Origin of the sequence: Priestia sp. RMT2NF4, from assembly GCF_047872835.1 — a bacterium.
Taxonomy (GTDB): domain Bacteria; phylum Bacillota; class Bacilli; order Bacillales; family Bacillaceae_H; genus Priestia; species Priestia zanthoxyli.
On record NZ_JBLQZO010000001.1, the window covers coordinates 287,273 to 401,368 of the forward strand.

The following is a 114,096-nucleotide window of genomic DNA, read 5'->3' on the forward strand; positions in this document are numbered from 1 at the left end:
AATAGTTTGCCAAATAGCTCCTTTTCTTCACTTGACCATTTTTTTAACATACTATGATAGCGTTCAAGGCGCATTTGCTTATCAGTTTGCAGCATTTGTTTCCCGCGTGTTGTGATGTCAAATAGGCTGACTCGTCCATCCGAAGGATCAGAGGAGCGAGAAATAAGCTTTTTATTTTCTAAAGCAGCAGCCTGTCTAGAAAGAGTTGAAATGTCGAGTTTAAATGCTTCTGCCAGTTCTTTTACACGAGCTGGTCCAAATTCATCTAATTGCCGCAGCAATAAATAAGCTGATCTTTCTAGGTTTCCTATTTTATTTTCGGAATTATCAAGATAGACCGCTCGTCTAATAAAGGTAGTAAGTTCATATTCAATCAATTCAATTGAATTCTTTTCTTGCATTATAATCGCCCCTTACAAAATCATTCATTGACAAAGAAATATATACTTGTATAATACAAATGTATATATAGTTGTATAGTACAAGTAAAAGTAGGTAAAGTAAAGGTGTTTATATAGTTAAATGTTAGACAACATGACAAAATAAAGAGAGGAGGGCAGCTGTTCTTTATTTATAGGACAGTGACCTATAATGAAAGTGATACGAATCATTTTACAAATTGCGATTCTTTATGCTTTTTCTATGATTGGCGAAGCTGTTCACCATATGCTTCATCTACCTATTCCAGGCAGTATTATAGGCTTAATTTTAATGCTCATTTGCTTAACGTGCAAAGTTGTTCCCATCAAAATAATTGAAGACGGAGCAAGTTTCTTGTTATCTTTTTTACCGCTATTATTCATACCAGCTATGGCAGGTGTGATGAATTATCCTTCGCTTCTTTCAAGCAGCGGAGCGGTTTTATTTTTAATTATTGTGCTTAGTACGATTGTTACGATGGCCGCCGCAGGGACTGCTAGCCAACTTTTGGAAAAGAAAGCGAACAAACGAAAGGAGAAACAACAGTGCAAGAATTCTTTATCGCAGTCTTTATAATCGTAGCTACAGTTGCTTTGTATCTAGTCATGGCAAAAGTATACGTGCGGTTCTCCTATCCGATTCTTATTCCTGTTTTAACTACAACCATATTCGTTATTCTTCTTTTGCTTGCTTTTCATGTTTCCTATGATGAGTATATGATTGGAGGCAAATGGATTAATTCACTTCTAGGACCAGCGGTTGTTGCATTAGCGTATCCACTCTATAAACAGCGTGAGATGCTAGTAAAATACAGCGTTCCTATTATTGGAGGGGTATTTGTAGGGTTATTCGCAGGCATGATCAGCGGACTTGTGTTTGCTGAAGTATTTGGCGTTGATCGAAGCCTGATTTTATCCATTATTCCTAAGTCTATTACTACTCCGGTAGCGATTCAGATCGCCACAGGACTAGGGGGCGTTCCATCGATGACCGTGGTATTTGTTATGATTGCAGGTTTTTCTGGAGTAATCCTTGGACCGCTACTTTTAAAATGGATTCGGATCAAGAGTTCTTTAGGAAAAGGAATTGCATTAGGCAGTGCTTCTCATGCGCTAGGAACTTCTAAAGCATTTGAATACGGTGAGCTAACGGTATCGATGAGTTCAGTATCAATGACGTTAAGCGCTGTATTAGGATCCGTTTTTGGGCCAATTGTTGTCTGGCTATTCCAAGTGTAAGGCGAGATAAAAGAAAGTGAATATAAAAAACGAGGCTGAGACAAAAGTATGTTAGTTAAAGTTGAACACGAACGATCTATTGAAAGGTGATGGATAGTTCGTGTTTTTTTATGCTCATCGTAAACGTAGATTTAATGTATGTACTGGCTTCTAACTGTTGATTTCGTTATGCCCCCATCTCGCTTTTTATATAAAAGCATAAATTTTTTCCAAAGCAAATTTTAAGTTGTGCGGCTCTTACTCTGGTACTATAATAAAAAGAAAGAAAATTCATAAAATAACCGCTTTTTTGTTATTTTTAGGAAGGCTAGTCAATTTTCGGATGGATAAGTAGGCTTAGTCAAGGTTATATACGCAGTAAAAATAGCAGAAAAGAGGAGCTGAACGTATTTTATGAAAGAGGAGCTCGTGTATATAGGAAAAAAGATTCTTGAACATAAATATAGCTTGTCAGAAAAATTAGCCGAACGTTTAGATGCTACACATACGCTAAGTCTAGAGGAATTGAAAGAAAAGAAAATTCTGAAGTGGCGAGTGTCAATTATGGAATACTTTGGGAGAGCTCTATTTGAAGAACAGGAGGCTGTACTTAAACTTGTTAAAGAATGGGCACTTGATACGGGTAAATATGCAGTGGAAAAAAATATTCCTTTAGAAAAAGCACTAGGTATCCTTCCAATCTATCGCAGCGTTATTTGGGATGTATTTACAAGAGAACTAGAGGAGCATCAGTTTGCTGCAATTACCATGCTGCATGTCAGTGAACGAATTGATCCACTTTTAGATACGGTAACATGTGTTTTTGGTCAAATTTATGACGAGCATAATCGATATATGATGAATTTAGCTTATACGTCACTAGAAGAACTTTCAGTTCCGCTCGTACCTGTCACAAAAGGGATTGCTATTATGCCGATTATTGGAGAAATTGATACCCACCGCTCGCAAGTTATTATGGAAACATGCTTGAAAAAAGGGACAAGCCTTCAATTATCTTATCTTATTTTAGATATTTCAGGTGTCGTGATTATTGATACAATGGTAGCAGACAATCTTTTTAAAATTCATCGATCGCTTAAATTGGTGGGAGTGGAAGCTATTATAACGGGGATACGACCGGAAATTGCCCAAACGGTAGTGAAACTAGGAATTGATTTTAATCAAATTAAAACAGAAGCAAATTTAGAAGCGGCGCTTTTAAAAATTGGGTTTACACGTCCTGAAGAGCATAGCCGCACGCATGTGTCATCGCGGCGCATAAAATGACCGGCCATAAATATGGATTTCAGCATGTAGAAAGTAAGTGCATAGTAAAAAAGCGGATGTTAATCAACATCCGCTTTTTTACTTAATAAATGCGATATGCCATGGCAGCACAAAAGCATAAACGAGGAAGTATACTGCTATTGAATAGATAAAAAACCAGCCGTTTAAATAAAACAAGGGCAAGAATAAATAAGCATAAACTAACGGTAATCGGAAACCACAAACCGTGTGCAGATAAGTCTAAATGCTGAATTGCTTGCTCCAACATTGTTCACCTCAAAAGGAAGAGTTAGTGTTGAAGTTACCCTGTGTTATGGAAAGTATTTTATACATTTTCTACGCGTTGCGCGTGTATTCTTCTCGCAAGATTGAATATAACTTTAAGTCTTGATGAGCTCCTTTAATAAACATGGCTTTTCGAATTGTTCCTTCATAAGACATACCGATTTTTTTCATCACTTTCTCAGAAGCGGCATTTTCAACAAAGCACCTGGCCTGAATGCGCACTAAATCCATTTCTTCAAATCCAAACGCAATTACTTTTTCAGCTGCTTCCGTAACAAATCCCTTATTCCAATATGCTTCAGAAATCGCATAGCCAATTTCCGCAATGCGATGAGTAGGGTTCCAAGTGACAAAGTCAATGGTGCCAATACATTTTTTCAGGGCTTTGATTTCCATAGCCCAAGGAGAAATGGATTGGTTGCTGTACTGCTTTAAAACGAAGGAAACAAACTCTTTTGTATCTTGAAGCTTTCGGTGCTTTTCCCAATTTACATATCTGCTTACCTTTTCATTTGAGGCATATTCAAACATGTCACGCACATCTTTTTTGGTAACTTTCCGCAAGCGGAGTCTTTCTGTTTCTAGTGTGGGTAAATTTCCGTATATATCTTTTACTTGAATCATAAAGTTGTCTCCTTTCTCAGCAAGAAGTGGATGAAGTGTTGATAAGAATGTTTCATAGAAGCTGCAGCATCCAAGAAAGATCCTTTTCATTTCATGTACTTGATTCTTTAATTGTAAAATATTTCATTGCTGAGCGTAAGAGGTCAAATAGCTTTTTAAAAAATAAAAACATTATTTTCAATGTTCATAATCAGTTCACATAAGCTTGTTAGACTAAAGTCAGAAATTACGAAGGAGTGAAATGAAACACATGAACAGTGAAGTGAAAGAAGAACGGACTTCAAACAAAAAAAGAATAGACTTATTTTTAGTTCCAATTGTTTTAATTGCAGCGTTTTTGAACTTATTTAAAATTTGGACAGATGAATACGCCAACGCTTATTACACGGCAGCTGTCAAAAGTATGCTTCAAAGTTTTCATAATTTCTTTTACGCATCTTTTGATCCAGGAGGCTATGTAACCATTGATAAGCCGCCGGTTGTGTTTTGGATTCAGACAATTAGCGCCAAAATATTTGGATTTCACGGGTGGAGCGTCATTTTACCGCAAGCATTAGCAGGCATCGGTTCAGTTCTTTTACTATACGTACTCGTGAAACGTACGTTTGGCGTATGGGCTGGGAGGTTTGCTGCTCTTGCGATGGCTCTGACGCCAATTGTGCCCGCGGTAAGCCGAACAAATAATATTGATAGTATGCTTGTGTTTACATTATTAGTAGCAACGTGGATGTTGTTTCGTGCTGTGCGTACAGCTAAATTTGGCTGGGTGTTAGCGTCTTTTGCGATGATTGGTGTTGCATTTAACATGAAAATGCTTCAAGCATACATGGTTTTACCAGCATTCTATGTTTTCTATGTAGTGGCAACCAAAATTACGTGGAAAAGGAAAATTGCTTTTTTAACAACAGCAACTGCACTGATGCTTGCTGTTTCTGTCTCATGGGCAGTTGTAGTAGATTCAACTTCGGCTGATAAGCGTCCTTATATGGGAAGCAGTCAAACAAATTCAGTTCTAGAGCTTGCTTTTGGATATAACGGTATCAATCGTTTAACTGGAAATACAAGCGTGACGGGAAGCAGTCATAAACAGCCTGCTCAAGCTCAGCAGCAAACAGCAAGCAGTGAAACAAAACAAACGAGTAATTCAAATGCTGAGTCTTCACAAAGCTCAAATCAAAGCAAGAGCAGCTCTTCTCAAAAGATGCAGGCTCCAGATGGAGGAAATCAAAACGGAATGTTCAACACGGGGAACCCTGGTCCATTCCGACTGTTCCAAAAAGGGTTATCAGATCAAATCAGCTGGTTATTACCATTTGTAATCTTTTCAATCGTGGGTCTATTTGCTGGAGTGAAATTTAAAGGGCCTTACACGGCAAAACAAAAAGAAAGTTTATTTTGGTTAGCTTGGCTGCTGCCGGTAGCTGTTTTCTTTAGTATCGCAGGATTTTTCCATCAGTATTATTTAATTATGCTGGCACCTCCAATCGCAGCATTTGCAGGAGCGGGAGCAGTAGCTTTATGGAGTATGTACAAACAGCATAATGGCTGGAAATCATGGCTGCTGCCGAGTGGTATTTTAACAACAGCAGCGCTTCAAGTATATATCATGTCTCCTTATGTCAGCTCAATCGGCGTAGCGCCAATTGCAGGTGTAGGGGCACTGGGCGTCATTTTAGCTCTTGTTTTAGCTATTCGTAAAGAGCGTAAAAATTCTGTAACGAATTATTTAGGAGTAGCAGCAATGGTTGTCTTGCTTGCAATGCCGGCGTACTGGGCGATGACACCAATTATTTATGGTGGAAATAGCATGCTTCCAGCAGCAGGTCCTGATTCTTCAAGCGGTATGGGAGGACCTCCAAGCACAGCTACAAATAGCAAACAGTCTGGCTTTAACGGCATGCAGCCTCCAGGAAGCTCTGACAGCAATTCATCTTCAAACAATCAAATGCAGCCGCCAAGCGGTTCATCGAACGGCGGTCAAATGCAAATGCCGGGCGGTTCGTCCAATAATGGTCAAATGCAGCCGCCAAGCGGATCGTCAAACAGCGGTCAAATGCCAGGAGGCTCGTCCAAAAATAATGGTCAAATGCAAATGCCAAGTAGCTCTTCAAGCAAATTATCATCTTCAAAACGAAAAAGTGGAGGGATGAACGCAGAAGTAAACACAAAGCTACTAAACTATTTAACAAAAAATAATACAGGCGAAAAATATTTATTTGCCACAACGGATTCAACTTCAGCTGCGCCTTACATTATCAAAACGGGCAAGCCAGTCATGGCAATGGGAGGATTTAGCGGTTCAGATCCAATTCTAACGGTGAGTAAATTAAAATCTATGATTAAAAAAGGTGAAGTGAAATATTTCTACCTGTCTGGAATGGGTAAGGGAGGCCAATCTGACGTTATCACGTGGATTAAAGAAAATAGTAAGGAAATCCCTTCTTCCAAATGGCAGTCTACTTCATCAAGTTCTCAGCAAGGACCATCTGGAAACGGAACATTATACGAAATAACGCTTAAATAAGGAGGACATGAACATGAGTTCAATTATTAAATATTCTATTGTTGTTCCTGTCTACAACGAAGAAGAAGTGATTCATGAAACCTATCGCCGTCTAACAGAAGTGATGCGTTCAACGAAAGAAGCTTACGAGCTTCTTTTCGTGAACGACGGCAGTAGAGACCGAACGGCAGAAATTATTAAAGAGTACAGTGAGCAAGACCCAGCGGTTGTTTTATTAGATTTTGCCCGTAACTTTGGTCATCAAATTGCTATTACAGCTGGTATGGATTATGCACGAGGAGAGGCGGTCGTTGTGATTGATGCTGATTTGCAAGACCCGCCCGAATTAATTTTAGAGATGATTGAAAAATGGAAGCAAGGATTTGACGTTGTATACGCTAAGCGTACAAAGCGAAAAGGAGAAACATATTTTAAAAAGCAAACAGCGGCTATGTTTTATCGTTTCTTACGTGCGATGACCGATATTGATATTCCGCTCGATACAGGGGATTTCCGTTTGCTAGATCGTAAAGTGTGCAATCAAATGAATAGCATTCAAGAAAAAAATCGCTTTGTTCGCGGATTAGTAAGCTGGGTTGGCTTTAAGCAAATAGCAGTAGAATATGAGCGAGACGAGCGTTTGGCCGGGGAGTCAAAATATCCTTTGAAAAAGATGCTGAAGCTTTCAATGGATGGCATTACGTCTTTCTCCTATAAACCGCTGAAGCTAGCTAGCTATGCTGGTGTAACGCTATCAGGTGTTGGTTTTATTTATCTTTTAGTGGTGCTGTATTTGAAGTTATTTACAGACAGCACCATCACAGGGTGGTCGTCATTAATTGTCATTCAGCTATTCTTTAGCGGCATCATTTTAATCATTCTTGGTATGATCGGAGAATATATTGGCCGCATCTACGATGAAACAAAAAATCGTCCACTCTATATCGTCCGTGAAAAGTATCAGCTTGAAACACGCAAGGAAGTATCACTTCGTGACTAACAAATGGATACCCTTGATTAAATTTGCGTTAGTAGGAGTTGTAAATACACTGATTGATTTTGCAGTATACGCACTTTTAACAACAATCGGTGTGAACTACATACTAGCGCAGTGGATTTCATACAGTGCGGGCATTTTAAACAGTTATGTCATGAATCGTAAATGGACGTTTGAGAAAAAAGAAAAAAGCAGTAAGCGTGAAGTGATTTCATTCGTGATCGTGAATTTAATCACTTTATCCCTAACATCTTTTCTGTTGACTGTTCTATATAATAAATGGGGTATACCACTGCTAATCAGTAAACTTTTAATTACAACCGTAAGTGTCGGTATCAATTTTATTGGCACCAAATTATTTGTATTTACTACTAAAAAAGAAAGAGGGATTCATATATGACGATAAAAAAAGCAGTTATTCCAGTAGGCGGTTTAGGAACTCGATTTTTGCCAGCGACAAAAGCGCAGCCCAAAGAAATGCTGCCAATTGTCGATAAGCCTGCTGTACAATACATTGTAGAAGTCAGGTATTGAAAGTATTATTTTTATTACAGGTCGAAATAAAAAATCAATTGAAGACCATTTTGACAAATCAATTGAACTAGAGCAAATGCTTGAAGAAAAGCACAAGTTCGAAATGTTAAAAGAAGTACAAACGATTTCATCAATGGCCAGTATTCACTATATTCGTCAAAAAGAGCCGTTAGGACTTGGTCATGCTATTCTTTGTGCTGAGCAATTTATTGGAGATGAGCCGTTTGCCGTTCTTCTTGGAGACGATATTATGACTTCTGAAGAACCTGCGCTTAAACAGATGATTCAAGCGTATGAAACGACTAATCAATCAGTTATTGGAGTTCAAAAAGTGGATGTGGAAGAAGTATCAAAATACGGCATTATTCAGCCGAGAAATAAATCTGGCAGCCTTCATGAAGTGAATGACTTGATTGAAAAACCATCAATAGAACAAGCTCCGTCAACTATTGCCGTTATGGGCCGCTATATTTTAAACCCTTCTATTTTTTCTTATCTAAAAACGATTGAAAGAGGGGTAGGAAATGAATTACAATTAACAGATGCACTGCGCGTGGTATGTGAAAAAGAGCGATTGTTTGCTGTTGAACTTGAAGGGCAGCGCTTTGACATTGGAGATAAGGTAGGCTATATGAAAGCAATGGTAGAAGTGGGGTTAAAGCGTAAAGATTTACGTCAAACGTTTTTATCGTATTTGGAAGGAATTGTAGAAAAAGAACGAGCAAACAACTTCAGCTAATAAGAGTTAATCAGTTTGTTCATATTCAGTTCATATTTGAAGTATAAAATCATTGTATGATCTTATGTGGCTCTCTGTTTGGTATAAACAGAGAGCTTACTGTGCGTAAAAGCTGGACAAACTTAGGAATAGGGAGAGACATGTATGATTCAAATATTAGTTGCAGATGATGATCAACACATTCGAGAGCTGATATCATTATATTTAGAAAATCAAGGATTTAAAATTATAAAAGCAGCAGATGGTGAAGAAGCGTGGGCGAAAATGGAAGAGTTTCGAATTGATCTAGCGGTCGTTGATATCATGATGCCATTTAAAGACGGATGGGAACTAACAAAGGAAATTAAGGAGTATTTTGATATACCGGTTTTGATGGTAACAGCTAGAGGCGAATCGCATGATAAACTAAAAGGATTTGATATCGGAACAGACGACTATGTCGTGAAGCCTTTTGATCCTCAGGAAATGGTTGCTCGTGTAAAGGCCCTTTTACGCAGGTACCGAGTAGAAGCTAACAATGTAATTTATATGGGGAATATAAAATTGGACCGTACCAAATTAGAGATGAGTGCAGGAGAAACAAGCGAACAGCTACCGTTAAAAGAGTTTGAATTACTGTTCACATTAGTTAGTTCTCCAGGAAAGATTTTTACTCGTGATCAGCTTATTCAATTAATTTGGGGATATGATTATGAAGGTGATGAGCGCACGGTAGACGTTCACATAAAACGTCTGCGAGAGAGGCTTAATCATATGAAAAACGTCGGTATGGAAATCAAAACAATTCGCGGACTAGGCTATAGAGCAGAAGGGTGTTAACGTGAAATCAATTTATGTAAAGCTGGTTCTGTCGTTCATCATTACAATTTTATTGAGCGTTGTGATTACCGTTGTTGTCACGACATTTCTTAGCAAGCAGAAGCTCGAAATGCGATTAGGTCAGGATATGGTGAAGATGGGAGAAGATTTTATCGATTTGTACGGAGCAGAAGACTCCGATAAAGCTGCAAGATTTTTATCTAATTCATCATTCATTCATTTTTCGTTTATTATTATTGATGATCAGCATAAAGAGAAAGTATTAGGACAGCCGGGACCGCCTATTCCAATTACACCGAAAGAAGTAGATCAAGTATTAGACGGGAAGCGTTATTCTAATTTAAACGAGGAAAAAGGGGATCGTCCACAGCCAAACGTAGTGGGTCTTCCTTTTAAAGAAAATGGGCGGTCGTATGCTCTATTTATTCAGTCTCATCCACAGCGGCAATTTTCAGTTATTCAAGATGTTCAAAATATCCAGCTTATTACGATTTTATTAGTAGGTATTGTATTGTTTGCATATGTTTCAACGATTATTATTAAACCGATTAAGCGTCTCAGTACAGCGATGAAACTTGTCGGACAAGGCGAATACAATGTGCAAGTCGAGCACGCAGCGAATGATGAAATTGGTCTGTTAACTAAAAACTTTAATCAAATGACTAAAGAATTAAACAAAATAGAAACGATGAGGCAAGAGTTTATTGCTAGCGTTTCGCATGAAATTCAATCACCGCTGACCTCTATTCGCGGTTTTTCAGCGGCACTTAAAGATGATATCGTCAGTGAAGATAAAAAGATACAATATTTAACGATTATCGAAAAAGAAAGTACAAGACTATCTCAGCTTAGTTCCAATTTGCTAAAGCTTGCTTCTCTTGACTCTGAACATCAAACGCTAATGCTGCAGCAATACCGGTTAGATGAACAAATCAGGCATGTGGTCATGGCTTTAGAACCTCAGTGGATAAAAAAGAACATAGAAATTGACCTTGATTTATCCAATGTTCAAATAGAAGCAGATAAAGATTTGTTAGAGCAAGTTTGGCTAAATTTAGTAACAAATGCTGTTAAATATACGCCTGAAAATGGATTTGTGAAAATATCCATTCATCAAAAAAACGAAGAAATATACGTGAAAATAAAGGATAATGGAATTGGTATTATCGAAGAAGATCAAAAATATATTTTTGAAAGCTTTTATAAAGTAGATAAGTCCAGAACGTTAAAAGGAAGCGGCCTCGGTCTAGCTATTACAAAAAAAATTGTGCGACTGCATGAGGGCGCAATACGTGTTGAAAGCAAAAAAGAACAAGGAAGCATCTTTACGGTAACTTTGCCTATCCAAAAAAATAGGAATAAAAAAGACTCGTCTGTGTAAGCTCATGCAGATGAGTCTTTTTTATTAGGTCAAAGATATAAAAAAAATTAATAATATCTATTTATTTTTTTAATCCCTACTTGACATATAGGTAAAGTGTAAATAATATAGATAGTATAAATCTTTTGAAAAAATTGGGATGCTAAAGAAGCTGATCGGTCAACCGAAGGCTCATACTTGTTCGCTACTGGTGTGGGCCTTTTCTGTACATTGGTTGTGGTCATTAAAATCTCAATCTTCAACTGAACATATGGGGAGGATTACGATGTATTTATCTTCTGCACATTATACAAGTACTTATAGATGTTGTTCGCTTTGTTTATTCAACTGCAACTAAAATATAAATTTATCTATGAATAGGAGAATGATAAAATGGCTTCAATTACACAAGAAAAATTAGATTATATTGTTAAATTACTAACTGAAATCAACTATGGTTCTGTACTAATTACTCTTCACGACGGACAAATTACTCAAGTGGACAGCACGGAAAAAAACCGCTTTTTAGCTAAAAGCAAAGTAGCAAGCCACAAATAAGCTTATTTCAATACGTATTTAGAGAAACTGAAGGGCCTGTCTAGATAGCGAACGCTTGACGGCGGGGTAAGCAAGTACTGTATTAAATATAGAAAACGTGCGCATTCGAAGAAGAATTGACTTTCTTTTCGGTCGAAGATTTAGAATTTTTCGAATTAAAATTGAGTTAGAGGTTGTATGAGTATGAAGATGAAAAGTGTAAAGCTACTAAAGCAGCAGCTTTATACGTTTTAAAATTATGAAGATCTGACAGTTTCATTCCTGTGCTGATCGGATTACCGAAGGCTTCTGACCTGTGTTAGGAGTCTTTTTTTATTCTTAAATTAATATAATAGGAGGAGAAAAGATGGAAAATTTATTACGAGCAGCGGTGCGCCAAAGAAAACAATACCTCATTGAAGAGTTACTGAAAAAAGGGATTTATAAAAAAGAAAATCATCATCTTTTTGAACTCACACTCTCTGACTTAGAAAAAGAGTATCAGGCACGCAGTAAGTAAGGAAAATACGTAAAAAGAACTAAAATAAGTGTAAAAAAGATTCAAAACCTAGTTGACTAATGGGTAAAGTGTGTTTATTATAAAAACAAGAATAAATTGTCTTTTCAGAAAGTATCTTCTTTTTATTCTTACGAATAAATTTAATAAGAATAATTTAAGAGCATATACGCTGATCAGACTAACTGAAGGCTGCTTCTCTTTTTTAAGAGATAGCGGCCTTTTTGTATTTTTTTATAAAAAGGGGAGTAAAACATGAAGAAAAAAGCAGTTCAGTTTTTAATGGTGCTGACAGCACTGCTCGTGGTGCTAGCAGGTTGCGGCAATGGAAAATCTACTGAAACAGCAGGGAAAGATAGTTCTGCGAGTAAAAACGATTCAAAAAAACCAGTAGAACTTTTAAACGTTTCATATGATCCTACACGTGAGCTTTATCAGGAGTTCAATAAGAGCTTTGCGTCTTATTGGAAAGATAAAACAGGGCAAGACGTCACTATTCAGCAATCACACGGTGGCTCTGGTAAGCAAGGCCGAGCAGTTATTGACGGTTTAGAAGCGGATGTAGTAACGCTGGCGCTTGCTTACGATATTGATGAAATCGCTCAAACTCGTCAATTATTAAACAAAGACTGGGAAAAAGAATTGGCTCATAATTCTACACCATACACATCAACAATTGTTTTTTTAGTTCGTAAAGGAAATCCAAAAGGAATTAAAGATTGGGATGATTTAACGAAAAAAGGTACATCTGTTATTACGCCAAATCCAAAAACTTCTGGAGGCGCGCGCTGGAATTATTTAGCTGCATGGGCATATGCGAAGGATAAATATAACGGCGATAACAAAAAGATTGAAGACTTCATGAGTAAGCTTTATGGAAATGTCGAAGTGTTAGACTCAGGCGCACGCGGAGCTACCACTACCTTTGTAGAGCGAGGCATTGGAGACGTGTTAATTGCATGGGAAAACGAAGCTTACTTATCGTTAAATGAGCTAGGAAAAGATAAATTTGAAATTGTAACACCGTCATTAAGTATTTTAGCAGAGCCACCTGTTGCTGTAGTAGATAAAGTAGCTGAAAAGAAAGGCACGACAAAGGTAGCAAAAGCATACTTAAAATACCTATATACAGAAAAAGGTCAGGAAATCGCAGCGGAAAACTACTATCGTCCTCGAAATAAAAAAGTATTAGAGAAACACAAAGATCAATTCCCTTCGCTTAACCTAGTCACTATTAAAGATTTTGGCGGCTGGAAAAAAGCTCAAGAAACGCATTTTAATGATGGGGGAACATTCGATCAGATTTATCAGCCAAAGTAATATGATTCATTAAAAAAGTAGAACGAGGAAGATACGAATGGTGATTCGTATCTTCTGTGTACATGTATCTTGAAAGCAGAGAGAGGTGTAAGACGTGAGTGTGTTACAACGACAGAAAAAAAAGAAAAGCATCTTACCTGGATTTGGGCTTTCTTTAGGTTTTACGATGTTTTATGCAAGTATCCTTGTGCTTTTTCCGTTAGCTATGATTTTTTTAAATACGGCATCTATGGGATGGAGCGACTTTATTAAAACTGTTACAGAACCTAGAGTAGTAGCGTCGTATAAATTAAGTTTTGGAGCAGCATTTGCAGCCGGCATCATTAATGTTATTTTTGGAACCATTATTGCGTGGGTATTAGTGAGGTATCATTTTCCTGGAAAGAGGTTTATTGACGGACTTGTGGATTTGCCGTTTGCCTTGCCAACGGCTGTTGCCGGCATTGCCTTGACCACTCTTTACGTTCCGAAAGGATGGATTGGTCAATTATTTACGTTTAAAATCGCATTTACGCCTATCGGAATTATTATCGCTCTTACGTTTATCGGTCTGCCGTTTGTCGTCCGAATGGTGCAGCCGGTATTGCAAAACTTTAATGCAGAGATCGAAGAAGCATCTGCTAGTTTAGGAGCCAGCCGAATGCAAACGTTCAGAAAAGTTATTTTTCCGGAGCTGGTGCCGGCTGTTTTAACAGGTTTTTCTCTTTCATTCGCAAGAGCGCTTGGAGAATATGGGTCCGTTGTTTTTATTGCTGGAAATATGCCGATGAAAACTGAAATTACGCCGCTGATTATTATGACAAAACTCGAGCAGTACGATTATGCGGGAGCTACTGCTATTGCATCAGTCATGCTCGTTGTATCATTTTTTCTGTTATTACTTATTAATATTATTCAATGGTGGACAAATCGTAAATTTATACATAGTTAAGGAGGGATGACATTGGCAGGACATGTTCCAATGCAGCACGCAAAAACGACTGTTGAAATCACTCATTCTAGTTTAAAAGAGCCCAAAGTCGTCCGATGGCTGCTTACATTTATTGCACTGGCTTTTTTAGCTCTATTCTTAGTGCTTCCGCTTATCACGATTTTTATAACAGCCTTTCAAAAAGGGTGGGAAACATATCTCGCTGCGATTACAAATCCAGATGCCCTGGCTGCTATTAAACTAACGTTAATCGTTGTGCTGATTACCGTTCCGTTAAATGCCGTTTTTGGCGTGGTAGCTGCATGGTTAATTACGAAGTTTGATTTTAAAGGAAAGAATATTTTAATTACGCTTATTGATTTACCATTTGCCGTTTCGCCTGTTATTGCTGGATTGATTTTTATTTTATTATTTGGTGCACAAGGGTTGTTCGGAGAATGGCTGTTTAATCACGACATCAAAATTGTCTTTGCTATTCCCGGTATTATATTAGCTACCCTTTTTGTAACGCTTCCGTTTGTTGCCAAAGAATTGATTCCACTCATGCAAGCTCAAGGGTCAGCCGAAGAAGAGGCATCGTTAACGTTAGGAGCCAGCGGTTTCAAAACTTTTTTTCTAGTGACATTACCTAATATTAAATGGGGCTTATTATATGGAATCATTTTATGTAATGCGAGGGCGATTGGAGAGTTTGGAGCTGTTTCCGTTGTGTCGGGGCACATTCGAGGAATGACAAATACGATGCCTCTTCATATTGAAATTCTCTACAATGAATATCAATTTGCAGCAGCGTTTGCGGTAGCATCTTTAATGTCAGTTTTAGCTATATTTACATTAATTGTAAAAAATATTATTGAGTGGAAAGCCAAACATATTTAAAAAGGAAGGAGCTTATGAGATGAGTATCCATATTAAGCACGTATCAAAGAACTTTGGTGATTTTAAAGCGCTGGATTCTATTAACATTGATATTCAAACGGGTGAATTAGTAGCTTTACTCGGTCCGTCCGGTTCTGGAAAAACATCTTTGCTTCGCATCATTGCCGGTCTTGAACATCTTGACCAAGGAGCTATTTTATTTGATGGAAAGGAAATTACGCACGTAAATCCAAAAGAGCGGAATGTAGGGTTTGTTTTTCAACACTATGCTTTGTTCAGGCATATGACTGTGTTTGATAACATTGCGTATGGTTTAAAAGTACGACCTAAAAAAACAAGACCTTCTAAAATGGACATTAACAAGAAAGTAACCGAGCTGCTGCAGCTTGTGAAACTAGAGCCGCTTGCAAATCGCTATCCTTCTCAATTATCGGGAGGACAGCGCCAGCGAGTAGCGCTTGCTCGAGCGTTAGCAGTGGAACCGAAAGTACTGCTATTAGATGAACCTTTTGGCGCTTTGGATGCGAAAGTTCGTAAAGATTTACGCAGATGGCTGCGTAAATTGCATAATGACTTTCATATTACGAGTATATTCGTTACGCATGATCAAGAAGAAGCTTTAGATGTAGCTGATCGTATTGTTGTAATGAACAACGGGAAAATTGAGCAGATTGGAAGTCCTGAGGAAGTATATGATCATCCTAACAGTCCATTTGTGTACGATTTTTTAGGAAACGTCAATTTATTTAAGGGTCGCATTCATAAAGGCAGGCTAAAACAAGGAAGCTTTGAAATGGATGTTCCAGAATTTAGCGGAAGAAATGAAGAAGCAGCTGTTGGATATGTGCGACCTCATGATATTCACCTTGAAAAAGTAAAAACAAGCGCAGATGCCGTTTCTGCAACCGTTAGCCATATTCATGTGATAGGACCTATCGTGCAAATTGAATTAAAAAGAGAAGATGCAGAAGAATTTTTAGAAGCTGAATTAAGCAAAGAGCATTATAAAACACTCAGCCTTCAAGTAGGAGAGCAGGTGTATGTAAAGCCTAAGCAGCTAAAAGTATTTATTCCAGAAGATTATTCTATTTGATAAAAAGCGTGAAGGGTATACCTTTGCGCTTTTTATCTATTAATAAATTAGTACCAGATATTAAAAGTAGGTGTTATAATTAAGTATAAACTGATTTGAGGTGGAGAAATGATGCAATCAAAAGCTAGAATCACAGGAATGGGGATATATACACCAAAGCAAAAATTAACGAACGACCATTTAAAAGAAATGGTTGATACAAGTGACGAATGGATTGTACAGCGCACGGGAATGAAAGAACGGCGAATTGCTGGTGAAGGCGAATACACGTCTACGCTTGCCATTCGAGCAGTTGAAAATTTGCTCAACCGATATGCTGTAGAAATAGAAGATGTAGATGCAATTATTGTTTCGACAACAACACCGGATCACTTTTTTCCTAGCGTAGCATGTCAGGTTCAAGATTACTTTCATATTGATCAAGCTGCTGCATTTGATTTAAGTGCCGCATGCGCCGGTTTTACATATGGACTTCACGTGGCGAACGGCTTAGTGACGTCCGGATTGCATAAAAAGATTTTAGTTATTGGTGCTGAAGTCATGTCGAAAATTACAGATTATACGGACCGGGCCACCTGCGTGCTGTTCGGTGACGGAGCGGGAGCTATGCTTGTAGAATACGATGAGCATAATCCAAGTTTCTTAGGATGTCACTACGGAACGGACGGAAGCGGAGGGGTGAATTTATATCGTTCTAATTTATCTGATACTCTTTCAGGAAAAGAAATTAACGCGAGCGGAAATTTAGTTCAAAATGGGCGTGAAGTATACCGCTTTGCTGTCCGAACGATTCCAAAAGGAGTAGGAGCATTGTTAAAGGGTACTTCCATTTCTCTTTCTGATGTAAATTGGTTTATTCCGCACAGTGCAAACCTTCGGATGATTGAAGCTATTTGTGCTAAAACAGGTGTTTCAATGGATAAAACGTTAACGAGTGTACAATACTGCGGAAATACATCTTCAGCTTCTATTCCACTTGCCTTGAACGAAGGAATAATGACAGGAAAAGTACGGGATAATGACCTTCTTATTCTCTATGGGTTTGGAGGAGGATTAACGCATTGCGGTTTGTTAATTAAATGGACGTGTAAAGAAAAAAGCTAAAAGGCATCGCCTTTTAGTTTTTTAGGCTTTCATTGAAGCGCTTTTTTATTATCGTTACAAGAAAGTTTTTTCTTTTTATTACAGCAGGTTTACTGTATTTTCAGCGCAAACATATATAATAGAAAAAACCCGCTTTTTTACAGCGGGTTTTTAGCTGGCTTTTGGAATAGTAAAACCTACTCCAAAGACGTCTCGCACATCGTGGACAACCACAAAAGCCTGTTCATCGACTTTATGAATAATGCGCTTTAACTCTAATAGTTCTTGTTTGTTCACAACTACGTACAATACGTCTTTTGCTTCTTTTGTATAGCTTCCATGAGCAGAAAAGACAGTGACGCCTCGCTGCATCTTTTTGTTAACTTGTTCGGCTACTTCAGCTGAACGGTGTGAAATAATAGTGATTGCTTTGCGGGGGTTAAGTCCTTCAATAATATAATCAAGCACCTTTGTTCCGATATAAAGAGAAATAACCGTGTACATCGTCTTTTCTCCACCGATGACAAAATAGGCGCTTGCTACAACTAATAAATCAATTGCTAGCATCGTTTTGCTAATATTCCAGTCTAGATATTGATTAGCTAAGCGGGCGATAACTGCCGAGCCTCCGGAAGTTCCGCCACCTCTAAACACAAGCCCGAGTCCTACACCGGCTAAAATACCAGCAAAAATAGCCCCCAGTAGCGTATCGTCAAGAGGATTTCCCAGTCCTTCAGTTATATGTAGGAATAGAGATGTGAAAATAATACATATAATTGTGTAAGCAATCACACGTTTGTGAAGCAATTTGTATCCGATCAGTACCAGCAAACCGTTTAATATAAAGTTTGTGATACCAGGAGACCAGCCTAGTACATAATAGGTAATCATTGTTACACCGGTTACGCCGCCTTCTGCTAATTCATTTGGAATAGCAAAATAATTAATGGCCAGTGCGAAAATGAGGCTTCCTAGAATAATGAGGATAATTTCTTTTATTTTATTGATCATGAACGTTACCTCCAATCATCAAAAACTCCGAAAACACAGTCATGACAATGTATTATACCAACTCTAGAGGCTGAATTAAAGATGGGATATTATTATTTTTTAAAAAATCAATTTCTGCTATCAACATAAAATCTTTTGACAGTTTTTATGGAGTATGAAAAAATGAATTGTTTGCTTTTATTTTGATTAAAAAGTTTTGCAATGAGAATGTTCGTTCGGTAAAATAGAAGCAAGAGTCAAGGGGGAGAATGAACGTGTATCAAGATGAATTAAAACAGTATGCGAAGTTAGTAATGCCTGAGCATTTAGAGAAAATGAAGAAAATGTACAGTCCCGAGGCGCATAAGCAGTCTTTAGGGTTGAAAAAAGAAAAGATTGAGCATATTGAAAATGTCATTATGAACAGTTACTCGGAGCATCATCCAGTAACCCTTCACGTCTATGAAGCAGGACATATTCAAAGATATGAACGAGTGACAATCGATAAAGTTTCTCTGCAGTCGAATACGCTGATGGTGACAGGGCCTTGTTATACATATTCGATTCGAGCGGATGCAGTAATTGAAGCAGATGTATGGAAAGATGAAAGCTACTCTAGCTAAGAGTAGCTTTTTTGTTGAATTTGTATCTTTTTTTTAACGCTTGCATACAATACATAAAAGCATATTCTGCGAGTAGTCACTTTTAGCTACTAGGAAATTTTGATTAAAGAAGGGATATTGTATGCAAAATGAAAAAACTCAAGTAAGAGAAATTGAATTAACGCAGTTCATTAAGAAAAGACTCGTTCGTTTTATCTCAAGTTTGGCTATTTCTTCTGCCCTTGCTTCTATATTATATATGCTTCTGTTTTTATTTAAATGATGGGTCACTTTGAGTTGTCCAAAAAGGTGGACAACTTTTTTGATGTATAGGCTCTCATTAAAACAGGACAAGCTAAACATAATTCAGTCAAGAGAAATTAAATCGGTCAAGAAATAGTCAAAAACAGTCATAGCTAATTAGTTGCAAGAAAACCTTTACATATAATGAGAAAAGTAGACAAATTCTTGAATTACCAGCTTATTTCCTTTTGTATAAACTATTATCAAAACAAATGCAAATCTAATTGTTCGTTCAAAAAACTTTATTTTGTAATTAAAAAAATGAATGTTTTTGATTTTTTATGATTGATTTTGAATGTAAACCGTGATAAAGTAAGTACATGAAATAAATGAAAACGCTTTTTTGAAAAAGGAGCTAGAACATGTTAACGCCGGAGAGACATCAACTAATCTTAAAACTTTTAAAAGAGAAAGAACTTGTAAAAGTGCAAGAGTTTATCGAAGTTACAGGCGCTTCGGAATCCACAATTAGAAGAGACTTAAGTCAACTAGAAGAAGAGCAAATGCTCAAACGTGTTCACGGTGGCGCTTCGCTTATTCGCAGTAAACGAATCGAACTGAGCGTTATCGAAAAATCTGCTAAAAATATTCAAGATAAACGAAACATTGCAGAGTATGCGGCTTCCATTATAAATGAAGGTGACTGTATTTTTTTAGATGCAGGAACTACAACGTATGAAATGATTCCTTTTTTGAAGCAAAAAGATGTAGTTGTCGTGACAAATGGTTTAATGCATTTAAACCCGATGTTAGAACAAGGTATCACCCTCTATTTAATTGGAGGATCTGTTAAACATAAAACGGGCGCTTTAATTGGCAATGGAGCTCTTTTAAGTCTTGAGCAGTATCGTTTTGATAAGTGCTTTATGGGAGCGAATGGGATTCATCATCAATATGGATATACAACTCCTGATCCAGAAGAAGCATTGATCAAGCAAACGGCAATGAAGCTTTCTAGAGAATCTTATATTTTATCAGATTCTACTAAGTTTTTTGAAACAAGTTTTGCGAAAATAGCCGATTTACATGAAGCAAAAATTATAACAAATGACGTACCTAGTGATGTACTTATACAGTATGCAAACAAAACAGACATAAAGGTTGTGAAATCATGATTTATACATGTACGTTGAACCCATCCGTTGATTACGTAGTACATGTTTCAGCATTCGAAGAAGGCGGACTTAACCGCACAACGAATGAAGCCAAGTTTCCAGGAGGGAAAGGCATTAACGTCTCTCGCGTTTTAAAGCGATTAGATGTTGATAATAAAGCTCTCGGTTTTGTAGCCGGCTTTACAGGAACCTATATCGAAGACTACTTAAAAGCGGAGAATATTGAAACAGCTTTTACAAGAGTTGATGGAGATACCCGCATTAACGTAAAGTTAAAAACGGAAAAAGAAACAGAAATTAACGGTCAAGGGCCTGCTATTACAGACGAAGCGCTTCAGTCTTTATTGACTCAAGTAAAGCAAATGACTGAAGGCGATATCTTCGTATTAGCAGGAAGTATACCGAAAACGCTTCCAAGTTCTGTGTATGAAACGTTAACGGAACTAGCAGCAGCGAACGGAGTAAAAGTAGTAGTAGATGCAAGTGGAAAAACCTTGCTAGACGTCGTGTCTCACAAGCCGTTTTTTATCAAACCAAATCATCATGAACTTGCAGAATTGTTTGATGTAGAAGTAAACAGTGCAGAAGATGCGCTAGTATACGGTAAAAAGCTTGTGGAACAAGGAGCGCAAAACGTCGTTGTATCCATGGCAGGCGATGGAGCACTTCTTATTAACGAAAGCGGTGTCTACAGTGCCACAGTCCCTAAAGGAACAGTGAAAAATTCTGTTGGAGCTGGCGATTCACTTGTAGCTGGATTTATTGCTTCTTATGTAAAGCAAGGGGATTTATTAGAAGCCTTTCAAACAGGAGTTGCTTCAGGAAGTGCCACAGCATTCTCACTTGAATTATGTACAGCAGAAGATGTAAAGACGCTTCGTGAACAAGTGTCAATCACAAAGGTAGAGTAGGGGGAACCGAGAATGAGAATTACAGAACTATTAAAAAAAGATACAATCATTCTTGATTTAAAAAGCACGTCAAAAGCTGATGTTATTGATGAGTTAGTTGGAAAATTAGACGAAGCTGGTCGCTTAAGCGACCGAGCTGGCTATAAAGAAGCAATTTTAAATCGTGAATCTCAAAGTACAACGGGAATTGGGGAAGGCATTGCCATTCCGCATGCAAAAACAAGCTCGGTAAAAACACCGGCCATTGCATTTGGACGCTCAACAGAAGGTATTGATTATGAATCATTAGACGGACAGCCTGCACATTTATTCTTCATGATTGCAGCGAGTGAAGGCGCGAATAATGCTCACTTAGAAACATTATCTCGTTTGTCTACGTTATTAATGGACGAATCGTTCCGAAAAACGTTGCTAACAGCATCATCAATTGATGAAGTCATTAAAGCAATTGATGATAAAGAAACTGAAAATGAAGCGCCGGAAGAAGAAGTGGATACAGCTTCAGATCAATTAGTGCTTGCTGTAACGGCTTGTCCAACGGGAATTGCCCACACGTATATGGCAGCGGATAGCCTAAAAGCAAAAGCGAAAGACATGAACGTGACGCTCAAAGTTGAAACAAATGGTTCCAGCGGTGTTAAAAACGCGTTGACGAAGGAAGAAATTGAAAACGCTACCGCTATTATTGTTGCAGCGGACAAGCAAGTAGAAATGGAACGTTTTGCAGGTAAAAAAGTTATTCAAGTTCCAGTAGCTGAAGGAATTCGTAAGCCCGAAGAATTAATTAACCGCGCGTTAAAAGGAGACGCTCCTGTATACAGCGGCGGGGGTGGCAGCAAAGAAGGCGGAGAAAGTAAAGGATCAGAGCGTACAGGGTTTTACAAACACCTAATGAGCGGTGTATCAGCAATGCTTCCGTTTGTTGTAGGGGGCGGGATCTTAATCGCCATTTCATTTATGTTTGGTATTCACTCAGCAGAACCGAAAGATCCAACGTACAATGCGTTTGCAGCGGCGCTAAAAACAATTGGCGGAGATAATGCATTCTTTTTACTAGTACCGGTACTAGCAGGGTTCATTGCAATGAGTATTGCTGATCGTCCTGGTTTAGCTCCTGGTATGGTTGCAGGTCTTTTAGCAGCTTCTGGCGGAGGCGGTTTCTTAGGTGGTTTAATCGCTGGTTTCTTAGCGGGTTATGTAGTAGTGGGATTAAAGAAATTGTTCAGCGTCCTGCCGCAAGCTCTTGATGGAATTAAGCCAGTTCTTCTTTATCCGCTATTTGGGATTTTTATCTCAGGATTGATTATGCTTTATGTTGTAAATGAGCCAGTTAGTGCAATTAACAAAGGGTTAACGCACTGGTTAAGTGGATTTGGCACGGGTAACTTAGTATTATTAGGTATTATCTTAGGCGGTATGATGGCTATTGATATGGGTGGTCCTATTAATAAGGCAGCCTTTACATTTGGTATCGCAATGATTGATGCTGGAAACTATGCTCCACACGCAGCGATTATGGCAGGCGGTATGGTTCCGCCACTAGGTATGGCTATTGCGACAACTTTGTTCAAAAACAAATTTACTCGCCAAGAGCGTGAAACAGGTAAAACGTGTTATGTAATGGGTCTTTCATTTATCACAGAAGGTGCGATTCCATTCGCAGCAGCTGACCCAGGCCGTGTTATTCCCGCATCGGTTATCGGTGCTGCAGTAGCAGGTGCTTTAACAATGATGTTCCACATCGGTTTACCAGCACCACACGGCGGTGTATTCGTTATCGGAATTGTACAAGGAAATCCTCTTTTATATGCACTAGCAATTTTAATTGGTGCCATTGTGACAGCGGTCCTTGTAGGTGTATTAAAAAAACCAAAAGCAGAATAACAAATAAAGACTGATTTTACATCATGTAAAATCAGTCTTTTTGTGTTTTTGTGGTAGACATTTGTTCTTTATGAGAGTACAATTACGGTAGTATTCCTTTAATTTTTAGAAAAGTTAGATAGATAAGCTTTTCTACTTGATAAAATATGGTACAATAATCGAATATTAAAAACAAAGTAAGGAAGTGTCTCAAACATGAAGGTTGCGAAGTTTGGCGGGAGTTCAGTTGCAAGCGCAGAGAAATTTAAACAGGTTGCGCATATTGTAACGTCTGATAAAGAGAGAAAGCTGGTAGTTGTATCAGCTCCGGGCAAGCGATACGGAGAAGATACAAAAATGACAGATTTGTTAATCGCACTTTCTGCCAAAATACAGCTTGGAGAAGATTACGTCGATGAGTTTGGGCAAGTAATCGATCGCTATCGTGAAATCGTGGTTGACTTGTCTATGCCAGAAACGATTATTACTGATATTATTGCGAATTTACAATCACTTATTGATTTACATAAAAACGATCCGTTTCGCTTATTAGATTGTCTCAAAGCAAGTGGAGAAGATAATAACGCAAAGGTAATGGCTGCTTATTTAAACCATTTAGGGTTTGAAGCTCATTATGTAAATCCAAAAGAAGCAGGTATTTTTGTTTCTGATGAACCAGGAAGAGCAAGAGTGCTTCCACTGTCTTATGAAAAACTGCCGCAGCTAAGAGAGCGTTCGGGCATTTTGGTGATTCCAGGATTTTTTGGCTACTCTGAAGAAGGGAACATGGTTACGTTCTCGCGCGGTGGGTCAGATATTACAGGTTCAATTGTAGCAGCAGGAGTAAAAGCTGACTTGTATGAAAACTTTACTGACGTAGATGCTATTTACAGCGTAGATCCAAGACTTGTGGAAAAGCCTCATGAAATGAAAGAAGTCACATACAGAGAAATGCGTGAACTATCCTATGCAGGTTTTTCTGTCTTCCATGATGAAGCGCTAGAGCCGGTTTATAAACTAGGCATTCCTGTATGTGTTAAGAATACAAATAATCCTGAAGCAAAAGGTACATTCATTGTAGCTGAGCGCCCTCACGGCGATACGCCAGTAGTTGGAATCGCTGGTGACAAAGGTTTTTGCAATATTCATGTGAGCAAATACTTATTAAACCGTGAAATTGGTTTTGGCAGAAGATTGCTTGAAATTTTAGAAGATGAAGGTATTTCATACGAACATACTCCTTCAGGAATTGATAATATCTCTGTCATCATGCGCGAGCATCAGCTTACGCCAGATGTGGAAAAACGCGTATTTGCTCGAATTGAAAAAGAACTTGAAGTAGATGAAATCTTTATTGAACGTGATCTTGCTATGGTTATGGTAGTAGGAGAGGGAATGAATAGTACAGTAGGAATTGCTGCGAAAGCTACAGAAGCTTTTGCTCGTGCTGAAGTGAATCTTGAAATGATTAACCAAGGTTCTTCTGAGGTAAGCATGATGTTTGGTGTGAAAGCAGACGCTTTAGACCGTGCTGTTCAAGCTCTTTATAATACGTATTTTAACAGCATGTACAGTATTTCTTATTCTAATGTAAAATAAACAAGACGAAAAACCCCGCTTTCTTTTTAGAGAGCGGGGTTTTCTAGTGAAGGCGTATATAAATTGAATTTGTGGACATAAAGGGAAGGAAGAGTGAAGTCAAAGGAGGAAATACAATGAAGAAAAGACCCTTTTTCATATTCTTTTCCCTTATAGGTATGAGCGTACTTTCAGCATGCCACAATGATGATGCGGCACCCGCAAGAGAAGCTCAAAATAAACAAGGCGTGACAAATGGCGGAACGCCGATGAGCTATGATAATCAAAGTGAAAACACATCTTTTAACTTTTCAAAATTTGATTTAGAAGTAGACTACAAGGGGCTTAATAATGATTATGAAGCCGACTATGAAAATGAAAACGATGAGATAGAAGCCAAAGTGGATGATAATATTAACGATGAGCACTTGAACGGAGACAAAGCGTTTAATAAATTATCTTCAACATTTAAAAAGTTAAATTTTGATCAGCGCACCCCCGATGAAGATGTAAAAAAGGAAGTAATCGATGCGTTTGGCCTAAAAAAAGATTTTCAGTCGTTTGAATTAGAAGTTCGTTTTTCAAACGGAACGGAAAAAGAATACAACTTTAAACAAAAGTAAGACGTTAAAACAAAGTATTTTAGTTGAAGGAAAATCCGAACGATGAATTGAGGTTCTTCATTAAGAATCCAACTCGTTCGGATTTTTTCTTTGGTAAGGTGAACGTATGTCTCAATCTTATTTTTGATGTCTAAAAAAAGGAAAATAGTGAAAGGATGGTGATAAATAAGCAAAAGGAGGAATCACGGATGCAAAAGTTGATAATGAACGGATGCGTAGTCTTTGTTCTGTTATTGTTAGGAGCATGCAGCATGGTAAAAGAGCAAAATAACGCTCATGAAAACCACCTGAAAACCGAGGAAGCGAAAGAAACGAGCGAGGTATCGGTAGGACCTGTTAAAGTAGATTTAACGAATACGTCAGGCAAAAAAGTAGGAGAGGCTACGCTGACAGAAGCAAAGAACGGTGTGCAAATTAAATTAACTGCTCAAGGTCTTTCACCCGGGAGACATGGATTTCATATTCATGAAATAGGAAAATGTGAGGTGCCGGATTTCAAAACAGCAGGGGCCCATTTTAATCCTTTTAAACGTGAACACGGCTTTAAAAATACAAAAGGCCCGCATGCGGGTGACGTGCCCAACTTAGAAGTTGCGCCAAATGGAAAAGTAGATACCGAAATTTTTGCTTCTCTTGTGACGTTGCAAGAAGGAAAGCCGAATTCTCTTATAGATATGGATGGGTCGGCATTAGTGATACATGATAAAGTAGACGATTACACAACAGATCCTTCAGGAAACTCAGGAGATCGAATTGTTTGTGGAGTGATTACGAAATAAGCCAAAAAGCTGTGAGATCATTCACAGCTTTTTTATTGCCGTAACGAGCCGCTTCTAAATTGCGGTGAGCTTCTTTTTTTTGCACAATAGAAGAAAGAGTTAAAGAAGGTGAAAACATGCATAAGCAAGTTGTTGTAATAGGTGGAGGAATAGGTGGGTTAACAGCGGGAGCGCTTTTAGCTAAACATGGCTATGAAGTGACGGTTTTAGAAGCTTCTCGAGAGTGGGGAGGCTGTGCCGGGAAATTTCAGCGCCATCTCTATACATTTCCTGTCGGAGCGACGCTTGGAATGGGGTTTGAGCGCGGAGGGATCCATGAGCGAATCAGCACGTACCTGGGCCTAGAAATTGAAAAGATTTCTCTTGAGAAAATCATGAAAGTTCATCTTCCACATCGTACACTAATTTATTATCAAGACCGGTATCAGCATATTTCGTATCTTCAAAAACAATTTCCTCATAAAGCGAAGAATATTAGGAGCTTCTATGAAAGTATTTTTAGAGTTGCAAAAGAAATTCGCAAGCTCATGCGGCCGCTGCCGGTTCTTCCTCCTCTCACAATCGGTGAGTGGAGTAGGCTGGTAAGTTCGTTAAATCTTGGGTCTGTGAAGTTATTACCTTATTTTCATCAATCGTTTAGTCATTTACTAAAAAAACACAGGTTGCTAGACGAAACGGACTTTATTCATTTTATTGATGGTCAATTAATAGACAGCATGCAGACAACGAGTGAGAACTGTTCAATGCTTATCGGATGTCTAGCGTTGGATATTTATCACGAAGGAGCTTTCTATGTGAACGGTGGCTTATACAAAGTCGCAGAAGCCCTGCAAAAATCTATTAAAGCCAACGGAGGAAAAACGACTCTAGGAAGGAAAGTAGTAAAGATAGAGCGTGATAACGACGAGTGGATTGTGCATGATCATAGAGGTAACCGCTACCGCGCTTCAGACGTTGTATGCAACGCGCCAATTCAAAGCTTAAAGTCTTTACTGCATGATGAAGATTACCAACATATCCATAAGAGGGCCAAAGAAAAAAGCGAGCTTCCGCAGTGGGGAACGTTTTCGATGTATGTTGCGATTGATGAAAGAGATCTTCCGCAGAAGGTAGAGTTGTTTCAGCAAGTGCTTCAATCCGAACAAGGCGAGATGACGGAAGGAAATCATTTATTTATCTCCGTGTCCCATCCTGACGATCGTTTTCGTGCGCCGGAAGGCAAGCGTACAATTACAGCATCTACTCACATTGAGCTTAGCAAGTGGAGTAACAAGGAAACCTATGAGGTTCAAAAACAAGTTCTTGAGAAAAAAATGATAGCAGGAATTAAAACTATCATTCCTAACATTGAAGAAGCAGAGCATCAAATTTCAGGAGCTCCTAAAGCATGGGAAAGGTTCACTTCTCGCCCAAACGGCGGAGTGGGAGGCTTTCCGCAAACGTTAGATCATGCCTTGTTCAACAGCATTTCGCATCGATCTGGCTTACAAGGGCTGTGGCTGTGCGGAGATACAGTGTTTCCGGGAGCGGGGACTATAGGCGTATCGGTAAGCGGCTATCATGCTTTTCAAAGTATAACGTCTCATCAGCATAGGTTACCTTAACGTTTCGTATAGACAAACTACTAGTGCTTATACCATCAAAAAACACCGGCCCTATTATCATAGGGCCGGTGTTTTCAGGAGAGAAACAGCTTCCACCACTTCCGTTTTCGCTTCATATCAGCAGCGGCGGTTTGTCTGAAGGTTTGGACAAAATCACTAAACATTTCTTCGCGTTCAGCTACGCTTTGACGATGAAGCTTACGCTCTTTCTCCATTTCTTTCAAATAATAGACTCGTTCTTCATTCATCGAATCAATTAAATCACGAAGCTCTTCTGTCGTATTAGTTGAAGAATTATTTAATTTTTCAACCATAAATTTTACTTGATTCATTGCAACGGTAGAATTGCTTGAGAATCGGTCTAATAAATACTGCATTTCTTTAGAGGATTCATCCGCATTCTCCATGACATCTTTCATGAACAGGCGCATATCCTCTGTTTTTTCTTCCGCAATTGTTGAATAATCTTCAATCAAAGAAGTGACTTCATCAAACGATTTTTCGTTAGAACGGATAATTTTTTTAGACATATTTTCTACATCTCTTGCGCTGCGTTCTGAAGACTCAGAGATATATGCCCCGACCGACTCCACCATTTCTACAGTTTGAGTAGCACTTTTTTCAAGCTCTTTTTTTACTTCTCCGACAATTTCTTCCCGAACTTCATTTCGCATTCCTTCTCGCATTTCTTTTAACAAATCAGCTTTAAACGTATCAAGTACTTCAAACACATCTTCATAGCGGCGAACAGCTTCTACTAGTTCCCCTTGAAGCAGCTCTTTTTCATTCACGACAAGGTCGTTTGGTTTTGGTTCTTCAATAGAAGCAGAAATAGCCTGCTTTTCTTCTTCAGTAGCTAATCGTGCTTCAGGTATAGGAGGGGTCTTCTCTTGCTTATTCTCTGAAATGCTTTCCTGCTTTTCAGCAGCTTTTTTCTTTTCTTGCTTCATTTGTTTATTGGAGTGTTCTTGAAAATCAATGACGTTTTCTTTTTTAGCAGTTTTCAACTTTGCTGGTTCTTCTTCTTTTGAAACCGCTGCCTCTGATTCCATCACTAAATGCTCCTGCTCTTCTTGTTCCTTTATTAGCAGCTGAACATATTCTTTGACTTCATCTAACGTACATTGTTCATCAAACAGCTGTTTAATATCATTAAATAATTCAATTTGTTCCTCTGTATAGACACGGGCCCCATCTACTCGTTCAATTGTTAAATAGCTGCCCAATAATTTTTCCCATTGTTTTAACGTTTTCTTTTCTACCTCTAATTGATCACTTACTTTTTTAATTGTATACGTCTCCATCATTTTTCATTTCCTCCCTTATCTATTTTCATCCAACTATGTAATGGATTATTTGTTGTATGTTGTATTCACCATATCTTCACTTGTTTTCCTGCTAGGTGACAAAGGTTGTCAAAACTAGACGACATTAGCCTTCTATGTAAAGAAAACGCATATTTTGTAAAAAAATGTACAGAAATGCGCAAATGGCAAAAATGGAAAACATAAAAGAAAAGGAGAGTATAGAAAACAGTTGACGGGAAAAAATGAATCCTATAAGATAAGTTTAAATGTTTAAGTTCTTGAACATATAAACATAAGGAGTGAACACTATGTCACAGCATTATGCGCTCATCACCGGTGCGTCCGGAGGAATAGGTAAAGAGTTAGCTTATCAATTCGCAAAGGATGGCCATTCTTTAATTTTAGTTGCCAGAAGTGCTGATAAACTAACAGCGATTAGAGAGAATTTAAAATCTACTTATAATATTGACGTAATAACGGTTGTAAAGGATTTATCAAGAGAAGAAGAGATACAGTCACTGTATGAAGAACTTAAAAATAAAGAAATGCACGTTGATTATTTAGTGAACAATGCAGGTTTTGGACTATACGGTAAATTTATTGAAACAGCTTTAGATGAAGAGTTAAACATGATTGACTTAAATATCCGAGCATTAACTCATTTAACAAAATTATTTTTACCCGATATGGTCAAAAGAAATCACGGGAAAATTTTAAACATTGCGTCCGTTGCTGCATTTATGCCGGGTCCGCTTATGACAGTGTATTACGCAACGAAAGCGTACGTATTATCTTTCACAGAGGCCCTTGAAAATGAATTAAGAGGTACCAATGTAACGGTAAGTGCTCTATGCCCGGGTCCAACTAAAACGGGTTTTAGCGACCGGGCTCAGCTGAGCAATTCCAAGCTTTTTCAAAGCGGTGCAATGGATGTAGAAGCAGTTGCTAAAGCGGGCTATAAAAAATTTATGAAAGGGCAGACGGTTATCGTACCAGGAGTACAGTTTCGTCTCGCCACCTTCATCCCGCGCTTTGTACCAAGAAAGTGGCTTTCATCCGTTGTCCGCAGAACACAAGAAATTAAATAAAGGAGAATATTTATGAGTGAAAAAGCAGTGGAGTTATTTCGTGCCAGCATTCCTATTTTTCAGGCTCTAAGTGATTCAGCAAGACAAGATATTATTTTGCTGCTCGCGGAAAAAGAGCCTTTAACCGTTAATGAAATTGCAAACGAGTCTACTTTATCACGACCGGCAATTTCTCATCATTTAAAAATTTTACGTGATCAAAAGCTTGTGCAAATTGAGCAAAAAGGAACGCAGAGATATTATTCATTGGCTTTAAACGAGGCAGTTGAGCTATTAAAAAGCTTGCTTGCTACAGTTGAAGCTGAATGTTTATAGGGAGATGAAAGAGATGAACCACGAGCAATTCTATATCACAGATGAAACGGTCATTGAACATATTGTCTCTACACAAAAGCAGTATTTCTATGCACAAAAGACAAAGAGCATCAGCAGCCGCATTCAAGCGCTGAATAAGCTCAGAGACGCAGTCAAACAAAACGAGCAGAGAATTATGGATGCTTTAAAACAAGACTTGAATAAATCTGAAGTAGAGGCGTACACGTCGGAAATTGGGATTTTACTAGAGGAAATTCGGTTTACGCTTAAGCATTTAGCAAAATGGATGAAGCCTAAAAAAGTAAAAACCGCTTTAACACACGTGGGCTCTAAAGGGAAAATTGTTCCTGAACCGTATGGAGTCGCGTTAATTATTGCTCCGTGGAACTATCCGTTTCAATTAGCGCTGTCTCCTTTAGTAGGAGCGATTGCCGCTGGAAACACGGCGATTATAAAGCCTTCTGAATTAACGCCTAGCGTATCTCGGGTTATACAAGAATTACTAGCTGAGGCTTTTGATCCCGCATTTGTGACCGTGATTGAAGGCGCTGTAGACACGACGAGCCTGCTTTTAAAACAGCCCCTCGATTATATTTTCTTTACGGGAAGTGTAAATGTAGGGAAAATTATTATGCAAGAAGCAGGGAAGCAGCTTATTCCCGTCACGCTGGAGCTAGGAGGAAAAAGTCCGTGCATTGTACATGAAGATGCAAACCTAGATCTTGCAGCGAAGCGAATTATGTTTGGCAAAGGAATGAATGCAGGCCAAACGTGCGTTGCTCCCGATTATTTGCTCGTGCATAAAAAGGTAAAAGCGAAGCTAGTGGAGAAACTTCGCGAAGCGATTTATCAATTTTACGGTAGTAATCCGCTTGAAAGTGAGCGCTACGGCCGTATTGTCAGTGAGCGCCATTTTATTCGGCTAGTTGAGTTTTTAAAAGACGGAAACGCTATAGTTGGAGGCGGGTATAATAAAAGTACGCTCACAATAGAACCTACGGTGTTAAGTGAAGTAAGCTGGACATCAGACGTTATGCAAGAAGAAATTTTTGGGCCTATTCTTCCTATGATTGAATACGAAACGCTAGACGAAGTTATTCATAAAGTTCAAGAAAAAGCTAAGCCGTTAGCTCTTTACTTGTTTACGGAAAGTGCAAATGTACAAAATGTCATAACGGAGCGTCTTTCATTTGGAGGAGGCTGTATAAATGATACGCTTATGCATATCGCTACGCCATATTTACCCTTTGGCGGAGTTGGAGAAAGCGGTACGGGCCAATATCATGGAAAAGACAGCTTTCAGACATTTTCTCATTTTAAAAGCATGCTGTCTCAAACAACCAAGTTTGATTTGTCATTCCGCTATCCTTCAGAGAAACAAAACTTGAAAATGATTAAAAAATTATTGAAATAAAAAGCCTCCTGATAGGAGGCTTTTTCGTTATTTTGAAAGTGAAAGCTGAGAAAGCGGCCATTTTTCTTGTGTATACGCCATTTCCCAAAATAAATACTCCAGCTCACAGCTTTTGATAAAGTGATCTTTCATACGATTACGTTCTTCTTCAGTCGCTTGTTCGGCGAGTTCATCAAGCTTGTTACAAAACCATTGTGTTGTGCCATTCATTTCTTCATTATTATAAAACTGAATCCATTCATAAAAAGGATGAGAAGGAGATGGATTTACTTGTTCCGTAATGCGCTGGCCAATTTCAACGTACGTCCACGGACATGGAAGAAGCACGGCAATGATTTCCGCTAAGCTGCCTGTATGCGCAACGCTTGTCATATGGTTAATGTAGTGGCTGGCCGTTGGTGAAAGAGCCTCAGTGTGGAGGTCTTCATAGCGTACGCCTGCTACGTCACAAAAATTATTATGAGGGTGTACTTCACTATGTAATACCGTAGAAATGCCGGCATTAAAGGCTTCCATTTCGGTACGCGTGCGGCATTTTGTTAAAGCAGCGCCGTAAATGCGGACAAATGCTGTTAAGTATTCGTAGTCTTGAGAAACGTAGTGAATAAGCGCCTCTTTTGGCACGTCTCCTTCAGCAATTCCTTTAATAAAAGGGTGGTTAAAAATGGCTTCGTAAATATAGTTTGCTTCTTGTCTTAATTGAGATGAAAATGACATCAAAATCCTCCTTTAATATGAGGAAGTCACAAACAAGCACATAAAGGAAATAAAAAACACTCCGTTTATAAACGGAGTGGCAAAGGACAGTACAAAACTGAACATTGCCACTTTCCTACGCTGGTATGAGCCAGATCAGGTTCAAAGGGATCAAGAAAACTTGTCTCAGCCGGTCGGCACCCCTAGTGGACTTCCTATTAGTCTATGTTTAACTTACCATATATTCTGAAAAATAGAAAGCGTTATGGAAAATTGTTCCCTAACGGTTTTTATCTCTTAAAGAGGTAGCTTCTTGAAGCTATTTTTAATCATTTTTGTTTAAAAATGCATATTTTTAGGGAAGAAGAGGTATTAATGAAGGGAAGAGCCGTTTTCGTCTCCGAAACATTCCCATATAAATAGAAGAAAGGAGAGAACAAAATGGCAAAATTTCGTTTGTATGCTGTATTAAATACAGTAGGCTTGGCTATTACACTTCTTGTGAATTATTTAGCAAATGCGATTCCAATAGGAGGCAAAACAACGGCAGAGGCTTCTGCGCAAGTTCCTACGTTGTTTACACCAGCCGGTTATGCCTTTGCTATCTGGGGCGTTATTTATTTGTTATTAACCATTTGGGTTATACGCCAATTTTTTGCAAGAGAAGATCAAAAGGAAATATATGCACGTATCGGCATTTGGTTTTTTCTAAACTGTTTGTTAAATAGTGCGTGGATCTTTATTTTCCAAAACGATTACTATAAGTTATCCCTTTTAGTTATGCTCTTTATTTTAGGCACATTAATGATTGTATATTCCATTATTCAGCATTCTCGGATGACGACATGGTTTATGCGTCTGCCGATTTCGCTTTATCTTGGATGGATTTCTGTTGCGACTATTGTTAATGTATTTGTCGTATTTCAAGCAAATGGAATACAGCACTTGCTTGGCCTAAATGAATTAGCATGGACGATTATTATGCTGCTGGTAGGGGCTGCGCTGGGCATTATGTTTACATTAAAAAACCGAGACGCTGTTTATCCGCTTGTTTTTATTTGGGCTTATATTGCCATTGCGGTGAAACAAAGTGGAAATCAGCCAATTGTCATTACTGTTATCATCTCGATTGTTTTATTAGCAATTGCTATTATTGTGGGACTGATTAAACGCTATAGACGTTTTTAAAAAGAAGCTCTAGCTTTTGTAAGCTAGAGCTTTTTATGATGCTCTTTTGATTGTAAAAAAGCAGCTGTAAAAGCAATTAAGCTAATTAAAATACCAAAAGGAACAACAATTGGTACGAATGATAAAATAAATGTCATAAGCGTAACCTCCATGTTGCATCGGTGCATAATGAAAAATTCAACTTTTTAAATTGAAGTTCCGCTATTATAGTATGCTAGGCTTTATGTTTGGAGCCTATATGTTTAGAAATAAACGAAAAAGGCAACATACGTTACATATAGTTTATATAGGAGGAGTTAAAATGGAAACATATTTAGTGGCTTACACAGATAAAGACGATATGGAATATAAACAAGTGACGTGCGAGAGTTATGAAGATGCAGAGCGTACGGTTCTTCGTTTAGAGAGAGAAGGGCATATGCATATTGAAGAAATATCAAATCAAGAAGCCTACCGTGGAGACGAATCATCGTACAGAGAATAATTTTTGAATAGAAACATCAAACTCAAAATGAAGAGGCAGCTGCTTCTTCATTTTTTCTATTCTATATAGATATCGTTTTATAGAAAAAAGTAAAACGGGAATGATTTTCTTCTGCATTTATGGTACAGTACTAATCAGGTGAGTTTTGAGTTTAGAAGAGGAGAGAGTAACATTATATGAGTAAAGGAAATCAGTGGTCTTCACGCCTCGGTTTTATTTTAGCATCTGCTGGGGCAGCAATTGGTCTAGGAGCGATATGGAAATTTCCATACGTAACCGGAACCAGTGGCGGTGGAGCATTTTTTGCGTTGTTTATTTTATTTACAATTTTTATTGGATTGCCGCTTCTGTTGGCAGAATTTATCATTGGAAGACATACGGGAAAAGAAGCGATTAGTGCTTATAAAGCAATTGCTCCAAAGTCCGCTTGGGTATGGATTGGCAGGCTGGGAGTACTCAGCTGTGTCGTTTTGCTTTCCTTTTACAGCGTCGTTGGCGGCTGGGTGATTTTATATACGATTATGAGCGTAACCGGTATGCTAAGCGGAAAAGAGTACGGTCCGTTGTTCAATGCCGTCATTAGCCAACCTTATGTGGTATTAGGTGCACAGGCGCTGTTTTTATTAATTACAGTGTTTGTTATTTCAAAAGGCGTACAAAAAGGCATAGAGCGTGCTAATAAATACATGATGCCGCTGTTATTTATCTGTTTTATTATCATTGTGGTTCGCTCTTTAACATTAGACGGAGCTATGGACGGAGTAAAGTTCTTTTTAAAACCGGATTTTTCAGCCATTACAGGGTCATCTGTTCTCTATGCGCTCGGTCAGTCGTTTTTCTCGCTTTGCGTAGGATTATCCTGCATGGTGACATATAGCTCTTATTTAGGGAAAAAAGTAAGCTTGACGCGTTCAGCTGGCACCATTGCTATTTTGAACTTGTTTGTTTCGCTGCTTGCAGGCTTGGCTATTTTTCCAGCTGTTTTTTCATTCGGATTAAAGCCAACCGAAGGACCTGGACTTTTGTTTGTGGTCTTGCCAACAGTATTTGAGAAAATGCCGTTTGGCACCGTCTTTTTAGCACTGTTTTTAATTTTATTTCTATTTGCTACGCTTACGTCTGCTTTTTCACTGCTGGAAATTATCGTAGCTGCTTTAACTAAAGACGATCAGACAAAACGAACTCGCTACGCTTCTTTATCAGGGCTTCTTGTGTTTGTAGTAGGTATCCCATCAGCGCTTTCGTTTGGTGTACTAAAACATGTCTCACTTTTTGGCAGAAGTATATTTGACGTAGCTGACTTTTTTGTGAGCAATTTAATGCTGCCTCTTGGAAGTTTAGCCATTGCGATTTTTGTGACATTTAAAATGAAAAAAGAAGCCGTGTATGAAGAGTTTATTTCAGGAAGTACAAAAGGCGCTAAATTATTCAACGCATGGTTCTTTCTAGTTAAATACGTATTACCTATTATTATTATAGCTGTTCTGTTAAGCTTACTTGTTGCATATTAAAAAAAGCACTCATCTGAGTGCTTTTTTGTTTATTTTGCAAAAACGTGATTTCCGATTGTAATCGTAACCTGTTTTTGACGAAGCCATTGGTCGCTTGTTTTATCTGGGTTAAAGAAGAATAACGAACCTTTTCCTTGACCTCTAAACGCTAGTGCTTCATTTACAGCTTTTTTTGCTTCAGCATCCGCTGCTTTATTAATTTCACCGTTTTGTACAGGTGTAAACTGTGTACCTTGATAGATGACATCATGAATAGAGTTTGGGAAAGAATCGCTATCCACGCGGTTTAAAACGACTGTTGCTACAGCCACTTTGCCAGCGTAAGGTTCACCTTTTGCTTCAGCTTGTACAAGGCGAGCTAACAATTCTTTATCGCTTTCGCTAATAGAGTTAGGGATTGTTAATGTTTCATTTGCATTAATAGAGTCGGTAGATTTGTGATTCGCTTCTTTTAACTGTTTAACCGTAACGCCGTATTCAGCGCCAATCTTGTAAAGAGTCTCTCCGGCTTTTACGCGATGGGTTGTTTCAGCGGCATTTGCCCCGTGACTCATGCCGAACATAGGAACTGCTAGTGCTCCAATAATTGCTAGTTTCTTAAACATAAAGTAAGTACCTCCTGAAATCCTTTTGAACGCCCCTTTTATCACGGATCGGTGCGTGCTGTGCACCGAACTTTATATGTACGTTTCAAAGATTAACAGGTGTCAATACATCTTGTCACTGCTTAAAACATACCAATCTAGGAAGATATTATAATAGTTAACAGATAATTTGAAAAATACGTTGACTGACAATAAAGGAGTGAATTATAATGAACGAGTAAATAGTTAACCGTTTAACTGGAGAGATTTTATGGGAGAAAAGATAACGATTCGTGATGTAGCAAAGCATGCAGGGGTGTCTGCAGCTTCAGTATCTTACGTCTTAAACGGAATTAACAAAGTATCCGATGAAACAAAAGAGCGAATTTTAACAGCGGTAAAAGAATTAAACTACGAACCAAATTTAACCGCCGTTAGTCTTTCGAAACAAAAGTCAAATATGATTGGCGTGATGTTCCCGCTTACAGATGATTCACTTTCTACTATATTTAAAGATAACCATTATTACAGTGAAATGATTAGTGGAATTGAATATGTAATCCGTAAGCATGGTTATGATCTAGTCATATCTGGAGTGAGTAGCCCAGCTGATTGCCTAAAATGGATTCGAACGAGAAATATTGATGGTCTTCTGTTTTTAGGAGCCTTCCCGCATCGATTGTATGAGAAAATGAAAGCGTTATCGAATCCGATTGTGCTAGTTGATACATACGAAAGGTACGAACGTGATTATCATCATATTTCTGTAGACGATGAGTATGGAGGATATCTCGCTACAACACATTTAGTGAGTTTGGGGCATAAAGAAATCGCCTTTGTTGCTCATCACCTCGTCAATAGTCCAGTGGATAAAAAGAGGTATATAGGCTACGAGAAAGCATTAAAAGAAGCGGGCATTACACCATCAAAGACGTTTGTTTTTGAAGTGAACGAAAGTTCCTTTGATAACGGTTACAATTTAGGGAGCAAGCTGCTGCAAGAGCATAAGGATATTCGGGCGGTTTTTGCATCCTCTGATACGCTGGCGCTTGGGATTATGAAAGCACTGCAAGAAAAGGGGAAAAGAATTCCGCAAGACTATTCAATCGTAGGGTTTGACGACATTACGTTTAGCAGCTATGCATCTCCAAGTCTAACAACCATTCGTCAAGATGTATTTAACAAAGGAGTCGTCGCCGCGACGTCTGTTATTCAAGCAATCGAACACCGTTTCAGCACGCTGCAGCATGTAAAATTATCGGTTGAACTTGTTATTCGAGATTCGACTGCTAAGCGCGAGTGAACCACAGTAAGTTAACCGGTTAACCAAAGTTTAGCATTGATAAAAAAAGGGGATATAAGTTAGCATTCACAAAAAAAAGGGGATATGAAAATGATTAATGTTACAGTATGGAACGAAAATCGTCATGAACAGAAAAATCCGGTTGTAAGAGAAATTTACTCTGAAGGCATTCACGGTGCCATCGCTTCTTTCTTAGAAGAAGGAGGATTTCGTACGCACACAGCAACATTAGACGAAGTAGAACACGGGTTGACTGAAGAAGTATTAAATCAAACGGATGTTTTAGTATGGTGGGGTCATTTAGCACATGACGAAGTAAAAGATGACATCGTTGAGAAAGTAAAGCAGCGCGTGCTAGACGGTATGGGGCTTATTGTCTTACACTCAGGTCACTTTTCCAAGATCTTTAAAACGTTAATGGGCACAAGCTGCGACTTAAAATGGCGTGAAGCAGATGAAAAAGAGCGCTTGTGGGTAGTAGAGCCGAGCCATCCGATTGTGGAAGGTATTGGTGAATTTATCGAGCTTGAGCGCGAAGAAATGTACGGAGAGCACTTTGATATTCCAGCACCTGATGAACTGATTTTCACGAGCTGGTTTGAAGGCGGAGAAATTTTCAGAAGCGGCTGCACGTACAAACGCGGAAACGGAAAAGTATTTTATTTCAGACCTGGACATGAAACATATCCAACATACCATAACAAAGACATTCAGCGTGTCATTATGAATGCTATTAAATGGGCGAAGCCGGCAGAGAGAAAACGTCCTGTTTACGGCAATGCGCAACCGCTTGAATCAATCGCTGTTAAAAACTAATGAATAATGCTTAAGCAAAGGGGATAGGAAAGATGGCAAAAGTAAAAATTGGCGTTATTGGGTGCGGAAGCATTGCGCAACACCGTCACTTACCAGAATATAAGATGAATGAACAAGTAGAATTAGTAGCCGTTTGCGATATAAACACAGAACGTGCAAACAGCGTAGCACAGCAGTACGGTGTAAAAGCGTACACAAACTATGAAGAACTTTTAGCAAGCGGTACAGTGGAAGCAGTGAGCGTATGTACGCCCAATTATCTTCATGCACCTATTTCGGTTGCAGCGTTAAACAGCGGAGTTCATGTTCTGTGTGAAAAGCCGATGGCAACATCAGAAGAAGAAGCGAAAGCGATGATTGAAGCAGCAAAAACAAACGGTAAAAAACTAATGATCGGACATAATCAGCGCTTTGTAGCTTCTCATCAAAAAGCTCGTGAACTTATTGAAAAAGGGGAAATCGGTAAAATTTATAGTTTCCGTACGGCTTTTGGCCACGGTGGTCCTGAAGGCTGGAGCGTGGACGGAAAAGAAAGCTGGTTCTTCAAAAAAGACGAAGCGTTTATTGGTGCTATGGGGGATTTAGGCGTTCATAAAACCGATATGCTCCGCTACATATTAAATGAAGAAATTGTAGAAGTCGGTGCATTCGTGGAAAGCAATGCAAAAGACTTTGCAAATGTAGACGACAATGCTGTGTGCGTATTAAAAACGGAAAGCGGGATTATCGGGACGCTTGCGGCAAGCTGGGCTTACAATGGAAAAGAAGATAACTCCACGATTGTTTACGGCGAGAAAGGGATTCTTCGTTTAGAGGACGATCCGACGTATTCATTAGTTGCACAATATGCAACGGGTGAAGTGGTGAACTATGAATTAGGAAAAATCCAGTCGAACGATGAAGGCGGACAAAGTAATTCTCACGTCATTGAACAATTTGTAGATGCAGTTGCAGAAGATAAAGAATCTCCGGTTCCTGGTGAAGAAGGATTAAAATCACTTGCTGTTATTTTAGCAGCTTTAAAATCAAGTCAAACGAAACAAATTACGCGCGTGTAAGAGGTGAAAAACGTGAGAATTGGCATAATCGGAGCAGGAGGGATTGCTGTAAGCAGGCATATCCCGGCATTCAAACAACTGGGTGATGAATGTGTGATTTGGGGGCTTAGCGATATTAATAGTGAAAGAGCCACAGAGGTAGCCAATGAACATAATATCCCTCACGTATTTGTTGATTACAAAGATATGTTTAAAGAAGTGGATGCTGTATGTATTTGTACACCTAATAAATTTCACGCCGAGTTTGCAGTAGAAGCGCTAAAAGCAGGCGTTCACGTTCTATGTGAAAAGCCGATGGCGATGTCTAAAGAGCAAGGTGAAGAAATGCTTGCTGCTGCTAGAGAATCAGGTAAGCAGTTAGCGATTGCGTATCATTACCGATTCATGAAAGAAGCGCAGGCAGCGAAAAAAATGATGACAGAGGTAGGGCGCCCATTAGTTGCACGTGTCAGAGCAATGCGTCGCCGAAAGGTTCCCGGTTGGGGGGTATTTACGAACAAAGATCTTCAAGGAGGAGGCAGCTTAATTGATTACGGCTGCCATTTGCTTGATTTAACGCTTTGGCTGATGGGAAACCCAAAGCATACTGAAGTGCTGGGAAGTACATATAATGACCTGAGTAAAACGCCTAACCAATTAAATCAATGGGGAGCATTTGATCATGAAGCATTCAGCGTGGATGATCATGTAACGGCCTATATTAAATTTGAAAATGGAGCGTCGCTTCTTTTAGAAACTTCTTGGGCTGCTAATATCGAAGATGATGAAGAGCACGTAAGCATATCAGGGGTAGAGGGCGGTTTAAGCGTGTTTCCGTTTGAACTATACACGTCCAAAAACGGTATGCTCATGAACAGTACGTCACCTTGGATAGATGGAGAAGATGATTACAGCTTAAGTCAGGCTAAAAATTTCGTTGAAGCGTGTAAAGGAAATGCTGAATTAGTAGTAAAGCCACAAGAAGCGCTTCAAGTCTCAGCTATTATTGATGAAATATATCGCACAGGGGGAAATTAAAATGAAACTTGGAGTATTCACGGTCTTATTTGCGGATCTTTCTTTTGAAGAGATGTTAGATAAAGTAAAATCAGCAGGTCTTCATGCTGTTGAAATCGGAACGGGAGGCTATCCGGGAAACAGCCATTGTCCGCTAGATGAGCTGCTTGAAGATGAGGGGAAAAGAGAAGCATATATGAAGCAAATAAAAGACCGCGGACTTACAATCAGCGCATTTAGCTGCCACGGCAATCCTATTTCACCTGAGGCAAGTTTTGCAAAAGAATCTGACGAAACGCTTCGCAAGACCATCCAACTAGCATCATTAGTAGATGTTCCAGTGGTTAACTGCTTTTCTGGAACAGCAGGAGATCACGAAGAAGCGAAGTACCCAAACTGGCCTGTTACTCCTTGGCCTAACGAGTATGGAGACGTATTGAATTGGCAGTGGGAAAATAAGCTTGTTCCTTATTGGGAAGAAATTGGAGAACTAGCGGAGGAGCATAACGTAAAAATTGGTTTAGAACTTCACGGTGGATTTTTAGTTCATACTCCGTATACGCTCCTAAAGCTTCGCGAAAAAACAAGTCCAGCGATTGGCGCTAACCTTGATCCAAGTCATTTATGGTGGCAAGGAATTGATCCGGTAGGAGCTATTAAAATTTTAGCAAAAGAAAATGCGATTCATCATTTCCATGCAAAGGATACGTACTTGGACCAGGATAATATTAACATGTATGGACTGACGGATATGCAGCCATACGGAGAAGTCCAAACGCGTGCATGGACGTTTAGATCCGTAGGATGCGGACATGATGTAAAAGAGTGGTCTGATATGATGAGTGCCCTTCGCACATACGGATACGATTATGTAGTCAGCATTGAGCATGAAGATCCAATCATGTCGATTGAAGAAGGATTTAAACGCGCGGTTACAAACTTACAAAGTGTATTAATTGAAGAAACTCCGTCACAAATGTGGTGGGCGTAAGCAAAAAGAAGCATCTCTAAAAAGAGGTGCTTCTTTTATTTTCGTTGATAAATTATTTGCCTTTTGTTCACCTGAATTTCGATACAAACGGGTGATTGGTAACCCAAAAGCGCCAAGGGTAATCCTTCGCTTCACCAGAATTATCAATGCCAACGCGAGGTCCGGTGGAAATGGCTGAAGGAGTGAAGCCACGAGCAATATAAAGAGGAGGGGTGGTTAAATCATGACCGTACAAATCCATTGAAACCTCTAGTGCTTTTGTTAGTTTCCCAGGACCGTTTGTCCAATTTATTTCATTTTCCATCCCTCGACGTCTAGTTTTCATCAAATCTTTTCCGCTAAATGGCTCAATAGCTCGAATGAGGACGCCTTCTGGACAATCGATGTCGCTGCTTACAACATTGAGTAAACAATGTGTATGCATTGTATGCGTATAGGCATGACCAGGAGGACCGAACATTACCTCTGTTCTTTTTGTGCGCCGGTTATTAAAGCTATGAGCTGCTCGGTCGAAAGGCCCTTTATAAGCCTCTGTTTCTACAATAAAACCAGATGCAGCTCCTTCTGCCGTTTCGTGAACAAGAAGACATCCTAACAGCGACTGAGCTAGTTCAAGCGTAGGCTGTTGATAAAACGAAAGAGGAAGTGGTTCAATTGCTAAAAGAGAACGCGTCATTTGCTGTAGTCCATCCTTTCAAAGCAAAGTCATTCACGCTGTTATTGCGCATCTTTTATTATGATGTTTTCTTTGTTATTTTGCAAAGGGAGGGACTGATTCATACAGTAGTCTTTCTTACCCACGTTCAAGTATTTATCATGATTCAACTTACTCTATGAAATTATTTTAAAGAAGGGTTTCGTTTTGCACGTGTAGGGGGAATATTTTACTACAATACTTGGCTTTTGCTGCTGGTATGATATACACAGTTCATCCATATTTTACATGCTTTTAGTTTTTAAAAATAGTGATCCGTCTTTTCTTTATTTTCGTTCTACACATGAAAGCAAAATAAAAAGATTGAATTGTAGAAAGCTCTTTATAAATGGAGATAAAGAAAAAATATCCTTCAAAGAGTATTTAAGGGATTTTAGAACATATTAAAAATAAAATTTATACACTGTGAGGAATAGCTATGAACATCCACTTTGATACATTAACGAATTTATCAATTAAACATATTTTTGGGCCTGCATCTCAAACAATCACCCATCTCACATATCATTCAAAACAAGTTCACGACGGATCCGTATTTTTTAGTATAAAAGGTGAAAATGAAGATGGACATCAATATATTAAAGAAGCTATAGCTAGAGGAGCCGTAGCAGTCTTTGGGACAAGCATCGAGGAGCTTCGTCTTTTGAGCACTCAGTATTCTCACTGTACGTTTTTAGCTGTTGACGACGTTCGCAAAGTAATGGCGTCTTTTTCTAAAATGTATTTTGATTATACGGATGAAAAAATTGAGACAATTGGCGTTACAGGTACAAATGGCAAAACAACCGTAGCAGCTTACGTAAGGTCGCTTTTAACTCTTTTAAAATTGCCAACAGGATCGATTGGAACGACCGGCATTTGGTCATCAAAGCAGAAGTTAGTTTATAAAAAAAGTACGCCTACAACACCTGAGTCGGTAGACTTGCATAAAATTTTTTATGATTTGTATACAAGAGGTGATGAAGCGGCAGTGATGGAAGTATCTTCGATTGCGATTGATCAGCAACGAGTAGAAAATATTTATTTTGATGTAGCCATTCATACAAACTTATCGGAAGAACATTTAGAGTATCATAAAACGTTTGAGCACTATAAAAAATGCAAGATGAAATTATTTCAACAGGCCAAACATGCCGTTATTAATATAGATGATCAGGACATGGGCAAAGACTTAAGCAGGGTATTTGAAGGACCTAAAGTCACGTATAGTTTATTAAATAACAAAGAGGCAACTCTGCAAGCAACAAACATCACCGTCAAAGAAGGAGGCTCTTTCTTTGATTTACTTTATAAAGGACAGTCATACAAAGTAGCAGTGCCTGTATATGGTGATTACAACATTGCTAACGTGCTAGCGGCCATTGGTACAGCTCTTCACTTTGAATACCACATTGAAGATATTATTAGCGTACTTCCTCAATTGGAAAGTCCAGAAGGGCGATTTCAGGTGATAGAAGGTCCTAATAACCAAAAAGTGATTTTAGACTATGCCCATACGCCTGTTGCCCTTACGCGTTTGGTAGAAGAAGTAAAAAAGATGGAGTATAACCAGCTGATTGTCATGATTGCAGGGATCGGCATTCGAGATTTTAATAAAATGCCTAAAATGGCGCGTACCATTGAAGGAAAAGCTGATGAAATTATCGTAACGGTTGATCACCCAGGTTATCATGATCCTAACGTAATTGTAGATCAAGTGATGACAGGTTTTTCGAATCCGAGCGCAAGCAATATTCACCGCGCCCCTACTCGAACAGAAGGAGTATTAAAGTCGCTTTCTTTAGGAAAGGCGAATGATATTATCTTACTTACAAGCGGCTGTATTAACGGCGCTCAGCTTGTAAAAGGAAACGAAATTCCGCATTCAGATGAAGAAATTATTGCCTCTTATTATGCATCGTTAAGCAATATTTCCTGATATTCTTCTTCATTTATTGAACGAACGTGGAGAAATTGAAACATCATACGAAAGAAGGTCTCTTACTGTCTTTAGAGACCTTCTTTTTGCATGGGAACTATAGGCTGTTTTCGCGCTGTGTTTTTGGTTCTTCAATTTTTACATCATGTTCTTTAGCCAGCTTTTTAATAGCTGCATTGTAATCGCGTATACCTTTTCGTGCTTCATCAAGCATAGCGTTTGCCTCAGCAATAAGGTTGCGGTCCTGCTTTTCCAAAGCACTGACAATTTTAATAAAAGCATTATACTGGGTATTGGCAGCCTTTATATAGCCTTCATGAACCTTTCGAAGATCGTCGGTTTCTACATCGATGTTTTCCAGTTCGTCAACAAATTTACGATAGGTAGGAATGACTTCACTCGTCATCGTATCGTACATAACAGCGTCACTTGTGTAGTTAGCGCCTGTAACGGAATCGTATGCGTCAATCGCCTCTTTTTCAAGCTGAGCGGCTTTCTTTAAATCTTGATTGTTATAATCGATTAAATCATCTTGAACAGGATCACTAAAGCAGGCGGATAATAAAAACAAAAGAGGGACAAGACAAAATAAAACTTTCTTCAACGAATTTCACCTCCGTTTAACAATGTATGAAACATCTGCTTGGCAAAGTCTGTTTTAATAACTGGAGAAAAAGAAGGGAGTGTATAAAAGGATTTTTAAAGGTCGGCAGTGAATGTATTCATAAGTCGGTTTGTAGTTGACCACCCTTTAGTAGCAGGAAGGAAGAGAAGATGATTAAAATAAAAAGAGACCACTTAACGAACAATGAAGTTATTGAACTAGTAAGTTCTCACCTCCAAGGAATGAACTTACATTCCCCCCCTGAAAGTATTCATGCTCTAGATATTGAAAGTTTAAAACAACGTCATATTACGTTTTGGAGCGTGTGGGAAGGAAGTCAGCTAGCAGGGTGCGGAGCTGTAAAAGAGTTAGATGAGCACCACGGAGAAATTAAATCGATGCGAACAGCTACCGCTCATTTGCGGAAAGGAATTGCTAGAGAGCTGCTGCAGTACATAATAAATGAAGCGCAAAAACGAGGGTACCGACGCTTAAGCTTAGAAACAGGATCCGCACCCGCTTTTGAACCGGCTAGAAAGCTATACGCCAGTTTTGGATTTTACGAGTGCGAACCGTTTTCTACCTACAAAGAAGATCCATACAGTGTGTTTATGACAAAGAAATTGAATGAGTAAAAGACAGGAAAGAAGGCGCAGATGATTTGTTTATTTGTATGCAAACTGTGCGGGCAAGCAGCTGTCATTTATCCTGTTAGCAAGTAAGCTTTTTAGGCAAAGCCTTTTTAGGAGGCTTTGTTTTGGTCATGATTCATATAAAAAGGTATAAACTAGGTTTTCTCACTAGACAAAAAGGTTTTTCCTATGTAGTATAGGTGTCAGATAATACAAAACGAATGTTCAGTATAAATAATAAATGTACGGGGCGGTGGAAATAGCTTGAATAAAAAAAAGCTTCAAAGTGAACAAACCAAAAGAAAAGTGGCAGATGCCGCTAAAGCATTGTTTTCTCAAAAAGGCTATAAAGCTACATCTATTGAGGAAATTGTAGAAGCTACGGGAAGCAGTAAAGGGAATATTTATTATCACTTTAAAAGTAAAGAAGGGCTTTTTCTTTATTTAATAGACGAATGGGATCTTGAGTGGGAACGAAACTGGAAAGAAAGAGAGTCTCTTTACAAAACAACAAGAGATAAGCTTTTTGGAATAGCGGAGCAAATCATTTTAGATGATTTGAATCATCCTCTTACGAAAGCTGCGGATGAGTTTTTTAACAACGAGGAGAAGGGCAGCGACATCGAAGAGCGAATTGATGAGATGGTGAAACGACACGTGGAGTTTAACCGGGAACTTTTGCAACAGGGCATCGATGAAGGCGAGTTTTCTCATAAAAATGCAGAGCAACTTGCAGTAATTTTAGAAGGGTTGTTTGTTGGAATGAGCCGCATGTCTCGAAAAACGAGTACGGAAAATGCCCTGCAGCTTTACCATTCAGCAATCGATGTATTTTTAAACGGAATTATAGCAAGGTCTTCTTAAATAAGCGGGGATGCTTATTGCGGCAATGAGTAATCCCTCATTATTTTGTATTTTTATAGACCGAACGTTCAGTATTTTTGTAATCAGGAGGTTTATATGTCATTATTGTTAAGAAATCGAGCGGCGATTTTGCTGCTCATGCTAAATATTTTTATTATCTTTACGGGAATCGGTCTCGTTATTCCAATTATGCCAACCTATATGACGGAGCTTCATATCAACGGCAGCGTGATGGGGCTTTTAGTAGCGGTGTTTTCACTAACTCAATTTCTGTTTTCGCCTTTAGCGGGGCGATTATCCGATTCGTTAGGGAGAAAGAAAATTATTGTAGCGGGAATGATTGTTTTTGCCCTGTCTGAATGGTTCTTTGGTTCAGTGAGTACACCTCTTTTATTATTTGTATCCAGAATGCTAGGTGGGGTCGGAGCCGCGCTTATTATGCCTGCTGTTATGGCCTATACAGCGGACGTGACGTCTGCTAAAGAACGCGCTAAAGGAATGGGCTATGTGACGGCAGCGATTACAACAGGATTTATTATCGGGCCCGGTATTGGAGGCTTTTTAGCTGAATACGGCATGCGCGTGCCATTTTACATGGCCGCAGTAGCAGGAGGCTTGGCTGCAGTGATTACGCTTTTTGTTTTGCCGGAGTCTCGTCCTGTACAAGGTCATGCTGTTTCAAACAATGAGAATCCAAAAGAAGATCGGCTGCTACTGCAGCTTATGAATTCCTACAAAGAACCTTATTTTTTAAGTTTAATTATCGTTTTTGTGACATCGTTTGGATTATCCAATTATGAAACGATCTTTTCACTATTTGTTGATCATAAATTTAGCTTTACGCCAAAAGATATTGCGTTTGTTATTACGTTTGGCTCTATTGCAGGGGCTGTTGTGCAGGTTACGATTTTTGGCTGGATTTTAAATAAATTCGGTGAAAAAAGAGTGATTTCGTTTTGCTTGATGATGACGGGACTTTTTATTTTACTTACGCTATTTGTGCACACGTACTGGCTTATTATTGTTGTGACATTTATCGTCTTTTTAGCAACAGATATTTTACGTCCGGCAATCAGCACGCAAATGTCGATGATGGCACAAGACGACCAAGGGTATGTAGCCGGACTAAATTCTGCTTATACAAGTCTTGGTAATATTATTGGACCTGTTGTAGCAGGCTTTCTTTTTGATATAAACATTAATTACCCGTACGTATCAGCTGCACTTGTACTGCTGCTTTGTTTTCTTTTCTCTTTAAGAGCAGGGAAGGACCGAAAAACAGCTGTGAGAAATCAAGCGATTCAAGAGAAATGATAGAATTTTTAGGGGATAGAAGACCTCCAGTAGTTTACTGGAGGTCTTTTAATGATGCTTTTAGTAAAGCTGTAAGATTTACAACACCACTCAGCCTATAACGAAGCTTTATTTTATGGGCAAAACAGTGAAATGGTTGCAAATAAAAAAAGTTAATAGTAAACTTTAAACGTAGTAATAAATAGTATGGGAGCTTGCGCGGGGCAGGCTGAGAGTACAGGGGCGCCTGTTGACCATTTGAACCTGTTGGATAATGCCAGCGCAGGGAATGTGAGTACATACCAAAGCACTTTGCGCATGCAAGGTGCTTTTTTGTCTTTTTTTTGCAGTGTTAAAACTAAATGAAAAGAGTGAGAGAACATGGATATTAGTAAAATTTCAGCTCAATTAGAAAAAGTAAGAGATACAAGTCCGCTTGTTCATAATATTACGAATGTTGTGGTAACCAATTTTACAGCAAATGGACTGCTTGCCCTAGGAGCGTCACCTGTTATGGCTTATGCGAAGGAAGAAGTGGCTGACATGGCTCGAATCGCCGGAGCGCTTGTCTTAAATATGGGTACACTGACGGCTCAAGAAGTAGAAGCGATGAGAATAGCAGGAAAATCAGCAAATGAAAACGGCGTGCCGGTTATTTTCGATCCTGTAGGAGCCGGAGCGACACCGTTTCGTACAGAAGTGGCACGTCAGCTTGTAGAAGAATTAAATATTGCCGTTATTCGCGGTAACGCTGCTGAAGTTGCGAATGTAGTAGGCGAGTCATGGCTCATTAAAGGCGTTGATTCATTAGAAGGGCAAGGAGACGTCATTGAACTTGCTGAGAAAGCAGCGAACAAATTAGATACAGTGATTGTTATTACGGGGAAACAAGATGTGATCACCGATGGAAACACGACGTATACAGTAGACAACGGTCACCCGTTATTTACGAAGGTGACGGGTACTGGATGTCTGCTGACATCAATTATAGGAGCTTTCGCGGCTGTAGAAAAAGAATATGTCGAGGCAAGCGTTGCTGCTTTAAGTTTTTACGGAGTGGCAGGTGAAATCGCCGCAGCGAAAAAAGGTGAAGAAGGGCCGGGGAGCTTTCAAATTGAGCTGTTAAATCAGCTTCATCTTTTATCTGGACAGGATATTGAATCATATGCAAGAGTACATCAACGTTAAAAGGAGCGGGAAAATGACAAACGAAGAAATTAAAAAGCTGCTGAAAGTTTATTTTATAATGGGCAGCAATAACTGTAAAAAAGATCCGAAAGAAGTATTAAAAGAAGCAATTGAAGGCGGCGTTACCGTGTTTCAATTTCGTGAAAAAGGCGAGGGTGCCTTAACAGGAGAAGCGAAATATCAGCTGGCGAAGGAACTTCAGCAAATTTGTCAGCAGCACAGCGTTCCTTTTGTTGTGAATGATGATCTTGACTTAGCGATCCGCTTACAAGCAGATGGCGTTCATATTGGACAAGAAGATGAAAAAGCTCATATTGTTCGAGAAAAAATAGGAAAAGGAATTGTGGGCGTCTCTGTTCATAATGTACAAGAGCTGCAGCAAGCCATAAAAGACGGGGCGGATTATGTAGGAATGGGACCTGTTTTTCCTACTTCTACAAAAAAAGACGCAAAAGCAGTGCAAGGTACAAAATTAATTGAAGAAGTGCGAAACCAGAATATTGACTTTCCAATTGTAGGAATCGGTGGCATCACGCCTGAAAATGCCAAACAAGTAGTAGAAGCAGGTGCAGATGGTGTTTCTATTATTACCGCGATTAGCTTAGCAGCGTCTCCAAAAGAAAAAGCAGCTCAATTGAAAGAAGCGGTAGGAAAATAAAAAAAGCGCACAGTGTGCGCTTTTTTATTATAGCTGAACGGTTTGAGGAGTTTCTTCGCCTTCATTCATAAAGCGAATTTCGTTTGGTGTAATTTCCAGAACAACATACTCAGGGTCATTTGGACCGTCAAACCATTCTTTCATGTGATCGTTCCATATACGTCCTTTTAATTGATCACCGGTACGAAGAACAGCTGTCCCAGATAATTCTAAGTATTGATCGCCATATCCTTCGCCGCTGTAGCCTAATAGTACGTGCACGTTCGGATTGGCTTCAATTTCTTCTGCCTTATGTGTATTGATATTTGTTGGTGTGTAAAGAGCGATACCATCTTCATCGCTGAAAAATGTCATATAGCGAGAGTGGGGTTTGTTGTTTACAACTGTGGCTAATGTTCCTACACGATTTCCTTCTAATACTTCATTTACTTTTTTAGCAATTTTTTGTTCATTCATTTTATCCATCTCCTTTATTACTTTTTATGTTCCTCAATCGAAGATAAATAAAACATACATGTCTAAAAAAAATATAAGTTAACAATAAAATAATTATGTAAACTAATAAATGAAAAAATAAAAAAAGCTAGCTACAGCTAACTAAAAAATAAGCCCGCACTGCCGTAACCCTAAGTGTCTTAAATACCCAGATCTACTAGGTGGGTGCCCTCATAGCCGGGTTTAGCGTCCCAAGAAGGGCGTGCTATCTGCAGCTAAATTTTGAGCTCCCTTTTAACACTCAAAGGTTTAAGACAACATGAGTATACGCACAGCGCAGGTATGTATAACAAATGTAAATAAAATGCCGATATATAAATGTTTTCTAATTAATCAACTTTCATCGTACAAGAAATGATTATAACGGAATAATGAATGGAACGCAAGACTTTTATTTAAAGTTTTTCTTCTCTAACATCTTGGCGGTTATGCCGTAACAAAATAAAAAAAGGGCCCGCAACTGGAATGAAACATAAGAGAAGGTAAGGCCGGGATGCTATCTTTTCTTTTGTCATAACGGAATAAGAAAGCCACGTTAAAACAAAAAAATCAGCGGTCATCACGCTAACAAGCTGTGACTGCATAAAAGCATCTTCATAAGCTCTTATTGAACCTATGGATAGTCCGTATACGTAACCAGCAATCGTGAGTGCTAAGCATAGTCCAATCCATAGACGAGAAGAAATGATGGCAATGAAACGTGAAGGAATACGCGAACGTGTTCGAACTTTTTGCCCTTTCCAATGATAATAGAACAATAGAGAAAAAGCTCCAAGCGCAAATGATAGGAGAGAAAATGGCCATCCAGGCAGTTTGTACGTATCTTTTTTACAAATCATTACCATGAACAATACTGGGAAAAGTCCTAAAAAAGAGAATACCATAACTACGAGCGGATCTACCTGTTGAAAATTTCCTGTGACAAGGTTTTTAAACAGCATATCATCAGCGGCGCTTGCTCCCGGAGCTAGCAGAAAGGCGTATAGTACAAGCATAGTCCATACAATGATGTACATATTCTCAACTCCTTTTAATTGTTTTAGTATACAAAAACCATTTCAGTATATTTCCCCGTTTTGTGATGAAGGGAAACGCTTGAAACTCTTCTTTAATTAGGTGTAATATTACACTAAAGACATGTGCGTGTATAGAAAGAAAGGGCTGTAAAAATGGATAAACAAGAAGTGATTAAATCCGTATCGGATAAAATACGATTAATTCGTTTAGAAAGAAACTATTCACAAGACAGAATGGCTGAAGTTATTGGTATTTCAAAAAAAACATTGGTTCAAATTGAAAAAGGGCGCACGGAAGCAGGGTGGACGACCACTGTTGCAGTATGCGGTTTGTTTCGTGACAGTGAAATCCTTCAATCGGTTTTAGGAGACGTCCCCTTAGAAGTAGTAGAAATCATTGCTCATAACGGCGTATCTTCTCCAAAAGATAAAACGCTCGGAGGAAGAGTATGGTGGAAAGAGATTCAAAAAGAAGGTTCTTTTCGTCTGCAGCAAAATATGATTAGTCAGCACTATCGTATTTTAGATGACCAAGACTATCGATGGTTTAGTTCATTTGATAAAAGCGAAGCTGTAGAAAGGTTTGAAGAATTAACGAAGAAATAAAAACAAGCACTTGTTTTCAAGTGCTTGTTACTGATTCATTAACGTGCCGGATGAAGGGCGGTTGAACCAATTCCATAGCTCTACATCTCCAAGTGACGCGTAGGTGATAGACGGATCATTTTTTAATTTCAGCAGCTTTTTGGTAGGTCCTGTAATCACAACGCCGTACACACCGACTCCATGTTTCTTTACATAAGAATATCGCTGCTTTAGCAACAAATCGGAATGGTCTAGCTGACGAACTTTTTGGACTGTTTCTTCATTATCGGCTAATAGTTTCATCATATTTAAAACGTTCGACTTGCTAGTAGAGTGCGTTTGATTTCCTTTGTGCTCGTAAGGCAAGTCTAAAAACTCTGGAAAACCAAATGTTGATGTTAAGTCAATTAAGGGCTCATCTTTTGTGCTTGTTTTTTGTTCGTTCCCTGTATTAAGCGCGTACCAAGAGGTAGAAAAATCACGGCTGTCGATGGCGTTCATTTTTTGCTGAACTTCTTTTAGCGAATACGTATCATCAAAAGAAATAGCCACTTCGCTTACCGTTCCTTTTGGTAGGTTTTCTAATGCATTCCATGTTTCATTCGTCCATTCCTTATACTCTTTTGCATGTAGCTTTAGTTTTTTTTGATCAGGATAGACAAAGGAAAGGTTAAGGTCGTATTTACCGCCGGAAAATTCTTTTTCTACACCGCTCGTTTTATCAAACAGCTGATGAAATGTAAACGTCCCAATGGCCTGCTCTTCACGTCCAATTTGCTTATAAGCGTCCATTTGCGACTGCATTCGGAAAAAGGACTGTGTATCAGAAGTGGTTTCACGTATATGAACGTTCGGAAAAGCAGATTCGATAGCCGCTTGATTGACGCTATTTATGTATTCGGTTTTTGATTGATGATAATATACAATGGATAAAAAGCTGCCGATCATCCATAGCAGAACGACAGAGCTAATGACAGTTGTCACATTTGAAAGGCGCTGCTTCCATTTGGCCATATAAATGGACTTTTTCACTTTTTTATTATCCAACATCGTATCGTCATTTAGTGAAGTAGTTGATGGAGTTGGCGATAACGGTTCATCTTCGGTTAGCAAGTGCTCTAAATGAGCTGAGCATGCTTCACAATTTTCCGTATGTTGTTCAAGTGTTTCTGCTTCTTTGTCTGTCAAAGTGCCGTTTTTATATTTTTCCCATTGATGCTTCATATCTTGACAGCTCATCCGTCCTCTTCCTTTCTTTTTTTCAATTGTTGACGACCACGATACAAGTCCATTTTCACTTTTGACAGAGTAAAGCCAGTCATTTCTGCAATCTCTTCATATGTGAAGCCATGATAATCTCGTAACAGTACAATATTCTGCTTAGCCGGAGGCAAAGCAGATACATCAGAAAGCCAGCCGTCGATTTCACTTTGAATCATCACTTGTTCTTCAGCACTTGGCTGAGGAGTAAAGTGCCATTCTTCTATTTCGACAGTAGGGCGTTTTTTTTCTTTTCGATACCAGTCAATAAAGGCGTGATAAGCAATTTTGAACAGCCAAGGCTTTACTTCCTCGCCTTTATACGTTTCTAAGTGTAAAAGTGCCCGGTAAAAGGTCTCCTGCATTAAATCTTCCGCTGATTCTTTTCTGTGAGTAAGAGAGAGAAGATAGCGCAGCAAATCATGCATGTGCTGTTTATAAATGTGTTCAAAGTTATGCTGTTGTGCCATTTTCTCCCCCTTTCATTTAATCAACGCAATTTGTGGATAAAAGTTTCGGTTTTTTTATCAAAAATCGTATGTAATCGTATGTAATAGATAAAAGATGCTTAAAATACGATATATAGCTTATCATACTAAAAAGAAAATCATATGAAATTCGACATAATTCCGTGTAATTTGTCATTTTTTTAAAAAACTAAAGGGTAATTGGTGTTCGAAGGAAACAGAAAATGTTATGATAGAACAAGGATGTGCTCTTACAAAAAACAGCTACATACATAATAAAAAATACAGCGTTTGTTTGCAGAATGAAAATGGACAAACATATGGTGTTTAACCATGGATGTTTGTGGGAAAATAAACTAAGTATTTTCAACAAAAAGTAAATTAAATTGTGTTTTCACTTATAAAAAACACGGTAAATTGGAAAAGGTGGGGTCATGATGGACGTAGAAAATACACAAGGTACAGAAGAACAAGCACCTAAAGTCAAGGCAGCTAAAGTTGGCGATACGATTCAGCCTAAAAAAGGCGACTATAAAGGATTTAAAGGAATTGTTATGGTAGTGCGAGACAATTCGGTTATCGTAGATTTTGGAAAAGATGCTGAAACAGGCGAATCCATGAAAACAGTCGTTAATCATAAAAACTATAAAATCGTAAAAAAGTAGGTGAATAACCTACTTTTTTTTACTGAATATATGTTTAAAGACGGCGATTTTTCTACCGGAAACCTTAGAGAAACGCATAGGTAAAGCAATTCTTTGAGAAGAAGAATGTTTTTTAGTAAACTATAGAAAGTATGCAGAAAGAAAGGATTTTTTGTTATGTCAATTCAATTATCACAATTATCATTACCAAAAGAGGTTCTTTCGCTTTTAGCGAATCGTAAATATGAAAATCTGTCTCATGCTGATCAGCTATTAATCGGAAAAGGCGGCTATACAGCAGAAGAAGCAGATATTTTAGAAGATGCCATTATTGCCTTGTCACTAGGGAAAAACGTACTTTTAAAAGGGCCAACAGGTTCAGGTAAAACAAAGCTTGCTGAAACGCTGTCGCATTTATTTTCTCAGCCGATGCATAGCGTTAACTGCTCGGTTGATTTAGATGCAGAAGCGCTGCTTGGCTTTAAAACAATTTCTGAACAAGAAGGGAAAACAGGTATCGAGTTTGTAGAAGGACCTGTTATTCAGGCAATGAAAAAAGGCCATTTATTATATATTGATGAAATTAACATGGCGAAACCTGAAACGCTTCCTATTTTAAACGGGGTACTTGACTACCGGAAAATGATTACAAACCCATTCACTGGAGATGTAGTGCGCGGTCAGCAAACATTCGGCGTAGTAGCGGCTATTAACGAAGGGTATGTTGGGACTGTTCCATTAAACGAAGCGTTAAAAAATCGTTTTGTTGTCATTGAAGTGCCATATATTCAAGGGAGCAGCTTAAAGCAAGTTCTAATGTCTCAGTCTCAGTTAAAAGACGAAAAATTAATTGATAAATTTGTCACGCTCTCTGCAGATTTAATTACTCAAGTTCAAAGCGGCCATGTATCAGAAGAAGCTGCGTCTATTCGTGCGCTTATTGATACGTGTGATTTAGCTCTTTATATGCCGCCTCTTCGCGCGATTAAACGCGGTATTATTGAAAAGCTAGAAGATGAAAGGGAAAAAGCCGCCATTCAAAATATTGCTGAAACATTATTTGAGTAAGGAGTGGCGCTATGCGATTTATTAAATTTAACGACAAAAATGTAGATTCCTTTCTCTATATGGAGCTGGCAGATTTAACGAAAACATTAACAAAAAATGATGAAATTGAAGTAGAGTATCGCGTTTCATCTTATTATGATCCTGTACACGGCATTATTTATCTCAGTCACTTTTGGGATAACCGTCCAGAAGAAGACAAAGTGTACGGCTTAAAAAGTGATGTATTTTTAAGAAGTATTGGAAGCTATAAGCATTCAAACTTCAAAGAAATTAATGCATATTTAAAGAAAATAAATAAAACGTCGGTACCTAGCTTAGCTAAGCAGCTGTTTATGCTGTTTGAAGATATTCGTTTAGAAGAAGTATGCAAACGCGAACGTCCTGGAACGAAAAAAGCCTTCGCCCTCAGAAGGCAGCTCTATAGAAAATATTTTGCTACACAAATGAGTGCAAATTTAACAAAAAGCGTGTACACGGATGCACTTTTTAACGGCATTTACTTGCTATTAACGGCTGAAAATCCGTTTGAAGAAATTCCTTCAATGAGTGAATCGATTAACTTAGCGATGCCTTTTATTCGCAGACAGCTAACAAATGTATATGAAGCGAAAACAACAAAAGACGTATCGCGCATCTGCCTTGAACTCGTAGATGTTTTTGATGATATTATCGAAAAAGATATGCTTAATACTTATTTCTTCTTGGCTGAACTTCAGTATGATCAGTTAGAAGAAGGGTTAACATTTGAAGATTTAAAACGCAAAGATTCATTAGTGAACGATGATATTTTAGAACATGAAAAAGACGGAGATGAAGACATTCACGAAGAGAAAATGGAAATGTGGCATCGAGAGACAAGCGAAGCGACGCAAAGTTTTCTGCAGTTTGATATGGATCAAGGTTCAAAAACAGATATGTTAGGCGATGGGGTTCGTGAAGGCGACGATGGAGATCAAGCAATGGGCATGGTGCAAGGATCTTCTCAAAAAACATCCCGGAACGATTACTCTCAAATCGAAGCCATGGAGCAAACGCATCCGGAAAAAGACGGGGAAGCGGATTATGAGTATGGGAAAGAAAATAAGCATGCCTATGCTGTGTTTGTAAATTCTAAACTTCCAAGCGACGATCACGTTGTTCAGTATGATGAGAATAAAAAAATCATTGCATCGTATCAAAAAAAATTAAAGCAAATGATTGAAAAAACGCTTGAACATAAAAAAACGCTACCTAGAAGCGAGCTGCACTTTGGCCGATTAAATAAAAAACTTCTAAAACTATGGACGGATGATAATCCTCGTTTGTTTTATAAAAAAGATGAAGATTCTGCCCAAATTGATGCTGTGTTTTCTCTTCTAGTTGACTGTTCGGCATCGATGTACGACAAAATGGATGAAACGAAGCTCGGGATTACGCTATTTCATGAAGCGTTAAAGTCTGTTATGGTGCCTCATCAAATTGTTGGATTTTGGGAAGATACAAATGATGCTACTGAAACAAGCCAGCCTAACTACCTGCAGACGGTGATGGACTTTCAAGCATCATTAAAGCGTAAAAGCGGTCCTGAAATTATGCAGCTTGAGCCTGAAGAAGACAACCGTGATGGATTTGCCATTCGCCATATGACACGTCGCTTGCTTCAGCGTTCTGAGCAGCAAAAGTTTTTACTTGTGTTTTCAGACGGTGAACCAGCCGCTATGGGATATGAACAAAATGGTATTGTAGATACGCACGAAGCGGTATTAGAAGCACGCAAGCACGGAATTGAAGTCATCAACGTCTTTTTATCCAACGGGGAAATTGATGAAGGACAGAAGAAAACCATTCAAAATATGTATGGCAAATATAGTATTCTAGTACCAAACATCGAAGAACTTCCCGATGTGCTATTTCCTTTACTCAAGAAATTACTTCATAAAAGCATTTAAAAAAAGTCGAAGCATATTGCTTCGACTTTTTTTGCTATTGACCGTTAATGCGGAGGGAGGTAAGTTAAATATATATGAAAAAGAGAGAGGGAATGGTAAGTGGAAGGAGTTCAAACTTCATCTAAAAGAGCGTGGGGGCTGCTGCTTGTAATCATTGGTGCCACGATGTGGGGAGTGTCTGGCACGGTAGCTCAATATTTATTTCAGCATAAGAGTTTTAACGCAGAGTGGCTGGTCGTCGTTCGTATGTTAGTATCTGGATTGCTGCTTTTGGCAATAGCCTCTAAGCAGCGCAATATTTTTGCAATTTGGAAAACAAAAGAAGAGAGGACTTCGCTGCTTTTGTTTGGTGTAATCGGTATGCTCGGCGTGCAGTATACATATTTTGCAGCTATTGAAGCAGGAAACGCTGCTACAGCTACAGTGCTTCAATATACGTCGCCAATATTTATTATTGGCTATTTAGCCGTGCAAGCAAGAAAGTGGCCGGTGAAAGTAGAAATGATTTCTGTTGCGCTCGTCATAACGGGGACATTTTTTCTTGCAACAAGCGGAAATTTTAACGAGCTGTCTATTACAGGATGGGGGTTGTTTTGGGGGATTGGAGCAGCTGTGACGTCTGCTTTTTATACGCTTCAGCCTAAACGTCTTCTTGCAAAATGGAGCTCAGTTGAAGTAGTAGGCTGGGGAATGGTAATAGGCGGCGTAAGTTTTTCATTTATTCATCCGCCGTGGCATATAGCCGGTGAGTGGTCGCTATTGTCGCTGTGTGCGGTGCTATTTGTGATTATCTTTGGAACGCTCATTGCCTTTTATTGCTACTTGGAAAGTTTGAAGCACATTAGCGCTTCTGAAGCCATTGTTCTTGCGTCAGCAGAGCCTTTGTCAGCAGCCGCGCTATCTGTTCTATGGCTTCATGTGACTTTTGGGTGGACGGAGTGGCTAGGTACAATTCTTATTATTGCTACGGTATTTTTGCTTTCTCAGCGAAAGCCAGAGGTGACATCATAAGTAAAAAGGACTTTCATTTGAAAGTCCTTTTTATTTTTATAGAGGTTTTAGCGTAAACGTGTTTGTATACGAGCGGTTGGCGTATAGTGTGTAATCAGGATGTGTTTTAGCTCCCCAGCTGTCGTCTCCGCCAACGCCCATTTGCTTGTAGTTAACCCGCACGGTTACGGAATCGCTTAACGGCAATTTGTAAAAATGATCGTAAGCCTCCAATTCAAAAGGTGAGTAAGGTAAAGCATTCAGCTCGACTGTTGGCAAACCTTTTAGTAAAAAGCCGCGTCCTTGATCGTTTGTAATAGTTGCCCATCTAACGTCCGTTTTGTTTCCGCATTCTTGAGGGCGTAAATACGGTGTAACTTGCTCTTTTACACTGCCTTTATGAAGGCCAAGCTTAGCGCCAGTTTTACGATCCCAATAATTTTCATGAGGGCCTCTGCCGTACCATGTTAAAGAATCAAAAGCCGCATCCATCGTAAACAGCATCCCAATTTCAGGAATTTCAGGCATTGCCTCAGAAGGTGCTAAAGATTGTTCAATCTTCATTTCACCATCGTTATATAGCGTATACGTTACATAGCAAGAAGCAAGAGAGATGTCTAAAGCTAGCTCAACCGAAATGATAACAAAGTCAATTTGCGGTTGAACACTTACTTTTTTCACGTGCTGCTCTAAACTTGCTTGACGCCACGTTTGACATCTTTCATGCAATTTATTGCCGAGGTCATTATCGGTGACTGCGCGCCAAAAGTTCGGACGGAAACCCGATGCAAGCAGCTCGGTATGCTCATAGTTGTAAGAGATAAACTGCCCTTTTTGCTTGTCAAAAATAGCCGTGAAGTTAGTTCCTGTAACCGTCAGCGTTTGTTCGTTTTGGTCAACTGATAAAGCAGGATAAACAGCTTTTACTGAAGGTACAGCGGTTTTGGCAGGCAGTACAAACTGTTCGTACGCCACTTCATATCCAGCTGAAGCCCAGGCTGTATCTTTGGATAATCTGAGAGAAAGAGTTAAAACAAATTCATCAGTTTCGTTTTCTTGCTCGTAAAGAGGATAAGAAAGCGTCAGTTCGTCTGTACTATCAGGAGCTACATTTAAAAGAGACGCATGTTTTTCAAGTAGTTCACCGTTTTTTTCAACAGTCCAAGCAAAATCATAGGCGTTCAAGTTTGTAAACAGGTGTTTGTTTTGAACGGCAAATTTTCCTTTAGAAGCGTCTACTGCTGTCCACTTTACAGGCTGATAGCATTTTTTTACTTCTGCAATTTTCGGGCTAGCTGTCCCATCAGCAAAGATTAAGCCGTTTCCGCAGAAGTTGCCGTCGTTAGGCGTATCACCAAAATCTCCGCCGTAAGCTAAGTAAGAAGTACCGTCTACTGCTGTTGTTTGAAGAGCTTGATCTTTCCAGTCCCATATAAAACCGCCTTGCAAGATTGGATATTGATCGAACAGCTCCCAGTATTTGTATAGATTTCCGCAAGAATTACCCATCGCATGACTGTATTCACACAGAATATAAGGTTTTTTCGGATTCATTAAAGCATAGCGCTCTACATCTGCTGGCTTAATGTACATCGTGCTTTCTATATCAGAAGCATCATAGTCGCGGTGATGGAAGATTCCTTCATAATGAACAAGTCTCGTGGAATCTTTCTCTTTAAAAAAAGTATACATATGCTGAAAGTTTTCTCCGCCAAATGATTCATTGCCAAGCGACCAAATAATAATAGAAGGGTGGTTTTTGTCACGTTCGTACATCGAACGACAGCGATCTAGTACGTTTTCTTTCCATTCTGGCTTGCTTCCTGGAACGGCTTTTTGTTCGCCTTCTTGTAAATAAGTCCACGTTCCGTGCGTTTCTAAATTGGTTTCATCAATCACGTACAGTCCGTATTCATCACACAGCTCATACCATACTGAATCGTTAGGGTAATGGGATGTACGCACCGCGTTAATATTATGCTGTTTCATCAGCAAAATATCGTGAATCATGTCTTCGCGTGTGATGCCTGCACGGCCTTTTACTGAATCAAATTCGTGGCGATTTACTCCTCGAAGTACAATACGCTTGCCGTTGATTGTCATAAGGCCATTCTTTAGTTCAAACGTACGGAAGCCGACTTTACAGCTTTCCGTTTCGATAATAGAACCAGCAGCATTCTTTAAGCTGAGTACAAGGGTATACAAATTAGGACTTTCTGCGCTCCATTTTGCAGGGCTTTTAATATGTGTACGTAAGGACGCTGTATATTGATCGCTCACACTTACATTTGTTTGCAGCGGAGCTTGTAGTACTTCATGGCCATTCGCGTCATACAGCATGACTTCAAATGTTAGATCTTGAGTATCGTGCTGAAAGTAATTTAAAATATCAGCTGAAACGCTAAGTTCACCATCTTCGTAGTTGTTATCAAGCGACGAACGAACGCTAAAGTCATAGATGTGAACCGGTGGAGTAGAATAGAGATACACATCTCGGAAGATGCCGCTCATTCGCCAAAAATCTTGGTCTTCAAGCCAGCTTGCGTCACTCCAGCGATATACTTCTACTGCTATCGTATTTTCACCATCTTGAAGATAAGAAGTTATATCAAATTCAGCTGGAGTAAAGCTGTCTTCGCTGTATCCAACAAACTCACCGTTAACCCAGACGTAAAAAGCAGATTCGACGCCTTGGAAGCTGACGTACACCGGCTGATTTTCCCATTCTGATTTAGGTGTAAAAGTACGGACGTACTGACCGACAGGGTTATATTTAGTCGGTGCAAAAGGAGGTTCGAGGTTTTCGTTTTCAACCCAAGGGTATGTCACGTTTGTATATTGAGGATAGTCATATCCTTGCAGCTGCCAGTGTGAAGGAACTGAAATAGAGTCCCATTTCTTATATGAAAATTCAGGAGCGAAAAAGTTTTTGACGCGGCCATCCGCATTTTCAGCAAAATGAAAGTACCAGCTTCCATTTAAGCTTTGGTAGTAAACAGAAGATTTTCTATCATTTTTTAAGGCCTCTTCGACCGTTTGATAAGGCATTAGTAAAGCGTGTGCTTTCGAACGGTTCAATTGAAAAATTTCAGGGTTGTTATTCCATTCAGGGTATCCGTTTGCAGGTGCTGTATAATTAAATTTTTTGCCGGTTTTTAACATGTCGATCCCTCATTTCTAGATTACTAGGTTATTAGTTTATATGAAAATGATAACGTTTTCTGAAAACCTTATCAATCTAATTATTTTCATGATAATATAACTATATTCACATAAAAAGGAGGAAGTAATGTGGACCGTATGTACTTTCCGGCTCTTTCAGATGAAGATATGAAACTGCCATTCTATGTTACAAGCGCTGGAAGCTGGAGACATCAAACGCATATTAAACGTCAGGGAGAGTTTCCTGATTATCAATGGATTCAATGTATAAAAGGAAGAGGCGAGCTTCGTGTAAACGACGAGGTTTATATTATAAAAGAAAATGAAGGGATGTTTCTGACGCCGCATGTTCCGCACGAATACTACCCCATTACAAGCGAATGGCAAGTATGCTGGGTTTCTTTTAATGGAAGTGTAATTGATGATATCATGCTTTCTCTTCAATTTATTAATTCCGGAAAAATCGTCCTTACACAGGCTGAAAGCCTTTATAGGATGCTGCAAGAGATAATGAATTTGTTAGAAGAAAATCATACCTCTAGCACCATGAAGTGCTCTGAACTACTATATAGCGTCATTTTGAAACTTCGCCAAGACAGCGTATATATAGAAAGCAAAAGTCGCTTGCAGCAAATTACTCAGCTAAACCCAGTCCTTCGCTATATTGAGGAATATTATCATCAGCCGTTAACGCTAGAAGTACTGGCGAAGCAGCTCAACGTAACAGAGCAGTATACGTGTTTGCTTTTTCAACAATCTCTTGGTATCCGGCCGTTTGAATACGTAACGCGCGTCCGAATTCAAAAAGCAAAGAAACTGCTGCTTAAAAACAACCAAATCTCTGTACAAGATATAGCAAGACAAGTAGGGTATGAACATCCAAGCTATTTTATCAAGCGCTTCAAAGAACAAGAAAACGTGACTCCAACTGTTTTTCGGAAAATGTATTTTTCATAAGTTACATACATTGGGTTTTATCTAGGTTATAAGAAGTGATGTGGATGCTAGTTATTTCGTATGAGTTTTAAAAAAAGAATTTAAATGTAGTTTTAAGTAAAAACGGGGAGGAAAAGTAGAGAGAAGAAACAAAAAGGAGGGATAAACGTGTTTGGGTTAAATGATCTTCCAAAGTTTGTGTGGTCATTCTGTCTTGTATTGCCACTTGTATCATTTGTTCATCAGCTGGGGCATTCCGTCATGGCAATTATTTTCGGAGGGAAGGTCGATTTTACTATTGGGCGGGGGAAAACGATTCTTAAAATGGGGAAGTTTAAAATTAAGTCAGTCTATTTTCTAGACTCGTTTTGTAAATATGAAAATCTTAAGAACGACAGTCGCTTTTCCCATGCAGTGGTGTATGCGGGCGGTGTACTGTTTAATTTACTTACTATTTTTATAATAAATGGATTAATTATGGCTAATATTCTGCCTGAAGATATATTTTGCTATCAATTTGTTTATTTTTCAGTCTATTATGTTATTTTTTCACTGCTGCCAATTCAATATACAGAAACATCTGCAAGTGATGGACGTGCTATATATAACGTATTACGGTACGGGAAAACGTGTGATCCAGATTAAAGGGCTGTGTGTAGCAGCCTTTTTTGGTGCCTTTTTCTGTTTCATTTAAATAAAAAAAGGAAAACTTTACGAAAAGAAAATAGTAGCGGATAATAAAGATAGTAGATGTTGGAATGGAAGAAAGGAGAGGATTTATACGATTATTGAGACAGAGCGAATGACGCTGCGAGCTATGGCTGAAAGCGATGCAGGCAATTTAATGAAAATATTTGAAGATGCTGAAGCAATGAAGTATTATTCTTCTACTAAAAATGAACAAGACACATATCGCTGGATTCAATGGATGAAGCAGCATTATCAAACATATGGCATTAGCATGTGGATCGCTGAAGATAAACAGAATCGAGAGTTTCTAGGGCAGTGCGGCATGGTTCTTCAAAAAGTAGACGGCAAGGTAGACCCGGAGCTTGGCTATTTATTTTTACGCAGCCGCTGGGGAAAAGGCTATGCGAGTGAAGCAGCAAAAGCTTGTTTAGATTATGGCCTTCATACGCTGAAATTTCAGAAGATTATATCATTAATTGATCCGGCCAATTATCCATCGATTAAAGTGGCTGAAAGAATTGGCATGAAAAAAGAAAAGCAAGTTAACAAATGGGATAAATCATTATTCTTTTATAGTATATATAATGAAAAATGAGAGTAAAGGAGTGTTAGCATGATCAACATTAACAACGTTTCGGTAAAACGAGGAGAAAAAGAAATTTTAAAAAGCGTGTCGTGGTCAGTGGAAAAAGGGGAACATTGGTGTTTGCTTGGGTTAAATGGTTCCGGAAAAACGACGCTTTTAAATATCATCAACGGATATATTTGGCCTACAAAAGGGGAAGTAGAAGTTCTTTCAAGGAAATTTGGAGAAACAAATCTGTCTGAGCTCAGAAAAGAAATTGGATGGGTAAGCTCTTCGCTTCAACAGCGGTTTCGAGATGACGATACGGTTGTAGAAATGATTTTAAGCGGAAAATTTGCATCTATTGGGTTATATGAACAAGTGGAGCAAAAAGATATGAACCAAGCCATAGAATTAATGAAGCTGCTAAATTGCGAAGATTTACAAAATCAGGCCTACGGAACACTTTCTCAAGGAGAGCGCCAGCGAGTGCTAATTGCTCGAGCTCTTATGGCTTCACCAAAGCTTTTAATACTTGATGAGCCATGTACAGGTCTAGATATAATGGCCCGAGAACAGCTTCTTCAGCTGATTGCAAAAATGGCAGAGCAGCCAAATGCTCCTACGCTTATTTATGTTACTCACCATGTAGAAGAAATTTTGCCGTGCTTTACTCATACGCTTTGTATGCGCCAAGGAGAAGTGTTTTCTTCTGGAAAAACGAAAGACCAGCTCACTGAGCCGCATCTTTCTAAATTTTTTAATCACTCCGTAGAGATTCAGCAGCAGAAGGAACGCACTTGGCTGTCATTAAAAGAACCGGTAAAAAGCTGAGCTAGCGTCGAGAAACCTTCTTACATACCATGGGAAAAAGAGCGCTGCTTGCAATGGAAACAAGCTCATTGTGGAGATAATGTTTACATGCTACATAAATAGTGGTGCTGCAAATAATATCAATGAGTAAAAAAGCAGCAATGTCATGTTTATCAATGGTTACAAATACAAAAGAAGAGGAATCATAAGCTGTCATCGTTGGCTCCTTTGGTTATATCGTTATGTTACTTTATTCACAAAAGGCTTGGGCTATACGAACTTTTAAAGAAGTACGATGATGACAGCTGATTCTCTCCTCTAAAGCTGATAATATTCTTGTTCGAGTATACTCATGATAATATCTGTCTGAAATGCTTCTTCAATAAAAGCACCTTCACGCTCTATTCCTTCTTTTACAAAACCGCATTTTTCATAACAAGCAATGGCTCTATGGTTGTATTCGAGCACTCGTAAATCGACTCTGTGCAAGTGAAGGTGTTCAAATGCGTAGGCCAGCACCAATTTTGTAACTTCAGTGCCGAGCCCTTGATTCCAAACGGAAGAATCGAATAAACCAATAGCATACCGTGCGCGCCGGTCGTACTCGTTAACGGTCAGCCGGGCTTCTCCAACAAACTGCTGCTGATATTCAACACACCAATTCAGCTTTTGAGACTTTATGTACTCGACGTGCCGTTTGGCATCTTGTAATGTAAGAGGTTTTAAGTTTCGGGTATCGCCTCCGTACATACGAATAAGCTCTTTTGTTTGCTTGCACGCTAGATAGTCATGTACATCGCTGTCTTTTGGTTTTCTTAGTATCACGTTTTTTCCTTTTAAAAGTGGTGAAACATTATTCATTTGATGCATCCTTTCTTTCCCAACATTAAAAAGGTATTCCACTTGTCTCCTAAAAAAACCTGCTTTTATGTACAAAAAGAGGCTGGAATAAAAGGATTTTAGACAAAGTGAAAAACGAACCATTGATCAAGATGTTTGATTCGTGGTTCGTTTTTTTTTTTTGTTAGGGTAAACATAGGTTTCATGTGTGTAAGTCTTCCTAGCAGTTGATTGGAGGGCAAGGCGAAGACTCCCGTGGAAAGCGAAGCCTTGCACGGAAATCAACTGCCGTGTCACAAGCGATCCATAGGAGCTCATGTATCCTATATGTTCGTCTTTAGATTGGATTCATTTCGTCATGTCTCAACCCCTTTATGAAGAATGTTTTTTTGCGTAGTGGGCAAGTGCAAGAAGAGGAAAAATATCATTGTAGCTGTGGTACTGAATATAAAATTGTCCAGGAAGACCAATTCCCGTGGGATAATGAATTTGCTGCTCTGTAAGATTTGGATTCAGTAAAAATTTAATTCCTTTTTCAACTGCTCGATCTTTTAATGGACATATTGTCATTAAAGCATCGAGAGCCCAAGCCGTTTGAGAAGGAGTGCTAAAGGGTAAAGGCACATATTTTTTTAAAGAAGCGCTATAGCATGATTCTCCGAATCCGCCGTCTTCTTGTTGAATGCTTTTGAGCCAATTGATGGCTTTGATGATACGCGGATCAGAAGCAGAAATTCCTACAGCACGGAGTCCAGTAATAGCGGCCCACGTTCCGTAAATGTAGCAAACACCCCACCGGCCGTACCAGCTTCCGTTATCCAATTGATGATCAAACAGCCATTTTACTGCAGCTTTAATCGAAGGGTGGGATTTATTCATACCGGCAAAGTTTCCGAGGCACTCAAGCACTCGACCGGTTAAATCGGCAGTAGCCGGATCCGTTGCTGCGTCTTTTGCGTTTTCAAGCGGCAGATAAGTAAATAAAATAGAATCGGTATTTTTTTCAAATGCAGCAAAACCCCCGTCTTTGTTTTGCATGGACAACAGCCAGTTAATACCTCTTTGCCAAGACTCCAAATAATCTGTATCGGTTTGCGCTCTTCTAGAAAGAGCTCTAATAGCAGCAGACGTATCGTCTAAGTCAGGGTTATTCGTATTAATATCGGAAAATCCCCAGCCTCCAGGCGCTGTATTTGGGTTATGAAACTGCCAGTCTCCAAGCTTTGTATGCTGTCTTTTCTTTAAGTAACGAGTTGTGCCTTTAATCATGGGATCTTGCTGCGGTACACCTGCTTCTTGTAGAGCGTAAGATAGCAGGGCGGTATCCCAAACGGTTGACGTGGAGTTTTCTACGTGCACGTGGCCGCTGCATGTACTAAGTAGTGAACAAATACCGTCAATTGCTTTTTGAACCACAAACGAATCTTTTTTATAGCCAAGAGCCAAAAGACCGTAAATCATAAAAAAAGTAGAGGTTGCGTAGCTGTAGAGTGTTCCATCTTTTTCAAGTCTTTCTAGCATGTAACGCTCGGCTGCTTGATAACCAAGCTTGTGGATGTAAGAAGGTAAAGAAGCCAGCTGTTTTAAATGGTCGACTAAAAAAATAGAAGCGCGTGATTCTTGAGCAGCTTCATCCGCTTCCTGTTTCTGCTCTCTTACATCTAAATGAGAAAGAGAAGGTGTATGCCTAGAAGTAAGTGAAAATTTTTTGTTTCCAGCTACCATCATCGGGACGAAGTGAATTCTGGCATAGGTGCTTAGTTCATAAAAGTTAAGCGGTACATAGGTAGGCACGAGCAAAAGAGAAAGCGGGAGGTAAAATAGCTTTGGCCACTCGTATAAGCCGTTAACACAAAGCATCCATCTTGTGAGAAAATGAGCGCGAGAAATGCCTCCTGAATCTATAATATATCTTTCTGCTTTTCGCAAAATCCGGTCATTTTTTTGGTAATAGCCTGAATATAAAAGAGCTGTATAAGCTTGAATAGTAGCGGATAAGTTGTGTTCTTCATCATCAAACAACGTCCAAAGACCATCTTCATTTTGAAGGGAAACGATCCGTTCGGTTAATTGTTTAATCAACACTTCTTTATCTAAATCAAAGGTGCGAAGAAGCATAATTAAAAACGCATCAGGCATAACGCCTGTTTCAAAACAGTAGCGAAATGACCCGTCATTTTTTTGTGTTGGGCGCAGATAGGCGATTCTTCGCTGAATCTCTAGCTGAACTTCCTTTAGCAATATGATCACCTCTTATGATAATGCTTTTCAATCTTTCGACCTGTTTCTTTATAACTGTATTCAAAGGAAGAGCGTTCTATGAGAGGAGAAAGTTGCAAAGAATAGAGCGCTTGCTGCACAATAAAGGTACTGGAAAATTGGAGTGATAGAAGTGAAAGAAATACAGGTAGAAGTTATTCAAGGGCGAGGCTCTTACCGAGAGCTTGGTAAAATGCAAGGGGAATTACATAAAGGAACAAAGCTGTTTGAAAATCATCAAAAAAGAAGAAAACGTTCATTACGAAGCTATCAAACGATAGCAAAAGAAGCTCGTCATTATTACGACTTATTTGCTCCCGGACTGTGGGATGAGCTATTGGGCTTAGCAGAAGGCTTAGATTGGCCTCTTGAAGACGTTATACATGAGTACAGCGGATATCAGCAAGAGTGGAAGAAAACGGGATGTTCTGCTCTTATGCAGCACGGTGTGTATGTGCGGAACTACGATTATCATCCGAAAACGTACGAAGGTCGATTTTTGCTTTTTCAGCCAAATGAAGGATATGCAAGCGTCGGGTTTGGAACAAGAATGATTGGGCGAATGGATGGAATGAACGAAAAAGGATTAGCAATTGGCTATCATTTTGTTAATCGCCGCCGTCAAACGAACGGATTTATTTGCTGTACGCTTGCTCGGTTTATTTTAGAAACATGTGAAACGACAGAAGAGGCTGTTGCTATTTTAGAAAGGGCACCGCACCGTCATGCGTTTAATTATTCCATTTACGACCGCAGCGGACAGGGAGCAGTAGTCGAAGCATCTGGACGAGGCGTTCATGTACAAAGAGGAACGATGATGGGGTGTACGAACCATTTTAATCAGCTGGTCGAAGAAAATCGTCATCATTTGGTAGAGTCAAAGGAAAGGCTCGATCATATTCGAGATCATATTGAAAAAAAGCTATCGCCTCTTGAAGCTTTTTCTTTATTTAATGAAGATGAATACGGTATTTTTAAAGAAGATTACCGGAATTCTGCTGGAACGCTTCATACAGTGGCATATGTACCGGAGACGCTGCAAGTCATTGTGGGAATTGGACGAAAAGCAAAACCTCTTATTTTCTCGTTTGAGGATTGGGTGAAAGGAGAACAATTAACTATAACGAAAATAAAAGGAACGGTAAATACAGACGAACCATTTCCGTTTCAGTAAGGAGCAGCATAATGAGAATTGTAACGAATCAAGAGATGTATCAAGTAGATGATTATATGACGAATACAATTGGGATGAGTGAAGAGTCCCTTATGGAAAATGCCGGACAGGCTGCTGCAAACGCGCTGAGTGAGCGAATCGAAAAATATGAAAAAATAGGGCTGCTTATAGGAACGGGAAACAACGGAGGAGACGGCTTTGTTATTGCCCGTGCTTTGAAGTCAAAAGGCTATGAAGTTGACGTCTGGGTAGTTCCTGCACGGGAGAAAATAAAAGGCGCAGCTAAAAAAGCCATGATCATCTATGAAAATGCTGGATTCGCGTGGCAATCGGCGGGAGACAACTTCTCTGTGAAAAAGTATACGGTCCTTATTGATTGTTTATTAGGTATAGGCGTAAAAGGCAGCATCAAATCTCCTTATGATAACATTATAAAAAAAATAAACGACTCTAAGGCTTACATATACAGCATCGATGTCCCAAGTGGAGTAATGGAACAGAAGCAAGAGCTTACGGTACGTGCAGATGCTACGATTACGCTTCAGCAGCCAAAGATCACGGCATTTACATACCCGAGCAAAGAAAGCTATGGTGAATTGATTGTAGTAGATATCGGTATCCCACCGCTAGCAATTGAAAAAAGCTCATCTCTTAAAGAGGTATGGTCAACTCAGCATATTAAACAATCTTTTCCCATTCGGAATGCTTCGTCCAATAAAGGTACACACGGAAAAGGAATCGTAATAGGAGGTTCACTTCAAACACCCGGAGCGCCGATGCTAACGTCAAAAGCAGCACTCACAAGCGGAGCAGGGCTTTTAACGCTTGCGCTTCCGAATGATATTCATGCGATTGCAGCTGCTCACATGTTAGAAGTGATGTATAAGCCATGCCCAAGCAAAGATGGCTTTTTTGCAGGCGAGATTCCTTTAGAAGAAGCAAAGTACGATGCAATTGCAGTTGGACCAGGGCTTGGGAGAACGGAAGAAACGAAGAAAGTTGTCGAACAAGTACTTCAACAGCCCGTTTCTGTTGTAATCGACGCAGATGCTCTTTATCATCTGCCGGATTTGATGAAAGAAGTAAAAGAAAGAGAACACGCAACGATTTTAACACCTCATCCCGGAGAAATGGCTAGACTCGTGGATACAACAATCGCAGAAGTAGAAGCAAATCGATTTTCGATATCTAGCCAATACGCAGTGGAAAATGGTGTGTATCTTGTATTAAAAGGCCCAAACACGATCGTTACAACGCCGGATGGAAAACAATACGTAAATACCACTGGAAACGCAGGACTCGCAAAAGGTGGAACGGGTGACACGTTAACCGGAATCATCCTCGCTTTTATTATGCAGCATGATTCTCTTCAAGAAGCAATCAGCAATGCGGTATATGTTCATGGAAAAGCAGCGGATGTGCTGCTCGATCAGGGGCATACAATGATAGATATGTTAGCAAGTGACGTTATTTCTGCACTTCCGGCAGTCTTCGGGCAGCTGAATGAGAAGTGATTTCTTCTGGATTATTAAAATTTGTTGACAAAATCCTTCAAAAAGTTGTCAAAACTCTGTGTAAATGATAACGTTATTTTACGTAAGATTTTACATAGAAAGAAAGTGATGTTGTGTACTACTCAATGAGACCAAGAGGCATTCATTTAGCTGTGCCTACACTTTTCTTCCTTATTACAGTCGTGTTATTTGCGATGATGCAGTTTGGTTTTTATTTGGATTCCAGCATTCTTCGTAAAATTTGGGTCATCATTATGGCTTTATTGCCCATTGCTGGACTAATCACGGCTATTAAAGGTAGAAGAGGAAGCGCAAAGCCGTGGTTAATTATAGGAAACGTGATTCTTATTTTAACCGTTACAATAATGAGCGTACAGGCTATTATTTATTAAACAAAAAAACGTGTTCGCCAAACAGGCGGACACGTTTTTATTAGGAAGAAGAAAAGAGCTGTTTCGCTTATTCTTGCATCGCGGCATTTATTCCTTCTTTTCTAACTTCTAGCATATGAGTAGCTTTTTTATCAATACCTTTAGCTGTATCGGAAGAAATGACGCCTACGCTGCTTAAGTCATAGGCAAGACTTGTAACAAGCAGCTGCTCTCTTTGTGCGAGTGTGCCGTATGTAAGTGCAGCGGTTTTAGCTTGAATGCCACTCATATTTAATTCATCAGTAGAAGAAGCTGCTTCTTTTTTTGCGGCTATTGCTTCTTGATAAAGAGAATCATATCCTCCAAACCCTACTTGGGCAATTAGAAAGTTATAAATGTCATCGGCCGATTTTTTCGAAGGCTGAGAAAAAGCTCTTTGAAATTTATTGCGCGGTAAAAAGTTTAGTGCTGCCTGTCTTCCGTCTTCATAAATTTTTTCTTGTATTTCTTTAGTAGCTTTTTCGTCATTTTTTTTCTGTGCTGCATCTAGCTGTTTGCGATATTTTTGAATAATGACTCCGTCCTGCTGATTGTTTCCCTCTTTGAAAGTAGCTGCGGCTTGTGGAACATCTGACGTCGCTAGCGTCTCAGCGGCGTTCTCTGAAGAAGAAAAGAACGTATTTTTGACAAAAATAAGTGCAAAGATCAGCAAAATAAACCATAAAAACCTAAATTTCTTAAACAAAACGTTCACCTCTGTATAATATTTCTAATTATGTAAAACAACATCGATCAGTATACAACAATTTTAGTGTCTTTTTACACATTTACCCAAAAATAAGAAAATAGTAAGAGGTGGTTTTATTAATCTAATAGATATATAGGTTCATTGTTATAGTTCGAAAGAAACCATTGATCTATTTGTACTGATTTACATAGTCGAATATGTTTTTGCTAATAAGGCTTAAAGTGACAAGAATAAAAAGCGTTCGGACGTACGTCACGCCTTTTGATAAAGCGACGTTTGATCCAATGAAAGAACCCACGATCATCGCAAACCCCATAATTAATCCGTAAGAAAATACAACAGAATCAAAATACAAAAATACAAGCAAAGCACCTAAATTACTGCCGAAATTTAAAAATTTTGCGCTGCCTGCTGACTGCAGGAAATCAAATCCCATAAATAAAAAAGCAAATAAAATAAATGAACCTGTGCCTGCTCCTAAAAATCCATCGTAAAAGCCAATGATAAAAATAAGTGCAGTAAAGAAAATAAGTTTCTTAATAGACAGCGGCTTATACGTGGACGTGGTGCCCCAGTTTTTTTTGAAGATTGTATAAATAGCAACTAAAACAAGGAGAATCAAAATAACAGGTTTCAAAAAAGCAGAGGATAGAAAATGAACGGTGATTGAACCTCCCAAAGAGCCAATAAATACAAAAGGAAACCATTTACCCACAACGCGAAAATCGACTTTTCCGGATTTGACAAATCGAATGGTACTCGTTAATACGCCCATCGTTCCAGCTAATTTATTTGTAGCCAAGGCAGCAGCGGGCGGCAGGCCTAAAAATAAAAGAGCGGGTGTAGAAATTAAACCGCCTCCGCCCACTACGGAGTCAATGAATGCAGCTAAAAAACCAAAGAGTAAAAGCAAAAGAACAATCTGTAAACTTAATTCTTCCATAAAGCACCTTCCTCATGTCATAATATATATAGTGACTACTTAAATAGTAACTATATAAAAAGCAGTTGTAAATATGTAAATGATGAAAATTTCAAATAACTTAAAAAACAGGGAGGTTTCCTTTATGGAAAATATTATTCAGCAGCTGCAGTCGCTTGGATTTAATCAGTATGAATCAAAAGTATACGTGACGCTTGTCAAAAAAGGATCTTCCACTGCTTATAGCATTAGTAAACATTCAGGTGTGCCAAGAGCGCGTGTATACGATATTTTACAAACACTAGAGGAAAAAGGCATGGTGTTAAAAGAAGAGAGTAATGATGGCACCCAGTACACGTCGCTGCCCGTCGATGCTTTTTTGCATTCGCTGCAGAAAAAATGGAACGAAACGTATGAAGACGTTAGCGAAACGCTTAAACGTCTTGAAGCTGCAGAGTCTATAGAAGAAAGCCGGGTTATGACGATGAGAGGAGAAACAGCCATTCTTGCTTTTTGTGAGTCGCTATTGTTAAAAGCAAAAAATAAAATTGTCATCTCGCTTTGGCCTGATATTTATAATGAGTTGAAGCCTCTTTTATTACAGCTAAGGGAGAGTGTCACACTAAAAGGAATTGTGTTTGAACAAGATGAAGCGATGGAGGAATTTGACCGGCACCGCCATACAAGCTATACCGAAAATATTGGGAATCAAAACTGGTTTATTATATCTGTTGACAGCAGTGAAATGATTTATGGTCATAAAGAAATGGCTTACTATACCAATAACGGAGTTAACATTAATTTACTTGAAAACTATATTTGGCATGATATCCTCGTTAACAGACTTGTAGAAAAAAGTGATCGAGAAATGGACAGGTGGATCGAAAGGGAAAGAGAAAGCTTTTTTGCGTAGAAAAGAGACTTAGACATAACGAAATCACTTCCATCGAAAGACGAACAAACGGGATAAATGATCCAGTATGAATGGCTTGTTACATCGCAGTTAATTTCCGTGCAAGGCTTCGCTTTCCGCGGGCGGACGATGAGCCTCCTCGTCGCTTACGCGCCTGTGGGGTCTCATCTGTTCCGCTTTTCCCGCAGGAGTCTTCGCCTTGCCCTCCAATTAACTGCTGGAAGCAGCCACCATGCATGAAAGCTACGTTCACTTTACCAACAGAAAAATCCGAACAAAGTTGATGCTCCATTAAGAGTCTCAAGTCCTCGTTCGGATCTTCCTTCAATCAAAATATTTTTGTTACAGCCTCTTTATATTAAAAAGTTTGGGCAAGTTTTTTTGCTTCAGCTATTCCTTTTTCTTTAATTTCTTGGGCTTTATCTGGCATTGCATTATGCCCTTCCACAAAAATGCCGTCTAACGAAGGGACTCCGAAGAAATTCATCATAATTCCAATATAGCGATGCCCCATTTCCATCTCAGCTGCAGGACCTTCAGAATAAATGCCTCCCCGTGCTTGAATATGAAGCGCTTTTTTATCCGTTAATAGCCCAACCGGACCTTCTGCCGTATATTTAAATGACTTACCCGCTACGGCTACAGAGTCTAAATAAGCTTTCATAACCGGTGGAAACGAAAAGTTCCACATTGGCGTTACAAAAACATATTTGTCCGCTCCTACAAACTGTTCGCTCAGTTCTGCAAGGCGATTGACCTTTTCTTGTTCGTGAGAAGAGAGTTCCGAGCCAGACTGCAGTTTGCCCCATCCGCTAAATACATCTGCATCAATATGAGGGATATTTTCTTTATAAAGGTCAATATGTACAACTTCGTCACTTGCATTGTGCTCTTTGTAAGCATCGATAAACGCTTTTCCAGTTGCCATACTGAATGATTGAGACTCATCGTGAGGATGAGCTGTAATATAAAGTACTTTTGCCATATCTTATCATCTCTTTCTTATTTGGAATAATGTACTGTCTTATCGTTGTCACTCGTATAAAAAACTATACGTTTTTTGTCAGGTAAGCTAAAAAAGAGCGCAAGAAAGGGATGTTCATATAGAAAATAATGGTATAATAAATGTTTGAATATTTACATAAAAAGTATTTGTAACAGAAAGTAGATAAGAGGTGTCGAGATGAAAGAAAAATGGATAATCGTCACGGGTGCAGGTGCTGGAATTGGAAAAGAAATTGTAAAAGAATGTGTGTCGAAGTGCTATTCAGTTATTGCTTGTGATAGTAATGAAGGAGCTTTGAAACAGCTAGCTGAAGATACAAAGGGCCATATTGAAACGTATGTAGTAGATGTTAAAGAAGGGAAGGCCGTAAAAAATCTTTTTTATCAAATAAAAGATAAAAATTTATATGGATTAGTTAATAATGCGGGCGTGTATTTAGGGAAAAATTTATTGGATTATGAAGAAAAGGAAATAGATTTTGTTATGGACATTAATATTAAAGGATATATTTATTTTTCCAAATACTTTGGCGAATTATTAATGGAAAAGGAAACAGAAGGAGCGATTATTAATATATCGTCCGTATCGGGAATGGAAGGAAGCTCCGATGCTATATATGGAATGTCTAAAGCAGCGATATTAGGATTAACCAAAAGCTGTGCAATGAATTTTTCTCCTTATATCCGGGTGAATGCCGTAGCACCTACAATGGTAAATACCAATATGATGAAAAATATTCCAGAGTGGCGCAAAAATGAATACATCGCTCATCAGCTGGTTCCAAGCTTTGTTACGCCTCAAGACGTGGCAGATACGGTTCTTTTTTTACTGAGCCCTCAAGCAAAACACTATACAGGAGCCACTTTTGATCTTAATAGCGGATGTTATTTGCGCTGAATACTCTTTCAAAAGAGATTGAGACATAACTGCCTCAATTGAATTTAAAGGCGAAAAAGTCGCATTAATAATCTAGTATGACGCTTGTTACACCGCTGTTGATTTCCGTGCAAGGCTGCGCTTTCCGCGGTCGGCCGATGAGTCTCCTCGTCGCTTGCGCTCCTGCGGGGTCTCATCTGTTCCGCTTTTCCCGTAGGAGACGCCGTCTTGCCCTCCAATCACCGGCTAGAAGCTGCTACATACCTGAAACCTACGTTCAACATAACCATAAAAAATCCGAACGAACTTGATTCTCAATAAAGAATCTCAATTCATCGTTCGGATCTTTCTTCAACTAAAATACGTTTGTTACATCCTCCTTTTTATTTTCTTAAGAATTCTTAAGAAATTTACTTAACGTTTCTTTAGATTTTTTTTCTACTCTAGAAAGAAAGAGTAGAAAGAAGGAATAGAAAATGAATTTAACTTTTATGGCTCAATATTTTTATCAGCCGCGAACGGTAGGCGCACTTTTGCCAAGCTCTACGCACTTAGCGAAAAAAATGGTGAAAGGGATTGATTTTGAACATGCAGCCTGTATAGTAGAGTACGGGCCAGGAACCGGAGTTTTCACCCGTGAATTAATAAGAAGACGAAGCGCTCAGACAACGCTGCTTCTTATCGAATACAATCGGCATTTTTACGAAAAAGTAAAGGAACAAGTAAAAGATGAAAAAAATGTGTATGTGGTACACGGCTCGGCTGAACATGTTCAAAAGTACTTGATACAGTATGATATTTCAAAAGTAGATTACATATTATCAGGCCTTCCTTTTGCTTCTTTAGCAGCTGAGGTGTCAGATTGTATTTTGCAAAACACGCGAAGCGTATTAGCTGATGAAGGGAAATTTATTACGTTTCAGTATACGAATTTAAAAAAACATTTAATTCGCACGTTTTTCTCCCACATTAAAGTTGAAAAAGAGTGGAGAAACGTGCCTCCCGCATACATTTTTTCATGCGAAAAGAATGAGGTATAAGGAGTTTGTAAATGAAAGACAGAATTTTAATTATAGATGACGATGAGCAAATTCGTAATTTAATTGCTATTTACTTAGAAAATGAAGGATTTGAAGCGCTGAAAGTTTCTAATGCTGTATCTGGCTTAGCGCTTTTAAAAGAACAAGAAGTAGATTTAATTATATTAGATATCATGATGCCGCAGATGAATGGAATCGACGCTGCTTTTAAAATACGTGAAGAAAAAAACATGCCCATTATTATGCTTTCGGCGAAGTCAGAAGATATGGACAAAATTTCTGGTCTAACAGCAGGCGCAGATGATTACTTAACAAAACCATTTAACCCACTAGAGCTCATGGCACGAGTCAAATCACAAATTAGACGCTATAAAAAATACAATGAACGCGCTGAGCGTGACGTTATTCAAATTGGCGATTTGGAAATTAACCGCAGCACCCGCCTTGTATTTGTGCGCGGCCAAGAGATTCGTTTAACGCCAAAAGAGTTTGATATTTTAGAGCTGCTGGCACGCAACAAAGGAACAGTGATGAGCATGGGGAAAATATATGAAGCCGTGTGGCAAGAAGACGCGTTTAAATCGGATAATACTGTAATGGTCCATATCACAAAAATTCGTGAAAAAATTGAGGATAATCCCAAAAAGCCCATTTATATTAAAACCATATGGGGCGTAGGATACAGGATATGAGAAGAATAAGTGTAAAGCTTCTTTTTGCTATCATTATAAGTTTTTTGGCTACCAATTTAATTTTTATTTTAATTGCTAGGCTTGTTTTGAGCAGGTATATACAAGAAGAGAAAATGAATGTCCCTGCATATAATGTATTAGCGTTTGGACTTTTCTTTATCGCCGTTGTGGTCTTTGTTTTTGTTTTTTTAACACTTATTCGTTCCCATATTCGTTATCTGAAAGAAATCTCTAAACAAGTTCAAAAAATCTCAAATGGAGATTTAGGCGCAACCATCCATGTACGAGGAAAAGATGAGTTGGCTGAATTAAGTCAAAACATTAACAAGATGTCTGCGCAGCTTCGTACAAAGTTTGATCGTGAACGAGAGCTGGAGCAATTGAAAAATGAGCTAATATCCAGTGTATCTCACGATTTGCGTACGCCTTTAACTTCCATTGTGGGGTACCTCGATTTAATCAAAAAAAGAGAAAGTATGGATGATCAAACATTAGATAACTACTTATATATTGTGGATTCAAAAGCAAATTATTTAACGGATTTAATAGATGAGTTGTTTGACTATACAAAATTAACGAGTCCGGATTTTCAGCTTCAGAGAAATGAAATTGACATGAAACGTTTGCTTCAACAGGTAATAGGAGAGTACGAGCCAATTTTAACAAGAGAAGGCATTGAAATTCAGACTAACTTTGCTTGTGAATGGCATGCATTTATTGATGTAGAAAAAATGGTAAGAGTCTTTCAAAACTTGCTCGAAAATGCCAAGAAGTACAGCGAAAAGCCTTCCGTATTAGAGGTGAATCAGGAAATTGATGAGGATTCGTTGGTAATTTTCTTTAGTAACAGCATTAACATCAGTGAAAAACTTGAGGTGGAAAAGTTATTTGATCGATTTTATCGAGGTGATGAATCAAGAACGAACGTAAATGGTTCAGGTTTAGGGCTGGCTATTGCAAAACAAATTATTCAGCTGCATCAAGGAGAGATACGAGCAGAGCGTCAGCATAATAAGCTCACTTTTTCGATAAAGCTGCCGCCTAACACAAGAAAGCCTTAAGAATCACTTGTAAAGATTCTTAAGGCTTTTTGCGACTATTTTGATGCCGTATTCAAATTCTGCAAGCGTCGCATAAGAAAAGGATATTCTGATATGCTGTGACGTTTCATGGTCATACAATGCGCCTGGATTTAAAAGAACTCCTTCGTCGAGACAGTGCTTAAATAATTTCCGCATCGAAACAGGCTTATGCAGCGTCAGCCAAAAATAAAAACCTCCGCTCGGAGTATTCCACGCAGCAAGACTTTTTAAATACTTCTCTAAAATAGCCTGCGTTTGCTGAGATTTTTCTTTTAATTTATAGCGTACGCTGGCAACGTGCTTGCCATAAATTCCGGTTTTTAGAGCTTCAGCAGCTGCCCATTGAGATAAGGAACTGGCTCCGTAGTCAACTTGCATTTTAAGGTCGGCCAATCGCTCAATTACATGTTCAGGCCCTACAATCCATCCAATTCGAAATCCCGGACTAAATGTTTTAGAGAACGTTCCTAAATAAAGAACCACTCCATTTTTATCTCGAGCTTTTAATGAAAGCGGAGGCGGTGAATGGAACCAAAGCTCTCCGTAAGCATCATCTTCAATAATTGGCAAATGCATTCTTTCACACTGGCGAAGCAGCTCTTGGCGCCTTTGTTCACTCATCGTTACATTGGTGGGGTTATGAAAGTTCGGTATTGTATATAAAGCTGTGCCTTTTTCTTTTTCGTGCTGGTCTTTTAATGAAGTTAAATGCATTCCTTCTTCGTCTAATGAAACGCCCGTTAGTTTCATTTGTGCGGACTGAAATAACGGTAGAGAATAAAGATAAGAAGGCTTTTCAGCTAATATATTGGCACCTGGAGGCAGCAGGCCGATTGAAATTAACTGAAGGGCTTGAAGTGAACCGGATACAATTAAAATAGATGAAGGAGACGTTTCAATGCCGCGTTTTTTTACATGCTTCACTAACTCTTGTCGGAGCTCATCATTTCCTCTTGGGTGCTCGTAGCCCAAGTGTACGCTTCTATGGTTAGTTCCGCTAAATAGTTCCGCAAGATGATGGGAAGGAAGCAGGTCAGGTGCTAACTCTCCAGTTCCTAAACGAATAATGCCCGGTTGAAATTCAGCTTCGTTAATATGGCGGATAGTCGGAGAATTTGGTTGGTATATTCCTGCTTCTACATACGAATTCCAGTTCATGTGAGAACCTGATGCTAGTAAGCTCCACGTATTGTTGATGACCTTGGTGCCGCCTCCTTTGTTTCCGCTGAGCAGTCCTTCAGCAATTAAGTTTTCGGTTGCCGTCACCACCGTGCTTCTATTTACAGAAAAGCTAGCAGCTAAATGGCGCTGAGAAGGAATTTTCGTTCCAATAGGCCACTCTCCATTTATGATTTTCTCTTTCATATACTCTTGAATTTGTTTGTGCATTGGCTTTTTATCAGCCGGATTTGGAGTCCAGTTCATGTGAGACCACCTTTTTATAATTTGGTTGGTATTATAAATCAAAATTTGGATGGAGACAACAAGGCATGTCAATTGTAGGATAAAAGAGAAAGGAGAGAGTAATATGTTTACAGTGGTTATACATGCTTTATTGTTAGCATTCGGTTTGATTTTACCTTTAGGAGTACAAAATGTGTTTGTTTTTAACCAAGGAGCAAATCAACGAACCATCAAACAGGCGCTTCCTGTAGTGGTAACGGCTTCTGTTTGTGATACGATTTTAATTCTAGTAGCAGTGCTGGGAGTTTCAGCAGTAGCCGCTACTTTTTCATTTTTTCAAGCGCTTATTTTTGGAATAGGTTTTCTTTTTTTTAGCGTATATGGGCTTTGTGACGTGGAAGAGCGAACCTTCAAAAACGTCAGTAAAGGAAGGGATGACGGTGAAAGCACAAATTTTATTTGCTGCTTCTGTATCTCTGCTAAATCCTCACGCGCTGATGGATATTATGGGCGTAATCGGAACAAATTCTCTGCTATACAGTGGAAAAGAAAAATGGATTTTTACGCTCGTTACGATATGCGTTTCATGGATATGGTTTTTATCCTTAGCTTTTGCCGGAAAAGCGGTAGGGAAAATGGATTCAAATGGGAAAATAATGATTTGGGTCAATAAGGCTTCTGCATGTATGATTTGGGGAGTAGCTCTTTACATGGCAAAAAGTATGTTTTTTCAGTAAAATAGGCGCTAAAAGAAAAGTTATATAATAGAAAGCGAGGGGTAAAGAGGATTCAAGGAGTTAATCATATATGCTTTTCTGTGTCAAATTTAGAACGGTCCATCATATTTTATCAAAAAGTGTTAGGGGCGGAACTTTTAGTAAAAGGAAAGTCCACCGCTTACTTTAGTCTAAATGGAATGTGGCTCGCGTTAAACGAAGAAAAAGATATTCCTAGATCAGAAATTCAGTATTCGTATACTCATTTAGCATTTTCTATTTCCATTGAAAGTTTTGACCAAGCAAAAGAGCTGTTAAAACAGCATAATGTAAATATCTTACCTGGAAGAAATCGTGACGAGAGAGACAAAAAATCTATTTATTTTACGGATCCTGACGGTCATAAATTTGAATTTCATACTGGTACGCTCCAAGACCGTTTAGCGTATTACCAAGAAGAAAAGCCTCATATGACATTTTATTCGCCAAAAGAGTAATACTAAAATAGTTATATAAGGTTACAGTTTTATTACATTCGCATTCCTCGCTCAGTTATCATTAAATAAACGATACTGTTGTGATATAATGGAAAAAAAGTGAGGAGGAGGAAGAATGTATACCGCAAAACAGGTGAAGTTTGGTTCGCATATTGTGATAGGCGTACTTTTCGGCATCCTAGCTGCAATGTTAATCGGCACTTTTTATCAAAATGTACCAGGTGTATTACCGTACGGGATGATTAGCGGACTTGCAGTAGGACTCATAGCAGATACATATTATACAATTAAAACAAAAATAAAGGTTATCTAATATAGTGTAGTACTATTCTCAGGAGAAATAAAAGATTCCTTTTGAAAATAGTACTATTTTTGTGAGAAAAACAGTTAATTTCTATTTTAGAAAAACAAGTTAACGCGCTAAAAAAATTGTGAATTTACTATTTTGAATCAGCAATAGGGGATTGAAATATCGAATTAACTCTAAGTATAGAATTATATATTAAAGTAACTAACCGTTTTCTAAACAGTGAAACGGTTTTTACTTAGTTTCGTTGCGCGTCAGATAAAAGGTCTAATAATTAAGCAATTGTTCGTAAAACTGAGGATAAGAGATTTTTTAAAGCTGCTACTAACAGATAAACTACTGTTGCTTTTAATAGTTTATCTATAGAAAACTTGATAATTTTTCTAAAATCGTTCTTTTGGAGTACATAATATATGCTATCATTGTTTGGTGAAAAAACTACATACCAAAAAAAGGAGAAAAAATGAAGAATTTAAGAAAAATCGGTCTAGGACTTGTAGCATCTTTGCTATCTATTAGTTTAGTAGCTTGTGGGTCAACGAAAGAAGAACAAAAACAAGGATCTGCTAAGCAAGAGCAGAAACAAATGGGGAAAGAGCAGAAAAAGCTCGAACAAAAACTCTCTAAATTAGAGAGTGAGTATGAAGAATATACAAAAGAAAAAGGATATATGGAATCTGATGATTATCTTGTTTTTGAAGCAGACTTTAACATACTAGCAAAGTCAATTGAAAGCAAGAATATTCTTCAGGGCGATGATGGTGAACTAGACAAACATGTAAAAGACTTAAAAACTGAGATAGAACATTTAAGTAATGATCAAGCAATAAAAGCTCAGAAGCGTTATGGTTCGGCAGTAGATGTGTACGAGGCTGCAATTGGTACTCATATGCATATTGTGTTAACTAAAGCGGATATTACTCAGCACTTTAATGCGGTGAACACTATTGAGTTAGACAAAGATTTTAATGCAGATAGCTACGATTATGAAAAAATTGATGCAGACGCAACTGAGGCTATTAAGTCTATACAAGGAATGCCTATGAAAAGAATAAAGCTTATTAAGGAAGAGTTGGAGAAATATAAAGCTAGCTTTAGTACTGAAGAATATAATCAATTGAATTCCGCAGTCACTAGCGTAACTTCGTCATTAAATAAACAAGTTGAAATGCTAGAAGTTCTACAAAAAGAAAGTGGTAAGGATAAATCAACTTTAGAAGAAAACACAAAAGCTGCTGAAATACAATTTTTAGATGCTAAAGAAAAAGTGTCTGCATTTGAATCTAAACATGATATCCAAATGTAAAATATATGCTTTAAATATAATTGTTTATTAAAGTAAAAAGCCGTTTCTTAACCAAAGAAACGGCTTTTTATTATTTCTCTCTATTGATCTTTGGTGTACGTAAGAAGAGAGAGTAATAACGCAATTAGAGTCAATAGCGTCGCAAATAAGAATACATCGTTACTACCATATCTATAGTCGAAGTTGTTATTGCTTTAGCGAGGTGTTCCGTAGTTTGTTGGGTCATAATTGTAACAAGTATAGCAGTACCAATTGAACCTGCAACTTGACGAATTGTATTATTTAAAGCTGTACCGTGAGAAATTAAATGTTGAGGTAATTGGTTGATGCATTCAGTCACAATCGGCATCATAATTAATGCACCTGGCAATAATAGTAGATCTGATTGAAGCGGCGTAAAGCCTCGAATGCTTTATAGATAGATTGGCAGCGGTTTTGAAATTATTTAGGATGAAACATAAAAAATTATAATAAGATTTGTTGAAAATCAACTTGGGAATTATTGATGTAATTTTCTGAAACTTTTATTAGTGCTATAACGTATAGTAAGTATAGGGAATGTTAATTTAAATTCCTTTTTGCGGAAAAACGTTTAACATAAAGTCGAATCATCTGTTAGTTCTGTTTTGTTTAAAAGAATGTGGAGGGGATAGTTATTAAAAAACTTGCCATTTTACTTGTTGGAGGGCTTTTATCCTGCGGAGGATATATGCTGTATTACGCGACGCTAGGTGAACTAAAGAAGAAAGAGGGGATATTAAAATGACAATGTGGCTATGGGCAGGCGGATGTATAGTGTTTTTGTTAGCAATGGGTTACATTGCAGATCGTGTAGCAATAAGGAAAAACATTGAATTTAGTCCGGAGGATGGAATTAAAAATGCTACAGATGCAGAACAAATTTATGTGGAGAGCTATTTGAATGAAACAAAAAACACGAATAATAATATACCGCTTTAATAGAAATTATAAATAAAAGGCTTATCCGCTGCTACTTGCATTAGGGATAAGCCTTTTTGTTTTATACTTAGTTCCAAACTTCGTCTAAAGTATCTCTAAACAATTGATCTAATTCATATGTAGGGTCATCTAATTCTACAGATAAAGTTCTGACGTATTTGTCTAAACGGTCAATTTCTATGTTTAAAAATTCATTAATAACATTGATGCGTGGTTCTAAATCTAGCTCATCACCACTAATTTTACGCTTTAACAGCTTACTAACCTCTTCTTTTAATTCTCCTTCTGGTAACAGTTTCTCTAAGAGAATAGGGAATTCTAGTGGAGGAAATTCATTATATTGTTCAACCCACTTAGCAGCTAACACGGGTCTTAAAACGTAAAAATATTTTTTGATTTTTACTTCGTCACCTTGTAAATACTCTCTAAAGTTATTTCTAGCCATATTTAAATAGTGGTATATACAAGAAGTAGGAGTAAAGATGTTAGAATGTAGTTCTTGCATTTTATCAAATGTTGAATACGCCTTGTAATATACAATGTTTGATTGCATCCATTCTAGTAAAGGTGGGTTTGATTTTCTAAAAAGTTTTAATGTCTTGGTTAAGTCCCAGCCGCTAACATCTAATAGGTCATTAATAGGTAGCTCTATTACATCTCGCTTTTTACCTACACCGATTGGGTCAATACTTAAATATTTATTTTTCTTATGAATATAAATAAATCTAACATCATAATCGCTATCTTTAGATGGAAAGTCCCACGCTCTACTTCCAGATTCACAAGCGTATAATACCTTTACGTCGTAATCTTCTTCAATTTTCTTTAAAGCTGCAACAATTGTTTCTCTCATAACCCAACCTCATTTTCTTTTAATGCTTTCTATATACAAAAGCTATTACTATTTCTCCTATTATATTTCATAATGTATGGAAAATGGTAAATAAATAAAAAAAGCTTCCTTTAAGCCTCTAAAAATCTACGAAAATATAGAGAGTGAAAACTATATCACTCAAAAAGCACTATATCCAATCCCTTTCTGCGGTAACAGGTTAGAAGCGTATACAGTTCTGCACGGTGATGGTATAAATGAGACTGAATTTCAAGCAGCCACTCAAAACATGTATACGTGCATCCCCAATAGGACGTTTGCAGTGAAAAAAGCTTTCGTTCGTCAAAAGAAGAGTAGGCCGCTTTTAGCTGATTGAAGCCATCTATTAAAGCTGTTTTGAGTTCAAGCTTTGTATAAGCTGGATGCTGCAGATAAAAGTCGTTCATTTTATCTGCAGAGTAGCCTGAGGAAATAGAATAGTCTGCACTACAAATGAGACATAAATGCTGCAGCAGCTCTTGAATAGACCGCTTGTGAGGGAGGGGACGATAAGCAAGCTCTTCTTCTGTAACCTCATCAATGATCGCGGTGAGAGACTGGACGTTGACGTGTATTTGATTAAACACCATCTCACAGTACGAATTCATGTATTCACATCCTTTTTATTCAACTAAATACTGCATTTTTTGATTCAGCCAGTACTCTGATTTTTCATTGTTATCGAGCTTGATATAGCAATCGATAATTTCATCATAAATGAATTCTTTTTCTTCTACTAAATCAATAAATTTAACGAGTAAAAATACGGCTTTCGAAACTTTTCCATTCTCACAAAGCCATTCTTTCATCCAGATTAATAGATCAAGAAGAATAATCTCTATTTTCACTCGGATATCAAGGAACCAGTCGTCATAAATCGTTGTTAAATAATGAGGAACTAATTGATGCAGGCGCTGTTCAGCCTCCTTGAATTTCAGAGACGGGTCAGACTGTTCGGTTATCCACTGAAGGTCAGTTAGTAAATCTAATCCATCGCTTGACACATCGGCATTTAAAGAAATGAGCTGCCTGTTAACAAGTAAAACCGGCTCTGAATTTTCTGCGTTCAATAATTTTTTTAAATGAGACAAGTAGACGCGTAAATTCTTTTTGGCGTTGCTTAAAGGCATTTCGGGCCACAGCGCTTCGCATAGCTGTTCCCTGCTGATAGAATGATGAAAAATAAGATATAGTAAAATTTCTTGAGCAAAGCGCTTATTCCAGCCTTCTGTAATAAGCTGACCATTTACATAGACGGAAAAAGAGTATAAGAAATCTACTTTAAGAGAGGGTGTGTGGGCATGGAATTCTTTTTGTATGTCTATAGCCGTATCACTTTCCCAGTTCTTAAGTATTTTCATAGGATCATTCTTTAAAGAAGGCAGCTGAGATGTATTACTTTTAATAAAATCTATGACAATTTCTCTGAATAAAGCTGTTTTTTCTTTTATTAGAAATAAAGAGTGTGCGTTAGGTATGGTCATATGACTGTAGTTTTTTAAAAACATCGTTTTTGAAATCAGATACTGAGATGAAAACAGCAAATCATGTTGGCCAGATAAAGTGAGTACAGGAAGTGAAATGCTGCTTAGCTCTTGAAATAGACTGGCTGTAATAGAAAGTTTAACGAAGCGGAAATATACATTGGGATCCATTTGTTTAAGTCTTCCAATAACCTCTTGTATGTTTGTATATTCCAGACTTTCCAGTTTGCCTAATTCAAGGATTTTATTTACCGGTATTTGATTTTTGCTTTCTTCGTTGTAACATCTCTTAATCTTTTGAATGGTGCTATCTGAATAAAAAGGAAGAGACAGTAGTATCAGTCCTTCAATAAGAAATTCATAGCGGGCGGTAAATTTAACAGCGATTTGTCCTCCAAATCCCACTCCAACTAAGTAACACTTCTTTATATGTAACGTATGTAATAAGAGAAAAAGATCTTCAATATGAGCCTCAAACGATAATTCTCCTGTAGCAGAGGCGCTCTTTCCTGTCTCTCTCAAATCGTAATGAATAACACGGTAATGTTGGGTTAATTCCGCAGTAATAGAATCAAAAAGCGTATGATCAGTGACACAAGAATGAACCATAACAACGGTTTCTGTCTTGTCAGTGAACACGGGCGAATGAATTTCATAGTAAATTTTTTCTGTCGCCGTATGCAGAAAAGGCATAAAAGCAATCCTCCTAGTGTCTAACTGTAGCGTTTGTGTAACGGTAAAATCATTATGATAGGAATAGACAAAAATTTCAAAAAAATTGGTGCTTTTTAGCAAATATAAAATGTCTAATGTTCTAGTAATATCCATTATACTGTAAAACCATAGTGAAAAATAAGGGAGAATGCCCAAAAACAGCAAAAAGAAAACGTTCTCAATTCCCGAAAAAGAAGAAAGGAAGCGAATTATGAATTTTAAAGACGAAAATGCGTTAGACTTAGAATGGGTTATGCTCATAATGGAAGCAAAAGAAACAGGTATAAGCATCGAGGAAGTTAGACAATTTTTACAAAGTATTAGTTCAAATTCTTAGCCGATACATCAGTAAGGAAATAAAGAATTCGTTACGCATAGCTAACCTTTATAGCGGGTCTCAAGCTATGTCCACTAGATGTATAATTATCCCTTTACAGTAAGAACGTTTATTTATAATGCACGATAAAGTGAAATTATGGTATTATTATCGATAAGTAAGCATTAGTAAGGGTGATTATAATGACAATTGGTCAACGTATTCGAGATCTTAGAATGAAACAGGGAATATCGCTAACAGAACTTGCAAACCGAGCGGGTGTTGCTAAATCGTACATATCTTCAGTAGAAAGAGGAATTCAGCTCAACCCATCTATTCAATTTCTAAACAAAATTTCTACCTCATTGAACGTGAGTATTGATAGATTGATTCATGAGCCTATGGATAAATCTGAATCGTTGGATATTGATAATGAGTGGCTTGAGTTAGCAAAAGAAGCAGCGGAGTCAGGAATAAGCAAAGAGCAGTTTAAACAATTTCTTGAATTTCAAAAATGGCAGCGGGCAAAGCAAGATTAACTTCGCGGAATATACATAAAAGAGAACTTACATAGCACAACTGCTAAAAAATCATGATTGCAAAAAAGAGATTCCATTTATCTATGGAATCTCTTTTTTGTTGACTTAAGAAGAAATAAAATGAGACGGGAATTCTTTTTCTCGCTGAAACTGAATACGTTCAAGAGTTATTAATCTTGGCTTTCTTTTCTGTTCAAACTGTCTCAATGTTTCTGAAATCTCTTTGTTTTGATAAAAAACTTGATGCAGTAAGTCAGACAGTAAGTCAGCATCTTTTAATGACTCGTTTAATCCAAAAGCGCCAGTAGGAGTCATCGTATGAGCAGCATCACCTAACAAGAGCAGGTGATGTTTTGACCACACTTCGCTTATGCTGCTTTGCACAGAAAGAAGCGTAAAGTCTGACCACGACTTAATAAACCTTTCAATTGAAAGGTTTAAGCTAGGGAAAGCCTCTATTAAACGCTGAATAAACGGTTTAAACGATTGTTTTCGAAGAGCAGGATAGCTGCCTTTTTCAATATTCCATCCGATTTGAACAAAGCCTTTTGCTTGAGAAAAAAGCGCTACCTGCTGCTGCTTCACAAGCGCAAATTTAATAGAAGGCTCCCAGTTGGCAGGTGCAGGAATTTTCGCCCAAAGCAAATCGTATCCATGATTATGAATATTGTTTTTTATGTGCGCAAGGTTGCGAACAGTTGAATATCGACCATCTGCTCCAATAATGATTTTACTTTCAACTATTATTTCACCCCGGCCTTTTTGCTGAGCTTTTATTCCAGTATATTGTCCTTTTTGATTTTGCGTTAGCTCCGTTACTTTTGTGCCCAGCATAAGTTTGTAGGAGGGATGGCTGCTTGCTCGGCTATCTATAGACTGAAGAAGATGCTGCTGTGGAACATGAATTCCTGCATGTCCAAGTTCAGATTCTATCGTTTTGAATACATGTCCATCTTTCCAGTATTCGACCCTAGACATTCGAAGGAGGCCTAAGCTTTCAATTTCTTCAAATATATGATGTTTTTTAAGAATCATTTCTCCATCTTCATTTAAATGTTCGCCTCGAAATTCTTTTCCAAGCTTATCAGATCTCTCTATCAGTATAGTTGATATATTTTGTTTAGCCAGTAGATAGGCTAGTAGAGCACCGCCTGGTCCGGCTCCTATTATACACACATCTGTTTGATAGTTCATTTTCTTCACCTTGTTTGTTATATGCAATTAAGTTACTTTTAGTAAGTATATTAACTTTTATAAATGTTAATGTCAACTTTTTTATAGCTTTTCTTCTATGGAATTCGTTCTTTGGTCGAAACACAAATAAGGTTTTACATAAACAAAGTCAAAGATTAAGTTTTATGGTAAACTAAAATACACAAATTATTTTGAATAATTTGTATAAAAAGGTGAAATTTAAACATTGTTGAGAAAAAGCACGGTTGGAAAGCTGCAGGATTTTTAGCAAGAAGAGTAGAGAACGTCTCTGAAAATTCTAGCAAACTCCAATTTCGACTGGAGGATGATTATGACAAAAGTAGAACATTATATTCAAACATTGGACAACAGTGCAGATTTGCTAACGAAAAAGCAGACAAGCATTTACTTCGAAAAACTTTCAAACACCTTTCCTTTTTTAACAATCATGCAAATTAATTGGAGAAAAGTATTAATTAAAAAGTCCGCCCGGCATATTGAAGAAATCAAAAAATGGCTTCAAGAGATGAATATAAAAGAACATCAGGTTGTTTTATTTTGGAAACGAGCAACTAAAGCCGTAAGCGTCGATTTAGCTCAGGCTCTAACGTTTTTCCAACAAACAGCTGATCTTACAGAAGAAGCATTTATTTACTGTCCGTCTGTTGACTATGTCATTGAATATTTTAAAGACGGTAAAATGATGATTGGTTTAGCAGCACGTTAATTAAAAGGGAAAAAAGCTGAGGGAAGAGGGGGAATGAGAACTTCTTCACTCGGCTTTTTATGCATATAAACTCTAAAAAATACGAAACATAACGTTATTTACAACATAAATTACCTTCTCTTTATAATTAGTGGGAAAAGTATTGACATTTTCCATAAAACAAATATAATTAACATTAATCATATTGTTAATTGTAAAAAGAGTGATCAGGAGAAATGCTGAATGTCGAACAAAAAAGCAATGACGAATCAAATGAAAAAAGAATACCCTAAACCCTATGGCTATACGTCAGATATTGCTGTATTTACGATTGTGACGGAAGAAAAAGAACCATACAAACCACCTAAAATGAATTTAAAATTAATGCTTATCCAGCGAGCAATGCTAAACGCGGAGGGAGAAAAGAACAGCGAAGCAGGAAAATGGGCGCTTCCCGGCGGATTTGTCCATCCTGATGAATCAGCTTTTGAAGCGGCTAAAAGAGAGCTCGAAGAAGAAACGGGCGTGAACGATATCCATTTAAAACACTATGGTGTCTATGATGAGCCCGGAAGAGACGATAGGGGATGGGTCATCACAAACGCACATTATGCAATTGTCCCAGAAGATAGTCTAATAAAACGAAAAGCGAATGATGATGCTGCTCGAGTTGAATTATTTAAAATAGATGAAATCTTTTCATTGCCTTTAGCTTTTGATCATGAAATCATCATTCGAGATGCAATCAAGGAAATTAAGAAAGATTTATTGCAAACGACTATTGCTCAGAAGTTTCTGCCTTCTCAGTTTACATACTCTGAACTGCAGGCTGTGCTGCTTACCGTAACGGATGATGCGGCAATTAAAAGTGATCAGGCGTTTGCACGAAAAATAAGAATGCTGCCATTCATTGAAGAAGTAGACGGAAAAACAACGACGAGAACGTCTAAAAAGCCAACAAAGCTCTACCGGTTTGTTGAGATGAATGTGATGAAGCCAATCTATACAGCACGCTATTAAAAGAAAAAACTTTCAATTCAAATAATTAACAATATGTTAACTGTTAATTTTTATTTATGAGGGGGAAACATAATGAAAAAAGCACTGATTAACATTGATTATACCAATGATTTTGTAGCTGAAAACGGAGCTTTGACATGCGGAGAACCAGGGCGACACATTGAAATATCTATAAGCGATATCACGCGTCAATTTATTGAGCAAGACGAGTATGTCGTGTTTGCCATTGATTTTCATAAAGAAAATGATTCCTTGCATCCAGAATCAGCGCTGTTTCCGCCTCATAATATTGAAGGTTCTGCAGGAAGGAAGCTATACGGAAAGTTAAATGATTTATATAATGTGTATCAATCAAAGGCAAATGTAGAATGGATAAATAAAACGAGATACAGCGCATTTGCTGGAACAGATCTGGAGATTAAACTGCGAGAAAGACAGATTACCGATGTCTACTTAGCAGGTGTATGTACGGATATCTGTGTACTTCATACAGCAGTAGATGCCTATAATAAAGGATTTACTATTTATATTTATGAAAAAGCCGTAGCGAGCTTTAATCAAAAAGGCCATGAGTGGGCGCTCGAACACTTTAAATCTTGCCTCGGAGCAGAAATTATTTAAGGACATAAAAGTGGAGGAAATCAATGAATATGTTTACAGATGACAGCGTAATGCTACACACCGATCTATATCAAATTAATATGGGAGAAACGTATTGGGAAGATAACATTCATCAAAAGAAGGCTGTTTTTGAAGTTTTTTTCCGCAAACTTCCTTTTGGAAATGGGTATGCTGTTTTTGCTGGATTAGAAAGAATTATTGAATATATTAAAGCATTTAAATTTAGCGAATCTGATTTAACGTACTTGCACGAAGAATTAGGTTTTAAAGAAGATTATTTAGCTTACTTAAAAGACCTTACATTCACTGGGACAATTCGATGTATGCGTGAAGGTGAGCTTGTGTTTCATAATGAACCAATTTTACGTGTAGAGGCACCGTTAATTGAAGCTCAGCTTGTAGAAACAGCGATATTAAATATTGTGAATTACCAAACGCTGATTGCAACAAAAGCAGCCCGAATCAAACATGTAGTAGGAGATCAAGTGGCAATGGAGTTTGGAACGCGACGCGCTCAAGAAATGGATGCTGCTATTTGGGGAACAAGAGCAGCCTATATTGGCGGATTTGGTGCTACTTCTAACGTGCGTGCAGGAAAGAAATTTGGAATTCCAGTTGCAGGAACGCATGCCCATGCAATGGTGCAAGCTTATAAAGATGAATATATTGCATTTCATAAATACGCTCGTCGCCATAAAAACTGTGTGTTTCTAGTTGATACGTACGACACCTTAAAATCAGGAGTTCCCAATGCGATTAAAGTAGCAAAAGAATTAGGAGACAAAATTAATTTTACGGCGATTCGTTTAGACAGCGGCGATTTAACTTATTTGTCTAAAAAAGCTCGTCAAATGTTGGATGAAGCAGGGTTTACAGAGACAAAAATTGTTGCTTCCAACGATTTAGATGAAGATACGATTATGCATTTAAAGTCGCAAGGTGCACAGATAGACATGTGGGGAATTGGTACGAAGCTCATTACTGCATATGATCAGCCAGCGCTTGGAGCAGTGTATAAACTCGTCTCTATTGAAGGAGAAAATGGCGAGATGATGGATACGATTAAAATTAGTGCGAATCCTGAAAAAGTCAGTACACCAGGGTTAAAGCGGGTATATCGTATTATTAATAATTTGAATGGGAAATCTGAAGGGGATTATATTACGATGGAAGACGAAGACCCTCAAAGCGAAGAGCGTTTAAAAATGTTCCACCCTGTTCATACGTTTATCAGTAAATTCGTCACAAATTTTGAGGCAAAAGAACTTCATCATGATATCTTTGTAAACGGAAAGCTTGTGTATGAAACAGAAGAACTTCAGGAAATTCAGCAGTACGTAAAAGATAATTTAGAGCTGCTTTGGGATGAATATAAGCGCACGCGCAATCCAGAAGAATATCCAGTAGATTTAAGCGAAAAGTGTTGGGAAAATAAAACGCGTCAAATTGCGTACGTAAAACAAAAAGTAGCGGAAGCCCTAAATAAAAAATAGTAGGGAGCTGGAGACATGTCAGATACGCTTGCTTATTTTCAACAGCTAAACCCTGATAAGAAAATAGATAAGCTCCTAGAAAAAGGAGCGAAAATTGGGATTTATGGTTCATCTTTTGATCCGGTTACCAACGTTCATCTTTGGACGGCATCAACGGTTGCGCATCGAAAGAAGTTAGATGCTATTATCTTCTTGCCTTCATCGCACAAACGGACAGATAAAAAGCTTCAAACGTCCGATGAACACCGTGTAAATATGGTTAGCTTAGCGATTGAAGACAACCCGAAATTTTTGCTCGATACGTATGAGCTAGACGTATTGCCCGGCTATCATTACACATACTACACTATGGAGCACTTTAAAAAATTGCTCCCACACGCTGACTTATTTTTTATTATGGGAGCCGACTTACTGCAAGATATTGGTGAGGGCAAGTGGAAGAAAGCAGATGAACTTATTAGTGAAAACCAGTTTATCATCATGGCAAGAGAGGGAATAGACATGTTGAAAGCTATTAGTCATTCTCCTTTGCTTCGAAATTATGACGACGGCCGGTTTCAGCTTCTTGATAAGGGGCTAGCAATGGAAATCAGCTCTACTTATATTCGTCAAGAATTTGCCAGGGGCGGAGAACCACGATATTTAATGCCTGATCTCTGTTATTTTTATAGTAAAGAACATGGATTGTATCAGTAAGAAATCTACATATAATGGAAGGAGAGCATGTATCATGTCAGACATGCAAGAAAAAATAAGAAAAGAGCTACATGTGAAATCTGAAATTGATCCAGCACAAGAAATTCGTGCCCGCGTTGATTTTTTGAAAAACTACCTAAAGTCAGCAAATGCAAAAGGCTTTGTATTAGGTATAAGCGGAGGGCAGGACTCTAGTTTAGCTGGACGATTGGCGCAGATTGCTGTAGACGAATTGCGAAAAGAAGAATATGAAGCAAAATTTGTAGCTGTTCGCTTGCCTCATGGCACGCAGCATGATGAAGCGGATGCGAAGGCGTCACTAGAATTTATTAAACCTAATGAAACATATACATTTAATATTAAAAACACGGTGGAAGCATTTGAAAGTTCGTTTACAGGTGCTACAGATATAGCGCTGTCTGATTTTCATAAAGGAAATGTCAAAGCACGTACGCGTATGATTGTACAGTATGCAATCGGAGGAGAAAACGGCCTTTTAGTTATCGGAACCGATCATGCAGCAGAAGCAGTAACAGGCTTTTTTACAAAATACGGAGATGGCGGAGCAGACGTGCTGCCTCTAACGGGATTAACAAAACGTCAAGGAAAAGCATTACTAAAAGAATTAGGTGCAGATAAACGATTGTACGAAAAAGTACCAACAGCTGACTTATTAGATAATAGTCCTGGTCAATCTGATGAAACGGAACTAGGAATTTCTTATGATGAACTAGACAATTATTTGGAAGGAAAAGAAGTATCACAAGAAGCCGCTGAAAAAATTGAACAGCGCTATCGTATTACTGAACATAAGCGTCAGTTACCGGCTAGCATGTTTGATGAATGGTGGAAATGAGAGAAATGCCCATATTAGGTATATCTAATATGGGCATTATTTTGACTGATTTCTTTCAAAAAACAAAAAAGAGGCGGAAAAAGTGTAATTTAACAAATTGTTTTCTCATACACACTTTGTTATTCTTACGCACTTTGGTATAATGAAGTGCTTTTAATATTATTGAGGAGGAACATTTTTTATGGCAGTTGAAGTAGGTAGCAAGGTACAAGGTAAAGTAACAGGTATTACTAATTTTGGAGCATTTGTAGAATTACCTGGAGGTCAAACTGGGCTTGTACATATTAGTGAGGTAGCTGACAGCTATGTAAAAGACATTAATGACCATCTTAAAGTTGGTCAAGAAATTGAAGTGAAAGTCGTTAATGAGAAAGACGGAAAAATTGGATTATCGATTAAAAAAGCGATAGATAAACCGGAAAGACCCTCATCTTCTTATTCACAACGCCCGCCACGTCAGGCAAGAAATAATGATAATCGTTCTAAAAGCAACTTCCAACCAAAGGAAAACTTCGAACAAAAAATGGCGCGTTTCTTAAAAGATAGTGAAGATAATTTATCTACACTAAAACGCAGCACTGAATCAAAACGAGGTGGCAGAGGCGGAAGACGCGGATAAATCCCTTCCACTCTAACTACTTTATTATATAGTTGAAGCAAGCCAGTAAAAATTGGCTTGCTTCTTTTTTGTGATAGCTTAAGTACATACGCTAGAAGAGTAAAGAGAAGGTTAAGCACTTACTTAGTTGTAAAGTAGATGCCAATCGTGACAAGCGATGAAAGAAGATCAAGGATGAGTAGGATGAAATTTAAATCTATCATAATCATACCTCCCTTTTTGCGAGCGTTGACGTTAGTATCTGCACGAACTACTTTTATTATTCGTAATTTTTAAAAATTTCATTTAATTAAATGTGATATTTAATATTTAATTAAACTATGTTCTAAATAATAATTAATAAAATAAAAAACGCTTATAAGAACAATTTTCTTAAAATAATAAAAAAACCTTATAAGTAAACGAAGAGAAAGTAGGAATGAGTCCCTCATCGAAATAGCTAAATTAACAGAAAATCGCCAGTATTCTTGTATATTCATCTAATTTCTTCATAATTTTAGGAATAAAAAAGTGGTGAAAAAGCAAAGAACAGACAAAATTCTTCCTTTTTTGAGCAGTAGTGCTCAGTTTGGAGAAATATATAAAATGATTCCATAGACTCAAGGATTTTATAGTAATATATAGAACTTCCATACTATTCTAGTTTTTAGCTCATTAGCTAAGTAAAAGATGCGTATGTTTTGGGGATGAAGACATACATAGTCGTACGAATTATAGAGAGAAATGGAGAGGGAAAAACGATGAAAAAAGTATCAATTCGGGCTGTATTGAGTACAGTAGCATTTTCGGTTGCTTTATCTTCTTTTGCAATGGGAGCATCGGCTAATGGAAATTCAAAGCCGGCGCTGGAACCGTCACTAGTTAAAATTCAAGGAGACTATAACTTAAAATCGGCTAAAAAAGTAAAAGTTATTGTGGAGTTAAATGAAGAGTCTGTAGCGGAAGCCAAGAAAAAAGGAGTAGCGCAAAGTAAAGGAAAGATTAAAAAAGCGCGTGACGAAGTGAAAAAAGAACTTTCAAAAGCTTCTAAAGCTTCAAAAGTAAAGCGAGAATACGACCAAGTGTTTTCCGGGTTTTCAGCGGAACTTCCGGCTAATGACCTTGAAAAAGTAGCAAGTTTACCTGGAGTAAAAGCTATTTATCCAAGCGTTGAATATCATACAACAGAAGTGAAATCGAAAGAAGTGAGCGCCGAAGAATACGGTTCTGAAATGGATAAAAGCATTTACTACGTGGGAGCAGATCAAGCGTGGAAATCAGGATATACAGGTGAAAATATGACCGTAGCTGTTATCGATACAGGCGTTGATTACGACCACCCGGATTTAAAATCGGCGTTTGAGAAATATAAAGGATGGGATTTTGTTGATGATGACAAAGACCCTCAAGAAACGCCGGCTGGAGATCCAAAAGGCGAAGCGACAACGCACGGTACGCACGTAGCGGGAACAATTGCAGCGGACGGAAAAATTAAAGGGATAGCTCCTGATGCTCATTTACTTGCGTATCGTGTATTAGGTCCAGGAGGAACGGGTTCAACAGAAGACGTGATTGCCGGTATTGAACGTGCGGTAGAAGACGGGGCGGATGTAATGAACCTGTCGCTTGGAGATACGATTAATAATCCGGACTTGGCAACGAGTATTGCATTAGATTGGGCAATGGAAGAAGGAGTAGTAGCCGTTACATCAAATGGAAACAGTGGACCAGCTAACTGGACAGTAGGCTCTCCGGGAACGTCTCGTGAAGCTATTTCAGTTGGTGCAACTCAGCTTCCTTACAATTTGTATAAAACGACATTAACCGTAGATAACGCAAGCTATGCTTCAGCTGAAGTAATGGGCTTTCCAAACGACAAGGCGTTACTGGATGCAAGCGGTAAAAATTATGAATTTGTACCTGTCGGACTTGGAAAACCAGAAGACTTTGAAGGAAAGGATGTAAAAGGAAAAGTAGCGGTTATTTCCCGCGGTGACATTGCATTTGTAGATAAAGTTGACAATGCGAAAAAAGCCGGCGCTGTTGCAACAGTCATTTACAATAACGTAGAAGGAACAATTCCTGATATTCCAGGTACATCTCTGCCGAGTATTCGCCTATCGAAAGCCGATGGACAAGCTTTGATATCTTCTTTAGCAAAAGGATCCGTCACAGGCTCTTTTACTGCAACCTTTAATCAGACAGTCGATGAAACAATGGCTGACTTTTCATCTCGCGGACCGGTTGTGGATACGTGGATGATTAAGCCGGACATTTCGGCACCGGGAGTCGATATTATCAGTACAGTGCCAACTAATGATCCAAGCAATCCTCATGGATATGGATCAAAACAAGGCACAAGTATGGCCGCACCGCACGTAGCAGGAGCAGCAGCGTTAATTTTACAGGCGCATCCCAATTATAAAGTAGAAGACGTAAAAGCATCTTTAATGAACACAACGGAACTGCTTCGTGACCGCAACGGGCTCATTTACCCTCATAATACGCAGGGTGCAGGAAGCATGCGCGTAGTAGATGCAATTAAAGCAAAAACGCTTATTACCCCAGGAAGTCACTCGTACGGCGTCTTTTATAAAGATAAAGGGAAACAAGTAGAAAAACAAAGCTTTAAGATTAAAAATCTATCAAATCACAGTCAAAAATACTCGGTCAAAGTGAAATTTAAGAAAAGCCATCAAGCAATTGACGTTAAATCAACAAACGATTTAGTTGTTAATGCAGGAAAAACGCAAAAAGTAAATCTCAATGTAAAAGTAGATGCAGGGAAATTATCTCCTGGCTATTACGAAGGCACAATTACGGTAAGTAACAATAAAGAAACGTACGATGTTCCAACGATCTTATTTGTAAAAGAGCCGGATTATCCTCGCGTTACTTCTGCGTATGTAGATGTACTAGGAAATGGCTCATTTGAATACGGCAGTTATTTACCAGGAGGAGCAGAGAAGCTTAGCTATTACATTTACGATGCAACGCTAGAAAAAGGGGAATTGTTAAGTTCGTATACGAATGTAGGAAAAGGATTCTCTAGCGCAACGTGGGACGGAAAAATTAATGGTGAAGCTCTTCCAGCGGGAACGTATTATTTATACGCAGAAGCAGTAAAAGCAGGTCAGACGACCGGTTCTTTAGGAGAATTTGAAATTCAATAAATAAAAAAAGAGTGCCAGTCTAACTGACACTCTTTTTTTATTGAGCCGTATATCCTCCATCGATCACAGCAGCTTGGCCGGTGACGCCTTTTGCTAAATCACTTGCTAAAAACATTGCGTAGTCTGCAATTTCATCAACTGCCAGCAAGCGTTTTTGAGGAACAAGAGGATAAATAACTTCTTCTAGTACTTTTTCAAGCGCTACATTTCGCGTACGTGCTAAATCTTTTAATTGATTTTGAACAAGCGGTGTATCAACATAACCAGGGCAAATCGCATTTACCGTAATGCCGTGCTCCGCACCTTCAAGAGCAGCCACTTTCGTTAAGCCAATCACGCCGTGCTTAGCACTGTTGTATGCCGCTTTTCCTGAGAAACCAATCAATCCGTTAATGGAAGACATGTTCAAAATGCGGCCGAATTTTTGCTTTTTCATAATAGGAAACGCATGCTTAGTCGCAACAAAAGGTGCAACAAGCATAATTTTCGTTAAAAGTTCAAATTTTTCAGTAGGAAATTCTTCGAGCGGGGAAACAAATTGCATGCCAGCATTGTTAATTAATACATCAAGGCGGCCATATGTTTCAACCGTTTGAGCAATCATTTGTTCAATGTCACTTTCATTTGTCACATCTGCTTTAATGCCTAATGCTTCGTAGCCTTTTGTCTTCAATTTGTCTGCTGCTTTCTTAACTCCGTCTTCATTCAAGTCAGTTAAGACAACAGTCGCTCCGTCTTCAGCAAAGCGCTCACCAATTTGATAACCAATACCTTGAGCTGCACCTGTAATTAACACAATTTTGTTTTCAACCATCGTTTTTTCCCCCTTATATGTAGATGATATAAAATCGCTTACTTTTCCATTTTATCAAAAATTATCTTAATTTAGCGAGTATTTTAACTGTACTTTACGCGAAAAGAATGGGTGTGGGAAGGGGTGTTTACTACCTTTACTTCCACATTGCTGACAGAAGCGAACGGCGAGGGACCTTTTTTAATTTCTTCAATAAATTTTTGGATATTACTTTCTTCACCTTCAGCATCAATTTCTACTTTTTGATCGTCTCGATTTCGTACCCATCCGTTAATGGAGCATTCCATTGCTTTTAGCTGCGTGTAGTGACGGAACCCAACCCCTTGAACGCGTCCGTCTACAATCATATGCACATGTTTTTTCACTGTTCTCACCTCACAGGCAATTTTCCCTTTTTTATAAAAAAGAAAACAACTATAATCTTACTTTTCACTGTATAATAGAAAAAGACATTGTAAGACTTTAACAGTTTTAATGTAGATTAAATAAGAAAGAAGGGTTATGAATGCAAGCAGCAGCACGAACGCAGCAAGCGCAGCCGGCGACGATTTACCGTATTTTATTTGCTATTAGTTTAGGACATTTTCTAAATGATTGTATGCAGTCTGTTATACCGGCACTTTTTCCAGTCCTTGAAAAATCGATGAATTTAAACTACACGCAAATCGGCTGGATTGCCTTTGCTTTAAACATGACGTCATCGATCATGCAGCCGGTGTTCGGCGTATTTGCCGATAAGCGTCCCTCACCGTTTTTATTGCCAATTGCAATGTGTTTAAGCATGATTGGTATGGTTGGACTCGCTTTAGCGCCAAATTTTTATTTTGTGATTATATCTGTTTTATTTGTAGGGTTTGGATCCGCTATTTTTCATCCGGAAGGTTCTCGCGTAGCGTATATGGCAGCAGGAGGAAAGCGGGGGCTGGCACAGTCTATTTATCAAGTTGGCGGGAATACTGGACAGTCGATGGCTCCGCTGTTTACGGCATTTATCTTTATCGGACTTGGTCAGTTTGGAACAATTTGGTTTACGTTAATTGCAGGTATCGGCGTAGTGGTTTTATACAGCGTCTCTAAATGGTATAAATCAGAGTTAGCTACTCGTCAACGCTTGAAGAAAAAGCAGTCAGATGCTTCATTTACGATGAACAAGCAAATTATTTTTGCGATTGGACTTTTAATTTTTCTCGTTTTTGCACGTTCATGGTACGGAGCCGGCATCCTTAATTTCTTTCAGTTTTATATTATTGAAAAATTTAATTTGCCTATCAAAAGCGCTCAGCTTTACGTTTTTTTATTTATGATTGCAGGGGTGTTTGGAACATTCTTTGGAGGTCCGCTTGCCGATCGTTTCGGAAAACGAAATATTTTATTGTTTTCTATGTTAGGGTCAGTACCGTTTACTTTATTACTCCCTCACGTTTCTCTCGGAGTCGCAGCGCCTCTTTTAATACTAATCGGCTTTATTCTCCAGTCAAGTTTCAGCGTCACGGTCGTCTATGCTCAAGAGCTGATGCCGGGGAAAATTGGCTTGGTTTCCGGCTTAATTGTAGGGCTTGCTTTTGGGATGGGAGCTTTAGGAGCTGTTGTATTCGGTAAATTAGCCGATGTCTTCAGCCTTCAGTTTATTATGCTGTTTTGCAGCTATTTACCAATCCTAGGGCTGTTAACATGGCTGTTGCCGAGCGATAAGCGTGTGAAAGAAATACACGAAGCAAAATAAGAAAAAGAAAAAGAAAAAGCAAACGCGCCTTAGCGTTTGCTTTTTTTATGAGCGTGAAGCAAATTTCAAGACGAATTCATATTTTTCTCCTACAATAGATACAATAGAAATTGAAAATCGAAAGGAAGAATCAGCTATGATTAAGCTAAGCGTATTGGATCAGTCTCCAGTTTCAAGCGGATCAACACCAAAAGAAGCGTTAAAACGTACGGTGGAACTGGCAAAATTAACGGAAAAGTTGGGCTACCACCGCTTTTGGGTAGCGGAACATCATAATACGAACGGTCTTGCAGGCTCATCTCCAACTCTTTTAATGACGCACTTAGCTTCTCAAACGAGCCGAATCCGAATTGGATCTGGAGGAGTCCTTCTTCCTCAATACAGTCCGTATAAAGTAGCAGAAGATGCTCAGCTGCTTGAAAATCTGTTTCCGAATCGAATTGATTTAGGTCTTGGACGCTCACCGGGAGGAGATGCGCTGACGCGGCTAGCGCTTACAGATGGAGTACGTAAAAGCCTCAATGAATTTCCGCGGCAAATTCAGGCGTTAAAAGGGCATCTTGAGCATAATTTGCCGTCTGACCATCCGTATTACGGGGTGACAGCTTATCCGTTAAGTGAAACAAAACCTGAACTGTGGCATCTTGGTATCAATAAAAGAGGAGCAAGATCAGCTGCTGAGCTGGGCATCTCTTTTACGTTTGGACACTTTATTTATTCAGTTGGTGGACAAGAAGCCATTCGTCATTATAAAGAAGAATTTGTCCCTTCTTCCTATCAATCAAAGCCTAACACCAACGTATGTGTATTTGTTGTATGTGCAGAAACAACAGAAGAAGCCGAGGAGCACGCCAAAACGCTGGATGATTGGCTGTTGAAAGTAGCCAAAGGCGGAGACACAACAATTTCATCGATAGAAGAAGTGCGTAATCGTTCTTATTCAGAAGAAGAGCTCAAAAAAATAAGCACCAATCGTCCTCGTATGATCGTAGGGAATCCAGCTGAAGTAAAACAAGGATTAACGCAGCTGCAGCAAAAATACGATAACGACGAATTTTTAATTATTACAAATATCCATAATTATGAAGCAAAAAAGAAGTCTTATGAACTGCTTGCAGAGCTATTTCCTCAACCCTCATTTTTTTAAGAAAAAGATGGGGTTTTTTTACGGGATTAAATGTTAGAATATTTAAAAAGGAGGAGTGACATGCAAGTAGAGCAAAAAAGTGTAAGCAGCCAAACTAATAAGATTACATATACATATATTAAAACAGGAGGGCCTCGCATTTGCTTTATGTTTTCAGGGCTAGGCTATACGTACGAAAAGCCCCTGTTGTATTATGTAACGATGCTGATGATAAAACACGGAATTGACGTGGTTCAGATTCACTATACATATTCCAAAGAGCTGATGACAAAGTCTACAGATGAGATTGCAGACGTTATGATGAAAGACATTTGTTTAGTGCTGCAGGACGTTTTGCCTCAAAATAGCTATAAAGATATCATATTTGCAGGGAAATCGCTTGGGACCATTCCTCTAATTCAGCGAGTTATGAAAGATGAAGTTTACAAAGACGCAGTGATGCTTTTACTGACGCCGCTTTTAACAAGAACAGAACTGTTTGAAAGTTTACTAAAAAGCTCTCACAAAGGTCTTCTTGTAATAGGAAGTGGTGATCACTATTATACTGAAGAAGTTTATCGATTAAAAACAAATCCAATGAATATTGCAGTCATCGAAAATGCCGATCATTCATTGGATGTTTTGTATGCTCCAGCAGAATCGTTAAGGGTGCTGGGAACCGTTTTGGACGGCATAGAACAGCTTCTGTGAGACAGGAAATAAGGAAAGGAGAACAAAATGGATACGCTACGTGAAATTATTTGCGAAAAAAGAGCCTACAGCTATTCACCTCATACTCATGATCATAACTACAGTCAGCTTTTGTTTCCGCTAGCAGGTGCTCTTGATATTCAAGCAAGCGAGCAGCACTTAACGCTGCAAGAAGGATGCTTTTACATTCCGCCTCGTCAACTGCATACGTATCAAGCTAAAAATACAAATGAATGTTTGGTTGTTGATATTCCTTTGAAATTTACAGAAAGTGCGCATCTTTCTCAAGAAGCAGCTTTTATTCAATGGGATTCAACGTGGAAAGCACTTCGCTACCTGTTACTTGAGGGGCTTCAAAAAAGCACTGACAGGGGGGCGCTTGAAGATTTAGTCCGTTACGTTCAGCATTATTTGCCAAAGAAACAAACGTTTAAATCCATTGATTACCTTCATGCTAACTTCAATCAAGAGTTAAATATAGAAAGTCTTGCTAAGCTGGAAAATTATCATCCTGCCTATTTTTCCGCTTGGTTTAAACAAAAAACGGGTTATTCCCCTCAAAGCTATGTAGCGCGTATACGTTTAAATAAAGCAAAAGAATTGTTAAAAGAGAGCAGCTATTCGATAACGTATATTGCGCACGAAGTCGGCTATCACAGCTTGTCTTCATTCACTAAATGGTTTGCAAAACAAGAAGGAGTCTCACCGACGCAATATCGAAGTATCTTAAAAACAGACAAATAAGATCATAAAAGCGGAAAAACTTTTTTCTTTCTTTTAGCTATGATAAAAGAAAGGAGATGAAACGATGAATACTTCATTATCAAAAATACTTATTTTATGTGCCGCAGTTTTGTGGGGAACAACAGGAACCGCCCAAGCTTTAGCGTCTGCTGAAGCGCATTCCGTGGCTATTGGAGCCGTACGTTTAGCGGTAGGGGGACTATCGCTTCTTACAGCTTGTCTTATACAAAGAAAGAATGTGGACGTAAGACGTCTTCCTATTTTGCCTCTTGCGGTTGCTGCAGCAAGTATGGCCGCTTATCAGCCGTTATTTTTTTCCGCTGTCATTAAAACGGGTGTTGCAGTAGGCACAATGGTGGCAATTGGCAGTGCGCCTGTTTTGTCAGGAGTATTAGATTACATAGTGTACCGCAAGAAACCTACAAAAAAATGGTTGCTTGCTACGGTTACTGGTATTATAGGGTGCAGCTGCTTGCTGTTAAAAAAAGATACTCAAATCGACGTGATAGGTTTGGATATGGCGATAGGAGCAGGGGCGTCTTTTGCTTGCTATACGACTGTCAATAAAAAAATTGTTCAGCATGTTGATCCGCAAGTAGGAGCTTCGCTTGTGTTCACAGCCGCCGCCGTTTTACTGATACCATGCTGGTTTATGTACGATATGAGCTGGCTAGTCTCTTTAAATGGAATGGGGATTGCTCTTCATTTAGGAATACTTACGACGGCGATTGCTTATGTATTATTTTCTACAGCGCTTAAGTCAGTGCAAGCGTCTACCGCCGTAACGTTATCGTTAGCAGAGCCCGTTACCGCTTTTTTACTTGGCGTCTTTTTCTTAGGAGAATCTCTAACTTTGGTAAACATATGCGGAGCAGCACTAGTATTTGCTAGCTTAGCGTTTTTAACGTATTCTCCGAAGTCATCGCTAAATCAAGAGGTGCATATATAAAAAATCCCCCCGTTCTTTAAAGAACGGGGGGATTTTTTATTAAGCGTACATGCTAGCTACTTGTTTTTGCAGGTTGCTGTCTTCTAAATACTCATCGTACGTCATTTGCTTGTCAATTACTCCATTTGGCGTAATTTCAATCACACGATTCGCAATCGTTTCAACGAACTGATGGTCATGAGATGTGAAAATCATTGAACCTTTGTAGCTGATAAGTCCGTTGTTTAGTGCTGTGATTGATTCTAAGTCAAGGTGATTCGTAGGATCGTCTAGTAAAAGAACGTTTGAACCGCTTAGCATCATTTTAGAAAGCATACAGCGAACTTTTTCTCCTCCGGAAAGAACGTTGGCTTTTTTCAACACTTCTTCACCAGAGAATAGCATTCTGCCTAAGAAACCGCGTAAGAAGCTTTCGCTTTGATCATTAGGTGAATACTGACGCAGCCAGTCTACTAAGTTTAAATCTCCGTTTTCAAAGTACTCGGAGTTGTCTTTTGGGAAAAAGGCTTGAGACGTTGTGACACCCCATTTGTACGTACCGCTGTCTGCTTCCATTTCACCCATTAAAATCTTCATTAATGTTGAATTTGCAAGTTCGTTTCGGCCTACAAGAGCAATCTTGTCATCTTTATTCATAATAAAGCTTACGTTATCAAGTACTTTTACGCCGTCAATTGTTTTTGTTAAACCTTCAACGCGAAGTACGTCATTTCCAATCTCACGTTCCGGCGTGAAGTTCACGTATGGGTAACGACGAGAAGAAGGACGGATGTCATCTAATGAAATTTTATCAAGCAATTTTTTACGAGACGTTGCTTGTTTTGATTTCGATGCATTTGCGCTAAAGCGAGCGATAAAGGCTTGAAGCTCTTTAATTTTTTCTTCTTTTTTCTTGTTTGCATCTGACGCCATTTTTTGTGCTAATTGACTTGATTCATACCAGAAATCATAGTTACCAACGTAGACTTGGATTTTACTGAAGTCAAGGTCAGCAATGTGCGTACATACTTTGTTTAAGAAGTGACGGTCATGTGATACAACAATGACTGTGTTTTCAAAGTTAATTAAGAACTCTTCTAACCATTGAATTGCTTGGATATCCAAGTTATTCGTAGGCTCATCTAGAAGTAGTACATCAGGTTTTCCGAATAAAGCTTGTGCAAGAAGCACTTTTACTTTTTCACTACCCGTTAGTTCAGCCATTTTTTTTGCGTGAAGATCTTCAGAAATACCTAATCCTTTTAAAAGAATAGCCGCTTCTGATTCTGCTTCCCAACCGTTTAATTCAGCAAATTCACCTTCAAGCTCAGCAGCTTTCATTCCGTCTTCATCTGTGAAGTCTGCTTTCATATAAATAGCATCTTTTTCTTGCATTACTTCATAAAGGCGAGCGTGCCCCATAATAACGGTTTTCATAACTTCTTGATCTTCATATTCGAAGTGGTTCTGTTTTAAGACAGCAAGGCGTTCGCCAGGGCCCATATGTACATCACCAGTCTGAGATTCAATTTCACCAGATAAAATTTTTAAAAACGTTGATTTTCCAGCACCGTTTGCGCCGATTAATCCATAGCAGTTACCAGGCGTGAATTTAATATTCACATCTTCAAATAACTTTCGGTCGCCAAATCGTAAACTTACATTACTAACTGTAATCATGTATGAGCAGTCCTCCAAATTCAATATCTATAAAATTATACCATTCTTTTGAGATAAGAGCGATATGAATACAATATTTCAAACATAAAGTGTAACCGACACTTTAAGCACTCGTCAACCATTTAAGGGATTTTTTGAGCGGTAACGCTTGATTATTCTAGCATTCACCAAAACTTTGAGCAGCAAACTAGTATATCTAAGCCTTCAGTAAGCAGCTCTTTTTCATTTTTAAGATAGATGTTGTATTCCTTTGTATAAGAAACAAAAAGAAGAATAATACTACCTGGTAAATAAAAGAATTTCTATGAAGTAAACACTGATATTTTACGGATGCTTATTTCTAAAATTGCTTTGATATGGACATAAATAGGGTGATGATTATGTGGAAATTAGTTGTTTCCTATCTTCCAGAAGGGCCAGTTTTTATACAAGCAGTTCTGGTTTTTTTCATCCCGTATATAATCTACAAATTATTAAGCGGGATTCGTAATTCAGAGGAAGAGTGATGAAAGTGAAAAAATGGAGATCAACAATAAAAAAAATAGGAAACCATGCGAATGAAAAGGAAAACAAACAGGAATTTACATCTCAAAATTCATCTAATCATGTTACGGATCATTTAGCTTTAACTCTAAAAGCAGTTAAAAATGAAATTGGTCATAACTCCGACGTTCATTTTCGGGAGTTTATTATAGGTCGTACAGGCATTCAGGCAGCTATTATTTTTGTAGAGGGGCTATCAGATAAAGATCTTATTGAAAAACATATTTTGTCATCATTGATGGCTGATTTTTCAAAAGAATACCAACAGGATCAGCTTTACGTAAAGGAAAGCTTTTCAAAACAGTTTATTAAAAGCCAAGTATTATCAATCAGTGATGTAGAAGAGGTTCATTTCATTAAAGAAGTAACATCAAAAGTCTTAACAGGATCTACGGCTCTTTTAATTGACGGAATATCACCTGCTTTAATTCTTGGTACAAGCAAAGTGAAAACAAGGACGATTGAAGAGCCCGTATCAGAAGCATTAGTGAGAGGGCCGAGAGTAGGCTTCACTGAATCTTTAAGTGATAATACTTCTTTATTAAGAGGAAGCGGAGACATTGAAAATTTGTCGCTGGTGAAATTTCAAGTAGGAAAGCGTTCCAAAAAAGACTTAGTTGTTGCTTACATAAAGGAAATTGTTGATCCAGAACTAGTTGAAGAAGTAGAAAAACGAATTAAAAAAATTGATCTTGATAATGTACCGGAGTCAGGATATGTGGAACAACTCATTGAAGATAATTACCTTAGCCTATTTCCTCAGGTGCAGAATACGGAGCGTCCTGATCGTGTAATTGCTGCTTTGATGGAAGGGAGAGTAGCCATCTTATTAGACGGGACGCCTTTTGCTTTGATTGCCCCCGTTACGTTTAGCATGATGCTACAGTCGCCGGAAGATTATTATGAAAGGTGGATTCCCGGTACATTTATTCGTTTTCTTCGTTATATTGCAGTAGTTCTTTCCCTTTTTACACCGGCTTTGTATATTGCTTTTATTTCGTTCCACCCAGGGATGATTCCGACTAAATTGGCTATTTCCATTATAGGAACAAAGTCTGGAGTGCCGTTTCCAGCCCTTATAGAAGCCTTATTCATGGAAATAGCTATCGAAATCTTGAGAGAAGCTGGACTCAGGTTACCAAAACCAATTGGTCCAGCAATGGGAATTGTCGGTGGATTAATTATTGGAGAAGCTGCTGTGCAGGCAGGGATTGTTAGCCCTATTTTAGTGATTATTGTGGCGTTAACTGCCATTTCATCGTTTGCTATTCCGCAATATAGCGTCGGGATTTCATTGCGTATTCTTCGCTTCATAGCTATGCTATGTGCTGCCATACTTGGATTATACGGCGTCGTTTTATTTTTCCTTTTTATGACCAGTCATTTGGTGAAACTAAAAAGTTTTGGCGTATCTTACATGAGTCCAGCGGTACCCTATCGTTTAAGTGAATGGAAAGACTTGATGGTCCGTATGCCTCTTATGATGATGAAAAGACGTCCAAAGATGATGCACACCAAAGATTCTCTACGAAAAGGATAGCAGCTTATGATAAAAGGAAGTGAATCAGAGGTAATGATAAATTCAAAAGATCGTATTACGACGCCACAAACAGCTATTATTGTCATCAATTTTATACTTGGAACTGGTATTCTGACGTTGCCTCGAACAGCTGCGGAACAAGTGAAAACACCAGATGTGTGGTTAACTGTTATTCTAGGAGGAATAGTCACCATGATAGCAGCGATAATCATGGTGAAGTTAAGCCGGAAATTCCCTGGAAAGACGTTTTATCAATACAGTAAAGAAATTACAGGGAAATGGTTGAGTAAGTTAATTAGCTTACTTATGATAGGTTATTTTTTACTGCTTGGTGGTTTTCACGCCCGTTCATTGGCAGAAGTAACCGGATATCTCTTGCTGGAAGGAACGCCGACGTGGGCTATTATTATGCCATTTATGTGGATAAGCCTCTATTTAATTAGAGGGGGCATTAATCCGATCGCTCGACTGTTTGAAATTATATTCCCTATTACCGTTATTCTTTTTTTACTGGTAGCTTTTATGAGTATGAAAATATTTGAAATAGATAATCTGCGCCCCGTACTTGGATCAGGAGTCCTTCCTGTACTAAAAGGGGTAAAAACAACTGCTCTTGCATTCACCGGTCCTGAAATCATGTTAATCATTTTAGCTTTTATGAAAGAACCGCACAAAGCAGGAAAAGCTGTGCTAGTTGGAATTACTATTCCTATATTTATTTATGTGATTACTGTTGTAATGGTGATTGGAGCGTTATCGATTGATGGAGTAGTAATAAGAACATGGCCAACGCTTGATTTAATAAGGAGTTTTGAGCTGACAGGCTTGATTTTTGAACGATTTGATTCCTTGCTTCTAGTTGTATGGATCATGCAGATGTTTGCTTCTTTTACTATTAACCATTACGCCGCTTCATTAGGACTGTCTCAGCTTTTCAAAAAAAACATTCATCCATTTATGTATGGTTTGCTTCCGGTCATATATCTTATTTCCATGATTCCTAAAAATATTAATGATGTATTTAAATTGGGAGATATGATTGGCAATATCGCCTTAGTTTTATTTGGCTTTTTGCCGCTGCTTCTTCTCATTATTTCAAAAGTAAAGGGAGTAAAATATGAAACAAACCTTTAACCATTTCCAGTACCTATTGGTTTTGTTTTCTGTTTTTTTGCTCTTTCCTCTGGCAGGCTGCTGGAGCAGTCATGAAATTGAAGAGCAAAGTTTTGGAGTGGGTGTGGCCTATGATAAAGGTAAGGAGTCCATAGCTGAAAAAGAATTTGATGAACAAGGAGAAGGGTATACTAAAAAGAACCTGATTACGTCAACTTATCAACTTATCACTCCTCAAGTCGCAAGTTCAACCACTAAACAAGGAGGACCGCAGCAGAAATCTTACGTAAATATTTCGGAAACAGGAGATTCTCCTTTTCAAATGCTTCGTGAATTATCTTTAAGAAGTGACACTCCTTTAACTAGTCCTCATATGAAAGTAATGGTTATCAGTGAGGCCCTTGCACGAGCGTATAGTTTAGAGCAATTAGTGGACCAAACTCTTCGGGACAATGATTTTAGACCTAGTTGCCTTGTGTTTATTAGTAAAGGAAGAGCTAGCGACACGTTAGAATCAAAAACAGCAGGAGAGATCCCAGCTTTTCACCTGTATGGAATGATAGACAATACGTATCGAACAACGCGGGTTTTACCGCCCATGCCGCTTATTAAATTAGCAAGCAAGATTCAAACTGGATCTAGTTTTCTGTTGCAAAATGTATTATCAGCAAATGGAGAAATCAAATTTGCGGGTGCTGGTATAATTAAAGGGGAAACAAGCAAAATGATTGGTTTTTTGAATGAAGAAGAACTAGATGGTTTGGCTTGGATTACTGGGAAAGGGAAAGGCGGGCTAGTAAAAAGCTTTGATAAAAAGACCGGTCAGCTGATTGTATATGAAATAGAGTCTATGAAAAGTCACATTCAACCCCATGTTAAAGGAGATAATATCTCTTTTGATGTACACATTGAATCAGTGGGAAGGCTATCTGAAAGTTGGATGACCTCAGGGAGCTCTTTTAATAATCAATTTTTACAGAATGCGCAAAAAACTTCAGAAAAAAAAGTAAAGTACCTGGTAAGAAACGTACTAGAAAAAATGCAAACAAAATATAAAGTTGATGTTGCAGGTTTCGGAAATCAATTGAGAATTAAGCAGCCTAGAACATGGATGAGGGTCAAAGGAAATTGGGATCAAACATTTAGTGAAGTGCCAATTAACTATGATGTGAAGTTAACGATTAAAGATTATGGAGCATCCGGGTCAAAAAAGTAAGCACCCGACTGTAACTTTGCTTATCGTTATGTCAAAAATGAAAAAAACCTAAAAAAATAATAATCTCGGAACTTCCCACGAAATACTCATCGTATGCTTCGTACAGAGCCTTCAACAAACAACAAATAAGAGCTGCCGGTTTTCGACAGCTCTTATTTGTTGTTATTCAAAAATATAAGCTAGTGCTTGAAGAGCCTGTTCTGGCGTTTCGACTACAACTTGGGCTTTGTTTGACAGTTCTTTAAGCGGGTGGTGCAGTTTTTCAGGGCGAACCAAAATTAGCGGTTTATCTAATGCGATGGCTGTCGCCGCATCCATTGCGCTGTTCCACTGTTTGTATTATTCACCAAATAAAGCAATGACCACATCAGATTTTTTAAGGAGCACCTGCGTGCGTAAATTATTAATTTGAGAAGCAGCTTCATCTTTTAAGACAGCATTAGGCTGTTTTCCTAAAATTTCTTCTCCAATGTTGTCGGAGCGGTCATGGTCTGTCATGGGACCGACAAAGGTAAGGGGAAGGTTTAATTGTTCTGCTTGGTTTTTAATTTCGTCTCGCCAGTTATTGTGAATTTGCCCGGCAAGGTATACGGTTAAGTTCATTATGTAGAAGTCCTCCTCTAACTAAGATTTGTTTTATTTTATCAAATGTAAGCGGATAATACGAATGATTTGAATGGGCTACTTTTCCAAAAATAAGGTTATAGTAGACAAATAGTTAAAAAAGAGAAACAATAGAAGGCGTATTGCTAATTAAAGAAAGGATGTACATGATGACAGAAACAGTGCTACAAGTAGATTATGTCAGTAAAGTAATTGGGAAGAAAACCATTTTGCATGATGTATCCTTATCGGTTGAGCGCGGTGAGATTTTCGGATTGCTTGGTCCGAACGGATCTGGAAAAACAACGCTCATTCGTACCGTCGTAGGACTCATTAAAGAAACAAAGGGAACAATTACCGTCAATGGTTTTCCTTTAAAAGAACAGTTTACATCAGCTATGAAATCAATTGGAGCGATTATTGAAAATCCTGAGTTTTATGATTATCTGACGGGCTATCAAAATTTAAAACACTTTGCGAATATGCATGAAGGGATCACAGTAGAACGCTTGGATGAAGTGATTGCGCTAGTAAAGCTTGAAAACAGCATTCATGCAAAAGTGAAGACGTATTCCCTTGGGATGAGACAGCGTTTAGGAGTAGCTCAAGCTATTTTACATAAGCCTGCATTGCTTTTACTAGACGAACCAACAAATGGTCTAGACCCAGCGGGAATGAGAGAATTTCGTACATATTTACAAACCCTCTGCAGGCAAGAAGGTATTTCAATTTTAATCGCGAGCCACTTATTAAAAGAAGTGGAAGCATTATGTGACCGCGTTGGTATTATTCAAAACGGCGAGTTAAAAGCTGTTCAAGATCTATCTCCAAATCGTCGAGATCAAGGGATGTATGTAGAATTTGAAGTATCTGACGTGCAACAAGCAGCGGATCTTTTATCTCAAGAATTCCAAGTAACAATAAAATCCGATAGTATTGATGTAGTGATTATGAAAGAACAAATTCCAGCTGTGAATAGAAAATTAGTGGACAGCGATATTTTAGTCTACCGAATCACTCCTGTTTATGAGACGCTTGAAGATTCGTTTATGTCCGTTACGGAGGGAGAGCACCATGCTTAAGTTAATTCAAAATGAACATATGAAATGGTTTTACAAAAGAAGTACAAAAGTCACGTTTATTACAATCGGCATCTTAACTCTTTGTATGGCTCTTTTAATGAAGAAAGTAGCAAACAGCGCAGGAACGGAAGACAACATATTGAATTTCCTGTCATTTAGTGCAGGCATGCTGATCCTCGTTCAATTTTTCGCGCTTGCTGTTGGAGGATCAATGGTTGCAAAAGAGTTTGAAGCGGGTACCATTAAGCTTCTTTTAATTCGCCCTGCTAGACGTTCAACGATTTTAACGTCCAAGTACATAACGCTCGTTTTAATTAGCTTGTATTACTTGCTGAGTTATTTGCTTTTTTCGTTTGTATGGGGAGCATTGTTCTTTGGATTTGCCAGTCTAGAAGGAGATGCGCAGCTGCTTAAAAACATTACGCTTACGTATGACAGCGCGTATATGGAAACGTTTATGATGATGACGTTCGCATTCATGCTGTCGTCTTTATTTAGAAACAGCGCGCTTGCTTCAAGTCTAGCTATTGTCGTAAGTATCGGGGCTAAAGCGGTAACTGCACTAGTATCAGAGCTAGGTTTATGGTGGGGTAAATTTCTATTATTTGCCAACACGGACTTTCTTCAGTATATGGACGGAATGAAGACGATGTTTGACGGAATGACACTTCCATTTTCAATCTTCATCTTAGTTGCACACTTTGTCTTCTTTATGGGCGTAGCATGGGTGGCGTTTTTAAAACGTGACGTAGCTAACTGATGTGAGAATTTTCACACTATATATTTTTCTAAAATAGCATTTGACAATTAAATAAAAAGAGATTACAGTAGTGAAAGACTATTTTTAAAACAACTATAAACTTCTTATCAAGAGAGACGGAGGGACTGGCCCTACGATGTCTCGGCAACTGGCTGTACGCAGTGCGGTGCCAAATCCAGCAGACGATGTTTCGTTTGGAAGATGAGAAGGGTAATCTTATGATACAAATAAGAGACCTCTTCTTATCAATAAGAAGAGGTCTTTTTTTATTACGTAAACAAGAGGTGTTAAGAATGGAACAACAAAAAGGAAACGGCTGGGCGCTGTTACCGCTGGGCGTCTTTTTAGTCCTGTTTGTCGGATCAGGAATTATAACGGGAGATTTTTATAAGCTGCCTGTATTAGTAGCCATTATCATTGCAGCCATTGTGGCGCTGGCTATGAACCGCAAAGATTCACTTAATGTAAAAGTGGAACGCTTTGCTAAAGGAGCAGGGCATCCTGATATCATTATTATGGTACTTATTTTTATTTTGGCAGGTGCTTTTTCTCAAGTTGCTAAAGGCATGGGAGCTGTTGATTCAACGGTAAACTTAGCGCTTTCTGTACTTCCGCAAAGCTTAGTGGTAGTCGGAATCTTTGTTATTGGCGCATTCATTTCAATTTCGATGGGAACGTCAATGGGAACGATCGCTGCGTTAGGGCCTATCGCTGTAGGAATCAGTGAGCAGGCGCATGTATCCATTACATTGGCAATTGCTGCTGTTGTTGGTGGTGCAATGTTTGGAGATAATTTATCCGTAATCTCTGATACGACCATTGCGGCAGTTCGTACGCAAAAAACAAATATGTCAGATAAATTAAAAGTAAACTTTTTTATTGTCCTTCCTGCAGCGATTGTTACAGTGATTTTATTACTTGTAATGACGCTAGGCAATACGTCATCAGTAGAAATTAAAGATTTTAGCTGGTTTAAAATCTTGCCTTATGTCGGCGTACTCGTTGCTGCCATATTTGGTGCAAACGTATTAAGCATTTTAACCGGAGGAATTGTATTAGCCGGCGTGATTGGATTAGCTGACGGAAGCTACACGCTTTCTTCTCTTGCTAAAACTGTGACAGAAGGTATTGGCGGAATGTCGGAATTAATTATTTTATCTCTTTTAATTGGCGGAATGGTTGAACTCATTCGCTATAACGGCGGTATTCAGTTCTTATTGAACCTATTAACACGACGCATTCAAACAAAAAAAGGCGGAGAATTCAGTATCGCTGGATTAGTAAGTTTAACCAATTTAGCCACGGCTAATAACACGATTTCAATTATTACAGCAGGTCCGTTAGCGAAAGAAATCTCTGATAAGTATTCAATTGATAATCGTAAATCAGCCAGTCTGCTCGACTTGTTTTCATGCAGCGTTCAAGGGCTTATCCCTTACGGTGCACAAATGCTTCTCGCAGCAGGATTTGCTAAAGTTTCACCGGTTGAGATTATTCCATTTACATTCTATCCAATGTTAACAGCGGTTTGCGGTATCATTGCGATTGTAATTGGCTTTCCTCGTTTAAATAAAAAATCAAAATCATCTAAAGAAGCTGCGTAATATCAAACCCTTAAAAAGAACATTCTTTTTAAGGGTTTTTTACTGTTTGAAAAAATCAGTCGGCTTTTTTTCATCTAGCTCCTTCCAAAGTGTCTCATTTTGTTTAAGTGCATAAGCCGCTCCTCCGATTTCAATTCCGCATAATAAAATGAATAATAAAATACCCATGATATGACCTCCTTGTATAAGTGAATAAAAACATGATTGTAACGGGTTTAGCTTATTGCTGTTTCACTTTATAATGAGAATAAAGTATGAAACGCGTTTCAGCGCAAGAGAAAAAGGTGAAAACATGACAAATATCCGAGATATCGCAAAAAAAGCTGGTGTATCTGTTTCGACCGTGTCACGGGTTTTAAATCATCATCCGTATGTAAAAGAAGAAAAGCGCCGTCTGGTAGAAGAAGTAATTCAAGAACTTAATTACGAACAAAACATTAATGCCGTTCACTTATCAAAAGGGAAAACAAATATGATTGCCGTCGTCTTGCCTTTTATTAATCATCCTTATTTCAGTCTGCTTTTAGAAGGAGTGGCCTCTCAAGCGTTAGAAAAGCAGTATCAGCTTGTTATTTGTCAGACGAACTATGATGTAAAAAAAGAAGAAGAAGCGCTTCATATGCTAAAAACAAAGCAGGTTGATGGAGTGATTATTTGTTCTAGAGCAGGCAGCTGGAGCACGATTGAATATTATCAGCAGTACGGGCCGATAGCCGTGTGCGAAAACGTACAAAATCGTTCTATTCGCTCCGTATACGTTGATCATTATGCAGCTTTTAAGAAAGCGCTCATGTATTTAAAAGAAAAAGGATATACGGATATTGGCTACTGTATTGGAAGAATGACGGGTACAAATAGTCAACAGAGGCAGCAAGCATACAAAGAATATGTAGAAAGAATAAATGAGCCTTATCATCCGGAATGGGTGTTTCAAGGCTGTTTGAACGTGACAGATGGTGAAAAAGTGGTGGGAAAATTGGTGCAGATGAAAAATCGGCCTCAGGCGCTTTTAGTAACAAACGATCAAGTCGCTATTGGTATAAAAGCTCAGTGCGAACAAGCGGGTATATCAGTTCCAGGCGATTTAGCTATTATTGGTTTTGATAATCATCCGCTTTCTTCTTATTTACAAATCACAACGATCGAACTTCCTCTCAAAGAAATGGGCGAAACGCTTTTTAAACTAGTCAGGAGCAAGGATCCTCAAAAAATTGAGCTTCCTTTTCGGTTTATTGAGCGTAAAAGC

General features: G+C 38.5%; 114 protein-coding genes, 1 other RNA gene, 4 pseudogenes and 3 riboswitches (2 of these 122 only partly in view). Of the genes and pseudogenes, 86 read left to right on the forward strand and 33 right to left on the reverse strand.

What is annotated here, in order from left to right:
- Positions 1–401: the 5' portion of a MarR family winged helix-turn-helix transcriptional regulator gene (locus ACMX9J_RS01415; RefSeq protein ID WP_028413554.1), read on the reverse strand. It extends 31 nt beyond the left edge of the window; 401 of the gene's 432 nt are visible here — the first part of the coding sequence; its start codon is at positions 399–401; the stop codon falls past the left edge of the window.
- Between the two features lie 190 nt (positions 402–591).
- Between ACMX9J_RS01415 and ACMX9J_RS01420 the strand changes: the two genes are divergently transcribed.
- From ACMX9J_RS01420 to ACMX9J_RS01430, 3 genes are all read left to right on the forward strand, one after another.
- Positions 592–996, forward strand: coding sequence for a CidA/LrgA family protein (locus ACMX9J_RS01420; RefSeq protein WP_416225322.1), 405 nt, complete (start codon positions 592–594; stop codon positions 994–996).
- 29 nt (positions 997–1,025) lie between these two features.
- On the forward strand, positions 1,026–1,658 hold the full coding sequence (locus ACMX9J_RS01425; protein ID WP_240962161.1) for an LrgB family protein: 633 nt from the start codon (positions 1,026–1,028) through the stop codon (positions 1,656–1,658).
- Between the two features lie 393 nt (positions 1,659–2,051).
- The gene (locus tag ACMX9J_RS01430) at positions 2,052–2,924 is read left to right on the forward strand and encodes an STAS domain-containing protein (protein ID WP_033578835.1); all 873 of its coding nucleotides are present in this window, start codon (positions 2,052–2,054) and stop codon (positions 2,922–2,924) included.
- Positions 2,925–3,260: 336 nt separating this feature from the next.
- Here the strand turns inward: ACMX9J_RS01430 and ACMX9J_RS01435 are convergent, their stop codons facing one another.
- A complete protein-coding gene (locus ACMX9J_RS01435; RefSeq protein ID WP_014460341.1) occupies positions 3,261–3,833 on the reverse strand; it encodes a GNAT family N-acetyltransferase in 573 nt (190 codons plus the stop codon).
- Positions 3,834–4,074: 241 nt separating this feature from the next.
- Between ACMX9J_RS01435 and ACMX9J_RS01440 the strand changes: the two genes are divergently transcribed.
- From ACMX9J_RS01440 to ACMX9J_RS01500, 13 genes and pseudogenes are all read left to right on the forward strand, one after another.
- Positions 4,075–6,357 carry a glycosyltransferase family 39 protein gene (locus tag ACMX9J_RS01440; protein WP_176344140.1) on the forward strand — a complete coding sequence of 761 codons (2,283 nt, stop codon included), beginning with the start codon at positions 4,075–4,077 and terminating at the stop codon, positions 6,355–6,357.
- 13 nt (positions 6,358–6,370) lie between these two features.
- Positions 6,371–7,336: a glycosyltransferase family 2 protein gene (locus ACMX9J_RS01445; RefSeq protein WP_033578836.1), complete on the forward strand. Its 966-nt coding sequence runs from the start codon at positions 6,371–6,373 to the stop codon at positions 7,334–7,336.
- Positions 7,329–7,733, forward strand: coding sequence for a GtrA family protein (locus ACMX9J_RS01450; RefSeq protein ID WP_033578837.1), 405 nt, complete (start codon positions 7,329–7,331; stop codon positions 7,731–7,733). Before ACMX9J_RS01445 ends, ACMX9J_RS01450 begins: the two co-directional genes overlap by 8 nt.
- A pseudogene (galU, locus tag ACMX9J_RS01455) lies at positions 7,730–8,606 on the forward strand (UTP--glucose-1-phosphate uridylyltransferase GalU). The gene ACMX9J_RS01450 and the pseudogene galU overlap by 4 nt, the downstream one beginning before the upstream one ends.
- A gap of 144 nt (positions 8,607–8,750) precedes the next feature.
- Positions 8,751–9,425 (forward strand): response regulator transcription factor, encoded by a 675-nt coding sequence (locus tag ACMX9J_RS01460; RefSeq protein WP_013056822.1) that lies wholly within the window; start codon positions 8,751–8,753, stop codon positions 9,423–9,425.
- A gap of 1 nt (position 9,426) precedes the next feature.
- Positions 9,427–10,806, forward strand: coding sequence for a sensor histidine kinase (locus ACMX9J_RS01465; RefSeq protein ID WP_176344139.1), 1,380 nt, complete (start codon positions 9,427–9,429; stop codon positions 10,804–10,806).
- 372 nt (positions 10,807–11,178) lie between these two features.
- Positions 11,179–11,343, forward strand: a complete 165-nt coding sequence (locus ACMX9J_RS01470; RefSeq protein ID WP_013056824.1) for a YezD family protein — start codon at positions 11,179–11,181, stop codon at positions 11,341–11,343.
- 346 nt (positions 11,344–11,689) lie between these two features.
- A complete protein-coding gene (locus ACMX9J_RS01475; protein WP_013056825.1) occupies positions 11,690–11,842 on the forward strand; it encodes a Fur-regulated basic protein FbpA in 153 nt (50 codons plus the stop codon).
- A 252-nt stretch (positions 11,843–12,094) separates the two neighbouring features.
- Positions 12,095–13,159 (forward strand): sulfate ABC transporter substrate-binding protein, encoded by a 1,065-nt coding sequence (locus tag ACMX9J_RS01480; protein ID WP_028413544.1) that lies wholly within the window; start codon positions 12,095–12,097, stop codon positions 13,157–13,159.
- Between the two features lie 94 nt (positions 13,160–13,253).
- Entirely contained in the window at positions 13,254–14,090 is an 837-nt protein-coding gene (cysT, locus tag ACMX9J_RS01485) for a sulfate ABC transporter permease subunit CysT (protein WP_033578840.1), read from the forward strand.
- Between the two features lie 12 nt (positions 14,091–14,102).
- Positions 14,103–14,969 (forward strand): sulfate ABC transporter permease subunit CysW, encoded by an 867-nt coding sequence (gene cysW / locus ACMX9J_RS01490; RefSeq protein WP_033578841.1) that lies wholly within the window; start codon positions 14,103–14,105, stop codon positions 14,967–14,969.
- Between the two features lie 19 nt (positions 14,970–14,988).
- Positions 14,989–16,062: a sulfate/molybdate ABC transporter ATP-binding protein gene (locus tag ACMX9J_RS01495; RefSeq protein WP_033578842.1), complete on the forward strand. Its 1,074-nt coding sequence runs from the start codon at positions 14,989–14,991 to the stop codon at positions 16,060–16,062.
- Between the two features lie 108 nt (positions 16,063–16,170).
- On the forward strand, positions 16,171–17,166 hold the full coding sequence (locus ACMX9J_RS01500; protein WP_098626795.1) for a ketoacyl-ACP synthase III: 996 nt from the start codon (positions 16,171–16,173) through the stop codon (positions 17,164–17,166).
- A 150-nt stretch (positions 17,167–17,316) separates the two neighbouring features.
- Here the strand turns inward: ACMX9J_RS01500 and ACMX9J_RS01505 are convergent, their stop codons facing one another.
- Entirely contained in the window at positions 17,317–18,156 is an 840-nt protein-coding gene (locus tag ACMX9J_RS01505) for a YitT family protein (RefSeq protein WP_028413534.1), read from the reverse strand.
- Between the two features lie 248 nt (positions 18,157–18,404).
- Here ACMX9J_RS01505 and ACMX9J_RS01510 point away from each other — a divergent pair, with 248 nt between their 5' ends.
- From ACMX9J_RS01510 to ACMX9J_RS01550, 9 genes are all read left to right on the forward strand, one after another.
- Positions 18,405–18,758, forward strand: a complete 354-nt coding sequence (locus tag ACMX9J_RS01510; protein WP_033578844.1) for a YolD-like family protein — start codon at positions 18,405–18,407, stop codon at positions 18,756–18,758.
- A gap of 121 nt (positions 18,759–18,879) precedes the next feature.
- Positions 18,880–19,020: a hypothetical protein gene (locus tag ACMX9J_RS01515; RefSeq protein WP_013056833.1), complete on the forward strand. Its 141-nt coding sequence runs from the start codon at positions 18,880–18,882 to the stop codon at positions 19,018–19,020.
- 382 nt (positions 19,021–19,402) lie between these two features.
- Positions 19,403–20,155: a DeoR/GlpR family DNA-binding transcription regulator gene (locus ACMX9J_RS01520; protein ID WP_028413532.1), complete on the forward strand. Its 753-nt coding sequence runs from the start codon at positions 19,403–19,405 to the stop codon at positions 20,153–20,155.
- Positions 20,152–21,066, forward strand: coding sequence for a 1-phosphofructokinase (gene pfkB, locus ACMX9J_RS01525; RefSeq protein WP_028413531.1), 915 nt, complete (start codon positions 20,152–20,154; stop codon positions 21,064–21,066). The genes ACMX9J_RS01520 and pfkB overlap by 4 nt, the downstream gene beginning before the upstream one ends.
- A 12-nt stretch (positions 21,067–21,078) precedes the next feature.
- Positions 21,079–22,950, forward strand: coding sequence for a PTS fructose transporter subunit IIABC (locus ACMX9J_RS01530; RefSeq protein ID WP_028413530.1), 1,872 nt, complete (start codon positions 21,079–21,081; stop codon positions 22,948–22,950).
- Positions 22,951–23,145: 195 nt separating this feature from the next.
- Positions 23,146–24,528, forward strand: a complete 1,383-nt coding sequence (locus ACMX9J_RS01535) for an aspartate kinase (protein WP_028413529.1) — start codon at positions 23,146–23,148, stop codon at positions 24,526–24,528.
- Between the two features lie 116 nt (positions 24,529–24,644).
- On the forward strand, positions 24,645–25,130 hold the full coding sequence (locus tag ACMX9J_RS01540) for a YusW family protein (RefSeq protein WP_028413528.1): 486 nt from the start codon (positions 24,645–24,647) through the stop codon (positions 25,128–25,130).
- A 188-nt stretch (positions 25,131–25,318) separates the two neighbouring features.
- Positions 25,319–25,909, forward strand: a complete 591-nt coding sequence (locus ACMX9J_RS01545) for a superoxide dismutase family protein (protein WP_416225323.1) — start codon at positions 25,319–25,321, stop codon at positions 25,907–25,909.
- A 116-nt stretch (positions 25,910–26,025) separates the two neighbouring features.
- The gene (locus ACMX9J_RS01550) at positions 26,026–27,513 is read left to right on the forward strand and encodes a phytoene desaturase family protein (protein ID WP_416225324.1); all 1,488 of its coding nucleotides are present in this window, start codon (positions 26,026–26,028) and stop codon (positions 27,511–27,513) included.
- A gap of 74 nt (positions 27,514–27,587) precedes the next feature.
- Here the strand turns inward: ACMX9J_RS01550 and ACMX9J_RS01555 are convergent, their stop codons facing one another.
- Positions 27,588–28,820 carry a helix-turn-helix domain-containing protein gene (locus ACMX9J_RS01555; RefSeq protein WP_028413525.1) on the reverse strand — a complete coding sequence of 411 codons (1,233 nt, stop codon included), beginning with the start codon at positions 28,818–28,820 and terminating at the stop codon, positions 27,588–27,590.
- 308 nt (positions 28,821–29,128) lie between these two features.
- On the opposite strand from ACMX9J_RS01555, the gene ACMX9J_RS01560 reads away from it, so the two are divergent.
- The 3 genes from ACMX9J_RS01560 to ACMX9J_RS01570 are packed head-to-tail and all read left to right on the forward strand — an operon-like array spanning position 29,129 to position 31,637.
- The gene (locus ACMX9J_RS01560; RefSeq protein ID WP_028413524.1) at positions 29,129–29,908 is read left to right on the forward strand and encodes an SDR family NAD(P)-dependent oxidoreductase; all 780 of its coding nucleotides are present in this window, start codon (positions 29,129–29,131) and stop codon (positions 29,906–29,908) included.
- Between the two features lie 12 nt (positions 29,909–29,920).
- The gene (locus tag ACMX9J_RS01565; RefSeq protein ID WP_033578848.1) at positions 29,921–30,223 is read left to right on the forward strand and encodes an ArsR/SmtB family transcription factor; all 303 of its coding nucleotides are present in this window, start codon (positions 29,921–29,923) and stop codon (positions 30,221–30,223) included.
- Between the two features lie 13 nt (positions 30,224–30,236).
- Complete coding sequence (locus ACMX9J_RS01570; RefSeq protein WP_416225325.1) at positions 30,237–31,637, forward strand: aldehyde dehydrogenase; 1,401 nt, start codon at positions 30,237–30,239, stop codon at positions 31,635–31,637.
- 27 nt (positions 31,638–31,664) lie between these two features.
- Here ACMX9J_RS01570 and tenA read toward each other — a convergent pair whose 3' ends face one another.
- A complete protein-coding gene (gene tenA / locus ACMX9J_RS01575) occupies positions 31,665–32,354 on the reverse strand; it encodes a thiaminase II (protein ID WP_048021155.1) in 690 nt (229 codons plus the stop codon).
- Between the two features lie 95 nt (positions 32,355–32,449).
- A riboswitch (TPP riboswitch) is annotated at positions 32,450–32,548 on the reverse strand.
- A gap of 226 nt (positions 32,549–32,774) precedes the next feature.
- Here tenA and ACMX9J_RS01580 point away from each other — a divergent pair.
- The 3 genes from ACMX9J_RS01580 (at position 32,775) to ACMX9J_RS01590 (ending at position 35,516) form a co-directional block, all read left to right on the forward strand.
- The gene (locus tag ACMX9J_RS01580; RefSeq protein WP_028413520.1) at positions 32,775–33,521 is read left to right on the forward strand and encodes a TspO/MBR family protein; all 747 of its coding nucleotides are present in this window, start codon (positions 32,775–32,777) and stop codon (positions 33,519–33,521) included.
- A 301-nt stretch (positions 33,522–33,822) separates the two neighbouring features.
- Positions 33,823–34,005, forward strand: coding sequence for a hypothetical protein (locus ACMX9J_RS01585; RefSeq protein ID WP_013056847.1), 183 nt, complete (start codon positions 33,823–33,825; stop codon positions 34,003–34,005).
- Between the two features lie 176 nt (positions 34,006–34,181).
- The gene (locus tag ACMX9J_RS01590; RefSeq protein ID WP_099330892.1) at positions 34,182–35,516 is read left to right on the forward strand and encodes a sodium-dependent transporter; all 1,335 of its coding nucleotides are present in this window, start codon (positions 34,182–34,184) and stop codon (positions 35,514–35,516) included.
- Positions 35,517–35,545: 29 nt separating this feature from the next.
- Here the strand turns inward: ACMX9J_RS01590 and ACMX9J_RS01595 are convergent, their stop codons facing one another.
- A complete protein-coding gene (locus ACMX9J_RS01595; RefSeq protein WP_028408694.1) occupies positions 35,546–36,121 on the reverse strand; it encodes a cell wall hydrolase in 576 nt (191 codons plus the stop codon).
- A 250-nt stretch (positions 36,122–36,371) separates the two neighbouring features.
- Here ACMX9J_RS01595 and ACMX9J_RS01600 point away from each other — a divergent pair, with 250 nt between their 5' ends.
- The 5 genes from ACMX9J_RS01600 (at position 36,372) to ACMX9J_RS01620 (ending at position 41,264) form a co-directional block, all read left to right on the forward strand.
- Positions 36,372–37,403, forward strand: coding sequence for a LacI family DNA-binding transcriptional regulator (locus ACMX9J_RS01600; protein WP_099330893.1), 1,032 nt, complete (start codon positions 36,372–36,374; stop codon positions 37,401–37,403).
- A 90-nt stretch (positions 37,404–37,493) separates the two neighbouring features.
- Positions 37,494–38,219, forward strand: coding sequence for a ThuA domain-containing protein (locus tag ACMX9J_RS01605; protein ID WP_028413517.1), 726 nt, complete (start codon positions 37,494–37,496; stop codon positions 38,217–38,219).
- 32 nt (positions 38,220–38,251) lie between these two features.
- Positions 38,252–39,277 carry a Gfo/Idh/MocA family protein gene (locus tag ACMX9J_RS01610; protein WP_033578851.1) on the forward strand — a complete coding sequence of 342 codons (1,026 nt, stop codon included), beginning with the start codon at positions 38,252–38,254 and terminating at the stop codon, positions 39,275–39,277.
- Positions 39,278–39,289: 12 nt separating this feature from the next.
- A complete protein-coding gene (locus ACMX9J_RS01615) occupies positions 39,290–40,294 on the forward strand; it encodes a Gfo/Idh/MocA family protein (protein WP_050688715.1) in 1,005 nt (334 codons plus the stop codon).
- 1 nt (position 40,295) lies between these two features.
- A complete protein-coding gene (locus tag ACMX9J_RS01620) occupies positions 40,296–41,264 on the forward strand; it encodes a sugar phosphate isomerase/epimerase family protein (RefSeq protein ID WP_416225326.1) in 969 nt (322 codons plus the stop codon).
- A 67-nt stretch (positions 41,265–41,331) separates the two neighbouring features.
- On the opposite strand, the gene ACMX9J_RS01625 is transcribed toward ACMX9J_RS01620, so the two are convergent.
- The gene (locus tag ACMX9J_RS01625; protein ID WP_034265730.1) at positions 41,332–41,940 is read right to left on the reverse strand and encodes a DNA-3-methyladenine glycosylase; all 609 of its coding nucleotides are present in this window, start codon (positions 41,938–41,940) and stop codon (positions 41,332–41,334) included.
- A gap of 457 nt (positions 41,941–42,397) precedes the next feature.
- Here ACMX9J_RS01625 and ACMX9J_RS01630 point away from each other — a divergent pair, with 457 nt between their 5' ends.
- On the forward strand, positions 42,398–43,897 hold the full coding sequence (locus ACMX9J_RS01630) for a UDP-N-acetylmuramoyl-L-alanyl-D-glutamate--2,6-diaminopimelate ligase (RefSeq protein WP_034265732.1): 1,500 nt from the start codon (positions 42,398–42,400) through the stop codon (positions 43,895–43,897).
- Between the two features lie 97 nt (positions 43,898–43,994).
- On the opposite strand, the gene ACMX9J_RS01635 is transcribed toward ACMX9J_RS01630, so the two are convergent.
- On the reverse strand, positions 43,995–44,501 hold the full coding sequence (locus tag ACMX9J_RS01635) for a hypothetical protein (RefSeq protein ID WP_013082979.1): 507 nt from the start codon (positions 44,499–44,501) through the stop codon (positions 43,995–43,997).
- 173 nt (positions 44,502–44,674) lie between these two features.
- Here ACMX9J_RS01635 and ACMX9J_RS01640 point away from each other — a divergent pair, with 173 nt between their 5' ends.
- From ACMX9J_RS01640 to thiE, 5 genes are all read left to right on the forward strand, one after another.
- Complete coding sequence (locus tag ACMX9J_RS01640) at positions 44,675–45,136, forward strand: GNAT family N-acetyltransferase (protein ID WP_223546665.1); 462 nt, start codon at positions 44,675–44,677, stop codon at positions 45,134–45,136.
- A 261-nt stretch (positions 45,137–45,397) separates the two neighbouring features.
- Complete coding sequence (locus ACMX9J_RS01645; RefSeq protein ID WP_028413510.1) at positions 45,398–45,997, forward strand: TetR/AcrR family transcriptional regulator; 600 nt, start codon at positions 45,398–45,400, stop codon at positions 45,995–45,997.
- 96 nt (positions 45,998–46,093) lie between these two features.
- The gene (locus ACMX9J_RS01650; protein ID WP_416225327.1) at positions 46,094–47,311 is read left to right on the forward strand and encodes an MFS transporter; all 1,218 of its coding nucleotides are present in this window, start codon (positions 46,094–46,096) and stop codon (positions 47,309–47,311) included.
- A gap of 176 nt (positions 47,312–47,487) precedes the next feature.
- Positions 47,488–47,596, forward strand: a riboswitch (TPP riboswitch).
- 75 nt (positions 47,597–47,671) lie between these two features.
- Positions 47,672–48,478, forward strand: a complete 807-nt coding sequence (thiM, locus tag ACMX9J_RS01655) for a hydroxyethylthiazole kinase (protein WP_013056862.1) — start codon at positions 47,672–47,674, stop codon at positions 48,476–48,478.
- Between the two features lie 13 nt (positions 48,479–48,491).
- Entirely contained in the window at positions 48,492–49,136 is a 645-nt protein-coding gene (gene thiE, locus ACMX9J_RS01660) for a thiamine phosphate synthase (protein WP_047751064.1), read from the forward strand.
- A gap of 27 nt (positions 49,137–49,163) precedes the next feature.
- On the opposite strand, the gene ACMX9J_RS01665 is transcribed toward thiE, so the two are convergent.
- The 3 genes from ACMX9J_RS01665 to ACMX9J_RS01675 form a co-directional block, all read right to left on the reverse strand.
- Positions 49,164–49,592, reverse strand: a complete 429-nt coding sequence (locus ACMX9J_RS01665) for a pyridoxamine 5'-phosphate oxidase family protein (protein WP_013082985.1) — start codon at positions 49,590–49,592, stop codon at positions 49,164–49,166.
- 147 nt (positions 49,593–49,739) lie between these two features.
- Positions 49,740–49,917, reverse strand: a non-coding RNA gene (gene ssrS, locus ACMX9J_RS01670) — 6S RNA.
- Between the two features lie 109 nt (positions 49,918–50,026).
- Positions 50,027–50,647 carry a hypothetical protein gene (locus tag ACMX9J_RS01675; protein ID WP_034265740.1) on the reverse strand — a complete coding sequence of 207 codons (621 nt, stop codon included), beginning with the start codon at positions 50,645–50,647 and terminating at the stop codon, positions 50,027–50,029.
- Positions 50,648–50,800: 153 nt separating this feature from the next.
- On the opposite strand from ACMX9J_RS01675, the gene ACMX9J_RS01680 reads away from it, so the two are divergent.
- Positions 50,801–51,253 carry a helix-turn-helix transcriptional regulator gene (locus tag ACMX9J_RS01680; protein WP_033578859.1) on the forward strand — a complete coding sequence of 151 codons (453 nt, stop codon included), beginning with the start codon at positions 50,801–50,803 and terminating at the stop codon, positions 51,251–51,253.
- A 27-nt stretch (positions 51,254–51,280) separates the two neighbouring features.
- Here ACMX9J_RS01680 and ACMX9J_RS01685 read toward each other — a convergent pair whose 3' ends face one another.
- Both ACMX9J_RS01685 and ACMX9J_RS01690 read right to left on the reverse strand, forming a co-directional pair.
- Positions 51,281–52,471: an anti-sigma factor gene (locus tag ACMX9J_RS01685; RefSeq protein WP_098626807.1), complete on the reverse strand. Its 1,191-nt coding sequence runs from the start codon at positions 52,469–52,471 to the stop codon at positions 51,281–51,283.
- Positions 52,468–52,962, reverse strand: a complete 495-nt coding sequence (locus ACMX9J_RS01690) for an RNA polymerase sigma factor (protein ID WP_416225328.1) — start codon at positions 52,960–52,962, stop codon at positions 52,468–52,470. Before ACMX9J_RS01690 ends, ACMX9J_RS01685 begins: the two co-directional genes overlap by 4 nt.
- 431 nt (positions 52,963–53,393) lie before the next feature.
- Between ACMX9J_RS01690 and ACMX9J_RS01695 the strand changes: the two genes are divergently transcribed.
- The 4 genes from ACMX9J_RS01695 (at position 53,394) to ACMX9J_RS01710 (ending at position 57,610) form a co-directional block, all read left to right on the forward strand.
- Positions 53,394–53,624 carry a YkvS family protein gene (locus ACMX9J_RS01695; RefSeq protein WP_013056869.1) on the forward strand — a complete coding sequence of 77 codons (231 nt, stop codon included), beginning with the start codon at positions 53,394–53,396 and terminating at the stop codon, positions 53,622–53,624.
- A gap of 156 nt (positions 53,625–53,780) precedes the next feature.
- Entirely contained in the window at positions 53,781–54,671 is an 891-nt protein-coding gene (locus ACMX9J_RS01700; RefSeq protein ID WP_014460283.1) for an ATP-binding protein, read from the forward strand.
- Positions 54,672–54,682: 11 nt separating this feature from the next.
- Positions 54,683–56,599: a nitric oxide reductase activation protein NorD gene (locus ACMX9J_RS01705; protein WP_098626808.1), complete on the forward strand. Its 1,917-nt coding sequence runs from the start codon at positions 54,683–54,685 to the stop codon at positions 56,597–56,599.
- Between the two features lie 99 nt (positions 56,600–56,698).
- Positions 56,699–57,610: an EamA family transporter gene (locus ACMX9J_RS01710; protein WP_033578861.1), complete on the forward strand. Its 912-nt coding sequence runs from the start codon at positions 56,699–56,701 to the stop codon at positions 57,608–57,610.
- A gap of 36 nt (positions 57,611–57,646) precedes the next feature.
- Here ACMX9J_RS01710 and ACMX9J_RS01715 read toward each other — a convergent pair whose 3' ends face one another.
- Positions 57,647–60,751 carry a glycoside hydrolase family 2 TIM barrel-domain containing protein gene (locus ACMX9J_RS01715; protein WP_168760691.1) on the reverse strand — a complete coding sequence of 1,035 codons (3,105 nt, stop codon included), beginning with the start codon at positions 60,749–60,751 and terminating at the stop codon, positions 57,647–57,649.
- A gap of 138 nt (positions 60,752–60,889) precedes the next feature.
- On the opposite strand from ACMX9J_RS01715, the gene ACMX9J_RS01720 reads away from it, so the two are divergent.
- From ACMX9J_RS01720 to ACMX9J_RS01735, 4 genes are all read left to right on the forward strand, one after another.
- The gene (locus ACMX9J_RS01720; RefSeq protein WP_416225681.1) at positions 60,890–61,708 is read left to right on the forward strand and encodes an AraC family transcriptional regulator; all 819 of its coding nucleotides are present in this window, start codon (positions 60,890–60,892) and stop codon (positions 61,706–61,708) included.
- Positions 61,709–61,855: 147 nt separating this feature from the next.
- A complete protein-coding gene (locus ACMX9J_RS01725) occupies positions 61,856–62,332 on the forward strand; it encodes a site-2 protease family protein (protein WP_028413498.1) in 477 nt (158 codons plus the stop codon).
- A gap of 157 nt (positions 62,333–62,489) precedes the next feature.
- A complete protein-coding gene (locus tag ACMX9J_RS01730; protein WP_098112555.1) occupies positions 62,490–62,972 on the forward strand; it encodes a GNAT family N-acetyltransferase in 483 nt (160 codons plus the stop codon).
- Between the two features lie 18 nt (positions 62,973–62,990).
- On the forward strand, positions 62,991–63,776 hold the full coding sequence (locus tag ACMX9J_RS01735) for an ABC transporter ATP-binding protein (RefSeq protein ID WP_033578865.1): 786 nt from the start codon (positions 62,991–62,993) through the stop codon (positions 63,774–63,776).
- Position 63,777: 1 nt separating this feature from the next.
- Here the strand turns inward: ACMX9J_RS01735 and ACMX9J_RS01740 are convergent, their stop codons facing one another.
- The 3 genes from ACMX9J_RS01740 to ACMX9J_RS01750 all read right to left on the reverse strand — a co-directional run bounded on the left by ACMX9J_RS01740 (position 63,778) and on the right by ACMX9J_RS01750 (position 66,845).
- Positions 63,778–63,972: a hypothetical protein gene (locus ACMX9J_RS01740; RefSeq protein ID WP_013056879.1), complete on the reverse strand. Its 195-nt coding sequence runs from the start codon at positions 63,970–63,972 to the stop codon at positions 63,778–63,780.
- A 101-nt stretch (positions 63,973–64,073) separates the two neighbouring features.
- The gene (locus ACMX9J_RS01745) at positions 64,074–64,616 is read right to left on the reverse strand and encodes a GNAT family N-acetyltransferase (protein WP_028413495.1); all 543 of its coding nucleotides are present in this window, start codon (positions 64,614–64,616) and stop codon (positions 64,074–64,076) included.
- 351 nt (positions 64,617–64,967) lie between these two features.
- The gene (locus ACMX9J_RS01750) at positions 64,968–66,845 is read right to left on the reverse strand and encodes a prenyltransferase/squalene oxidase repeat-containing protein (RefSeq protein WP_048021135.1); all 1,878 of its coding nucleotides are present in this window, start codon (positions 66,843–66,845) and stop codon (positions 64,968–64,970) included.
- Positions 66,846–66,987: 142 nt separating this feature from the next.
- Here ACMX9J_RS01750 and ACMX9J_RS01755 point away from each other — a divergent pair, with 142 nt between their 5' ends.
- From ACMX9J_RS01755 to ACMX9J_RS01765, 3 genes are all read left to right on the forward strand, one after another.
- Positions 66,988–68,028 (forward strand): C45 family autoproteolytic acyltransferase/hydolase, encoded by a 1,041-nt coding sequence (locus ACMX9J_RS01755; protein ID WP_098999896.1) that lies wholly within the window; start codon positions 66,988–66,990, stop codon positions 68,026–68,028.
- A gap of 11 nt (positions 68,029–68,039) precedes the next feature.
- A complete protein-coding gene (locus ACMX9J_RS01760) occupies positions 68,040–69,542 on the forward strand; it encodes an NAD(P)H-hydrate dehydratase (protein ID WP_416225329.1) in 1,503 nt (500 codons plus the stop codon).
- A 113-nt stretch (positions 69,543–69,655) separates the two neighbouring features.
- The gene (locus tag ACMX9J_RS01765; protein WP_223260155.1) at positions 69,656–69,934 is read left to right on the forward strand and encodes a hypothetical protein; all 279 of its coding nucleotides are present in this window, start codon (positions 69,656–69,658) and stop codon (positions 69,932–69,934) included.
- Positions 69,935–70,001: 67 nt separating this feature from the next.
- Here ACMX9J_RS01765 and ACMX9J_RS01770 read toward each other — a convergent pair whose 3' ends face one another.
- Both ACMX9J_RS01770 and ACMX9J_RS01775 read right to left on the reverse strand, forming a co-directional pair.
- Entirely contained in the window at positions 70,002–70,667 is a 666-nt protein-coding gene (locus tag ACMX9J_RS01770) for a hypothetical protein (protein WP_223260154.1), read from the reverse strand.
- 163 nt (positions 70,668–70,830) lie between these two features.
- Positions 70,831–71,604, reverse strand: a complete 774-nt coding sequence (locus ACMX9J_RS01775; protein WP_416225330.1) for a sulfite exporter TauE/SafE family protein — start codon at positions 71,602–71,604, stop codon at positions 70,831–70,833.
- Between the two features lie 124 nt (positions 71,605–71,728).
- Here ACMX9J_RS01775 and ACMX9J_RS01780 point away from each other — a divergent pair, with 124 nt between their 5' ends.
- Positions 71,729–72,496 carry a TrmB family transcriptional regulator gene (locus ACMX9J_RS01780; protein ID WP_047751054.1) on the forward strand — a complete coding sequence of 256 codons (768 nt, stop codon included), beginning with the start codon at positions 71,729–71,731 and terminating at the stop codon, positions 72,494–72,496.
- A gap of 79 nt (positions 72,497–72,575) precedes the next feature.
- On the opposite strand, the gene ACMX9J_RS01785 is transcribed toward ACMX9J_RS01780, so the two are convergent.
- Positions 72,576–72,788, reverse strand: a complete 213-nt coding sequence (locus ACMX9J_RS01785; protein WP_047751053.1) for a hypothetical protein — start codon at positions 72,786–72,788, stop codon at positions 72,576–72,578.
- Between the two features lie 66 nt (positions 72,789–72,854).
- A complete protein-coding gene (locus tag ACMX9J_RS01790; protein WP_014460265.1) occupies positions 72,855–73,481 on the reverse strand; it encodes an FMN-dependent NADH-azoreductase in 627 nt (208 codons plus the stop codon).
- Between the two features lie 198 nt (positions 73,482–73,679).
- Here ACMX9J_RS01790 and ACMX9J_RS01795 point away from each other — a divergent pair, with 198 nt between their 5' ends.
- Positions 73,680–74,399, forward strand: coding sequence for an SDR family NAD(P)-dependent oxidoreductase (locus tag ACMX9J_RS01795; protein ID WP_416225331.1), 720 nt, complete (start codon positions 73,680–73,682; stop codon positions 74,397–74,399).
- Between the two features lie 87 nt (positions 74,400–74,486).
- On the opposite strand, the gene ACMX9J_RS01800 is transcribed toward ACMX9J_RS01795, so the two are convergent.
- Complete coding sequence (locus tag ACMX9J_RS01800) at positions 74,487–74,621, reverse strand: hypothetical protein (protein WP_416225332.1); 135 nt, start codon at positions 74,619–74,621, stop codon at positions 74,487–74,489.
- A 233-nt stretch (positions 74,622–74,854) separates the two neighbouring features.
- On the opposite strand from ACMX9J_RS01800, the gene ACMX9J_RS01805 reads away from it, so the two are divergent.
- The 3 genes from ACMX9J_RS01805 to ACMX9J_RS01815 are packed head-to-tail and all read left to right on the forward strand — an operon-like array spanning position 74,855 to position 77,171.
- Entirely contained in the window at positions 74,855–75,418 is a 564-nt protein-coding gene (locus ACMX9J_RS01805) for a class I SAM-dependent methyltransferase (RefSeq protein ID WP_416225333.1), read from the forward strand.
- Positions 75,419–75,429: 11 nt separating this feature from the next.
- Positions 75,430–76,110 carry a response regulator transcription factor gene (locus ACMX9J_RS01810; protein ID WP_416225334.1) on the forward strand — a complete coding sequence of 227 codons (681 nt, stop codon included), beginning with the start codon at positions 75,430–75,432 and terminating at the stop codon, positions 76,108–76,110.
- Positions 76,107–77,171 (forward strand): ATP-binding protein, encoded by a 1,065-nt coding sequence (locus ACMX9J_RS01815; protein ID WP_416225335.1) that lies wholly within the window; start codon positions 76,107–76,109, stop codon positions 77,169–77,171. The genes ACMX9J_RS01810 and ACMX9J_RS01815 overlap by 4 nt, the downstream gene beginning before the upstream one ends.
- Before the next feature lie 3 nt (positions 77,172–77,174).
- Here ACMX9J_RS01815 and ACMX9J_RS01820 read toward each other — a convergent pair whose 3' ends face one another.
- Positions 77,175–78,617 (reverse strand): PLP-dependent aminotransferase family protein, encoded by a 1,443-nt coding sequence (locus ACMX9J_RS01820; protein WP_416225336.1) that lies wholly within the window; start codon positions 78,615–78,617, stop codon positions 77,175–77,177.
- A 103-nt stretch (positions 78,618–78,720) separates the two neighbouring features.
- On the opposite strand from ACMX9J_RS01820, the pseudogene ACMX9J_RS01825 reads away from it, so the two are divergent.
- The 4 genes and pseudogenes from ACMX9J_RS01825 (at position 78,721) to ACMX9J_RS01840 (ending at position 81,422) form a co-directional block, all read left to right on the forward strand.
- A pseudogene (locus ACMX9J_RS01825) lies at positions 78,721–79,333 on the forward strand (LysE/ArgO family amino acid transporter).
- 50 nt (positions 79,334–79,383) lie between these two features.
- Positions 79,384–79,809: a metallothiol transferase FosB gene (gene fosB / locus ACMX9J_RS01830; protein WP_416225682.1), complete on the forward strand. Its 426-nt coding sequence runs from the start codon at positions 79,384–79,386 to the stop codon at positions 79,807–79,809.
- Positions 79,810–79,924: 115 nt separating this feature from the next.
- The gene (locus ACMX9J_RS01835; RefSeq protein ID WP_016763981.1) at positions 79,925–80,122 is read left to right on the forward strand and encodes a hypothetical protein; all 198 of its coding nucleotides are present in this window, start codon (positions 79,925–79,927) and stop codon (positions 80,120–80,122) included.
- 457 nt (positions 80,123–80,579) lie between these two features.
- The gene (locus tag ACMX9J_RS01840; RefSeq protein WP_416225337.1) at positions 80,580–81,422 is read left to right on the forward strand and encodes a hypothetical protein; all 843 of its coding nucleotides are present in this window, start codon (positions 80,580–80,582) and stop codon (positions 81,420–81,422) included.
- Positions 81,423–81,618: 196 nt separating this feature from the next.
- Here the strand turns inward: ACMX9J_RS01840 and ACMX9J_RS01845 are convergent.
- Positions 81,619–81,852, reverse strand: a pseudogene (locus tag ACMX9J_RS01845) (hypothetical protein); the annotation flags it as partial.
- A gap of 332 nt (positions 81,853–82,184) precedes the next feature.
- Between ACMX9J_RS01845 and ACMX9J_RS01850 the strand changes: the two are divergent.
- Positions 82,185–82,382, forward strand: a complete 198-nt coding sequence (locus ACMX9J_RS01850; RefSeq protein WP_047751048.1) for a hypothetical protein — start codon at positions 82,185–82,187, stop codon at positions 82,380–82,382.
- Positions 82,383–82,449: 67 nt separating this feature from the next.
- Here the strand turns inward: ACMX9J_RS01850 and ACMX9J_RS01855 are convergent, their stop codons facing one another.
- From ACMX9J_RS01855 to ACMX9J_RS01865, 3 genes are all read right to left on the reverse strand, one after another.
- Positions 82,450–83,235: a nucleotidyltransferase domain-containing protein gene (locus tag ACMX9J_RS01855; protein WP_325075589.1), complete on the reverse strand. Its 786-nt coding sequence runs from the start codon at positions 83,233–83,235 to the stop codon at positions 82,450–82,452.
- Between the two features lie 155 nt (positions 83,236–83,390).
- A complete protein-coding gene (locus ACMX9J_RS01860; RefSeq protein ID WP_034265804.1) occupies positions 83,391–83,861 on the reverse strand; it encodes a DinB family protein in 471 nt (156 codons plus the stop codon).
- A 15-nt stretch (positions 83,862–83,876) separates the two neighbouring features.
- Positions 83,877–85,430, reverse strand: coding sequence for an alpha/beta fold hydrolase (locus ACMX9J_RS01865; protein WP_416225338.1), 1,554 nt, complete (start codon positions 85,428–85,430; stop codon positions 83,877–83,879).
- A 232-nt stretch (positions 85,431–85,662) separates the two neighbouring features.
- Between ACMX9J_RS01865 and ACMX9J_RS01870 the strand changes: the two genes are divergently transcribed.
- Positions 85,663–85,788, forward strand: a complete 126-nt coding sequence (locus ACMX9J_RS01870) for an anti-repressor SinI family protein (RefSeq protein ID WP_080754447.1) — start codon at positions 85,663–85,665, stop codon at positions 85,786–85,788.
- A 182-nt stretch (positions 85,789–85,970) separates the two neighbouring features.
- Positions 85,971–86,306: a helix-turn-helix domain-containing protein gene (locus ACMX9J_RS01875; protein ID WP_033578883.1), complete on the forward strand. Its 336-nt coding sequence runs from the start codon at positions 85,971–85,973 to the stop codon at positions 86,304–86,306.
- 105 nt (positions 86,307–86,411) lie between these two features.
- Here the strand turns inward: ACMX9J_RS01875 and ACMX9J_RS01880 are convergent, their stop codons facing one another.
- Positions 86,412–87,500: an FAD-dependent monooxygenase gene (locus tag ACMX9J_RS01880; protein WP_116738209.1), complete on the reverse strand. Its 1,089-nt coding sequence runs from the start codon at positions 87,498–87,500 to the stop codon at positions 86,412–86,414.
- Positions 87,501–87,831: 331 nt separating this feature from the next.
- On the opposite strand from ACMX9J_RS01880, the gene ACMX9J_RS01885 reads away from it, so the two are divergent.
- From ACMX9J_RS01885 to ACMX9J_RS01920, 8 genes are all read left to right on the forward strand, one after another.
- Positions 87,832–88,227 (forward strand): hypothetical protein, encoded by a 396-nt coding sequence (locus ACMX9J_RS01885; RefSeq protein WP_416225339.1) that lies wholly within the window; start codon positions 87,832–87,834, stop codon positions 88,225–88,227.
- 222 nt (positions 88,228–88,449) lie between these two features.
- Positions 88,450–89,226: an NUDIX domain-containing protein gene (locus ACMX9J_RS01890; protein WP_028413475.1), complete on the forward strand. Its 777-nt coding sequence runs from the start codon at positions 88,450–88,452 to the stop codon at positions 89,224–89,226.
- A 72-nt stretch (positions 89,227–89,298) separates the two neighbouring features.
- Entirely contained in the window at positions 89,299–89,847 is a 549-nt protein-coding gene (locus ACMX9J_RS01895; protein ID WP_047751045.1) for a cysteine hydrolase family protein, read from the forward strand.
- Positions 89,848–89,870: 23 nt separating this feature from the next.
- Entirely contained in the window at positions 89,871–91,340 is a 1,470-nt protein-coding gene (locus ACMX9J_RS01900; protein WP_028413473.1) for a nicotinate phosphoribosyltransferase, read from the forward strand.
- Between the two features lie 15 nt (positions 91,341–91,355).
- Positions 91,356–92,036, forward strand: a complete 681-nt coding sequence (gene nadD / locus ACMX9J_RS01905) for a nicotinate (nicotinamide) nucleotide adenylyltransferase (RefSeq protein WP_416225340.1) — start codon at positions 91,356–91,358, stop codon at positions 92,034–92,036.
- Positions 92,037–92,070: 34 nt separating this feature from the next.
- Complete coding sequence (gene nadE, locus ACMX9J_RS01910) at positions 92,071–92,892, forward strand: ammonia-dependent NAD(+) synthetase (RefSeq protein WP_063248063.1); 822 nt, start codon at positions 92,071–92,073, stop codon at positions 92,890–92,892.
- A 181-nt stretch (positions 92,893–93,073) separates the two neighbouring features.
- Positions 93,074–93,511 carry a S1 domain-containing RNA-binding protein gene (locus ACMX9J_RS01915; RefSeq protein ID WP_013056909.1) on the forward strand — a complete coding sequence of 146 codons (438 nt, stop codon included), beginning with the start codon at positions 93,074–93,076 and terminating at the stop codon, positions 93,509–93,511.
- A gap of 740 nt (positions 93,512–94,251) precedes the next feature.
- Positions 94,252–96,663 (forward strand): S8 family serine peptidase, encoded by a 2,412-nt coding sequence (locus ACMX9J_RS01920; RefSeq protein WP_416225341.1) that lies wholly within the window; start codon positions 94,252–94,254, stop codon positions 96,661–96,663.
- A 37-nt stretch (positions 96,664–96,700) separates the two neighbouring features.
- Here ACMX9J_RS01920 and ACMX9J_RS01925 read toward each other — a convergent pair whose 3' ends face one another.
- Together ACMX9J_RS01925 and ACMX9J_RS01930 are read right to left on the reverse strand one after the other, a co-directional pair.
- Positions 96,701–97,477: a 3-hydroxybutyrate dehydrogenase gene (locus ACMX9J_RS01925; RefSeq protein WP_013056911.1), complete on the reverse strand. Its 777-nt coding sequence runs from the start codon at positions 97,475–97,477 to the stop codon at positions 96,701–96,703.
- Between the two features lie 83 nt (positions 97,478–97,560).
- Positions 97,561–97,842, reverse strand: coding sequence for an acylphosphatase (locus ACMX9J_RS01930; protein WP_013083031.1), 282 nt, complete (start codon positions 97,840–97,842; stop codon positions 97,561–97,563).
- A 140-nt stretch (positions 97,843–97,982) separates the two neighbouring features.
- Here ACMX9J_RS01930 and ACMX9J_RS01935 point away from each other — a divergent pair, with 140 nt between their 5' ends.
- From ACMX9J_RS01935 to ACMX9J_RS01955, 5 genes are all read left to right on the forward strand, one after another.
- On the forward strand, positions 97,983–99,200 hold the full coding sequence (locus tag ACMX9J_RS01935; protein ID WP_028413468.1) for an MFS transporter: 1,218 nt from the start codon (positions 97,983–97,985) through the stop codon (positions 99,198–99,200).
- A 136-nt stretch (positions 99,201–99,336) separates the two neighbouring features.
- Entirely contained in the window at positions 99,337–100,347 is a 1,011-nt protein-coding gene (locus ACMX9J_RS01940) for an LLM class flavin-dependent oxidoreductase (RefSeq protein ID WP_416225342.1), read from the forward strand.
- Between the two features lie 60 nt (positions 100,348–100,407).
- Complete coding sequence (locus ACMX9J_RS01945) at positions 100,408–101,037, forward strand: hypothetical protein (protein WP_028413466.1); 630 nt, start codon at positions 100,408–100,410, stop codon at positions 101,035–101,037.
- Between the two features lie 27 nt (positions 101,038–101,064).
- Positions 101,065–101,781, forward strand: a complete 717-nt coding sequence (locus ACMX9J_RS01950; protein WP_416225343.1) for an AraC family transcriptional regulator — start codon at positions 101,065–101,067, stop codon at positions 101,779–101,781.
- A gap of 64 nt (positions 101,782–101,845) precedes the next feature.
- Positions 101,846–102,730 carry a DMT family transporter gene (locus ACMX9J_RS01955; protein WP_416225344.1) on the forward strand — a complete coding sequence of 295 codons (885 nt, stop codon included), beginning with the start codon at positions 101,846–101,848 and terminating at the stop codon, positions 102,728–102,730.
- A gap of 39 nt (positions 102,731–102,769) precedes the next feature.
- Here ACMX9J_RS01955 and ACMX9J_RS01960 read toward each other — a convergent pair whose 3' ends face one another.
- The gene (locus tag ACMX9J_RS01960) at positions 102,770–104,389 is read right to left on the reverse strand and encodes an ABC-F family ATP-binding cassette domain-containing protein (protein WP_013083037.1); all 1,620 of its coding nucleotides are present in this window, start codon (positions 104,387–104,389) and stop codon (positions 102,770–102,772) included.
- Positions 104,390–104,894: 505 nt separating this feature from the next.
- Between ACMX9J_RS01960 and ACMX9J_RS01965 the strand changes: the two genes are divergently transcribed.
- From ACMX9J_RS01965 to ACMX9J_RS01975, 3 genes are read left to right on the forward strand one after another with little or no spacing between them, the layout of a single operon-like run.
- Complete coding sequence (locus tag ACMX9J_RS01965; protein ID WP_416225345.1) at positions 104,895–106,472, forward strand: spore germination protein; 1,578 nt, start codon at positions 104,895–104,897, stop codon at positions 106,470–106,472.
- 6 nt (positions 106,473–106,478) lie between these two features.
- Positions 106,479–107,606 (forward strand): spore germination protein, encoded by a 1,128-nt coding sequence (locus ACMX9J_RS01970; protein ID WP_049164398.1) that lies wholly within the window; start codon positions 106,479–106,481, stop codon positions 107,604–107,606.
- Positions 107,590–108,801 (forward strand): Ger(x)C family spore germination protein, encoded by a 1,212-nt coding sequence (locus ACMX9J_RS01975; protein ID WP_028413460.1) that lies wholly within the window; start codon positions 107,590–107,592, stop codon positions 108,799–108,801. Before ACMX9J_RS01970 ends, ACMX9J_RS01975 begins: the two co-directional genes overlap by 17 nt.
- Before the next feature lie 162 nt (positions 108,802–108,963).
- Here the strand turns inward: ACMX9J_RS01975 and ACMX9J_RS01980 are convergent.
- A pseudogene (locus ACMX9J_RS01980) lies at positions 108,964–109,404 on the reverse strand (YtoQ family protein).
- A gap of 170 nt (positions 109,405–109,574) precedes the next feature.
- On the opposite strand from ACMX9J_RS01980, the gene ACMX9J_RS01985 reads away from it, so the two are divergent.
- The 3 genes from ACMX9J_RS01985 (at position 109,575) to ACMX9J_RS01995 (ending at position 112,850) form a co-directional block, all read left to right on the forward strand.
- Positions 109,575–110,486: an ABC transporter ATP-binding protein gene (locus ACMX9J_RS01985; RefSeq protein ID WP_416225346.1), complete on the forward strand. Its 912-nt coding sequence runs from the start codon at positions 109,575–109,577 to the stop codon at positions 110,484–110,486.
- Positions 110,479–111,246, forward strand: coding sequence for an ABC transporter permease (locus ACMX9J_RS01990; RefSeq protein WP_182028830.1), 768 nt, complete (start codon positions 110,479–110,481; stop codon positions 111,244–111,246). The genes ACMX9J_RS01985 and ACMX9J_RS01990 overlap by 8 nt, the downstream gene beginning before the upstream one ends.
- A 101-nt stretch (positions 111,247–111,347) precedes the next feature.
- Positions 111,348–111,454: riboswitch (SAM riboswitch) on the forward strand.
- 85 nt (positions 111,455–111,539) lie between these two features.
- Positions 111,540–112,850 (forward strand): Na+/H+ antiporter NhaC family protein, encoded by a 1,311-nt coding sequence (locus tag ACMX9J_RS01995; protein WP_034265856.1) that lies wholly within the window; start codon positions 111,540–111,542, stop codon positions 112,848–112,850.
- A gap of 39 nt (positions 112,851–112,889) precedes the next feature.
- Here the strand turns inward: ACMX9J_RS01995 and ACMX9J_RS02000 are convergent, their stop codons facing one another.
- Entirely contained in the window at positions 112,890–113,018 is a 129-nt protein-coding gene (locus tag ACMX9J_RS02000; RefSeq protein ID WP_255219815.1) for a hypothetical protein, read from the reverse strand.
- A 124-nt stretch (positions 113,019–113,142) separates the two neighbouring features.
- Here ACMX9J_RS02000 and ACMX9J_RS02005 point away from each other — a divergent pair, with 124 nt between their 5' ends.
- Positions 113,143–114,096 carry the 5' portion of a LacI family DNA-binding transcriptional regulator gene (locus tag ACMX9J_RS02005; RefSeq protein ID WP_416225347.1) on the forward strand. The gene runs 6 nt beyond the window's last position, so the window shows 954 of its 960 coding nt (coding positions 1–954); its start codon is at positions 113,143–113,145; its stop codon lies beyond the right edge, outside the window.

Excerpts from the sequence above, each read along its gene's own strand:
- ACMX9J_RS01420 (WP_416225322.1), top strand. The coding sequence starts at position 592 with ATGAAAGTGATACGAATCATTTTACAAATTGCGATTCTTTATGCTTTT.
- ACMX9J_RS01425 (WP_240962161.1), top strand. The coding sequence starts at position 1,026 with ATGGCAAAAGTATACGTGCGGTTCTCCTATCCGATTCTTATTCCTGTT.
- ACMX9J_RS01430 (WP_033578835.1), top strand. The coding sequence starts at position 2,052 with ATGAAAGAGGAGCTCGTGTATATAGGAAAAAAGATTCTTGAACATAAA.
- ACMX9J_RS01435 (WP_014460341.1), bottom strand. The coding sequence starts at position 3,833 with ATGATTCAAGTAAAAGATATATACGGAAATTTACCCACACTAGAAACA.
- ACMX9J_RS01440 (WP_176344140.1), top strand. The coding sequence starts at position 4,075 with ATGAAACACATGAACAGTGAAGTGAAAGAAGAACGGACTTCAAACAAA.
- ACMX9J_RS01445 (WP_033578836.1), top strand. The coding sequence starts at position 6,371 with ATGAGTTCAATTATTAAATATTCTATTGTTGTTCCTGTCTACAACGAA.
- ACMX9J_RS01460 (WP_013056822.1), top strand. The coding sequence starts at position 8,751 with ATGATTCAAATATTAGTTGCAGATGATGATCAACACATTCGAGAGCTG.
- ACMX9J_RS01470 (WP_013056824.1), top strand. The coding sequence starts at position 11,179 with ATGGCTTCAATTACACAAGAAAAATTAGATTATATTGTTAAATTACTA.
- ACMX9J_RS01475 (WP_013056825.1), top strand. The coding sequence starts at position 11,690 with ATGGAAAATTTATTACGAGCAGCGGTGCGCCAAAGAAAACAATACCTC.
- ACMX9J_RS01480 (WP_028413544.1), top strand. The coding sequence starts at position 12,095 with ATGAAGAAAAAAGCAGTTCAGTTTTTAATGGTGCTGACAGCACTGCTC.
- ACMX9J_RS01495 (WP_033578842.1), top strand. The coding sequence starts at position 14,989 with ATGAGTATCCATATTAAGCACGTATCAAAGAACTTTGGTGATTTTAAA.
- ACMX9J_RS01500 (WP_098626795.1), top strand. The coding sequence starts at position 16,171 with ATGATGCAATCAAAAGCTAGAATCACAGGAATGGGGATATATACACCA.
- ACMX9J_RS01505 (WP_028413534.1), bottom strand. The coding sequence starts at position 18,156 with ATGATCAATAAAATAAAAGAAATTATCCTCATTATTCTAGGAAGCCTC.
- ACMX9J_RS01510 (WP_033578844.1), top strand. The coding sequence starts at position 18,405 with ATGAACGTGTATCAAGATGAATTAAAACAGTATGCGAAGTTAGTAATG.
- ACMX9J_RS01515 (WP_013056833.1), top strand. The coding sequence starts at position 18,880 with ATGCAAAATGAAAAAACTCAAGTAAGAGAAATTGAATTAACGCAGTTC.
- ACMX9J_RS01520 (WP_028413532.1), top strand. The coding sequence starts at position 19,403 with ATGTTAACGCCGGAGAGACATCAACTAATCTTAAAACTTTTAAAAGAG.
- pfkB (WP_028413531.1), top strand. The coding sequence starts at position 20,152 with ATGATTTATACATGTACGTTGAACCCATCCGTTGATTACGTAGTACAT.
- ACMX9J_RS01530 (WP_028413530.1), top strand. The coding sequence starts at position 21,079 with ATGAGAATTACAGAACTATTAAAAAAAGATACAATCATTCTTGATTTA.
- ACMX9J_RS01535 (WP_028413529.1), top strand. The coding sequence starts at position 23,146 with ATGAAGGTTGCGAAGTTTGGCGGGAGTTCAGTTGCAAGCGCAGAGAAA.
- ACMX9J_RS01540 (WP_028413528.1), top strand. The coding sequence starts at position 24,645 with ATGAAGAAAAGACCCTTTTTCATATTCTTTTCCCTTATAGGTATGAGC.
- ACMX9J_RS01545 (WP_416225323.1), top strand. The coding sequence starts at position 25,319 with ATGCAAAAGTTGATAATGAACGGATGCGTAGTCTTTGTTCTGTTATTG.
- ACMX9J_RS01550 (WP_416225324.1), top strand. The coding sequence starts at position 26,026 with ATGCATAAGCAAGTTGTTGTAATAGGTGGAGGAATAGGTGGGTTAACA.
- ACMX9J_RS01555 (WP_028413525.1), bottom strand. The coding sequence starts at position 28,820 with ATGATGGAGACGTATACAATTAAAAAAGTAAGTGATCAATTAGAGGTA.
- ACMX9J_RS01560 (WP_028413524.1), top strand. The coding sequence starts at position 29,129 with ATGTCACAGCATTATGCGCTCATCACCGGTGCGTCCGGAGGAATAGGT.
- ACMX9J_RS01565 (WP_033578848.1), top strand. The coding sequence starts at position 29,921 with ATGAGTGAAAAAGCAGTGGAGTTATTTCGTGCCAGCATTCCTATTTTT.
- ACMX9J_RS01570 (WP_416225325.1), top strand. The coding sequence starts at position 30,237 with ATGAACCACGAGCAATTCTATATCACAGATGAAACGGTCATTGAACAT.
- tenA (WP_048021155.1), bottom strand. The coding sequence starts at position 32,354 with ATGTCATTTTCATCTCAATTAAGACAAGAAGCAAACTATATTTACGAA.
- ACMX9J_RS01580 (WP_028413520.1), top strand. The coding sequence starts at position 32,775 with ATGGCAAAATTTCGTTTGTATGCTGTATTAAATACAGTAGGCTTGGCT.
- ACMX9J_RS01585 (WP_013056847.1), top strand. The coding sequence starts at position 33,823 with ATGGAAACATATTTAGTGGCTTACACAGATAAAGACGATATGGAATAT.
- ACMX9J_RS01590 (WP_099330892.1), top strand. The coding sequence starts at position 34,182 with ATGAGTAAAGGAAATCAGTGGTCTTCACGCCTCGGTTTTATTTTAGCA.
- ACMX9J_RS01595 (WP_028408694.1), bottom strand. The coding sequence starts at position 36,121 with ATGTTTAAGAAACTAGCAATTATTGGAGCACTAGCAGTTCCTATGTTC.
- ACMX9J_RS01600 (WP_099330893.1), top strand. The coding sequence starts at position 36,372 with ATGGGAGAAAAGATAACGATTCGTGATGTAGCAAAGCATGCAGGGGTG.
- ACMX9J_RS01605 (WP_028413517.1), top strand. The coding sequence starts at position 37,494 with ATGATTAATGTTACAGTATGGAACGAAAATCGTCATGAACAGAAAAAT.
- ACMX9J_RS01610 (WP_033578851.1), top strand. The coding sequence starts at position 38,252 with ATGGCAAAAGTAAAAATTGGCGTTATTGGGTGCGGAAGCATTGCGCAA.
- ACMX9J_RS01620 (WP_416225326.1), top strand. The coding sequence starts at position 40,296 with ATGAAACTTGGAGTATTCACGGTCTTATTTGCGGATCTTTCTTTTGAA.
- ACMX9J_RS01625 (WP_034265730.1), bottom strand. The coding sequence starts at position 41,940 with ATGACGCGTTCTCTTTTAGCAATTGAACCACTTCCTCTTTCGTTTTAT.
- ACMX9J_RS01630 (WP_034265732.1), top strand. The coding sequence starts at position 42,398 with ATGAACATCCACTTTGATACATTAACGAATTTATCAATTAAACATATT.
- ACMX9J_RS01650 (WP_416225327.1), top strand. The coding sequence starts at position 46,094 with ATGTCATTATTGTTAAGAAATCGAGCGGCGATTTTGCTGCTCATGCTA.
- thiM (WP_013056862.1), top strand. The coding sequence starts at position 47,672 with ATGGATATTAGTAAAATTTCAGCTCAATTAGAAAAAGTAAGAGATACA.
- thiE (WP_047751064.1), top strand. The coding sequence starts at position 48,492 with ATGACAAACGAAGAAATTAAAAAGCTGCTGAAAGTTTATTTTATAATG.
- ACMX9J_RS01665 (WP_013082985.1), bottom strand. The coding sequence starts at position 49,592 with ATGAATGAACAAAAAATTGCTAAAAAAGTAAATGAAGTATTAGAAGGA.
- ACMX9J_RS01675 (WP_034265740.1), bottom strand. The coding sequence starts at position 50,647 with ATGTACATCATTGTATGGACTATGCTTGTACTATACGCCTTTCTGCTA.
- ACMX9J_RS01680 (WP_033578859.1), top strand. The coding sequence starts at position 50,801 with ATGGATAAACAAGAAGTGATTAAATCCGTATCGGATAAAATACGATTA.
- ACMX9J_RS01685 (WP_098626807.1), bottom strand. The coding sequence starts at position 52,471 with ATGAGCTGTCAAGATATGAAGCATCAATGGGAAAAATATAAAAACGGC.
- ACMX9J_RS01690 (WP_416225328.1), bottom strand. The coding sequence starts at position 52,962 with ATGGCACAACAGCATAACTTTGAACACATTTATAAACAGCACATGCAT.
- ACMX9J_RS01695 (WP_013056869.1), top strand. The coding sequence starts at position 53,394 with ATGATGGACGTAGAAAATACACAAGGTACAGAAGAACAAGCACCTAAA.
- ACMX9J_RS01700 (WP_014460283.1), top strand. The coding sequence starts at position 53,781 with ATGTCAATTCAATTATCACAATTATCATTACCAAAAGAGGTTCTTTCG.
- ACMX9J_RS01705 (WP_098626808.1), top strand. The coding sequence starts at position 54,683 with ATGCGATTTATTAAATTTAACGACAAAAATGTAGATTCCTTTCTCTAT.
- ACMX9J_RS01715 (WP_168760691.1), bottom strand. The coding sequence starts at position 60,751 with ATGTTAAAAACCGGCAAAAAATTTAATTATACAGCACCTGCAAACGGA.
- ACMX9J_RS01720 (WP_416225681.1), top strand. The coding sequence starts at position 60,890 with ATGTACTTTCCGGCTCTTTCAGATGAAGATATGAAACTGCCATTCTAT.
- ACMX9J_RS01730 (WP_098112555.1), top strand. The coding sequence starts at position 62,490 with ATGACGCTGCGAGCTATGGCTGAAAGCGATGCAGGCAATTTAATGAAA.
- ACMX9J_RS01735 (WP_033578865.1), top strand. The coding sequence starts at position 62,991 with ATGATCAACATTAACAACGTTTCGGTAAAACGAGGAGAAAAAGAAATT.
- ACMX9J_RS01740 (WP_013056879.1), bottom strand. The coding sequence starts at position 63,972 with ATGACAGCTTATGATTCCTCTTCTTTTGTATTTGTAACCATTGATAAA.
- ACMX9J_RS01745 (WP_028413495.1), bottom strand. The coding sequence starts at position 64,616 with ATGAATAATGTTTCACCACTTTTAAAAGGAAAAAACGTGATACTAAGA.
- ACMX9J_RS01760 (WP_416225329.1), top strand. The coding sequence starts at position 68,040 with ATGAGAATTGTAACGAATCAAGAGATGTATCAAGTAGATGATTATATG.
- ACMX9J_RS01775 (WP_416225330.1), bottom strand. The coding sequence starts at position 71,604 with ATGGAAGAATTAAGTTTACAGATTGTTCTTTTGCTTTTACTCTTTGGT.
- ACMX9J_RS01780 (WP_047751054.1), top strand. The coding sequence starts at position 71,729 with ATGGAAAATATTATTCAGCAGCTGCAGTCGCTTGGATTTAATCAGTAT.
- ACMX9J_RS01785 (WP_047751053.1), bottom strand. The coding sequence starts at position 72,788 with ATGGAGCATCAACTTTGTTCGGATTTTTCTGTTGGTAAAGTGAACGTA.
- ACMX9J_RS01790 (WP_014460265.1), bottom strand. The coding sequence starts at position 73,481 with ATGGCAAAAGTACTTTATATTACAGCTCATCCTCACGATGAGTCTCAA.
- ACMX9J_RS01795 (WP_416225331.1), top strand. The coding sequence starts at position 73,680 with ATGAAAGAAAAATGGATAATCGTCACGGGTGCAGGTGCTGGAATTGGA.
- ACMX9J_RS01805 (WP_416225333.1), top strand. The coding sequence starts at position 74,855 with ATGAATTTAACTTTTATGGCTCAATATTTTTATCAGCCGCGAACGGTA.
- ACMX9J_RS01810 (WP_416225334.1), top strand. The coding sequence starts at position 75,430 with ATGAAAGACAGAATTTTAATTATAGATGACGATGAGCAAATTCGTAAT.
- ACMX9J_RS01815 (WP_416225335.1), top strand. The coding sequence starts at position 76,107 with ATGAGAAGAATAAGTGTAAAGCTTCTTTTTGCTATCATTATAAGTTTT.
- ACMX9J_RS01820 (WP_416225336.1), bottom strand. The coding sequence starts at position 78,617 with ATGAACTGGACTCCAAATCCGGCTGATAAAAAGCCAATGCACAAACAA.
- ACMX9J_RS01835 (WP_016763981.1), top strand. The coding sequence starts at position 79,925 with ATGTATACCGCAAAACAGGTGAAGTTTGGTTCGCATATTGTGATAGGC.
- ACMX9J_RS01840 (WP_416225337.1), top strand. The coding sequence starts at position 80,580 with ATGAAGAATTTAAGAAAAATCGGTCTAGGACTTGTAGCATCTTTGCTA.
- ACMX9J_RS01850 (WP_047751048.1), top strand. The coding sequence starts at position 82,185 with ATGACAATGTGGCTATGGGCAGGCGGATGTATAGTGTTTTTGTTAGCA.
- ACMX9J_RS01855 (WP_325075589.1), bottom strand. The coding sequence starts at position 83,235 with ATGAGAGAAACAATTGTTGCAGCTTTAAAGAAAATTGAAGAAGATTAC.
- ACMX9J_RS01860 (WP_034265804.1), bottom strand. The coding sequence starts at position 83,861 with ATGAATTCGTACTGTGAGATGGTGTTTAATCAAATACACGTCAACGTC.
- ACMX9J_RS01865 (WP_416225338.1), bottom strand. The coding sequence starts at position 85,430 with ATGCCTTTTCTGCATACGGCGACAGAAAAAATTTACTATGAAATTCAT.
- ACMX9J_RS01870 (WP_080754447.1), top strand. The coding sequence starts at position 85,663 with ATGAATTTTAAAGACGAAAATGCGTTAGACTTAGAATGGGTTATGCTC.
- ACMX9J_RS01875 (WP_033578883.1), top strand. The coding sequence starts at position 85,971 with ATGACAATTGGTCAACGTATTCGAGATCTTAGAATGAAACAGGGAATA.
- ACMX9J_RS01880 (WP_116738209.1), bottom strand. The coding sequence starts at position 87,500 with ATGAACTATCAAACAGATGTGTGTATAATAGGAGCCGGACCAGGCGGT.
- ACMX9J_RS01885 (WP_416225339.1), top strand. The coding sequence starts at position 87,832 with ATGACAAAAGTAGAACATTATATTCAAACATTGGACAACAGTGCAGAT.
- ACMX9J_RS01890 (WP_028413475.1), top strand. The coding sequence starts at position 88,450 with ATGTCGAACAAAAAAGCAATGACGAATCAAATGAAAAAAGAATACCCT.
- ACMX9J_RS01895 (WP_047751045.1), top strand. The coding sequence starts at position 89,299 with ATGAAAAAAGCACTGATTAACATTGATTATACCAATGATTTTGTAGCT.
- ACMX9J_RS01900 (WP_028413473.1), top strand. The coding sequence starts at position 89,871 with ATGAATATGTTTACAGATGACAGCGTAATGCTACACACCGATCTATAT.
- nadD (WP_416225340.1), top strand. The coding sequence starts at position 91,356 with ATGTCAGATACGCTTGCTTATTTTCAACAGCTAAACCCTGATAAGAAA.
- nadE (WP_063248063.1), top strand. The coding sequence starts at position 92,071 with ATGTCAGACATGCAAGAAAAAATAAGAAAAGAGCTACATGTGAAATCT.
- ACMX9J_RS01915 (WP_013056909.1), top strand. The coding sequence starts at position 93,074 with ATGGCAGTTGAAGTAGGTAGCAAGGTACAAGGTAAAGTAACAGGTATT.
- ACMX9J_RS01920 (WP_416225341.1), top strand. The coding sequence starts at position 94,252 with ATGAAAAAAGTATCAATTCGGGCTGTATTGAGTACAGTAGCATTTTCG.
- ACMX9J_RS01925 (WP_013056911.1), bottom strand. The coding sequence starts at position 97,477 with ATGGTTGAAAACAAAATTGTGTTAATTACAGGTGCAGCTCAAGGTATT.
- ACMX9J_RS01935 (WP_028413468.1), top strand. The coding sequence starts at position 97,983 with ATGCAAGCAGCAGCACGAACGCAGCAAGCGCAGCCGGCGACGATTTAC.
- ACMX9J_RS01940 (WP_416225342.1), top strand. The coding sequence starts at position 99,337 with ATGATTAAGCTAAGCGTATTGGATCAGTCTCCAGTTTCAAGCGGATCA.
- ACMX9J_RS01945 (WP_028413466.1), top strand. The coding sequence starts at position 100,408 with ATGCAAGTAGAGCAAAAAAGTGTAAGCAGCCAAACTAATAAGATTACA.
- ACMX9J_RS01950 (WP_416225343.1), top strand. The coding sequence starts at position 101,065 with ATGGATACGCTACGTGAAATTATTTGCGAAAAAAGAGCCTACAGCTAT.
- ACMX9J_RS01955 (WP_416225344.1), top strand. The coding sequence starts at position 101,846 with ATGAATACTTCATTATCAAAAATACTTATTTTATGTGCCGCAGTTTTG.
- ACMX9J_RS01960 (WP_013083037.1), bottom strand. The coding sequence starts at position 104,389 with ATGATTACAGTTAGTAATGTAAGTTTACGATTTGGCGACCGAAAGTTA.
- ACMX9J_RS01965 (WP_416225345.1), top strand. The coding sequence starts at position 104,895 with ATGAAAGTGAAAAAATGGAGATCAACAATAAAAAAAATAGGAAACCAT.
- ACMX9J_RS01970 (WP_049164398.1), top strand. The coding sequence starts at position 106,479 with ATGATAAAAGGAAGTGAATCAGAGGTAATGATAAATTCAAAAGATCGT.
- ACMX9J_RS01975 (WP_028413460.1), top strand. The coding sequence starts at position 107,590 with ATGAAACAAACCTTTAACCATTTCCAGTACCTATTGGTTTTGTTTTCT.
- ACMX9J_RS01985 (WP_416225346.1), top strand. The coding sequence starts at position 109,575 with ATGACAGAAACAGTGCTACAAGTAGATTATGTCAGTAAAGTAATTGGG.
- ACMX9J_RS01990 (WP_182028830.1), top strand. The coding sequence starts at position 110,479 with ATGCTTAAGTTAATTCAAAATGAACATATGAAATGGTTTTACAAAAGA.
- ACMX9J_RS01995 (WP_034265856.1), top strand. The coding sequence starts at position 111,540 with ATGGAACAACAAAAAGGAAACGGCTGGGCGCTGTTACCGCTGGGCGTC.
- ACMX9J_RS02000 (WP_255219815.1), bottom strand. The coding sequence starts at position 113,018 with ATGGGTATTTTATTATTCATTTTATTATGCGGAATTGAAATCGGAGGA.